Consider the following 113076-nt stretch of genomic DNA (forward strand, 5'->3'; position numbering starts at 1 on the left):
GCCATCGACCACATGCTGGAGCGGCTCGGCCGGCCGCCAGCTGGCGTGGAGCGGGTGCGTGACTGGGTCGGCAATGGTTCGCTGGCACTGGTGCGCCGCGCCCTGGCCGGGCAGCTCGAACACACGGCGGTCGACGATGAGCAAGCCACGCAGGCATTGACGCTGTTCATGGCCGCCTATGCCGATAACCATGCCCTGACCCGCGTCTACCCAGGCGTGCGCGAATGCCTGGAATGGCTCGCCGCCCGCGACATCGCCATGGCGGTCGTCACCAACAAGCCCGAACGCTTCATCACCCCGCTATTGGCGGAAAAGGGCCTGGACGGCTATTTCCGCTGGCGGGTCGGCGGCGACACCCTGCCCCGCTGCAAGCCCGCCCCGGATGGCCTGCTGCATGTGCTGCAGGCGGCAGCGGTGGAGCCCGCACAGGCGCTGTTCATCGGCGACTCCTGCAACGACGTGCGTGCCGCCAGCGCCGCCGGGGTACAGTGCGCGGCACTGAGCTACGGCTACAACCATGGCCGACCGATCGCCGAGGAAAACCCCGCGCTGCTGCTCGACGACCTGCGCGAGCTGGTTGCTTCCTCCCCGACGCTGCGCTAGTGTTGCCGCCAGATGTGCATCCCGCCGAAGAGATCAGATAGTGGTCGTCACCTGCAAGCAATGGATGAAAGTGATCAAGGCCCTGGCCCGCTGGCGTTGGCGCGCCTGACATTTTCCATTGGCCGGCACCCGCCGGCTGCCGCTTGCCGAACCCTGTCCGCACCACACCCTCCGACCACGAGGCTGATATGACCCGCGAAGAATTCCTGCGTCTGGCCACCGAAGGCTATAACCGCATTCCGTTGTCCGTCGAAACCCTCGCCGACTTCGACACCCCCCTGTCGATTTACCTGAAGCTGGCCGATGCGCCCAACAGCTACCTGCTCGAATCGGTGCAGGGCGGCGAGAAATGGGGCCGCTACTCGATCATCGGCCTGCCCTGCCGTACCGTGCTGCAGGTACACGACCAGCGCATCAGCGTCAGCGAGGACGGGCTGGAGAGCGAAAGCCTCAGTGCCGACGACCCGTTGGCCTTCGTCGAAGACTTCCTGCGGCGCTACCGGGTCGCACCGGTGCCCGGATTGCCACGCTTCAATGGCGGCCTGGTCGGCTATTTCGGCTATGACTGCGTGCGCTACGTCGAGAAACGCCTGGGCCAGTGCCCCAACCCCGACACCATCGGCACGCCGGACATCCTGCTGATGGTTTCCGACGCCGTGGTGGTCTTCGACAACCTGGCCGGCAAGCTGCACGCCATCGTTCTCGCCGACCCGGCGCAGGCCGACGCCTATGAGCGGGGCCAGGCCCGCCTGGCCGAGATCGTCGAGCAGTTGCGCCAGCCCATGGCGCCGCGCCCCGGCCTCGACTTCAGTGCGGTGAACGCGCCGGAACCGAGCTTCCGTTCCAGTTTCACCCGCGAGGACTACGAGCGCTCGGTCGACATCATCAAGGAATACATCCTCGCCGGCGACTGCATGCAGGTGGTGCCGTCGCAGCGTATGAGCATCGCCTTCGATGCGGCGCCGATCGACCTCTATCGTGCGCTGCGCTGCTTCAACCCGACGCCGTACATGTACTTCTTCAACTTCGGCGACTTCCATGTGGTCGGCAGTTCGCCCGAGGTGCTGGCACGGGTCGAGGATGGCCAGGTGACCGTGCGGCCGATCGCCGGTACCCGCCCGCGCGGCACCACCGAGGAGGCGGACCTGGCGCTGGAGCGGGATCTGCTGTCGGACGCCAAGGAGATCGCCGAACACCTGATGCTGATCGACCTCGGTCGCAACGACGTTGGCAGGGTCGCCGGCATCGGTTCGGTGGAGCTCACCGACAAGATGGTGATCGAGCGCTACTCCAACGTCATGCACATCGTCTCCAACGTCACCGGCCAGTTGCGCCCGGAGCTCTCGGCGCTGGACGCGCTACGCGCCATCCTGCCGGCCGGCACGTTGTCCGGGGCGCCGAAAATCCGCGCCATGGAAATCATCGACGAACTGGAACCGGTCAAACGCGGTGTCTACGGCGGCGCGGTCGGCTACCTGGGCTGGAGCGGCAACATGGACACCGCCATCGCCATCCGTACCGCGGTGATCAAGAACGGCGAGCTGCATGTGCAGGCCGGCGGCGGCATCGTCGCCGATTCGGTGCCGGCCCTGGAGTGGGAGGAAACCATCAACAAGCGCCGCGCCATGTTCCGCGCGGTGGCGTTGGCCACCCACAGCCACAAGACCCAAGCCTGAGGATTGCGCCATGCTGCTGATGCTGGATAACTACGACTCCTTCACCTACAACGTGGTGCAGTACCTGGGCGAGCTGGGCGCTGATGTGAACGTCGTGCGCAACGACGAAATGAGCGTGGCCGAGATCGAAGCCCTCGCCCCCGAGCGCATCGTCGTCTCGCCCGGCCCCTGTACCCCGAGCGAAGCGGGCATCTCGCTGGAGCTGATCCGCCACTTTTCCGGCAAACTGCCCATTCTCGGCGTCTGCCTGGGCCACCAGAGTATCGGCCAGGCCTTCGGCGGCGATGTCGTGCGGGCCCGCCAGGCCATGCATGGCAAGACCAGCCCGGTCTTCCACGAAGGCCAGGGCGTGTTCGCCGGCCTCAACAACCCCCTGTGCGTGACCCGCTACCACTCGCTGGTGGTCAAGCGCGAAACCCTCCCCGACTGCCTGGAAATCACCGCCTGGACGCAACACGATGATGGCGCCATCGACGAAATCATGGGGCTGCGGCACAAGACCCTGAATATCGAGGGCGTGCAGTTCCACCCAGAGTCGATTCTCTCCGAGCAGGGCCACGAGTTGTTCGCCAACTTCCTCAAGCAGACCGGAGGCGTACGCTGATGGATATCAAGCAGGCCCTGAACCGGGTGGCCAGCCAGCTCGACCTGAGCACCGAGGAAATGTCGCAGGTCATGCGCCAGATCATGACCGGCCAGTGTACCGACGCACAGATCGGCGCCTTCCTGATGGGCATGCGCATGAAAAGCGAGACCATCGACGAGATCGTCGGCGCCGCCCAGGTCATGCGCGAGCTGGCCGAGCCGGTGCGGCTGCCGACCGAACACCTGGTCGACACCTGCGGCACCGGTGGCGACGGCATGGGCATATTCAACGTATCGACCGCGGCCTCCTTCGTGGTCGCGGCGGCCGGAGGCAAGGTCGCCAAGCATGGCAACCGCGCCGTCTCCGGCAAGAGCGGCAGCGCCGACCTGCTGGAGGCGGCCGGGGTCTACCTCGAACTGACACCCGAGCAGATCGCCCGCAGCATCGACGCGGTGGGCGTGGGCTTCATGTTCGCCCCGGCCCACCACAATGCGGTCAAGTACGCGGCGGGGCCGCGCCGCGAACTCGGGCTGCGCACCCTGTTCAATATCCTCGGCCCCCTGGCCAACCCGGCGCGCGTGAAGCACCAGGTGCTCGGCGTATTCAGCCAGGCGCTATGCCGGCCGCTGGCGGTGGTCTCCGCCCGCCTCGGCAGCAGCCATGTGCTGGTGGTGCACGCCCAGGATGGCCTGGACGAGATCAGCCTGGCCGCCCCGACCCATATCGCCGAACTGCGCAATGGGGAAATCACCGAATACCGTATCCAGCCGGAGGATTTCGGCATCAGGAGCCAGAGCCTGATCGGCCTGGATGTCGAGGATGCCAGCGGCTCGCTGGCGCTGATCCGCGATGCGCTGGGGCGGCGCAAGACCGAGAACGGGCAGAAAGCCGCCGACATGATCATTCTCAATGCCGGCGCGGCCCTGTATGCCGCGGACATCGCCAGCAGCCTCGTGCAGGGTGTGGAAATGGCGCACGATGCCCTGCATACCGGGCTGGCGCGTGACAAGCTGGAAGAGCTGGTGTCCTTCACCACCATATTCAGGCAGGAGAACCCGTAATGAGCATACCTACCGTGCTGGAGAAGATCCTCGCCCGCAAGGCCGAGGAAGTGGCGGCCCGCCGTGCCCGGATCGGCCTCGCCGAACTGGAACGGCAGGCGGCTGTGGCCGACCCGGTACGCGGTTTCGCCGAGGCCTTGCGCGAACGGGTACAACGCAAGGAGGCGGCAGTCATTGCCGAGATCAAGAAGGCTTCTCCCAGCAAGGGCGTGCTGCGCGAGCATTTCGACCCGCAGCAGATCGCCATCGACTACGAGAATGGCGGCGCCGCCTGCCTGTCGGTGCTGACCGACGTGGATTTCTTCCAGGGCGCCGACCTCTACCTGCAACAGGCACGCGCCGCCTGCAAACTGCCGGTGATCCGCAAGGACTTCATGCTCGACCCCTACCAGGTGGTCGAGGCCCGCGCCCTGGGCGCCGACTGCGTCCTGCTGATCGTCGCGGCGCTGGAGGACGCACAGTTGGCCGAACTGGCCGATGTCGCCAAGAGCCAGGGGCTCGACGTACTGGTCGAAGTCCATGATGGCGAAGAACTGGAGCGGGCCCTGGCGCTAGAGACACCCTTGCTGGGTATCAACAACCGCAACCTGCACAACTTCGAAGTCAGCCTGGACACCACCCTGGAGCTGCTGCCGCGCATTCCCCGTGACCGCCTGGTGGTCACCGAGAGCGGCATTCTCAACCGTGCCGATGTCGAGCTGATGGAAATCAACGAAGTCTATGCCTTCCTGGTCGGCGAAGCCTTCATGCGCGCCAGCCAGCCGGGCCAGGAACTGCAACGCCTGTTCTTCCCGGAGCGGGCACGCCACAGGACCGGCACCAGCCAGAACGATCCCGACTGAACGCCACGCCCGCGGGGTTCAGCGGGTGCCTCAGCGGGTGCCGTACACCACCATCGTCTTGCCCCTCACCTGCACCAGCCCCTGGGTATCCAGGTTGCGCAGGACGCGCCCGACCATTTCCCGCGAACAACCGACGATCCGCCCGATCTCCTGGCGTGTGATCTTGATCTGCATACCATCGGGATGGGTCATGGCCTCCGGCTGCTTGCACAGCTCGACCAGGGTCCGCGCCACCCTGCCGGTGACATCGAGAAACGCCAGGTCGCCCACCTTGCGCGTGGTATTGCACAGGCGCTCGGCCATCTGGCTGCTCAGCGCATAGAAAATCCCCGGCTCCTGCTGGGCCAGCTCACGGAATTTCTCGTAGCCGATCTCGGCGATCTCGCAGTCGCTCCTGGCGCGCACCCAGGCGCTACGCTGGCGCAGCCCCTGGAACAGCCCCATTTCCCCGAAGAAATCCCCCCGGTTCAGATAGTCGATGATGATCTCCCGGCCATCGTCGCCCTCGATCAGGATCGTCACCGAGCCCTGGATGATGAAAAATAGCGTCTCACTGCGTTCCCCGGCATGGATGATCGGGTTCTTCGCGCCATAGCTGCGCCTGCGGCAATGCGCTATCAGTTGGTCGGTATGGTTTTTCGCGTGGCCGAAGGTGATCGCTTCCATGCTGCAGACTCCCGCTGATATGGCCGCTGCCGGCCCTCGATTACTTCTGACGCCAGGACCGCCCGCCAAGACCACAAGGGGACAACGGCTGACGGAACCGGCCAGGTATCGATTAGGACGATTGCATATGCAGCCACTTTAGAACCTCGTGGGAGCAGGCTTGCTCGCGAAGCTACCGTGGCCAGCACCATGCGCGGCCAAGACCGCTCCAACCTTTGCCAGAGCCCGTCTTGTCGATCCCCGGCAGCCACGCTCGTCGCTTCGAAGCCGCAAGCGGCATGCTAGACTGGCGCGTCTTTCCCGGAGTGTGAATATGAAGGCACGAATTCAGTGGGCTGGCGAAGCCATGTTCCTCGGCGAGTCCGGTAGCGGCCATGTGGTGGTGATGGATGGCCCGCCCGACCACGGCGGGCGCAACCTGGGCGTACGCCCCATGGAAATGCTGTTGCTCGGCCTGGGCGGCTGCAGCAGTTTCGACGTGGTGAGCATCCTCAGGAAATCCCGCCAGCGCGTCGAAAGCTGCGAGGCCTTCCTCGAGGCCGAGCGCGCCGATGAAGACCCCAAGGTCTTCACCAGAATCCATCTGCGCTTCGTCGTCAAGGGCCATGGCCTCAAGGAAGCCCAGGTCAAGCGCGCGGTGGAACTGTCGGCCGAGAAATACTGCTCGGCCTCGATCATGCTCTCCCGCGCAGGCGTCGAGATCAGTCATGGCTACGAGATCGTCGAGCTGGACTGAAGAATCGCCAATGCCCGTACCCGGGGCCCATCCGGCCTTCGCTTGACCCGCGTCAGCCAAAAGCCTCACCCATGATCTACAGTGACTGGAGTTCTCCGGCATCGCTGCCCCCGGCACGGCAGCGATGCCACCACCCGTCCCAGATTCAAGGAGAGTGCTCATGGCCATGATGAAAGCCGCTGTCTTCGTCGAACCCGGTCGTATCGAACTGCAGGACAAGCGCATCCCGGACATCGGACCGAATGACGCGCTGGTGCGTATCACCACCACCACCATCTGCGGCACCGACGTACACATACTCAAGGGGGAATACCCGGTCGCCACCGGCCTGACCATCGGTCACGAGCCGGTCGGCATCATCGAAAAACTCGGCAGCAACGTACAGGGCTACCAGGAAGGCCAGCGCGTCATCGCTGGCGCCATCTGCCCCAGCTTCACCTCCTACGCCTGCCAGGACGGCGTTTCATCCCAGGACGGCGGTTGCAGTTGCCACGGCTACAAGCCCATGGGTGGCTGGCGCCTCGGCAACACCATCGACGGGACCCAGGCCGAATACGTGCTGGTGCCCGATGCCCAGGCCAACCTGGCGCCAGTGCCTGACGGCCTGAGCGACGAGCAGGTGCTGATGTGCCCGGATATCATGTCCACCGGTTTCGTCGGTGCGGAAGCGGCCAATATCAGGATCGGCGACATCGTCGTCATCTTCGCCCAGGGGCCCATCGGCCTGTGCGCCACCGCGGGTGCCAAGCTGCGCGGCGCCAGCACCATCATCGCGGTGGACGGCGTCGACTCGCGCCTGGAGATCGCCCGCAACCTGGGCGCCGATGTCACCCTGAACTTCAGGAACGTCGACGTGGTGGATGAAATCCTCAAGCTCACCGGCGGGCGCGGCGTGGATGTCGCCATCGAGGCCCTGGGCCTGCAATCCACCTTCGAGAGCGCCCTGCGGGTACTCAAGCCGGGCGGCACCCTGTCCAGCCTGGGCGTCTACTCCAGCGACCTGGTGCTGCCACTGGGCGCCATCCATGCCGGCCTGGGCGACAACAAGATCATCACCTCGCTGTGCCCGGGCGGCAAGGAGCGCATGCGCCGCCTGCTCAATATCGTCGCCTCCGGGCGGATCGACCTGGCGCCGCTGGTCACCCATGAGTACAAGCTGGACAACATCGTCGATGCCTACGACCTGTTCGCCAACCAACGCGACGGGGTGCTGAAGGTAGCGATCAAGCCCTGAGGGCTTGAGGCTTGAGGCTTGAGGCTTGAGGCTTGAGGCTTGAGGCTTGAGGCTTGAGGCTTGAGGCTTGAGGCTTGAGGCTTGAGGCTTGAGGCTTGAGGCTTGAGGCTTGAGGCTTGAGGCTTGACAGTGTGCGCGCCAGCGCCAAAACCCTGTCAAGCGCTTTCGTCCAGCCTCCAGCGCTCTTACCGGCTCTTCCCTTACTCCCCTTCGCGATCGCGATAGCCCAGCAGGTAGAGGATGCCATCCAGCCCGAGGGTGGAGATGGCCTGCTTGGCCGATTGCTTGACCAGCGGCTTGGCGCGGAAGGCCACTCCCAGGCCGGCCAGCCCCAGCATCGGCAGGTCGTTGGCGCCATCGCCGACGGCGATGGTCTGCTCCAGCCGCAAGCCTTCGCGCTCGGCCAGTTCGCGCAGCAGGTCGGCCTTGCGCTGGGCATCGACGATCGGCTCGATGGCCACGCCAGTGACCTTGCCGTCGACGATTTCCAGTTCGTTGGCGAACACATAGTCGATGCCCAGCTTCGCCTGCAACTGCCGGGCGAAATAGCTGAAGCCGCCGGAGAGAATGGCCGTCTTGTAGCCCAGCCGCTTGAGTTCGGCGAACAGCACCTCGGCGCCCTCGGTCAGCCGCAGGCCCGCGGCGACCTCCTGCAGGGCGCTCTCCGGCAGTCCCTCGAGCAGCGCCAGACGCTCCTTGAAACTGGCGCGGAAATCCAGCTCGCCACGCATGGCGCGCTCGGTGATCGCCACCACCTGCCCGCCCACGCCAGCGGCCTTGGCCAGCTCGTCGATGACTTCCGCCTCGATCAGCGTGGAATCCATGTCGAACACCGCCAGCCGCCGGTTGCGGCGGAACACCGAGTCGCGCTGGAAGGCGATATCGACGTTCAGTTCCTGCGCCACACTGAGGAACTCGGCACGCAGCGCCGCGGTATCGCCGGGCTCGCCACGCACGGAAAACTCGATACAGCCCTTGCCGTGCTCTTCCGGCACATCCAGCGGCATGCGCCCGGACAGGCGGTCGATATGGTCGATATTCAAGGCGTACTTGGCGGTGATGGAACTGACCCGCTGCAACTGCTCGGCGGTCACCTTGCGTGTCAGCAGGGTGACGATATGGCGCGGCTTGCCCTGCCCGGCCACCCACTGCTGGTAGTCCTGTTCGTCGACCGGCGTGAAACGCACCTGCTGGTCATGCTTGTAGGCCATGAACAGCACATCCTTGAGCACCGATGAGGCCCGTTCGTTGTCCGGGATTTCCACCAGAATGCCGAACGACAGCGTGTCATGGATCACCGCCTGGCCGATGTCGAGGATATTCACGCCCCCCTGGGCAAGCACCCCGGTGATGGCCGCGGTCAGGCCGGGGCGGTCTTCCCCGGTGATATTGATCAGGACGATTTCGCGCAAGGCACGGCTCCCATGGCGGATTGAGCGGGGCATTCTACATCATGGCGGCCACGTGGGAGTTGCATGCGACGGGGCCATTGCACATGATCCGCCACCGTCAGAGCGGCAACTCACGCGCGGCGCGAAGGTCGAACTCCCGACCGGCAGTCACAAGGAACGCATCATGGGCCAATGGCTCGACACCCTGACCTCCTGGCTCTCGAGCCACCCCGAGTGGCTCGGCCTGGCATTGCTGCTGGCCGCCTGTATCGAATGCCTGGCCATCGTCGGCCTGCTGGTACCCGGCACTTTCCTGCTGTTCACCATCGCCATGCTTGCCGGCAGCGGCGCCCTGACGCTCGGCCAGACCCTGCTGCTCGGCTATCTCGGCGGCCTGCTGGGCGACCTGCTGTCCTATGCGCTGGGCCGGCGTTACCACCGGAGCATCCGCCGCCTGCCCGGCCTGCGCAACCACCCGCAATGGTTGCTGCGTGCCGAGCACTATTTCGCCAACTACGGCGTGGCCAGCCTGCTGGTCGGGCGCTTCATCGGGCCTCTGCGCCCGATGCTGCCGATGACCGCGGGCATGCTGGACATGCCGTTCGCACGCTTCCTGCTGGTCAGTCTGGCGAGCGCGGCCGGCTGGTCGATCACCTACCTGGTGCCCGGCTGGAGCACCGGCGCGGCGCTGCGCCTGCCGCTGCCCGAGGGCTTCTGGGCGGATGCGGGGGTGATCGCGCTGATCCTGCTACTGACGATCGGCGGCATCGTCCACGGCAGCCTGCGCCAGATGCGCTGGGCCAGCGCGCTATCGTCGCTGCTGGTGGCCCTGGCGCTGGGCAGCCTGTTCATCGGCTGGCCGCACCTGCAGGCCTTCGACCAGGGCCTGCTGGCGGTGATCCAGGACGAGCGCAGCCCAGCCCTCGACCGGGTCATGATGGTCATCACGCGCTTCGGAGATTTCCACGCGCAATTGCTGGCGGCCACCCTGCTCTGCCTGCTGCTGCTGGCCCTGCGCCAGTGGCGAGCACTGCTGTTCGCCAGCGCGACGCTGGTGGGCGCAGCGCTGGGCAACGAAACCCTCAAGAATCTGTTTGCCCGCAGCCGTCCGGAGGTCCTGCTCGAACAGCTTCCCACCTATAGCTTCCCCAGCGGCCATAGCTCGGCCGCTTTCGCTTTCTGCCTGGTACTGGGCGTACTGGCCGGCCGCGGCCAACCGCCGAGGATGCGCCTGGCCTGGCTGCTGCTGGCCGGCCTGCCGGCCGCGGCCATCGCCGGGTCGCGGGTCTATCTCGGCGTGCACTGGCCGACCGACGTGATCGCCGGCGCATTGCTGGCCGGCAGCGCCTGTACGCTCAGCCTGCTACTGGTGCAGTGGCGCGCACCGCTGCAACCGCTGTCCGCCCGCACCTGGCGCATCATCCTGCCCGCCAGCCTGCTGCTGCTCTGCGCCTACACGGCCTGGAACAGCTCCGGCAACCAGCAGTTGTATCGCTATGAAGTGATCGAGGAGCAAGCGGAAGCTTGAAGCCCAGCATCCAGCGCGAAACCGGATACCGTCACAAGAATCACTCGCCATGGCGATTCAGCTTCCAGCCTATGTCTTCCCGCCTCCAACTGCCCCAGTCAGAGCACCGCCAGGGCGGCGGCGTAGTCCGGCTCGTTGGCGATCTCGGCGACCAGTTCGCTGTGCAGCACCTTGTCCTGCTCATCCAGCACCACCACGGCGCGCGCCGCCAGGCCCGCCAGCGGGCCGGTGGATATGGCCACCCCGTAATCCTCGAGGAACGCGGCGCTACGCAGGGTCGACAGGCTGATCACATTCTCCAGCCCCTCCGCCCCACAAAAGCGGGCCTGGGCGAACGGCAGGTCGGCGGAGATGCACAGCACCAAGGTATTGCTCAAACGGCTGGCTTCGCTGTTGAACTTGCGTACGGAAGTGGCGCAGGTCGGGGTATCGACACTGGGGAAGATATTCAGCACCTTGCGCTTGCCCGCCAGGCTGGCCAGGGTGACATCGCTCAGATCGCCGCCCACCAGGCTGAATGCCGGGGCCTGCTGGCCGACCTGCGGCAGATGGCCATCGACCTGAACCGGGTTGCCCTTGAGAGTGACTCGCGTCATGGAGGATTTCCTTTATCTGAGTGAACGGAGGATGCGACCGGGCAGCGAAGCAAAGCCCGATTGCGGCACTCAGGCTACCCGATCCACCAGGAAGATACAGTCGCTCGTCGACGCCCCATGATAGCGGCGCAGATTCAGCGTTCGAGCCAGACCAGGCTGGCGAAGCGCCCCGTACTCGAGTGGCGCCGGTAGGAATAGAAACGCGGATCGCTGTAGGTGCAGAAGCCGCCACCGCTCACCGCCAGTACGCCACAGGCAGCCAGGCGTATGCGCGCCAGCCGGTAGAGGTCGGCCATATGGCGGCCGGCATTGAGGCTCGGGCTGAAAGCATCGCTGGCCTGGGCATGCTGGCTGACGAAGGCATCGCGCACTTCCTCGCCCACCTCGAACGCCGCAGGCCCGATCGCCGGCCCAAGCCAGGCCAGCAGTTGCCCCGGATCGCAGGCCATGGCAGCCACCGTCGCCTCCAGCACGCCAGCCGCCAACCCGCGCCAACCGGCATGGGCCGAGGCCACCCGGCTACCGGCACGGTCGCAGAACAGCACCGGCAGGCAGTCGGCCGTCAGCACCACGCTCGCCACGCCCGGTTCGGCGCTCCAACTGGCATCCGCCTCGGCCACCTGCCCGGGGCTCGCCTCGACCACCCGTGTCGAATGCACCTGGGACAACCAGGCCGGGCGGCAACCCAGTGCCTGCGCCAGGTAACGGCGGTTCCAGGCAACCGCGGCGGCCTCGTCGCCGACATGCTCCCCCAGGTTGAAAGCGTCGAAAGGCGCGGCGCTGACGCCGCCCTCCCGCGTGGTGACGCAGGCCCGCACGCCCACTGGAGCGGGCCAGTCCGGCGCGATCCAGGCGGCACTCATCCGACGAAGGCCCCGCGGTCCTGCTGCAGCAACGTCAGCAACCAGACGAAATCGTCCGGCAAGGGTGATTCCCACTTCATGCGCTGCCCTGTGACCGGGTGCTCCAGCTCCAGGAAGCGCGCATGCAGGGCCTGGCGTGGGAAATCGCGCAACGACTGCACCAGCGTCGGATTGGCCGCCGGCGGGATACGGAAACGCCCGCTGTACAGCGGGTCGCCCACCAGCGGATAGCCCAGGTGCGCCATGTGCACGCGGATCTGGTGGGTACGCCCGGTCTCCAGCTTGACTCGTACATGGGTATGCGAGCGCATGCGCTCCAGCACCCGGTAATGCGAGATGGCCGGCTTGCCGCCTTCCACCACGGCCATGCGCTGGCGCTGCTGGCCATGCCGGCCGATAGGCGCATCGATGGTGCCGCCGGTGATGATCACGCCAATCACGATCGCCTCGTAGATGCGGCTGACCGTGCGCTTCTGCAACTGTTCCACCAGCCGGGTCTGCGCCTCCAGCGTCTTCGCCACCACCATCAGGCCGGTGGTGTCCTTGTCCAGCCGGTGGACGATACCGGCCCGCGGCACGTTGATCAGGCCGGGCACATGATGCAGAAGGGCATTGAGCAGGGTGCCATCGGCATGCCCGGCGGCCGGATGCACCACCAGCCCGGCGGGCTTGTCCAGCACCAGGATATGCTCGTCCTCGAAGACGATATTCAGCGGAATGTCCTGGGGCTGCCACTCGCCCTGGGCTTCCTGCTCGGCGGACAGCTCCAGCCGCGAACCGGCATGCACGGTATCGCGTGGGCGCAGCGCCCGGCCATCGACGGTCAACTGCCCGTCCTTGATCCAGGTCGCCAACCGTGAACGGGAGTGTTCGGGAAACAACCGGGCCGCCACCTGGTCGAGCCGCTGCCCGCCCAATTCGAAGGGAACTTCGGCGCTGAGTTGAATGGGCTGGGAGTGGGTAGTCGACATAATGCTCAGTGGGCGCTTGCGGAAAATGGAAGGGGATGACACGGCGGCGGCGCTCCATCATGAAGCGGCGCCATTCGCCATGCGGGAAGCACCTGGCTCAGCCTTTGGTTTCGGAGCCGGGCTTGTGTTTAAATACGTCGTCTTTGCCCCGGACACGGGGCGCCCATCATATCAGGACGGCTCCGCGCGAGACAGCCAGCCGTCACAGGGACGCAAGCCGCCATGCAAGTGAAACACCTGCTGCTGATCGCCATCCTGGGCCTTACCGCCGCCTGCTCATCCAAAGAAACCGTCAACGAGAACCTGGGCGAGACGGAACTCTACCAGCAGGCGCAGCAAGACCTGGACAATAAGAGCTACACCAGCGCCATCACCAAGCTCAAGGCGCTCGAGTCACGCTACCCCTTCGGTCGTTTCGCCGAGCAGGCGCAACTGGAACTGATCTACGCCTATTACCGCAACGCCGAGCCGGAAGCCGCGCGCTCCTCGGCCGAGCGCTTCATCCGCCTGCATCCGCAGCACCCCAACGTCGACTACGCCTACTACCTCAAGGGCCTGGCCTCCTTCGACCAGGACCGTGGCCTGCTGGCGCGCTTCCTGCCGCTGGACATGACCAAGCGCGATCCAGGCGCTGCGCGCGATTCCTTCAACGAATTCGCCCAGCTCACCAACCGCTATCCCAATAGCCGTTACGCGCCGGATGCCAAGGCACGCATGATCTACCTGCGCAACCTGCTGGCCGCCAACGAAGTCCACGTCGCCCATTACTACCTCAAGCGCGAGGCCTATGTCGCCGCTGCCAACCGTGGCCGCTACGTGGTCGAGAACTTCCAGCAGACCCCCGCCGTGGGCGATGGCCTGGCGATCATGACCGAGTCCTACCAGCGCCTCGGCCTGACCGACCTGGCCGACACCAGCCTGCGGACCCTCAAGCTGAATTACCCCGACCACCCGAGCCTGGTCGATGGCGAATTCGTTCCACGCGAGAAAGAAAGCGACACCCGCTCCTGGCTGTCGAAAGCCACCCTGGGCCTGATCGAAAGCGAAGTGCCGCCGCCGGACACCACCCAGGCCAGCCGCGACGTCATCCGCCAGTACCAGAATGCCGAACAGGACCTGCCCGCGGAAATCCGCCCGACCCTGCGGGACCTCGAGCAGGGAGGCAGCAAGCGCTCCTGGTGGAGCTATCTGACCTTCGGCCTGTTCGACTGACGGCCGCCCATCATGCTGCTTCGTCTGCTGCTCTGGGTCGCACTGATCGGCGCCATCATCTGGCTATGGCGCCGCGCCACTCGCAAACCCAAGCTGCGCCCCGAGCAACCGACGGCACAGCCCATGGTGCGCTGCGCCACCTGCGGCGTGCATGTCCCGCAGGACCAGGCGCTGCAGTCGGAGCGGCAGTGGTACTGCAGCAAGGCGCATTTGCCGCGTAATGGGCAACCCCGCGATCAATCGTGATACGACGACCAGTCGCCGGCCGCCAGACGATACAGGCAATGCTGGCGTAAATCGCTGTGCTCGGGGATATCAGGATGCTCGAAGGTACCGCACTCGCGCATGCCCAGGCGTTCCATGACTGCACGGGAACGCCGGTTGCCAACCGTGGTGAAGGCCAGGACTTCCGGCAAATGCAGCACCTGAAAGCCGACACGCAGAACGGTTGAAGCCGCTTCCGTGGCCAACCCCTTGCCCCAATGCTGGAATGCGAGACGCCATGCGATCTCCACACAGGGAGAAAATGGAAGCCTCGCCGAGGGTGTATGCAAACCGACGAATCCAACGAACTCCCGCGAAGCCCTGGTCTCCACTGCCCACACCCCCCAGCCGCGCTCTGCCATCAGTGACTGGCAACGGTCGGCCATGGCATCACTCTCGGCTTGCGTCAGGGTAGCGGGAAAGAACGCCATCACTCTCGGGTCCGCATTGAGCGCGGCAAAGGGTTCACGATCGGCAGGCAGCCACTGGCGCAACCGGAGGCGTTCGGTCTCGAACTCGATCGGATCAACCATTCACTCTGGCCCCGCCAGTCATGATGGCTGGATTGAAGCGCGGGAAGAGCCGAGGCGCATATGCAGCAACGGATAAGGCTTGCCCTGGCCATCCAGCGGCGACCTTGCGAACACCTCGAAACCCATATGCCGATAAAAGCCCAATGCCAGGTCGTTCTGCTCGTTGACATCGACCAGGCGTACGGCCAGTACAGATACCGCGTGATCGAGCAATGCCTTACCTACGCCCTTGCCCCGGGCCTCGGGGGCGATGAACAGCATTTCCAGCTTTTCACCTGAAACACCCGTGAAGCCAAGGATTTCAGCGTTATCGCCGACGAATACCATCACATTCACCGCGGGCAGCCAGTCCTCGAGAATCCGTGGCCGAAGCTCGCACAGGTCATCCTCCAACAGAAAATCATGGGTCGCCCTGACCGATGCCTCCCAGATATCCGTGATAACTGCAAACTCCAAGGCAAGTGCGGTGCGGATCGTCATGCGAAACCTCGTCTCAATCTTTAATTGCAGAATGCCGTACAATGGCGATAGTTTGCATACTCTGCCACGCCACTATCGGCAATGAACTCGCTATATGCCTAATATACAAAATAAAACATATCCACCCAAAAAGGTGCTGCCTCCACAAAACAACATCAGAGGCATGGTCGTCGCTCTCGCGAGCTTAGGGTACATGGACCCTGTCAGCAACTGCGGAACCCTGAATACGTCTATATAGCTGAGTTGACCCAGTACCGAAGAAATCGATGCCAGGATCAGCAGTGGAATCGCGAATAAAAGAGGCCAGGCAGGACCTTTCTTGTCAAATAGATTACTAGACAGGCCAATCCCTAGAGTCACGAGAGTGATAGATAATACGGACAAGTGTTTGAAAAAGTCCGCCATAAGCCGGTAGTGTTCAGAAAGGTTTTTCTTGATTTTCATTGAGCTACTGGTTCTCCCGCACCATATAAAGTTGCCGAAGCGTCCTTCTCGACTGCGATGCTAGGCATCGCGCTCACTTGAAGCCCTACGAAAGCGGACCAGGCGAATAATAGAAGTACGGCAGGCCAGAAAGAAGTCTTGAGTATGGGCGCCAATACCCAAGACTGACAATATCATCGCGCATATCTGACACCTGCCCTGCGACTGTTATAGCGACGACCACAAATAATGAGAGCGTCCAGACTGGAGACCGTAGTCGCTCGATTCCCTATTCAACCTGCCATGAACAACTCTGATAAGCACACGGCGGACCTATCGAGAGTCGGCCTGTATAGTTCAGGCCCCCTTTCGTTGTAACGCATCCGTTGTAAAGCACCGCAAAACCTTATCCAGAGGTTTCTCGGTAACCGGTCCCGACAGAGCCATGCCCCTGGTTTACAATCGCCCTCCCGATTTCCATGGCAGCACACCCCATGTGGTCATTTCGTGCCTGGCGGCGCCAGCGTCTGCTCAAGCGTTACCCTATCGCCCCTGAACTCTGGGCCCAGGTGCTCGACAGCCTGCCGCTGCTGGATGGCCTGGAGCCGCAGGCACTGCAGTTACTGCAGGAGCGCGCGGTGCTCTTCCTGCATGCCAAGCGCCTGACGCCATTGCCCGGCGTGACCCTGGAACCCTTCGACCGCCTGCGCCTGGCGGCCATGGCCGAGTTGCCGCTACTGGCGTTGTCGGAGAAGCTGGAGTGGTACCAGGGCTTCCATGAAGTGCTGATCTACCCGGAAGACTTCCTCAGCCCGCAGAAATACCGCGACCCGAGTGGCGTCGAGCATGAATGGGACGCCGAGCACAGCGGCGAGGCCTGGCTGCAAGGGCCGGTGATACTGGCCTGGCCAGGAGTCCACGAGAGTGGCGGCTGGGAAGGCTACAACCTGGTGATACACGAACTGGCACACAAGCTGGACATGCTTAACGGCGATGCCAACGGCCTGCCGCCGCTGCATGGGGACATGCGTATCGAGGAATGGGCGCGCGTCATGCAGGCCGCCTATGACGCGCTGAACGCCACACTGGACCGCAACCCCCATGCCCACACGCCGATCGACCCTTACGCGGCGGAAAACCCGGCCGAGTTCTTCGCCGTCACCAGCGAATATTTCTTCAGCGCTCCCGACCTGCTGGAACAGGCGCTGCCCGAGGTCTATGGCCAACTCCGCAGCTTCTATCGGCAGGACCCGCTGGCACGCCTGCGCTGCCTGCGCCAGCGTCATCCGGAGTATGCCGATGGCCCTGGCCCGGCAACCGGTTAAAAACCAGAGCGCCCGTTTCGTCTACCTTTCGCCTGCTTCGCAGCCGCTCCGGCGCTTGCTCCATCATGGAAAAAGCGCTGGATTGCACCTATAATCGCGCCCGACTTCTCGCCCCCGGCCCCATCGCCGAACACGGAGCAACCCCATGAGCTACAGCAAGATCCCGGCCGGCAAAGACCTGCCAAACGACATCTACGTCGCCATCGAAATCCCGGCCAACCACGCGCCGATCAAATACGAGATCGATCACGACACCGACTCGCTGTTCGTCGATCGCTTCATGGCCACCCCGATGTTCTACCCGGCCAACTACGGCTTCATCCCCCACACCCTGGCCGACGATGGCGACCCGCTCGACGTGCTGGTGGTCACCCCCTACCCGGTCGCCCCCGGTTCGGTCATACGCGCCCGCCCGGTCGGCATCCTGCACATGACCGACGAAGCCGGCGGCGATGCCAAGCTGGTCGCCGTACCGCATGACAAGCTGACCACTATCTACAAGGACGTACAGGAATACACCGACCTGCCGCCGCTGCTGATCGAACAGATCAAGCACTTCTTCGAGAACTACAAGGACCTCGAAAAAGGCAAGTGGGTCAAGGTCGAGGGCTGGGGCGGCGCCAACGAGGCGCGCACGGCCATCACCAAGGCCGTGGCGGCCTACCAGAAGTAAGCCTCTACCGCGGAACGAGAGCCGGCTACCAGCCGGCTTTTTCATTTCCCATCGGGTAGGAGGCGGGGTCGCCCATCCCATCATCTCGCGATACCGGTAGCACATGGCAGGCCAAACAGATCTCCCTGGGTAATTCGCGCGACCTTCCTGCTTATGCCTGTCGGATTTACGTCGCAGCGTTCCGTGCAAGTATTGGGCTTTGCCAATCATGGCTACCTTACCCCGCTACGCCGCCTCTATCCGCTTCCTGTTCGTCAGGCCAGCATTTTGCCTTCGGCTTCCTTCAGACTCGCAGTCACCCACGACACCCTTGCCGTCCAGCTAACACTTCCCCTTGCCGGGTGTGTAGAGGACTTTCACCTTCAAGTCACCAACGAGGCCACCACAGCCAAGCTGGTTGCGCTCACGCGCAACGCGCCATGCCTGGCGCACAACGAAAAAGGCCGCTGCAAGCAGCGGCCTTTTCACGGAGGAGCGGCTCAGACGAGCTTTTCCAGCTCCGGTACTGCTTCGAACAGGTCGGCGACCAGGCCGTAGTCGGCCACCTGGAAGATCGGCGCATCCTCGTCCTTGTTGATCGCGACGATCACCTTGGAGTCCTTCATGCCCGCCAGGTGCTGGATGGCACCGGAAATGCCCACGGCGATATACAGTTGCGGCGCGACGATCTTGCCAGTCTGGCCGACCTGCATGTCGTTCGGCACGAAGCCGGCATCGACGGCGGCGCGGGAAGCGCCGACAGCGGCGCCCAGCTTGTCGGCCAGGGCGTACAGGTGCTTGAAGTTGTCGCCGTTCTGCAGGCCACGACCACCGGAAATGACGATCTTGGCCGCGGTCAGTTCGGGACGGTCGGAAGTCGCCAGTTCCTCGCCGACGAACGCCGACTTGCCGGCATCGCCGGTGCCACTCACAGGCTCGATGGCAGCCGAACCGCCCTCGGCGGCGACCGCGTCGAAGCCGGTGGCACGCACGGTGATCACCTTGACCGGAGCGCTGGACTGCACGGTGGCGATGGCGTTGCCTGCGTAGATCGGGCGCTTGAAGGTATCGGCAGCGACCACTTCGACGATCTCGGAGATCTGCTCCACATCCAGCAGCGCGGCGACGCGCGGCAGGTAGTTCTTGCCATTGGTGGTGGCCGGCGCCAGCACATGGCTGTAGCCCTTGGCCAGCCCGACGATCAGCGGCGCGACGTTTTCCGGCAGCAGGTTGGCATAGGCCGCATCATCGGCGACCAGCACCTTGCCCACACCCGCGACCTTGGCGGCGGCTTCGGCAACGGGGGCGACGCCCTGGCCGGCGACCAGCACGACGATCTCGCCGCCGATCTTCTGCGCGGCGGCAACGGTGTTCAGGGTGGCACCGGCCAATGCGCCGTTGCTGTGCTCAGCGATTACCAGGATTGCCATCTCAGATCACCTTCGCTTCGTTCTTCAGTTTCTCGACCAGTTCGGCAACCGAACCCACTTTGATACCGGCGCTGCGCGCGGCCGGCGCCTCGACCCTGACGGTCTTCAGCGTGGAAGCCAGGCTGACGCCCAGGGCGTCCGGGGTAACGGTCTCCAGCGGCTTCTTCTTGGCCTTCATGATGTTCGGCAGGGAAGCGTAGCGCGGCTCGTTCAAACGCAGGTCGGTGGTCACCACGGCCGGCAGGGCCAGGGAGACAGTCTGCAGGCCGCCGTCGATCTCGCGGGTGACGCTCAGCTTGTCGCCAGCCACTTCCACCTTGGAGGCGAAGGTGCCCTGGGCATAGCCGGTCAGCGCCGCCAGCATCTGGCCGGTCTGGTTGTTGTCGCTGTCGATGGATTGCTTGCCGAGGATCACCAGTTGCGGTTGCTCCTTGTCCACCACGGCCTTGAGCAGCTTGGCCACGGCCAGGGAGTTCAGCTCTTCGCCGCTCTCGACCAGCAGCGCACGATCCGCACCCAGCGCCAGGGCGGTACGCAGTTGCTCCTGCGCCGCGGCAGGGCCAATGGTGACGACGACGATCTCGCTCGCCACGCCTTTCTCTTTCAGGCGCACGGCCTCTTCGACGGCGATCTCGCAGAAGGGGTTCATCGACATCTTGACGTTGGCCAGGTCGACGCCGGAGTTGTCCGCCTTGACGCGAACCTTGACGTTGTAATCGACCACTCGTTTGACAGCTACAAGAATCTTCATGGATTCCTCGTTACTCTCCGGTGAATAGAATTCCGCCAAGGTGAGCCGAGAACGACTCGGCGCCGGAAACCGAAGGTTCCGTGGCAGGCGGTTGAAATACTCATGAGGCCATATCTGGTCGAAAGTGCTGCGAAATTCTCACCTACCGCTGGTAAATGCCGTCATTCCAGTACTTTCGCCCTGCCCTGGGCCATCCATCACTTTATTTCAACGGCATGCCAACCCGTCTGGCGAATGCAAACTGCCCGTATCTTGACTGCTGGTAATAAGCGGGTCAACAACGCAAATGCCTCGCTATAACCCTCAGAAGCCCGATAGTAGCAGGCTTTGTAAAAATTCAAACAAACGTTTGTATTGGACCCGATCGGGCGTACATATATAATGCGCGCCTCGACCCGCCAAGGACCGGTCCAGGTCGCCGACATCTACCTAGAAAACAAACGAGCCCTGATCAGGAGATAGCCCCATGGAACGCGAATACATGGAATTCGACGTCGTCATCGTCGGCGCCGGGCCGGCAGGCCTATCCGCCGCCTGCCGCCTCAAACAGGTCGCCGCCGAAGCGGGCCGGGAAGTCAGTGTCTGCGTCGTGGAAAAAGGCTCCGAGGTCGGCGCTCACATCCTCTCCGGGGCGGTATTCGAACCGCGTGCGCTGAACGAACTCTTCCCCGACTGGAAAGAGCTCGGCGCCCCGCTGAACACCCCGGTGAAACGCGATGATATCTATCTGCTGAGCAACGCGGAAAAAGCCATCAAGGTACCCAACGTCTTCGTGCCCAAGCCGATGCACAACGAAGGCAACTACATCATTTCCCTGGGCAACCTGTGCCGCTGGCTGGCCCAGCAGGCGGAAAACCTCGGCGTGGAAATCTACCCCGGCTTCGCCGCCCAGGAAGCGCTGATCGACGACGACGGCGTCGTACGCGGCATCGTCACCGGCGACCTGGGTGTCGATCGCGAAGGCAATCCCAAGGAAGGCATCTATACACCCGGCATGGAGCTGCGGGCCAAATACACCCTGTTCGCCGAAGGCTGCCGTGGCCATATCGGCAAGCAACTGATCAAACGCTTCCAGCTCAACGCCAATGCCGATCCGCAGCACTACGGCATCGGTATCAAGGAACTCTGGGAAATCGACCCGGCCAAGCACGAACAGGGGCTGGTCATCCACACCTCCGGCTGGCCGCTGGACAAGGACAACCCGGGCGGTTCCTTCCTCTATCACCTGGAGAACAACCAGGTGGTGGTCGGCCTGATCGTCGACCTGGCCTACAGCAACCCCCACCTCTCGCCCTTCGATGAATTCCAGCGCTACAAGCACCATCCGGTGGTCGCCCAGTACCTGGAGGGCGGCAAGCGCATCGCCTATGGTGCGCGCGCCCTGAGCAAGGGCGGCTTCAACTCGCTGCCGAAGATGGTCTTCCCCGGAGGCGCGCTGATCGGTTGCGACCTCGGCACCCTCAACGGCGCCAAGATCAAGGGCAGCCATACCGCCATGAAGTCCGGCATGCTCGCCGCCGAGGCCATCGTCCAGGCCCTTGGCGCGGAACGCGAGAACGACGAGCTGGAGAATTACGTCGAGGGCTTCAAGGCCAGTTGGCTGAACGAGGAGCTGTACCAGAGCCGCAACTTCGGCCCCGCCATGCACAAGTTCGGCCCGCTGTTCGGCCCCGCCTTCAGCTTCATCGAGCACAACCTGCTCGCTGGCAAGCTACCGTTCACCCTGCGCGATACGCGCCAGGATTATGCCTGCCTGCTAAAAGCGGCGGACGCCAGGAAGATCGACTACCCGAAACCGGACGGCAAACTCAGCTTCGACAAGCTCAGCTCGGTATTCCTCTCCAATACCAACCATGAAGAGGACCAGCCGATCCACCTCAAGCTGGCCGACCCGAACATCCCGATCGACAGCAACCTGCCGCTCTACGACGAGCCGGCCCAGCGCTATTGCCCGGCGGGGGTCTACGAAGTGGTCGACAATGACGACGGCGGCAAGCGCTTCCAGATCAACGCGCAGAACTGCGTGCACTGCAAGACCTGCGACATCAAGGACCCGGCGCAGAACATCACCTGGGTCGCCCCGGAAGGCACCGGCGGGCCGAACTACCCCAATATGTAATGGACAAACGAAGGCTCCCACTGGGAGCCTTCTTCATTTACAACCCCAACGAAGGCCGCCGACCATGAGTGACTCCAGACAGCGCTTCACCGACCGGGTACAGGACTATGTCAGGTTCCGTCCGAGCTACCCGGCCAGCCTGGTCGACTTTCTGCACGCGCATGGCGTGGAGCCGGCCGCCAAGATCGTCGACATCGGCGCCGGCACCGGTATCGCCAGCAAGCTGTTGCTGGATGCCAGGCATCCGCTGACCGCCGTCGAACCCAACGATGCCATGCGGGCCGCCGCGCAAGCCTGGCTGGGCGAATACCCGGGCTATACCAGCGTCACCGGCAGCGCCGAACACAGCGGCCTGCCGGACGCCTGCGCCGACCTCATCATCGCCGCCCAGGCCTTCCACTGGTTCGATCCGGACGGTTGCCGTCGGGAGTTCAAGCGCCTGCTGCGCCCGGACGGCCAGGTGGCGTTGTTCTGGAACAGCCGCCGTCTGCGCGGCAGCGCCTTCCTCGAAGGCTATGAAGACCTGCTGCGCCAGCACGGCACCGACTACACCGATGTGGCCGAGCGCTACCCCGATGCAGAGCAGGTCGCCGACTGGTTCCAGGGCGGACTGCAGACACAGACCTGCATCGACAATAGCCAGCGGCTGGATTACCAAAGCCTCAAGGGACGTCTGCTGTCCTCCTCCTACGCCCCAAAGCCGGATCACCCCGGCTATCCCGCCATGCTGGCGGCATTGGAAAGACTGTTCGACGAAACGCAACGGGACGGCCATATCGATTTCGACTACGACACCGAAGTCTATCTGGGCCGCCTGCCGTAACCGGGAGGATGGCGCGAAGCTGCCGACCTGTCGCCAGGAGCAAGCTTGTGGTGAGCAGGAGCGCCATGCTCTAATCGCGAAAAATTATCACTTCCACGCCAACCACATGTCCCCTCCCCGCCAGCAGCACCTCCACATCGAGCGTCTCTACCGCGAACAGCACCCCTCGCTGGTACGCTGGTTCCAGCGCCGCCTGGGCAGCCCCCAACAGGCGGCGGACCTGAGTCAGGACGCCTTCCTGCGGCTGTTGGAAAAGACCGACTTCGCCAACCACCCGACGCCCCTGTCATTCCTGAGGCTGGTGGCACGCGGACTACTGATCGATTTCTACCGACGCTCTGCGCTTGAACGCAGTTACCTGCACTACCTGGCCCAGCAACCACAGGACCTGCAGCCCGATCCCCAACAGCGGGTCGCCGACCTGCAACAGCTCCGCTTGATCGACAGCCAACTGGACGGGCTGCCCACCCGGGTCAAGCGCGCCTTCCTGCTGCACCGCCTGGCGGGCATGAGCCAGGCCAGGATCGCCGAGGAGCTTGGCCTCTCGCCGGCACGTATCCAGCAGTACCTGGCCAAGGCTACCCTGCACTGCTACAGGCTGCGCTTCGACGTTGAAAATGACTGAAATGCCGTTACCGGAAGAAATCGTCAAGGCTGCCATCGACTGGCAACTGAAACTGGATGCCCAGGGGCGGACGGACAGCCCTGAGCTGCGCCACTGGCTCGCCAGCGACCCGCGCCACCGCCAGGCCTGGCAACGGCTCGGCAGCCTTGGGCAGGACTTCTCGCGCCTGCCCGACGGGCAGCGCAAGGTGCTGCTGGACAGCCACGCGCCTTCGCCACGCCTGCGCCCCCATGGGCTGGCCGGGATTGCCCTGGCCATCACCTGCGGGCTGTTGCTCATGCACCGCCAACAGCCACTGCCCAGCCTGCTGGCCGACTACGCCAGCGGCACGGGGCAGGTGCGCGAAATCAGGCTGGAGGACGACAGCCGCGTGCTGCTCGGCCCGCGCAGTTGGATCGATATCGACTTCAACGACGGACAGCGCCTGGTCCTGCTGCGCCAGGGCCAGGTTTTCATCGAAACCGCCAAGGATGCCCGCCCCTTCGTGGTTCGCAGCGTCGATGGCAGCATGCGGGCGCTGGGCACCGTCTTCACGGTGCAGCGCGATGCACAAGGCAGCCATCTGGCGGTCAGCCAGTCGGCCGTTGCCGCCCAGGGGCGCCCCTCGGGCACGGAGGTCATCGTACGCGCCGGCGAAAGCATTGCCCTGCGCGATGGCGAACTCGGCCCTGTGCGGCCTGGCGCCAAGGGCGCCGACGCCTGGACACGCGGCATGCTACAAGCGGACGACCAACCCCTTGAGGACGTGCTGAGGGCGCTTGCCCACTACCGTCGCGCGCCCCTGAGCCTCGACCCGGCACTGGCCGGCCTGCGCGTCAGCGGCAGCTTCTCCCTGCACGACACGGACCGCACCCTGGAAGCGCTGGCCAGCGCCCTGCCAATCCGGGTCATCAGCTATGGAGGACTCTGGACACGGGTCGTCCCCAGCGCCGAACACTGACCCGGCGACGGCCAGGCACCAATGCGGCGCCGAATAAAAATACTCATCTCCCCCTATGGGTTCTCCCACTTCGTTCGGTACTTGAAGGGCCAACACCGAACAGGAACCCCTTCAATGCCTATCCCCATGAACCTGCGCCCCCTGGCGCTGAGCGTCGCCCTGGTGCTCACCGGCCTGCCCGCCGTGGCCGCGACGCAAACCTACGACATGCCCTCCGCGCCTCTCGGCCAGACACTGGCACAGATCGCCAGCAACGCCGGCCTGATCCTGGTCGTCAGCCCCGGCCTGGTGGCCAATATCCGCTCCAGCCCGGTACAGGGCGACCTCAGCCCCGAGCAGGCCCTGCGCCAGGCCATCGGCGATCATCCGATCCAATTGCAGAAGAATGCGAATGGCAGCTATGTCGCGCTTGCCAAGGGCGAAGACTCGGCACTGAACCTCGCCACCATCGATATATCGGGCAGCGACCTCCAGGGCCGGCTGATGACCGAAGGCAGCGGCTCCTACAGCACAGGCGCCGTTTCCGCCGGCGGTAAGGCGCCGCAAGCCCTGCGCGACATCCCCCAGTCGATTTCCGTGCTGACACGGCAGAACATCGAAGACCAGGGGATCACCAACATGGAGCAGGCACTGGACAAACTGACCGGTATCACAGTGGTTGGCGGCAACAGCGTCGATACCAAGTTCTACTCCCGAGGGTTCGAGGTCACCAGTGTGCAAACGGACGGGAGCGCCCCCGGCATCCGCCAGCAGAACTACCAGTCGCTGCCGGATATGGCGATCTACGATCATGTGGAAGTCCTGCGCGGCTCCGACGGTCTGTTCAGCGGCACAGGCGAACCCGGCGGCACCCTGAATCTGGTGCGCAAGAAGCCACTTTCGTACAACCAGATCAAGACAGCGACCTCGGTTGGAAGCTGGGACAACTATCGCCAGGAAGTCGACGTTACCGGCCCACTGGCCTTCGACGGGCGCCTGCGCGTCCGTGGCGTATTCGCCACGGAAGACCGCGATTACTTCTACGATACGACTAATAGCAGGAAGGAAACCTACTATGGGGTCCTTGAGGCCGACCTCACTCCCGACACACTGCTAACCCTGAGCGGCAGCCACCAGTGGCGCAAGATAAAGGGTTACTGGGACAGCGGCCTGCCACGCTACGACACCGGGGAAGACATCGGTCTATCGCGCGATACCTCGCTGGCGGCCGACTGGTCCACTGCCAACTACGCAACCGACGAAATCTTCGTAAAGCTTGAGCACACTTTCAACGAAAACTGGAAAGTCAACGGCAGCTACACCCGCTACAGCCAGGACATCACCCATAACATCGGGCAGGCAACCGGCACCATCGACAGCACCACGGGCCAAGGCTCGCTGTTCTCCCGCTGGGGCCGTGACTACTCCATCGATCAAGACCTTTACGACGCCAACATTTCGGGCCACTTGCAGGCGTTCGGCCTCGAGCACGAGGTTCTGTTCGGCATTGACCACCAGGAGACCCGGCGAGGCTTCGAATCGTATCGCCTGGGCATGGCCAACATTGCGGTCGACCCGCGCCAGAACGACATTGACGACCAGCCAATGGGCGCCATGCCAGGCATTTACATTACCTTCCCAGCGTGGAACCAGCGCAAGAGCGGCGCCTACGCGACACTACGCGCGCAACTGGCCGAACCACTCAAGCTGATCGTCGGCGCTCGCTACTCCGACTACAACGACAACATCTTTAGCGTGCTTCCAGCCTACAACCTGGATTACCCCACGGGTGGAAAAGACAGTGGCGTCATCACACCGTTCGGCGGCCTGGTCTACACCGTTAACGATCAGTGGTCGGTCTATACCAGTTACAGCCAGATCTACACCCCACAGACCACCTATCTGAACAGCGGTCATCAATCACTCAAGCCAATGACCGGCGATACCTACGAACTCGGCAGCAAAGCCGAGCTGTTCAACAAGAAGGCCAACCTTTCACTCGCGGTGTACTACACCAAGCGCGAAAATGAGGCCATGCAGCTTTATTCGGAAACTGTAGCCAATACCGCCAACCCATGCTGCTATGAAGCGGCTGGCAAGATCGTCAGCAAAGGCATTGATGTCGAGATCACCGGCGAGCTTCTGCCAGACTGGCAGATCGGTGCCGGCTATACCTTCAACATCAACGAGCAGGTCAAGACCAGTACTGCCTCGAACCGTGGCAAGCCGCTCAGTACGCAGACGCCCAAGCATCTGCTCAAAGTGTTCACCAGCTATCGCCTCCCTGGCGGCCTTGACCACTGGAAAGTCGGGCTGGGCGCCAATATCCAGAGTCGTAACTATGTGAGCGGAACTTCATCGGTCAAGGATACTTTTGGTAATACGATCGACACTAGCGTTCCGTACAACTACGAACAACCGGGCTACGCCGTCTGGAATGCTCTGCTGGACTACAGGATCGATAACCACTGGAGCACGTCGCTCAACGTCAACAATATATTCGACAAAAAGTACTACCGGACCGTAGGCAGCAACAGCATCGACAACTGGTATGGCGATCCGCGCAATTTCACACTGACGCTGCGCGGCACCTTCTGAACACCGGAAGCCGTTGCCCTCACTACCAGAGCCTCTCGCATCTTTTCCACAAAGGTGCGAGGACCGCACCGGCTTATCCCCGCCCTGGCGTTCGGCCCAGCGGGGCACTTGCGATCGAGTATTCCCCATGGAGCACGATCGCAAGCGCGCCAGTATCCCGGCCCGCCAGCCCATGGCCAACCACGAAGAGAAATACATCCATACATTTTTTTATCCCGGAGGGTGCGGGTTTTCCGCATCTCATCCGTCTTTACCTATAGAGATCGGCAAATTCGCGCCGGCCCCGTTAAAGAAGACGTTTGGCCTGCCACGGCACAGGCCCTGTCTGGCCAGAGGGATCGCAATGATTTTTCAGAACACCCCCAACCACGCCCTGCGGCAACTCCTCAACGAGGCAGGCTTGAAAGTCAGCCTGCCTCGCCTGAAAGTACTGGCATTGTTCAGGGACCATGCCCTGGCGTCCGACGGCCTGTCCTGCAAGGAGCTGCACAGCCTGCTGGTGGAGACGGGCACGCCCGTTTCGTTGCTCTGCGTCCGCCAGATGCTGCCGCGCCTGTGCAACAGCAACCTGCTGACTTGCGACAACGACAAGACCTATCGGCTGAATAGCGAGGTACTGGCCGAGGTGGCCGATCAGCCGCAACCGGAACGAAGGCTGGTCGCCAACGCCTGAACAGCCTGGCAGGCCTCAGAACCTGTTCACGATCTCGCGAGCTAGAGCCGCACTGGAAGTGCGTTAGCCGCAAGCGGCTTGCCGAGCCTGTTCTAACGCAGCATGGCCGACGCACAGCAGATCGTGAACAGGTTCTCAGGCTCGACAGATGGGAAAGAACACCCCCGCGCTCCAGACGCCCAGCCAGGGCACCTCATCCACCTCATGGGCCACGGCCAGTTCCGCCAACTGGTAGAAGACACTCCGCAGGATCAGGGCCTCCAGATTCGCCCGGACATGCACATAGGGCGACGGCTCGCCGCTGAGCGGATCACTGTCGAAACGCAAGGGATGCTCATGGCCGGCCTGCACCTGGTCACCGACCTGGGTCACGAAGCTCAGTACCTGCTGCTCCCCGGTACCGCTGACCGCCAGGCCGATCGCGACGAACGGCGCGTCATCGACCTGGATACCGACCTTCTCCACCGGCGTCACCAGGAAATAGTCGTCGCCGTCACGCCGGATGATGCTGGAGAACAACCTGACCATGGCCTCGCGGCCAATGGGCGTGCCCATGTAGTACCAGGTTCCATCGCGGGCGATACGCATATCGATATCGCCACAGAAGGCGGGATTCCATAGATGCACAGGCGCAGACCCCTTTCGTGCGCCAGCGGGAATCTGCCCCAGCAGCGTGTCGGCCTTGCCCGAATCCCCCATGCCGATCCCTCTCGTCACCAGCGTCGCAACAGGCCCTAGCGCCCAACGCCCAGCAAGCGCCTGGCGTAATCCTTGAAAGGTGGCCCCAACAGCTCCTGTGGCTTGGTGTCGTAGGAGGTCAGCAGCCCGCTGCGCGTACGGATATGGGCGGTATCGACCATATAGTGGGTATTGGTTTCCAGCAGCATCAACTGGATATTGCCCGTATCGAAACCGAAGCGTGAGGCATCGCGCTGGTCATCCCACTCTTCCCAGGTGCCGATACGGTCATCGGCCACGGCGAAGCGGGTATACAGCAGATAATGCGCACCGAAGGAGCGGGCCTCCGCCATCGCCTCTTCCAGCCCGAGCGGGGCCGCGGCGCGGCGCAGCCTGGGGAAATACTCGACGAAACCGTTGAAGGCCTGCTCGGCCAGCAGATTCGGCCGGGGCTGGGTATTGCCCACCGGGTTGAAATGCCCCTGGGCGATATAGATGAAGGAATCGGGCTGCAAGCGCCAGGGGCTGGCACGGCGAATATCGCTGTGATCGAGAATACCGGCATCACGCAGATGCTCACGACTGCCCTCGGCCATGTCGCTGACTTTCATGCAGCCGCCCAGCACCATGAGCAGCAGTGATGCAATGAGGATTCGCATACGGGGAACTCCCACAGATGAAGCAGCGGCAAGCGGCAAGCTGCAAGCCAGGAGCGAGCATAATAGCCTCAACTTGCCGTTTGAAGCTTGAGCTACGTAGCCTAGTCGCGCTTGCGCTTGTTACCCATGCGCACACCGATATCCATCAGGAACTGGAAGAAACCGTCCTGATCCTCCAGCACATTGCTCCAGAACGGCGAGTGATACAACGCCACGGCGCCATGCACCAGCGCCCAGGCCGCGCAGTAATGGAAATACGGCGGCACGTCTTCCAGCTTGCCAGCGGCGATACGTTCCTTGATCAGTTGCGTCAGGTGTTCGAAGTTGGAGGCACGGATACGATGCAGTTCCTCGACCATTTCCGGCACCTGGTTGCTCTTGACCACTTTTTCTTCCAGACGGTCGAACAGGCGGTAACGCTGGGGGTCGCGCATGCGGAATTCGAAATAGGCGCGTGACAGGGCTTCCTTGTCATGCTCCAGCTCGGGCGAATGCAGCAACTGGTTGAGATCGCGCTCATAGTCGAGCATCAGCCGCAGGTAGATCTCGGCCTTGGACTTGAAATGCTTGTAGATGGTGCCCTTGCCAATGCCAACGGTGTCGGCGATGGTTTCCACCGTCACCCGGTCTTCACCCTCGTCGAGAAAGAGCTGCAGTGCCGTATCGAGGATTTCCTGTTCGCGCCGTCGAAACTCACGGACCTTTCGAGGTTCATTCTGCATAGGGAAGAAACTGCGGCTTCTGCATCAGGGCTGATTATTATGCCTATCCATTGGAAAAATGCACGGGACACGGAGCAATGAACGAGCACTTCCCACAACCTGACGGGCTGCGCTACCTGAACCATGCAGCCGTCGCCCCCTGGCCACAATGCGCCGCCCGGGCAGTCAGTGCCTTCGCCGCGGAAAACGCACGGCTCGGCGCGCGCGACTATCCGCAGTGGCTGCGCACCGAACAGCGCCTGCGCGAGCGCCTCGCCCGCCTGCTCAACGCCCCCGGCACGGCCGATATCGCGCTGGTCAAGAACACCTCCGAGGCGCTGTCCTTTGTCGCCTTCGGGCTGGACTGGAGGGCCGGCGACCAGATCATCATCAGCGACGAGGAATTCCCTTCCAACCGTGTCGTATGGGAAGCCTTGCGCCCACGAGGAGTGGAAGTCGTCCAGGTCAGCCTGAAAGGCCCGTCCCCCGAAGCCGACCTGCTCGCCGCCTGCGGCCCACGCACGCGGCTGATGGCCATCAGCGCGGTGCAATACGCCAGCGGCCTGCGCCTCGACCTGCAACGCCTGGGCGAAGGGTGCGAGCAACTGGGCGTGCTGCTGTGCATCGACGCCATCCAGCAACTGGGGGCGCTGCCGTTCGATGTGCGGCAGAACCGCTGCGCCTTCGCCATGGCTGACGGCCACAAATGGATGCTCGGGCCGGAGGGGCTGGGCGTGTTCTACTGTCGCAGCGACCTGCGCGAACGCCTCGAGCTGCACGAATACGGCTGGCATATGCTGGAAAACGCCGGCGACTACGATCGCCAGGAGTGGAAGCCCGCGCGCACGGCCAGGCGTTTCGAATGTGGCAGCCCCAATATGCTCGGCGCCGTGGCACTGGAAGCCAGCCTTTCACTGCTGGAAGAGGTGTCCATTGCCCAGGTGGGAAAATCCATCGCGCAACGCATCGAACACCTGCGGCGGGAACTCGGAAACATCGCCGGACTGCAGCTTCTCAGCCCCTCGGAGCCCGCCCGTCGCTCCGGCATTCTCACCTTCCGCCTGGACGGCTGGGACAATGGCGAACTCTTCGAACGGCTGAAGGCCGAGCAGGTCGTTTGCGCCCAGCGCGGCGGCGGCATCCGCTTTTCTCCGCACTTCTACACCCCGGAAGAAGTGATCGAGGACAGCATCACCATCGTCCGGAAGTTGGCGTCCGGGCGCTGACACATCCGGACGCCAACAGAAAAGACCCGCAGGGCAGCCACCCGGGAGGGCGGGTTGCAAAACACCGGGAAGCGACAATACTTGCAGCTACCGGCCTGTCATTTCCCCCGACTGCCAGGCTGGCTGGGCGCACGGGGAACGTGCGTCCATTCCTGATGGTCTTTGACCCGGCCTCCCGTCCGGGTTCTTTTTATCCGTCGGCAGTCGCAGAGGCCTGGCGCAAGCGATAGCAGAGCCAGATGAAGCCAACCCAGAACGGCAAGGCGAACACCGACAGGCGGATACCGGGAATCAGTGCCATGGTGCCCAGCAGGAAGACCACGAATGCCAGGCACAGGTAATTGCCGAAGGGGAACCAGAAGGCCTTGAAGCCGGGTTCCACACCTTGCGCCCGCATGCTCTTGCGAAACCTCAGGTGGGCCAGGCTGATCATCGTCCAGTTGATCACCAACGCCGCCACCGCCAGCGTCATCAACAACTCCAGCGCACCCTGCGGGAACAGGAAATTGACCAGCACGCAGATCAGCGTCATGGCCGCCGAAACCGCGATACCCAGCACAGGCACGCCGCGCTGGTTGAGCTTCATCAATGCACGCGGCGCATCTCCTTGCGCGGCCAGCCCGTAGAGCATGCGGCTGTTGCAATAGACACCGCTGTTGTAGACCGACAGCGCGGCAGTCAGCACCACGAAGTTGAGGATATGCGCCGCCGTGTCGCTGCCGATCAGCGCGAACACCTGCACGAAGGGGCTACCGCTGTAGGGGTCGCCGGCCGAACCGAGGATTTCCAGCAGGCGATCCCAGGGGTAGAGCGCCAGCAGCAGGCCAAGGGCGCCGATATAGAAGATCAGGATGCGATAGACCACCTGATTGACCGCCTTGGGAATCACCTGGCGCGGATTGCTCGCCTCGGCGGCAGTGATACCGACCAACTCCAGCCCACCGAAGGAGAACATGATGATCGCCAGCACCATCACCAGGCCGCTGACGCCGTTGGGGAAGAATCCTCCATGCTGCCAGAGGTTGGCGACACTGGCCTGCTCGCCGCCCCTGCCGCTGAACAGCAGGTAGCTACCCAGCAGGATCATGCCAACGATGGCCGCCACCTTGACGATGGCGAACCAGAACTCCGTCTCGCCGAAAACCCGCACATTGTTCAGATTGATCAGGTTGACCGCGCCGAAGAACAGCATGGCCGTCGCCCAGGTCGGCACCTCGGGCCACCAGTACTGCACATACTTGCCGACCGCGGTCAGTTCCGCCATGCCGACCAGCACATACAGCGCCCAGTAGTTCCAGCCCGCCAGGAAACCCGCATAAGGCCCCCAGTATTTATGCGCGAAATGGCTGAAGGAACCGGCCACCGGCTCCTCGACGATCATCTCGCCCAACTGGCGCATGATCAGGAAGGCGATGAAACCGCCGATCGCGTAGCCGAGGATCATCGACGGGCCGGCGGACTTGAGCACCCCGGCCGAGCCGAGGAACAACCCCGTACCGATGGCACCGCCCAGGGCGATCAATTGGATATGACGGTTCTGCAGGCCGCGCTTGAGCGCCCCAGTGTGCAAAGAGTCCGATTGCATCGGGTTACGCCTTGTCGGATTCAGGAAAGGACCGGCCTTGCGGTGCGGTCGTCAGACGGCCACACGAGCCAGGGGAAACAACCGACGGAAGTTCACTCCGGTCTGCTCGACCAGCCGCTCGTAGCTCTCCCCGCGCAACATGGCGAGAAAAGTCGCGACCTCATGCACATATTGCGGCAGGTTCGGCTTGCCCCGGTGCGGCATGGGTGCCAGGTAGGGCGAGTCGGTTTCCACCAGCAGGCGGTCCGCCGGCACCTGGCGGGCCACATCGCGCAGCGCGTCGGCATTGCGGAAGGTGACGATGCCCGAGAGGGAAATATAGTAGCCGAGGTCCAGCGCCGCCCTGGCCATCTCCCAGTCCTCGGTGAAACAGTGCAACACGCCGGCCTGCGGCAGATCGGCTTCGCGCAACAGGGCCAGGGTATCGGCCCGCGCCGCCCGCGTATGCACGATCACCGGCTTGCCGGTGATACGTGCAGCCTCCAGGTGCAGGCGGAAAGAGCCCCGCTGCTGCTCGGCGGCTTCCGGCTGGTAGTGGTAGTCCAGCCCGGTCTCGCCGATGGCCACCACATGCGGGTGTTCGAGTTCGTGCAGCAGCCAGTCCAGGCCCGGCCCGCCATCGGCCTCGAGATCGAGCGGATGGATACCGACCGAGCAGTCCACATCGGCATAGCGCTCGCTCAGCGCCTTGACCGAGGCAGCGTTCTCGGCACTGACGCCTATACAGAGGAAATGCCCGACACCACAGCGCCTGGCCGAATCCAGTGCTGCATCCAGCGAGCCATCGAAAACACTCAGGTCAAGCCGATCGAGATGGCAGTGGGAATCTATCAACATGCGCGTCAGTAACCGAAAACATCAGGGAGCGGGATTGTAGCAAGCCTCAGGCCGTAATCAGTGTGCAAAGCGCATCCAAAACCCCGTCAAGTTCTTCAATGGCTCCCGGCCATTTTTCTTGCAGCTTGAAACTTGCAGCTTGCCTATGCCTTGCCGCCCAGCCCCGCCCACTGCACCAGCAGTGCCTCGAGCAACAACACGCGATTCAGGTTGGCCTTGCCGAGAACCTTCTGCCGGTGCGCCAGCAGCCAGTCCTGCAGGGACAGGAGCTGGGAAGGGGTCGATTTCCTGGCCAGGTACTGCAGCACCTTGTGCATGTCCGCCGCGCCCAGATCGACCTCCTCCCCCGCCATCTGGCACCGCAGGATGATATGCGCCCAGTCGCAGAACCAGTCGAACAGCAACAGCAGCGGCACGCCATTCCAGCCTTCGGCCAACTGGCTGGGGGAACTCTGCTGCTTGTGCAGCTTCTTGATGCCTTCCACCACCTGCTCGCGCATCGCCAGCACACCCTGCTCATGCAGCTTGAGCGCGGACAGCGGCGAACCGGCGGACAGCGCCAGCGACTCCTCGCGCTCGCCTGCCGCCATCTCTGGCAATTGCCCTGCCAGCCACTCCAGGCTTTGCGCACGCGTCGGCAGCGGGCAGGCCTGCTGCTGGCAACGGCTCTTGATGGTTGGCAACAGCCGGCTGGGCTGATGGCTGACCAGCAGCAGCACAGTCTCGCCCGAGGGCTCCTCGAGGCTCTTCAACAACGCATTGGCGGCATTCAGGTTCATCGCCTCGGCCGGCTCCAGCAGCACCACCTTGCGCCCGCCGAGCTGGGCGGTCTGAGTCACGAAGCCGACCAGTTCACGAACCTGATCGACACGGATGGCCTTGTCCACTTCTTCCGGTTCGAGGATGAAATGATCCGGATGGGTCCGCGCCGCCAGCAACTGGCAGGCCTTGCACTGGCCACAGGCCCCTGTGGCCGTCGGCCGCTGGCAGAGCAGCAGCGCCATCAGGCGCTCGGCCAGTTGTCGCTTGCCGATCCCCGCCGGCCCATGCAGGAGATAGGCATGGGCGTGCTGCCGGCGGCTGGCGAGTTGCTGCCAGAGTGCCTGTTGCCAAGGTAGCGCATCAGCCATGATGGCGTTCCAGCAGTTCCGGCAGCAAAGCGTCCAACGCCCGCTGCACCTGTTCCAGCGACTGGCCGGCATCGACCACCCGATAACGCTGCGGCGTCTCGGCCGCGCGTCGCAGGTAGGCCGCCCGCACGGCCCCGAAGAACGCACTGCCTTCCTGCTCGAAACGATCCAGCCGGCCACGGGCCGCCGCGCGCTTCAGGCCGACCTCGATCGGCAGGTCGAACACCAGGGTCAGGTCGGGGCGTACATCACCCTGTACGAAGGACTCCAGTTGCGCGATGCGCTCGAACGGCAGTCCGCGCCCGCCACCCTGGTAGGCATAGGTGGCATCGGTGAAACGATCGCAGAGCACCACGCAACCGCGCGCCAGCGCCGGCAGGATCACCGTCGCCAGGTGCTGGGCGCGGGCGGCGAACACCAGCAGCAGTTCGGTATCGCTGGCCATCGCCTCGTCGGAAGGCGTCAGCAGCAGTTCGCGGATACGTTCGGCCAGCGGCGTACCGCCCGGCTCACGGGTCATCAACACCTCGCAGCCGGCCTCGCGCAGGCGCGCCGCCAGGTACTCGCGATTGGTACTCTTGCCCGCGCCTTCCGGGCCTTCCAGGGTAACGAACAGTCCGGCCATCAGGGCTTCTCCGGAGCGGCGGCGGGTGCCGGGCTGGAACGGTAGTCCGCACGCCGTTTCAATTGATATTCACGCACCGCACGGTTGTGCTCGGCAAGCGTCTCGCTGAACACATGGCTGCCATCGCCTCGCGCGACGAAATACAGGCTCTTGCCATCGGCCGGGTGCAGCGCGGCATGGATCGCCTCGCGTCCGACCATGGCGATCGGCGTTGGCGGCAGGCCGGCCCGGGTGTAGGTGTTATAGGGTGTCGGCCGGCGCAGGTCGGCCCGGGTGATACGCCCCTGGTAGGCTTCGCCCATGCCATAGATCACTGTCGGATCGGTCTGCAGCAGCATCCCCAGGCGTATGCGACGCACGAAGACCCCGGCGATCTCGCCGCGCTCATGGGGTACGCCGGTTTCCTTTTCGATGATCGAGGCCATGATCAGCGCGTCATAGGGTTCGTCGTAAGGCAAGCCTTCGGCGCGCTGCCGCCACTCCTCGTCCAGTACCCGCTCCAGCCGCTCGGCGGCTTTTTCCAGCAACTCCAGGTCGCTGAAACCACGGGTGTAGCGGTAGGTGTCCGGAAAGAAACGCCCCTCGGGGTGCAGGCCGGCGCGCTCGAGCCGCTCCATCACCTCGCTATCGGACAGTCCCGCCAGGGTCTGCTCCAACTTGGGCTGTGCTTCCAGCGCAGTGCGCAACTGGCGGAAATTCCAGCCCTCGACCAGGGTCAGGCTGTATTGCACCACCTCGCCACGCTGCCAGAGGCCGAGCATGTCCCGCACGCGCATGCCCGGCAGCAAGCGGTATTCGCCACTGTGCAGTGCCTGAGCCGGCGGATTGAGGCGCCAGTAGACCCTGAGCCAGAAGGCATCGCGCAACAGGCCTTCGGACTCCAGGCGCAGGAAAATACGGTTCGGCGTATCGCCCGGTCGCACATCGAGCAATTGCTCGGCCTCCAGGCTCAGCGGTTGTTCGAGCGCCTGGGTTTGCTTCCAGGCAACGAACAGCGCGCCAGTACCGGCGAACGCCAGGCAGAGCGACAACAGCAGAAAGAGTCTACGAATCACGAATTACCCGGATGCTCGAACAGAAGAGCCTGGAGTTTACGGGTGACGCCGCCAACCGGCCAGATGCGCTGGCGCAATCGACGTACCGGCCAGATGCCATACAGGCTGTTGCACAGGAAGATTTCTTCGGCCCGCTGCAGCTCTTCGACGGAGATATCCCGCTGCTCGACCAGCATGCCGGCGGCGGCGGCACGCTCGATGATTTCCGCGCGCATCACCCCGGCAACGCCACAGCGCTGCAGCGACGGTGTCAGCAGGCGCCCATCGAGCACCAGGAACAGGTTGCTGAACACCCCTTCGATGACTCGCCCCGAGGTGTCGCACATCAAGCCCTCGGCAAAGGCGGCATCCTGCCATTCGCCACGCGCAAGCACCTGCTCCAGCCGGTTCAGGTGCTTGAGCCCCGCCAGCAGGGGCTGCTCGGCCAGGCGGGTGCGGCAGGGAAACAGCTCGACACCCGCTTCGCCATGGACGGCGGGATAGGCGGGCAAAGGCGCCGACTGCAGGATGCGCCGCGCAATGCTGGGAGTGGGTGGCGCATAGCCGCGCAGGCCATCGCCACGGGTGACGATCAATTTAGCCACGCCGCGCTCGAATTGCGCGCAATAGGCCAGCACTTCGCTACGCAGCAGCGCATCATCCAGGGGAATCCGCAGACGCCCGCAACCGTCCCGCAGGCGTGCCATATGCCGCTCGAACAGGCAGGGCCTGCCCCGTTCGACGCGCATCGTCTCGAACAGCCCATCGCCGTAGGCCAGTGCCCGGTCGCTGATGGCCAACCGCTCATCGGGCTGGCCATCGACCCAGCTCACGATCACTCGGCGAACCGGCGGAACACCAGCGAACCGTTGGTCCCGCCAAAGCCGAAGGAGTTGGACAGTGCCACTTCGATCGGACGCGGCTTGGCCTGGTGCGGCACGAAGTCGAGATCACAGCCCTCGTCCGGTTCCTCCAGGTTGATGGTCGGCGGCGCCACCTGGTCACGAATCGCCAGGATACTGAAGATCGCCTCGACCGCTCCGGCGGCCCCCAACAGGTGACCGACCATGGACTTGGTGGAACTGACCGACAGCGCATAGGCATGTTCGCCGAACACACTGCGAATGGCCGCAGCCTCGGCCTTGTCCCCGGCTGGCGTGGACGTGCCATGGGCGTTGATATAGTCCACCAGCGCCGGGTCGAGGCGGGCGTCCTGCAATGCATTGCGGATACAGCGCGCGGCACCGGCGCCATCCTCGGGCGGCGAAGTCATGTGGTAGGCGTCGGCACTCATGCCGAAACCGATCAGTTCGGCATGAATGGTGGCGCCACGCGCCTTGGCATGTTCCAGCTCTTCCAGTACCAGCGCACCTGCGCCATCGGACAGCACGAAGCCATCGCGGCCCTTGTCCCACGGACGGCTGGCGGCCGCAGGGTCGTCATTGCGGGTCGACAGTGCCCGCGCCGCGGAAAAACCACCGATGCCCAGGCCACTGGCGGCCATTTCGGCACCGCCGGCGACCATCACGTCCGCCTCGCCATAGGCGATATTGCGCGCGGCCATGCCGATGCAGTGCGTACCTGTGGTACAGGCCGTGGAAATAGCGTAGTTCGGCCCCTGCAGTCCCAGGTGGATCGACAGGAAACCGGAAACCATGTTGATGATCGAACCCGGCACGAAGAATGGCGAGATGCGCCTGGGCCCCTGTTCGAACAGGGTCTTGCTGCTGCTTTCGATATTGGTCAGGCCACCGATGCCCGAGCCCATCACGACACCGATGCGCTCGCGGTTGGCATCGGTTATTTCCAGCCCGGAATCACGCACCGCCTGGAAACTGGCAGCCAGTCCGTACTGGATGAAAAGATCGAGTTTGCGCGCTTCCTTGGCCGGCAGGTACTGCTCGACCTCGAAGCCTTTGATCGCTCCGCCGAAACGGGTCGGGTATGCCGAAAGATCCATGTGGTCGAGCGGGGCGATACCGCTGCGGCCGGCCAGAATGCCCTGCCAACTGCTCGGCACATCGTTACCCAGTGGCGATAACATGCCCATCCCGGTGACCACGACGCGTCTACGCGACACAGCTTTCTCCTTACATCGTGAACCCGCACGGTACTGAAATCGGCGGTAGGAACGTCATGACCCTGGCACTACAAGGGCCACGTTGCATCAAAGATAAAGCCGCACTACCCAGCTAGAGGCAGTGCGGCTTTACTGGTCCGAAGCTGGATTACAACTTACTGCGCGTGCGCGTTGATGTAATCGATGGCTTCCTGAACGGTGGTGATCTTCTCGGCTTGCTCGTCCGGGATTTCGGTCTCGAATTCCTCTTCCAGAGCCATCACCAGCTCAACGGTGTCAAGAGAGTCGGCACCCAGGTCTTCGACGAAGGAAGCGCTGTTGGTAACTTCGTCTTCTTTGACGCCAAGTTGCTCGGCAACGATTTTCTTGACGCGTTCTTCGATGGTGCTCATACCTTGTTTTAACTCCTATGGAAAAATCCGGGCAGCTGGTCTGCGCGGTAGTGTATAGAAAGCGTTTTCCGCATTTCAAGCCGAAAGGGGCTTGATATGCGCCCGCCTCCAACCTTCTACCTATAAGCCAGCCACCGCTTATAACTGTTTAACAGTCACGATCCTGCGTCGATCGTCTCACCCACTCACATATACATGCCGCCATTCACCGGGACAGTGGCCCCGGTGACATAGGAGGCGGCATCGGATGCGAGAAATGAGACGACCTTGGCAATTTCTTCGGCCTGCCCGAGGCGTCCCAGCGGGATCTGCCCCAGCAGAGCGTCACGCTGAGCTTCGGGAAGCTCGCGCGTCATATCCGTATCGATGAATCCCGGCGCCACGGCGTTGACCGTGATGGCGCGCGAACCCACTTCACGCGCCAGGGCACGACTGAAACCTTCCAGCCCGGCCTTGGCTGCCGCGTAGTTTACCTGCCCGACGTTGCCCATGGCACCAACCACGGAGCCGATACTGATGATTCGCCCCCAGCGTGCCTTGGTCATGCCGCGCAGCACGGACTTGGTCAGACGATACAGGCTGTTGAGGTTGGTATCGATGACATCGTTCCATTCATCGTCCTTCATGCGCAGCATCAGGTTGTCACGGGTGATGCCGGCATTGTTGACGAGGATGGCGATCTGTCCGAAGCGCTGCTGGATCTGCTCCTGGACGGCATTGACCGATTCGTCGCTGCAGACATCCAGCACCAGCCCGGTGCCTTCGATACCGTTGCTCTTGAGTGTCTCACCAATGCGCTCGGCACCGGCGGCCGAAGTAGCGGTACCGATGACGGTGGCGCCCTGCCGGCCCAGCTCGAGTGCGATGGCCTGGCCGATACCACGGCTGGCGCCGGTGACCAGAGCGACTTTGCCTTGCAGACTCATAGGGTTCTCCTCAGTAAAACCAGCGCAATTAAACCAGCGCACCACGGGTGGCGGCGAAAGCTTCCGGGGTATCCAGATTGTAGGTGTCGACGCCCTTGACGCAACGCTTGTTCAGCCCGGACAACACCTTGCCCGGCCCGCACTCGACCAGCGCCGTGACGCCACGCGCCTGCAACTCGAGCATCGACTCGACCCAGCGTACCGGGCTGTAGAGCTGCGCCAGCAAGTCGCGCTTGAGCGTATCCAGCTCCTCGACCACCACGGCACTGACGTTCTGCACCAGCGCGATCTGCGGTACCTGCCAGTCGATATCGGCGACGGCGACGGCGAAGCGCTCGGCGGCCGGGCGCATCAGTTCGCAATGGGAGGGGACGCTGACCGGCAGCGCCATGGCGCGCTTGGCGCCACGCGCCTTGCAGGCCTCGATGGCCCGCTCGACCGCTGCCGCCGCGCCGGCGATCACCACCTGCCCCGGCGCATTGAAATTCACCGCACTGACCACTTCGCCGCGTGCCGCTTCGTCGCAGGCGGCCAGCACATCGGCATCTTCCAACCCGAGGATGGCGGCCATGCCACCCTGGCCGGCGGGAACCGCCTGCTGCATCAGTTGCCCGCGCAGCTCGACCAGCTTCACCGCATCGGCCAGCGTCAGGCTACCGGCCGCGACCAGCGCCGAGTACTCGCCCAGGCTATGTCCGGCGACGAAAGCCGGGCGCGCACCACCCTCGGCCAGCCACAGGCGCCACAATGCCAGGGAAGCCGTGAGAATAGCCGGCTGCGTACGGTCGGTACGGTTGAGTTCTTCGGCCGGCCCATCCTGAGTCAGCGCCCAGAGATCGTAGCCCAGAGCGGCGGAAGCCTCGGCGAAGGTATCTTTCACCACACTCTGCTGGGCACCCAGATCGGCCAGCATGCCGAGGGACTGCGAGCCCTGCCCGGGGAAGACGAAAGCGAGTGATGCGGACATTGAAAGGTTCTCTTTATGGCTCTGTTCGTGGTTCTGTTGGTATTTGCATGCACGCCCAATCGGGCATCGCGAATATTCGATTGGATGGCCGGCGCCCCTATGCGGTCACATCCGGAGGCTGGCGCCCGGTCACCAGCAACTGCTCCAGGCGGTCGTGCAGGCGCTGCGGCAGGTTCTGCTCGACATCCCTCGCCGCGCGCAGAATAGCAGCCTTGAACCCTTCATGGCCGGCCGAGCCATGGCTCTTCACGACGATGCCCTGCAGCCCGAGAAAACTGGCGCCATTGTACTGTGCAGGCGCCAGGTCACCCTTGAGACGCCGCAACAGAGGCATGGCCAGCAACCCGAGGAAACGTGTGAAGTGGGAACGCCGGAACATCGCCTCGGCGCGCGCCGCGACCATCTCCACCAGGCCCTCGCTGGACTTGAGCAGGATATTGCCGACGAAACCGTCGCATACCGCGACATCCGCCTCGCCACGGAACAAGCCGTCGCCTTCGATAAAGCCCTGGTAGTGGATATCCACCGCCTGTTCGAGCAACAGCGCCGCCTGCTTGACCTGCTGGTTGCCCTTGATCGGCTCGGTACCCACATTCAGCAGTGCGACTCTGGGCCGCACGATACCCAGGGTCTGCGCCGCGACCGAGCCCATCACCGCGAACTGGTAGAGATGCTCGGCAGCGCAATCGACGTTGGCGCCAAGATCCAGCAGCAGGCATGGGTCGCCACGGGTCGGGATGGCCGTCACCATGGCGGGTCGGTCCACGCCGGGCAGGGTCTTGAGGATATGCCGCGACAACGCCATCAGCGCCCCGGTATTGCCGGCACTGACACAAGCATGCGCCTCTCCGTCGCGCACCCGCTCGAGCGCCAGGCGCATGGACGAACGCGGCTTGCCGCGCAGCGCCTGGGTGGGCCGTTCGTCCATGGCGACGACTTCCTCGGCATCGACGATCGACAGGCGCGCGTGATCGACGCGGCCATAGCGTGCCACGAGGTCTTCAAGCAGGGAACGTTGGCCAACCAGGGCCAGGCACAGCGAAGGGGATTCAGCCAGGCAATCGAGACTGGCCGGAACAATGCAACGGGGACCGAAGTCCCCGCCCATTGCGTCGATCGCGATAATCGGAGCGGACAAGATTACTCGTCAGCGCCCTTGTCGATCACTTTGCGACCACGGTAGAAACCGTCCGGGGAAACGTGGTGGCGCAGGTGAACTTCGCCAGTGCTCTTTTCCACGGACAGGGCGTTCGCATCCAGGGCATCATGCGAACGACGCATGTCACGGGCGGAACGGGATTTTTTGTTCTGCTGAACAGCCATCGGGATCAACTCCTAAACGTTTGGGTCACGCTTTAACTGCGCCAGTACGCTGAACGGGTTGGACCGCGTTACCTCGTCCTCACTCGGCCCGGGCCCGTCAGGCCCAACCGGCGGCTGGCAAATTTCAGGGTCATGGAGTGGAACAATCGGCAGAGCGAGCAACAGCTCGTCCTCGGCCAGCGCCAGCAGATCCAGAGGATCTTCTCCCAGTTCCAGCACGTCGTAGCTCTTGGGCAAATGCTCGGTGCTCTTCCCTTCGCCAACGACTGCGTATTCGCATTCGCTGTGGACGGGCAAGGCAACCTGCTCAAGGCAGCGCTGGCAGATCATCCTGACCTCGACCTCGAGCCGACTGTGGATAACCACGGTATTCTGCTCGTCACGCCCAAAGGTGAATCGGGCATGCACCACACCCTGATCCTCTTCGAGAGGCTCAGTCAGTCGGGCGAATCCGGACAGGGGCATTTCACCCTCAAGGGTGATGGCCCGGTCTGCCAGCTTGCGCGGATCGACGTGCGGGGGTATTGGTCCTTTAAACATAAGCGCGGCATTCTAGGGATGCGCTCCCGGCCTGTCAAAGGAATTCCGGCAGCTCAAGCTTCAAGCTTCAAGCTTCAAGCTTCAAGAAAAAGCATGGCCAGACAGAGCGCCGGGGGAAACCTCGGCTTTGCTTGCAGCTAATAGAGCATCCCTATCGAAACAATGAAAACGCGAAATTTCCTTATATTCCACCAGGGCTCTAGCCTTTACCTCAAATGAGAAACGACTCCATTCGAGGTGCGCCATGCTCAAGACACTGACATTCACCATCATGCACTTCTGCATCGCCTTCGGCGTGGCTTATACGCTCACCGGCAGCATCGCGGTCAGCGGCCTGGTGGCAGCGGTCGAACCACTGTGCAACTCGGTGGGCTTCTACTTTCACGAGAAGGTATGGCAGCGCTTCGAGAAAAGCCGCGAATCAGCCCGTGAACGCCCCACACATGCCTGGCTGCATCACCACGCCTGAGACGAGGCAGGCCCGCTCGCGCAAAGCGCTTGCTACCCACCTCGATAAAAGCGCTGGCGGCTGGAGCGGCGGACGAAAAACACTGGCCATCCGCCGTTTCTCGTCCAGCCTTCAGCTTTCCAGCGATCTTTTCGGCCCCCGTCGCACATAGCACACCGTGCATACCGGCTACACTACGCCGCCACGCGACAGGAACCCCGCCATGCGCAGCATTCTATTAGCTTCCAGCTCCCCCTACCGCCACGCGCTGCTACAACGACTTCGCCTGCCTTTCGCAAGCGCCTCACCCGATATAGATGAAAGCCCCCTGCCGGGGGAGAACGCCCGCGACCTCGTCATGCGCCTCGCCGGCGAGAAGGCCCGGGCGCTTGCCAAGCGTTACCCCGACCACCTGATCATAGGTTCGGACCAAGTCGCGCTACTCGGCGAACAGGTACTGGGCAAGCCGCATGACTTCGAGCGCGCCCGGGAGCAACTCCGGGCCGCCAGCGCCAGCAGCGTCAGCTTCCTGACCGGGCTGGCCCTGCTCGACAGCGCCAGCGGCAGGCTGCAAGTGGACTGCATCCCCTTCACCGTGCACTTCCGCGAGCTGGACGATGCACTCATCGAGCGTTACCTGCGGGCCGAACGACCTTATGACTGCGCCGGCAGCTTCAAGTCCGAAGGACTGGGGATCGTCCTGTTGCGCAAGACCGAAGGCGAAGACGCCACCAGCCTGGTCGGCCTGCCGCTGATCAGGCTGGTGGATATGCTGTTGCAGGAAGCCGTCCAGCTACCCCGAATATCAACGTAACTGCGGCCCCGGCAATCCCGCCCAGATGGACAGGCGTTCGGCGATGCTCGCACCCAGGCGTTTGGTGAAGCGATCGAAAGGCGTTTCCTTGACGGTGAAATCGACCAGGTTCTCCTCACCGACGATCTCGCGCGCCACATAGGAGGTACTGCCAAGACCGTCGATCAAGCCCAGCTCCAGCGCCTGCTCACCCGACCAGACCAGGCCGGAAAACAGCTCGGGATGCGCCTCGACCTGCAGGCGCTCGCCACGCCCGGCCTTGACGCTATCGATGAACTGGCGATGAGTGGTCGACAGCACCCCCTGCCAGAATTCGGTTTCATCCGCCTTCTGTGGCTGGAAGGGATCGAGGAAGGCCTTGTGCTCACCGGAGGTATAGACGCGCCGCTCGACCCCGAGCGTCTTCATCGCCTCGACGAAACCGAAGGAGGCCGCCGTCACGCCGATGGAACCCACCAGGCTGGATTTGTCGGCATAGATCTCGTCAGCGGCACTGGCTATATAGTAGGCGCCGGATGCCCCGAGGTCGGTGATGACCGCATACAGTTTCGTCTGCGGGTACTTGGCACGTAGCCGGAGAATCTCGTCATACACATAGCCAGACTGCACCGGGCTGCCACCCGGACTGTTGATGCGCAGCAGCACCGCCCGGCTCGCCCCGTCCGCGAAGGCCGCACGCAAGGCACCGACCAGATTGTCGGCGCTGGCGGATTCCTCGTCGGCGATCATGCCACGCACATTGATCACCGCCGTATGACCGGTGGCGTCCGACTTGCTCGAACCGATCGGCAGGGACGGGGAAAAGATCAGCAACGCGATGAACAGGTAGCCGAACGTCAGCAACTTGAAAAAGATTCCCCAGCGGCGAGCCCGCCGTTGCTCCTGCACGCTGGCCAGCAGGGTCTTTTCCAGCAGCTTCCAGCTCTTTTGCTCCTGCCCGGCGCCATCGCCCAGCACCTTCGATTCAGAAGGTTCTTTCCACTCATCCGACACGTTCGTTCATCCCGTTCAAAGCCTTCGTTTGCAGCCATTCACCGAGCTGCGAGAAATGTTCGATGGCCAGCTTCGGCCTGTGCTGGCGCAGGATATCCAGCGGCTGGGCGCCATAGCCGACGGCCACCGCATCCACGCCGGCGTTTTGCGCCATCTGCAGATCGAAGACCGAATCCCCGACCATCAATGCCTGTGAAGGATGACAGTCGCAGATCGAAAGAATTTCATGAACCATGAGAGGGTCGGGCTTGCTCGCGGTTTCATCGGCAGCCCGGGTGACATCGAAGAAATCCTGCCAGCCCTGCCCCTCCAGCACCCGATCGAGGCCAAGGCGCCGCTTGCCGGTGGCGACCGCCAACCGATAGCCGTGCTCGCGGAAGGCCAGCAGCGACTCGCGCACACCGTCATACAGTGCGGAAGGCTGCTCTTCCAGGGCCAGGTAGTGCTGGCTGTAGCCCTTGCGGAAATGTTCGATGCGCAGCTCATCCCGCACGTGCGGGTAGAGCACGGTGATCGCCCGGGACAGCGACAGGCCGATGATGCCGCGTATCGCCGCGTCATCCAGCTCGGGCAGATCGCAGCCCGCGGCGGCCACTTTCACCGACTCGACGATACGGCCGATGGAGTTGGCCAGGGTGCCGTCCCAGTCGAAGATCAACAGTTGGTAGTCACTCACCCAGCTTCTCCAGAGTGTTCGCCCATTGCTCGTCCACCGGCGCCTCGAGCAGCAGTTCCCCACCATCGGGCAGCGGCACTTTCAGGGCATAGGCATGCAGGAACAGGCGCTTGCCGCCCAGTTCACGAATCTCGCGCGTGAACTCCTCGTCGCCGTACTTGCTGTCACCGGCGATCGCATGCCCGGCATGCCGGGCATGCACACGGATCTGATGGGTGCGCCCGGTCACCGGGCGCGCCTCGACCAGGGTGGCGAAATCGCCGAAGCGGCGCAGCACACGGAACAGCGTCAGGGCGTCCTTGCCCTGCTCATCCACCTCGACCATGCGTTCGCCCGAGCGCAAGGTGTTCTTCTGCAGGGGCGCATTGACCTGTTTGCGCGCGCTCTCCCAACGGCCACGCACCAGCGCCATATAGCGCTTGTCGACCCCGTCGCCGCGCAAGGCCTCGTGCAGGTGGCGCAGCATGCTGCGCTTCTTCGCCACCATCAGCAGCCCCGATGTATCGCGATCCAGCCGATGCACCAGCTCCAGCTCGCGCGCATCCGGACGCAACTGCCGCAGCGCCTCGATGACGCCGAAACTCAGCCCACTGCCACCGTGCACGGCGATGCCCGCCGGCTTGTTCAGCACGATCAGGCCCTTGTCCTCATGCACAATGGCGGCCTCCAGGCGCTCCAGCAAGGCCTGGGCCACCGGCACCGGCTCGTCCGGCGCGCTCAGGCGCAACGGCGGCACACGTATCAGATCACCGGCCTGCAGCTTGTATTCGGGCTTGATACGGCCCTTGTTCACGCGCACCTCGCCCTTGCGCAGGATGCGATAGATCAGCGTCTTGGGAGCCCCCTTGAGCTGGGTGCGCAGGAAATTGTCGATTCGTTGGCCGGCGAACTCCGGCGCCACTTCGAGCATTTGCACGCCTGAAGTCGGAGGGGTGGTAGTGGTCATTGCGGAATGGTATGGCCTGCAAGCTGCAAGCTGCAAGCTGCAAGCTGCAAGCTGCAAGCTGCAAGCTGCAAGCTGCAAGCTGCAGTCAGTGTGGGAAGCGGGGCCACAACCCTGTCAAGCTCCTCTTGCCGCTTGTAGCTTGCCGCCTTCCCCTGGATTTGAAGCCCCGCCACATTGCTGTTATAGTCGCGGCGCCGCCAAAAGCGGCCAGGTCCGTGGATGCAAGCGAACAAGCCATCCCTTACCCGGTAAACAGTTCGAGGACGTGAGGCCGTCCAAGGGTGCTTTCCTCAAGTAGCGGCAAAGCCCCGAACAAGCCTTGAAGACATGATGCGCGCCCCCGCTTCGGGGAGTCGCGATAATCGAAACCCGCTGCGGATTCTGCGCGCGGCAGCCGATTTTCAATGTATTGCGTGTTGGGTGGAGATGCACAGCCGTCGGTTTGCGTAGCAAAGGCTTTCATAGACGCTTAGATTCCGTCCGCTACCGTCTGGCTGATTCCTCCTCCCTGACCTATAGCCGCGACCCTTGTCGAAGGGCTGTGGCAGGAGACGTCGTCGCGACGCAGGCCCTGCTGGCCTTACATCGCTGGACACTGGAGTGCCTTACAACCATTCCTGACGCGCCTGACACCGACTGCGAAAGTCGTGTTTGCCGAACGCCGTTTCCGTTGGCAACGGAAACCGACGGTATTACATGAAAAGAATGCTCATCAACGCGACTCAACCCGAAGAGTTGCGTGTCGCACTGGTCGATGGCCAGCGCCTGTTCGACCTGGACATCGAGTCCGGGGCGCGGGAACAGAAGAAAGCCAATATCTACAAGGGCAAGATCACCCGCGTAGAGCCCAGCCTGGAAGCCGCCTTCGTCGACTTCGGCGCCGAGCGCCACGGCTTTCTCCCGCTCAAGGAAATCTCCCGCGAGTACTTCAAGAAGGCCCCCGAGGGCCGCATCAACATCAAGGATGTCCTGAGCGAAGGCCAGGAAGTCATCGTCCAGGTGGAAAAGGAAGAGCGCGGCAACAAGGGCGCCGCCCTGACCACCTTCATCAGCCTCGCCGGCCGCTACCTGGTGCTGATGCCCAACAACCCCCGCGCCGGCGGCATTTCCCGCCGCATCGAGGGCGAGGAGCGCAATGAGCTGCGCGAGGCGCTGAACGGCCTCAACGTCCCCGCCGACATGGGCCTGATCGTGCGTACCGCCGGCCTAGGCCGCTCCAGCGAAGAAATGCAGTGGGACCTCGACTACCTGCTGCAACTGTGGAGCGCGGTCAAGGAGGCCTCTCTCGACCGTGCGGCGCCGTTCCTGATCTACCAGGAATCCAACGTCATCATCCGCGCCATCCGCGACTACCTGCGCCAGGACATCGGCGAGGTGCTGATCGACAGCATCGACGCGCAGAACGAAGCACTGTCCTTCATCCAGCAGGTGATGCCGCAGTACGCCAGCAAGATCAAGCTGTACGAAGACAGCGTACCGCTGTTCAACCGCTTCCAGATCGAAAGCCAGATCGAAACCGCCTTCCAGCGTGAAGTGAAACTGCCTTCCGGCGGTTCCATCGTCATCGACCCGACCGAGGCGCTGGTTTCCATCGACATCAACTCGGCGCGCGCCACCAAGGGCGGCGACATCGAGGAAACCGCGCTGCAGACCAACCTGGAAGCGGCCGAGGAAATCGCCCGCCAACTGCGTCTGCGCGATATCGGCGGGCTGATCGTCATCGACTTCATCGACATGACCCCGGCGAAGAACCAGCGTGCCGTGGAAGAGAAAGTCCGCGAAGCACTGGAAGCCGACCGCGCGCGCATCCAGGTCGGGCGCATCTCGCGCTTCGGCCTGCTGGAAATGTCGCGCCAGCGCCTGCGCCCGTCGCTCGGCGAAACCAGCGGCATCGTCTGCCCGCGTTGCAACGGCCAGGGCATCATCCGCGACGTGGAATCGCTGTCGCTGGCGATCCTGCGCCTGATCGAGGAAGAAGCACTGAAGGACCGCACCGCCGAAGTACGCGCCCGCGTGCCCTTCCAGGTCGCGGCCTTCCTGCTCAACGAGAAGCGCAACTCGATCACCAAGATCGAACTGCGCACCCGTGCGCGCATCTTCATCCTGCCGGACGATCACCTGGAAACCCCGCATTTCGAAGTGCAGCGTCTGCGCGATGACAGCCCCGAGCTGACCGTTGCCCAGGCCAGCTATGAAATGAGCCACAGCGAGGTGGACGAAACCCAGCCGGTCAGCGCCACCCGCACCCTGGTCCGCCAGGAAGCCGCCGTGAAGACCGCGCCGCAACGCAGCGCCCCGGTTCCCGCAGCGAGCGCACCGTCCGCACCGACACCCACCGCCGCCGTACAGAGCAACGAGCCGAGCCTGTTCAAGGGGCTGGTGAAGTCCCTGGTGGGCCTGTTCGCCGGCAAGCCGGAAGAAGCGCCGGTCGAGCAGCAGAAACCTGCCAGCCAGCGCACCCAGCGCAATGACGAGCGTCGCAGCGGGCGCCAGCAGAACCGCCGCCGCGACAACGGCCGCAACGAAGAACGCAAACCGCGCGAAGAGCGTCAGGAACGCCAGGAGCGCCCTGCCCGCGAGGAGCGCCAGCCGCGTCCGCCGCGTGAAGAACGCAAGCCTCGCGAGCCGCAACAGCAGCAGGAAAGCCCCGCCAGCGAAGCACCGGCCCGCCGCGAACGCGCGCCCCGTGAAGAACGTCAGCCACGTGAAGAGCGCAAACGCGAGTTGCGCGCACCACTGGACGAAAACAACGAAAACCAGGCTGTGACCGAGGAAAGCGTAGAGCGCAAGCCACGCCAACCTCGCGAGGAGCGCAAACCACGAGCCGAGCAACAGGCCCCGGTTGCCAGCACTGAAGAAGAAATCGAGGATGGCAACGAACAGGAGAGCCAGGACAACGGCGAGAATGGCGAGAATGGCGAACGTCCACGCCGCCGCTCCCGTGGTCAGCGCCGCCGCAGCAACCGTCGCGAGCGCCAGCGTGATGCCAACGGCAATGAAGTGGCCGACGAAGACGCCGACGACAACAGTTCGCCAGTGAATGCCGGTGACCTGGCCGTTGCCGCCAGTGCCGCCGCGATCATTGCCAACGGCACTGCAACGAGCGAAGCCAGCGAGCAGCCGCCAGCCAGCGAGCCCGTGCCGGTAGCAACACTAGCGACGGAAGAAGCCAGCGCCGTGCCGGTCGTTGCCGACGAGGATCTCTCCGGCCAGGAAGTTGCCGAAGCCGAGCAGCCGCAGCCGCAGCCGCAGCCAACTGTCGAGCCTGTCGAGCCTGTCGAGCCTGTCGAGCCTGTCGAGCAGGAGCCGACCACGGTCGTCGAACCTGTTCAAGAGGCAGCACCGGCAGCCGCGCCCGAGGAACCCAAAGCAGAAGTGCCACAAGCGCAAACCGAGGTTGAGGCCGAGCCAGTAGAAGCAACAGTGGAAGAGAAAGCGGAAACCCAGCCGGCTACCGAGCAACAGCCTGTGGCAACAGAGAGCGCACCTGCTCCAGTAGCCAGCGCCAGCGGTCGTGCACCCAACGATCCACGTGAAGTCCGCCGCCGCCAGCGTGAAGAGGCCGAACGCCTCAAGGCCGCCGCAGCCGCACAGGCAGCAGCGCCAGCCGCAAGCGAAGCAAGCGAAGCAAGCGAAGCAAGCGAAGCAAGCGAAGCAAGCGAAGCAAGCGAAGCAAGCGAACAGCAGGCTATGGCGCCCGAGCAGGGGATACAAGAAGAGATAGCGCGGGATGAAGCAGTCGTTCCAGACGCTCCCGCCGAAGAGCAACAGAGCACGGACAAGCCACAAGCCTGATCCCCTCTGAGCAACGAAAACGCCCGATGCAGCAACCACTGCATCGGGCGTTTTTCATTGCCTCCCCGTAGAAGCGGCTTTGTTGTAGCGGCGACATCACATTTCACTGCAACTGGATTGGCAATCCAGTCTGCGATTGGCCGTACACCGCTGCCGGTATTATGTTGTCCGTATTATCGCGACCCCGGCCCGGCCCGCTACGAAACACGCATGAACCCGTCGCGCATATGAATAAGGGGGCGCTCTTCGTCGGCGCCCCTGCCGACGAAGGTTTCGTAGCGGGGTTGGCCGGGCGCGCGGCAAATACCGAGGCGACCATGGGAAAAGCCGTCGGCGCGCTACTTGAATCATTCGCAGGGCTGGCTCTTTTCCACAGGCACTACCGCTAGTGGCTGTGCGGATGCCTGGTGGCGGGGCGGGGCCTTCGCCGCCAGGGGATGGCGGCGAAGAGCTACAGGGATGTATTCACGCGAGCCCCATCCCGCCACCAGGCATTCGCACAGGGACGGCGAGCCAAAGATCGCACTGTACGATCCTGAAACCAGACACATTACCGCCAATCCGCCCGAAACGAGACCGCGCTGCGGAGAAGACGCAGAGGAGGCTCCCACGGAAATCGGGCGAACTCAAACAGGTCGTCTTATTGGCTTGAGGCTATCAGAGAATATTCGGCTCCATCTCCAGCGCCACGCCAAAACGCTGCGCGATGTCCTGCTGGATGCGCCGTGCCAGGTCGATCACCTGTTCACCGGTCGCCTGCCCATGGTTGACCAGCACCAGCGCCTGCAAATGATGCACACCGACATCACCATCCCGGTAGCCCTTCCAGCCGGCCTGCTCGATCAGCCAGCCAGCGGCCAGTTTCACCTGCCCATCCGCCTGCGGATAAGCGACCAGTGAAGGGTATGCGGCACGCAGCCGATCAGCGACGGAGGCACTGACCAACGGATTCTTGAAGAAGCTCCCGGCATTACCGAGCACTTTCGGGTCCGGCAGTTTCTCGGCACGGATGGCACAGACCACGCGGCTGACATCTGCCGCCGTCGGTCGCTCGATACCCAGCGCCGCCAGGCGCTGGCGGATCGGCCCGTAGTCCAGGCACAGCGGGCCATGCCGGCGCAGGGCGAAGCGTACCCGCAGGATCAGGAAACGCCCGACCTGGCGCTTGAACAGGCTGTCACGGTAGGCGAAGGCGCAGTCGGCGCGACTGAAGATACGCAGTTCGCCAGTCTGCCGGTCGAGGGCGGTCAGTTCGTGCAGGACATCCTTCACTTCCACACCATAGGCGCCGACATTCTGGATCGGCGCGGCACCCACCGTGCCCGGGATCAGGCTGAGGTTCTCCAGCCCGGAGAAGCCGGCCGCCAGGCAGTGGCGCACAAAAGGGTGCCAGGGCTCGCCCGCCTCGGCTTCGACCAGGGCCTGCTCGCCATCATCGGCCAGCACCCGCACGCCCCTGCTGCACATACGCAGCACCAGGGCCTGCTGGTCGCGGGTCAGCACGATATTGCTGCCGCCGCCCAGTACCTGTAGCGGTACGCCAAGGCGTCCGGCCTCCAGCAGGGCCTGCAGGACCTCGGCGTCATCATGGGCCTCGGCATACCAGCGGGCCTCGGCCCGCACGCCGAAGGTATTGCAAGCCGCCAGGCTGTATCGTTCATGCACTACCAGGCTCACAGGCGCCCCCGGATATCCGCCAGCAGGGCATCGCTGGCCTGCTCCAGCAGGTCGAGCACCTGCTCGAAACCCTGCTCGCCGCCGTAATAGGGGTCGGGCACCTCATCGAGCGCCAGGCCATAGCGCCGCAGCAGTAGATCAAGCTCGGCACCGCCACTGGCGGGCCGCAGGCGCTGCAGATCGGCGAGGTTCTGTGTATCCATCGCCAGGATCAGCTCGAAGCGCTGGAAGTCCTCGGACTCGACCTGCCGTGCCTGCAGGCCGGAAAGCTCGTAGCCGCGCGCACGCGCCGCGCGGCAGGTGCGCTCGTCGGGGGCCTTGCCGATATGCCAGGCCGCCGTGCCCGCCGAGTCGATTTGCAACTGCCGGGCCAGTCCGGCCTGCTCGGCCTTGTGGCGGAAAACCCCTTCGGCGGTGGGAGAACGGCAGATATTGCCGAGGCAGACGAACAGAATACGCATCACGCCCCCAGCAAACGCCGGACCCGCTCCAGGTCGTCCTCAGTGTCCACACCGGCTGGCGGCGCCTCGACGGCATCGGCCACATGAATGCGCCGGCCATGCCAGAGCGCCCGCAACTGTTCCAGCCGCTCGGTGTTTTCCAGCCAGCACGGCCCCCAGGCGACGAAGTCGGCAAGAAAACCGGCACGGTAGGCATAGATGCCGATATGCCGGCGGTAAGGCACGCCTTGCGGCAGACGGTCAGGCTCGCCCGCCGCAAAGGCGTCCCGCGCCCAGGGCAATGGCGCGCGGCTGAACGTCAGCGCCAGACCGTCGATATCGCTGAGCACCTTGACCACATTCGGATTGAACAGGGCGGCGATACCCTCCAGCGGCTCGGCCAGGGTGGCGATGGCCGCCTCGGGATGCGCCGCCAGGTTGCCCGCCACCTGGTCGATCACGGCGGGCGGGATCAGCGGCTCGTCGCCCTGGACATTGACCACGATTTCGTCCGCCCCCAGTCCCAGGCGCTCGGCCACTTCGGCCAGGCGATCGGTGCCCGAGTCATGTTCGGCGCTGGTCATCAGCACTTCGGCGCCGAATGCCTTGCAAGCCTGGAAAATCCGCGCATCGTCGGTGGCCACCACCACTCGCCGGGCCGCACCGCGGCGCGCCTGTTCCCAGACATGCTGGATCATCGGTTTGCCGGCGATATCCTGCAGCGGCTTGCCCGGCAGGCGGGTCGAGGCATGTCGAGCCGGGATCACCACGGTATAGGCGAGGCTCATTTCTGCAGGCGCTCCTCGGCGCTCAGGGTACGCGCCTCGCCTTCGAGCATCACCGGGATGCCATCGCGAATCGGAAAGGCCAGGCCGGCGCCCTTGCTGATCAGTTCGGTCTTGTCGGCGCTCAGTTTAAGCGGCCCCTTGGTGATCGGGCAGGCAAGGATATCAAGCAGTTTCGTGTCCATTGGAACGTCCTTTGGGATCGGTGCGCCCATTGCACAGGCGCGACAATTGGTCATCGAACCAGGCGACGAAGGCTGCCGAAGGGCACGCCTGCACGCGCAGAAAGGTCCAGCCGAGGGGCGCGAACGCCTGGCATTTGACCGCGTCTTTCTCGGTCATCACCAGCGGCAACTCCGGGCTGAAGCTCAGTTGCTCCGGTGTGTAGCTGGCATGATCGGCGAAGGGGTGGGCAATCGGTCGCCAGTCTAGCCTTTCCAGCGTGGCGAAGAAACGCTGCGGATTGCCGATGCCGGCCACCGCATGCAGGCGCTGGCCGGGCGGAAAATGGGCAAGCGGCAGGACGCGCCCGCTGGCCAGTTCGACCAGGTCGCTGGGCCGTAACTCCAGCTCGTAGCCTTCGCCCCCCGCCGGGATGCCACCATTGAACAGCACCGCATCCACCTCCAGCAGGCGTTCGCGCGGCTCCCTGAGCGGCCCCGCCGGCAGGCAGCGGCCGTTGCCCAGGCCGCGCACGGCATCGATCAGCACCAGTTCCAGATCACGCGCCAGCCGATAATGCTGCAGACCATCGTCGCAAAGGATCAGGTCCACAGGTTCGGCTGCCAGCAGGGCGCGGATCGCCCGCCCGCGGTCGGGGTCGATATACAGCGGCACGCCGCAACGGTTGGCGATCAGTAGTGGCTCGTCGCCGCATTGCCGGGCCGGCTGGCCGGCCTCTACCCGCCAGGGCAGCGCTGGCGGATGGGCGCCATAGCCACGGCTGACGACACCGACGCGCAGGCCCCGCCGTCGGCAATGCTCGATCAGCCAGAGGATCATTGGTGTCTTGCCGGTGCCGCCGACAGTGATATTGCCGACCACGATCACCGGCACCGGAGCCCGGTAGATATCGCCCTCGCCCGCCAGGAAGCGCGACCGCCGGCGACCGCTGATGCGGCGGTACAGGCACTCCAGCGGTCGCAACAGGCCGAGGGCCGGATGCCCGGCGTACCAGGCACGGACCAGCCGATCGCTCAGCGACATGCAGGCCTCACGGCGAATGCGCTTCCACGGTGGTGATGCGCAGATGGGCGAAGCCCAGCTTGCCAGCCGCATCCATGGCGGTGATCACCGCCTGGTGGGTGGCCTGGGCATCGGCGCTGATCACCAGCGGTAGGCCGTTGTCGCCTTGCGATTCTTTCTGAAGGGCCGTCATCAGCCCATCGAGGTTCTGTTCGAGCAATACGTTGCCATTGAGCGAGTAGCGCCCCTCGGCATCGACCAGTATCTCCAGCCGTTTCTGCTCGTTCGCCTCGACCCGCTCGCCGGTCATCGCTTCGGGCAGGTCGACGGCCAGTTGGGTCTCACGGGTAAAGCTGGTGGACACCACGAAGAACAGCAGCAGGATGAATACCACGTCGATCAGCGAAGCCAGGTTGATCTCGACGTTCTCCCGCGCCCTGCGCTTGAATTTCACGCTCGGCGCCCCCGCCTGCGTGGCGCCTCGACCGCCAGGTCGACATTGCGGTCGCCCTGCACCACCTCGACCAGCTTGATCGCCTCCTGCTCCATGCCGACCACCAGTTCATCGACGCGGCGCGTCAGGAAGCGGTGGAAGAACAGTGCCGGAATCGCCACCATCAGCCCGGAGGCGGTGGTGATCAAGGCCTTGGCGATACCACCGGCGAGCAGTGCCGGATTGGCCGAGCTGTTGCCCATGAAGGCGCCGAAGATATCGATCATCGCCAGCACCGTCCCCAGCAGCCCCAGCAGCGGCGTGATGCCGGCGATGGTACCCAGCGCGTTGAGGTAGCGCTCCAGCTCATGCACCACCCTGCTGGCCGCTTCCTCGATGCTTTCCTTCATGATGTCGCGGCCACGCTTGGAGTTGGCCAGGCCGGCCGCGAGAATCTCCCCCAGAGGCGAGTCGGCGCGCAACTCCCGGAGTTTTTCATTGCTCAGTTGCCGCTCCTGGATCCACTTCCAGACCTGCCCGAGCAGGTTCGGTGGCGTCACGCGACTCACTCGCAAGGTCCACAGGCGCTCGATGATGATGCCGAGCGCAGCGATCGAACACAGGATGATCGGCAGCATCACCCAGCCACCCGCTTTAACCAGTTCCCACACGAGCCAATCCCCACGATAGAAAGTGCGTCACTCTAGGGGGTGTTGCCGCTGTGGTGCAAGCAGCCTCGCCATCTGAGCCAGGACGATCGCGCTATGCACGGCAAAGCGCCGAAAAAACGCTGGAAGGCTCGAGGCTGGACGAAAGAGCGTGGCAACCGGTGTTTTTCGTTCAGCTTTCCAGCGCTTTTATCGAAGCCCCTTTCCGGTGAATGACGGTATAGCGCGATCGCCCTGCCTGCAATGTAAGCCCCGTCAGCGCCAGAAACGCCGCTGCGAACGTGCGACCCAGGCTGGCTCGAAGCGCCCCAGGCGAATGCGCACGGCCCCCTGTTCGGCACTGTCATGCACATGCGCCCCGACCTGCCGGACCCTGGCCAGCACCGACGGGTGCGGATGGCCGAAGGCATTGTGGAGGCCGCGGGAAACCAGTACCGCCGAAGGCGAGGTGGTTGCCAGCAAGGCCATGCTGGAGGAACTGCGGCTACCATGGTGGGGCAGCAGCAGCCAGTCCAGGGGGCCCGCCATCGACGATGCCAGCCAGGCCCGCTCGGTGGCGCTGTCGATATCGCCGGTCAGCAGGATACGTTCGCCAGCGGCTTCCACCAGCAGCACGCAGGAGGCCTGGTTACCGCTGCTTGCCCGTTCCCACTGCCAGAGGCTGAAATCGACACCGTCCCAACGCCAGCGCCGCCCGCTCTCGCAGGCGCCGGCCCGCAGCGCCGCAGCCATGCGCCGCGGCTCCCCGGCAATCACCTCGGCGACCGGCATCGAGCGGGCGATGGCAGCGGCACCACCGGCATGGTCATTGTCTGCGTGGCTCAACAGCAGGGTATCCAGTCGACGGACGCCCAACCGACGCAGGGACGGAAACACCACCCGCTCGCCCAGGTCGAAGTCAGCGTGCCTGGCGCCCGCATCGTAGAGCAAGGCGTGCTGGCGGGTACGCACCAGCACCGCCAGGCCCTGGCCGACATCGAACATCCAGATTTCCGCCTGCGCCGCTTCCGGCGGCTCCGGGCCGGCGAAGAACAGCGGGAGCAGCAAGGGTATGCCCAGGATACGCCCCGGCACACCATTCGGCAGCACCGGCAGCAGGCAGCCCAGGGCTACGCAGCAAAGCGCCCAGAAACTCAGTGCGGGGGCGAGCCAGGCATCCTGCCAACTCGCCAGAAAGGCCAGCACCTCCATCAGCAGGGCCAGCGCCCAGCCGGCGAGCCACAGCATGGCCTCGCCGAGCCAGGGCAACGCCAGCAGCAGGCTGCCCAGCAATGCCAGCGGCACCACCAGCCCCACCCAGGGCACTGCCAGCATATTCGCCAGCGGCCCGCTGAAACTGATCGGCAGGCCCAGCGCCAGCGACATCGGCAACAACCCGAGCGCCATGATCCATTGCGCTCGCCAGAGCACCTGCCACCAACGCCAGCGCCCTGCCCGCCCGGCGAACGCCAGCACCAGCAGCGCCACCGAGGCGAAGGACAACCAGAACCCCGCCTGCAGGCTGGCCAGCGGCTCGACCAGCAGCACCAGCAGCATGGCCAGAGCCAGTGGCAGCCAGACGCCCAGGTGGCGGAAAGCGAGCCGCCAGAGCAACACCGCGGCGACCATCGCACAGGCTCGCCGTACCGGCACCTCGAAACCGGCGAGCCAGCCATAACCAAGCGCCCCCGCCAGCGCCAGGGCGCAGGCGCCATGCCACCAGGGCCAACGCCCCGGCCACAGGCCCCAGCGCGCCAACAGGGCGACCGAGGCGTACAGCCAGCCGGCCAGCAGGCTCACATGCTGGCCGGAAATCACCATCAGGTGCACCGTGCCGGTGTCCTGCAGCACTCGCCAGTCCGCCATGCTCAGGCCGGAGCCATCGCCCACCACCAGTGCCGCCAGGGCGCCGGCACGCCCGGCGGCGTCCACCTGCAATAGCCGGGTCCGCAAACGGTCGCGAAACCCCACAACGCTCGGCGGTTCATCCAGCAGCCTGCCAGCCTTGATGGTGCCAGTGGCGCCGATACGCCGCGCCAGCAGCCAGGCTTGGTAATCGAACGACTGCGGATTGACCATGCCATGCGGCCGCTTCAGCCGTGCCGCCAGGCGCCAGCGCTCGCCGGCCCGCACGCCAGGGCCGCCATACCAGGCCAGCCGTAAACGCCCCGGCAGGCCCGTATGCCGCGACTGCACGTCCTCGAGAATAAAGCGCACCACGCCCTGCTGATGCTCGGGCAGGCCAACCACCCGGCCCTCGAGCCAGAAGGTGCGGCCATCGCGCTCTTCCGACAGGCGGTCATCCAGCGCCCATTGGGCACTGCTACAGGCCCAGCACAGCCCCAGGGCATACAGCCCCAGAGGCCGCGACAGGCGCGAACACAAGGCACCCAGGGCAAGCAGCCCTAACCCAGCCAGCAGCCATGGCCCCGGTAGCGCAGGAAGAAAACGCAATGTCAGCAGCCCGGCCAGCAGCGCCATGATCCCTGTGCGCATCGCTCATGTCCCGCATCCGTGGTGGCCACTGAAGCTATCAGGAGTGCCGATGGCGATCCGTGAAGTGCTTCACGGTTTCGGGAGTTGCTCGCTACGCCTGAGTGTCAGCGCCTTATTATCTTCGCCACAGTGCGTTCGCGAAGCCGTGGTGGAGCACAGGGCAAGCGCATGAACACCCACCGCTCCCGTGCAGCAATATGCCCTGCTTCAGGGAGCGAAACAGTGCGACTGGATTGGTAATCGCGTGTTTGGCTACAGGCTGTGTATAGCGTGCCCCATGGCTTACCGTATCTGTGCGAATGCCCAATATCCATGCGCATGGACCGGGATTTCATTCGATCGCCCTGCACTTGGTCCAAGCTCCGGTACCGGCTCGGACACTCCTACCTTATACTTCCGTCAGGAATGCATATACGAGAGTCAGGAACGAACCTCATGCGCCCCGTCTTACACACTGCCCCGGAAAAGGCAGCCTTCGTTCTGCCGGTGAAAGGCGAGACCAGTACACTGGCTGGCTGGGTCGAGGCAGTGGAAGCCGACCCGGTGGCCCGAGCGATCATCGAGTCGAAACCCTTCCAGCGCCTCAGGTCCATCTCGTTCCTGGGCGCACTGGACCATGTCGCGACCACCGCCAGCCTGAAAAAAGCGCCGAGAACCCGCGCCAATCACTCCCTGCATGTGGCGGCCCTGGCCGCTTTCGTCGCCCATCGGCGTGGCTACGACGACGACCTGGCGCGCCATCTGCGGACAGCCGGCCTGCTGCATGACATCGGCCACCCGCCACTGTCGCACAGTGTCGAACCCTACCTGCAGAAGCGCTTCGGTTACGGTCATCACGAAATGGGCGAGATGCTGATCGCGGGGCAACGGCCCATCGCCATTGGGCTGCAGAAGACCCTGGCCAAAACGTTGGACATCACCTTCGTGACAGACCTGATAGCCGGTCGGGTCGGCGCGAGCGAAGGCGGCGATCTGTTCAGCAGCCCCATCAATATCGACACTATCGAGGGCATCATCCGCAGCTACCGCTACTTGCGCGATACGCCTACGGCGCTCAACCCACTGCAGGTGGCGGAAGCCTCGCTCGTGGATCGCAGCGAGTCGCGCTTCAAGGTGCTGGACCGTTTCTGGGAGCTGAAAGATTTCATCTACAACAGGCTTATCACCCAGGACATCGGACTGATCGCCGACCAGTACAGCCAGCTCTACTTTGCCGAGGGTAGCCAGCCATTGGGCGAAGACGAACTGTTCGACACGGAAGCACAATGGCAGCGCAGACACCCTCAGCTCTTCAGCGACCTGATAAGCATCAATAGCGTCCGCGACACGCCCGCGGCGCTGGAAAGCGCCACACTCCAGTACAGTGTTCGCCGTTACGAAATAGTGGCGGGAAGCCTGGATGTGCAGCGCTATCGCTGTACGAAAGAGCCCACGCAAAGGACGCTTGCCGCCACCAGGCATGGCGCAAGCCAGGAAAATGTCCAGTTAGGCCTCGACTTCAAGGTGCAATGGAACTGACAGCATGAGCATGAATACGGACGTTCACACCAATATCGACAAGGCCGCTGCCTTTACTGCCACTAAATTGGAAACGCTGAGGAACGAGATATCAACGCTTCTTTCGGCTAGCCCATTTAACGAGGCCATGACCATCATTACCACAGGCTCCTACGGCCGAGCCGAAGCTACGGAAGAATCGGACTTGGACTGGTTCATCATCTTCGACCGGGATCAGCCGGTGGAAGTCATCAGTGATGAAATCCAGGGCATCAATGAAGTGATCACCCGGCACATCGACAAGGTCACGGGCGATACCGGGACCTTCGGCAAGGATGCCATCGTACGTTTCAGTGAAATGCAGAACAACATCGGCGGGAACGATGACAGCAATGAGTCCCTGACCCGACGACTGCTGTTCCTGCTGGAAGGCACCTGGCTGTACGGAGAGGAGCGTTTTGCGGACTACCGGCGGCAACTGCTGGAAAAATACATCAAGCCCGATGCCCCGGGAGAACAGATGCCGCGCTTCCTGCTCAACGACATCATCCGCTACTACCGAACCATTGCCACGGATTTCGAGTTCAAGACATCCGAGCGCAAGAAGCCCTGGGGGCTCAGGAATATCAAGCTGCGCTTTTCCAGAAAGCTCATCTACTTCAGTGGAATCATCGTTGCTGCCGAGCTGAAGGAACTGGGCTGGCAGCAAAAAATAGAAAAAGGACTCGCACTGTTCGAACAGTTTCCACTGGAGAGAATCCGCGCCTTGGGGGCAGACCTGGCGGCGACCCCCGTGATACTCGCTACTTATGAATCCTTCATGGCCCGCCTGGCCCAGCCGGAAGTACGGCAGGCCCTGGAAGGAGTAGTCAAGGAGCAGCGCCTGGAGAACCCGGAGTACAAGGAACTCAGGAAAACCAGCCATGAATTCTCGAAGGCACTGCACAAGTGGCTGAAGGAAAAGTACGGCGAAGAACACCCGATCCACCACGCCCTGGTGTTCTGATGGCGCTGTACTTTCTGCGCCACGCCCAGACCCCGGGCAACGCCACGAATGTCTGGGTTGGCCGCAACGATCAGCCACTCAGTGAAAAAGGCCGGATGAAACTGGAGCAGAAAGCCCTGGAGCTGTCCGCCATTGACTTTGCCCTTGTGCTTACCAGCCCACTGCAAAGAGCCCATGCGACCGCAAAAGCTATTGCCCTGGCGCAGCGCGGCAAGGTCGATATAGTCGTTCGCCACGGCCTGCAGGAAAGAGACTTTGGCTGCCTCGAAGGACAGCCCAAGAGTCACGAGAACCGCTTGCGCCTGCAACTGGAGGAGACGGTCGAGCCGATCGAAAGCCTGCGCAAACGCATCGAAGCCGTAGTGGTCGAGGCAGAGTCATTGCCAGGAAATATCCTGCTGGTATCCCACTCGGCGGTTTACAACTGCATTGTGCGAACGATGGGCTACCGAGCGATACCGGCCAGGGATGCACTTGAAAACCTTGACTGGTGCGAACTGCGCCGCAGCCGTGGCGAGCAGGCACGGAGGCGCCAGCTACGCTGAACGGAACTGCGCGTCACTCGTAGCGCAATGCTTCCGCCGGCTGGGTCTGGGCCGCGCGCCAGGCCGGGTAGAGGGTCGCCAGGAAACTCAGCAGCATGGCCGCCAGGGTCACCAGCAGCACGTCCGCCCATTGCAGTTCGGAAGGCAGGGTGCTGATGTAGTAGGCATCCGAGGAAAACACCTGGCGCCCGGAAACAGCCTCCAGCCAGCCGACCAGCGCGCTGACGTTGAGCGCCCCGAGCACGCCCAGCAGGGTGCCGATCAGGGTGCCGGTGCAACCGATGATGCTGCCCTGCACCATGAAGATCGCCATGATCTGCCGGGGCGTCGCGCCCAGGGTGCGCAAGATGGCGATATCACCACGTTTGTCAGCCACCACCATGATCAGCGTAGCAATGATGTTGAAGGCCGCCACCGCCACGATCAGCAGCAACAGCAGGCCGATCATGGTCTTCTCCATCTTCATCGCGCTGAACAGGCTGCCCTGGGTCAGCGACCAGTCCTCGGCGCGATAGCCTTCGCCAGCGTCCGCGGAAAGTTGCTCGGCCAGTTGCCGGGCGACCTGGGGCGCGCGGTAGAGATCGGCCAGGCGCAGACGCACGGCCTGCACCTGCTCGGGCTGCCAACGCAGGATCTGCGCCGCATCCGCACGATGAATGAAAGCCAGGCTGCCGTCGATCTCGGCACCGACACGGAACACGCCCACGACATTCAACCGCTGCATACGCGGCGTCACACCACCGGCCGTGGCGCTGGCCTCGGGTACGATCAGCGTCAGCTTGTCACCCAGCGAAAGGCCGAAGCGACGGGCGCTCATGGCGCCGATGATCACGCCATATTCACCGGCCCGCAGGTCCTGCAGCCGCCCGCCGACCAGCTTGTCGCCCAGGCTGGAAACGGCCGCCTGGGCGTCCGGCTCGATACCGTCGATCTGGATCGGCTGCATGCTGCCCTTGAACGACAGCATGCCTTCGAGCTGGGTGATCGGCGCCGCGCCCAGCACTTCCGGGCTGCCTTCGACCCTGGCGGCCAGCGCCCGCCAGTCGTCCAGCGGGCCGTCGCCGAGCAGCATGGCATGGGGGATCATGCCGAGGATGCGCGAGCTCATCTCGCGCTGGAAACCGTTCATCACCGACAGCACCATGATCATCGCCAGCACGCCCAGCGCCAGGCCGATCATCGAAGTCAGGGAGATGAACGAGATGAAATGGTTGCGGCGCTTGGCCCGCGTATAGCGGCCGCCGATGAACAGGCTCAGGGGGCGGAACATCAGGCCACCACCAGGCGACCGCCTTCCAGGCGTAGCGTCATGTCCATCTGCGCGGCTAGTTGCGGGTCATGGGTCACCACCAGGAACGCCGTGCGCACCGAGTTGCTCAGTTCCAGCATCAGCTCCTGGATACCCTGGGCGGTGTGCTGGTCGAGGTTGCCGGTCGGCTCGTCGAGCAACACCAGTGCCGGGCTGTTGGCCAGCGCACGGGCGATCGCCACCCGCTGGCGCTCGCCGCCGGATAGCTCAGAAGGCTTGTGTTCGAGGCGATGGCCGAGGCCGACCCGGGTCAGCAACTCGCTGGCCTTGCGCTGCGCCTCGGCGATCGGCGTGGTGCCGATCAGCAACGGCATGCAGACGTTCTCCAGCGCGGTGAACTCGGCCAACAGGTGGTGGAACTGGTAGACGAAGCCCAGCGCCCGGTTACGCAGCAGGCCGCGCGCCTTCTCGTTGAGCGCCGACAGCTCCTCGCCGGCCAGCCAGACGCTGCCCTCGCTGGGCGTATCCAGCCCGCCCAGCAGGTTGAGCAGCGTGCTCTTGCCCGAGCCGGAACTGCCGACGATAGCCACGCGCTGGCCCGGATACAGTTCCAGGTTCAGCCCGCTGAGCACCGCCACCGACTCCGGCCCCTGCTCGTAACACTTGCCCAGGTTGCGACAGCTCAGTACGGCGTCGCCCGTTCCCCGCTCGTTCATAACCGGCTCACTCATAGCGCAAGGCCTCCGCCGGCTGGGTGCGCGCGGCGCGCCAGGCCGGGTACAGGGTGGCGAGGAAGCTCAGCACGAGCGCCGCGACACACACCTGGAACACGTCCGCGAACATCAGTTGCGAAGGCAGGTAATCGATGAAATAGACATCGGCATTGAGAAACTTGTGCCCCAGCAGGCGCTCCAGCAGCGCCACTCCGGCGCTCACGTTGAGCGCCGCCAGTATCCCCAGCACGGCGCCAATCAGCGTGCCGACCACACCGACGATGACACCCTGCACCATGAAGATGCCCATGATCTGCCGGGGCGTGGCGCCGAGGGTGCGCAGGATGGCGATGTCACCGCGCTTGTCGGTCACCACCATGACCAGGGTGGAGATGATGTTGAAGGCCGCCACCGCCACGATCAGCAGCAACAGCAGGCCGATCATCGCCTTCTCCATGCGGATCGCCTGGTAGAGGTTACCGTGGGAGCGCGTCCAGTCCCGCGAGTAGAATTCGCCGTCCAGCGCACCCGCCAGCTCCCAGGCGATCTTCGGCGCCTGGAACAGGTCGTCGAAGCGCAGCCGCAGCCCCTGCACCTGCTCCGGCTTCCAGCGCTGCAGGCGCGCCAGGTCGGCATGGTTGGCCAGCGCCACGTAGCCGTCGATCTCGCCGGCACCGACATGGAAAATGCCGACCACGGTGAAGCGCTTCATGCGCGGGAACATGCCCGCCGGCGTCACCGTGACTTCCGGTGCGACGAAGGTGATCCGGTCGCCGACCCCGACCCCCAGGCGCTGCGCCGCCTTGTCGCCGATGACGATACCGAACGCACCGGCTTCGAGCCGCTCCAGCGAGCCTTCGCGGAAGAAGCGGTCGATGATCGAGACCTGGTGCTCGGCCACCGGGTCGATGGCGTTGATCAGGATCTTGCTGACCTTGCCCTGGTGCGTCAGCAAGCCCTGCGCCTGGATGAAAGGCGCCACCGCCAGCACTTGCGGATGCTCGCGCAGGCGCTCGGCGAGGGCCTGCCAGTCGTCGATCGGCTGGGCGCTCTCGATGGTCGCGTGGGGCACCATGCCAAGCACGCGGGTACGCATTTCATGGTCGAAGCCATTCATCACCGACAGCACCAGGATCATCACCAGAACGCCCAGCGCCAGGCCGATCATCGAGGTGAAGGAAATGAAGGAGACGAAGCGACTACGACGCCTGGCGCGGGTGTAGCGTGCGCCGATGAAGACAGACAGCGGTCTGAACATAAGCCGGAGGATTCGCTGGCAGGAATGGGAACGGGGTCAGCCTGGTATACACTTGGACGACTACCCCAACATGGGTCTTGGCCATGTCATCACAAGACATCGAAGAACGCCGCGAATACTACCGCATCGAAGACCGGATCGCACTGCAAATCCTGCCGCGGGAACATCAGGAAACAAGCGCGGAAGACCGCGAACCCGCGCTGTTCGAACTGTTCGGCGAGCTGCACCGCCTGGACTTCGAAGCGCAATTGCTGCTGCGCCAGATCGCCGAAAACGACCGCACCCTGGCCAATTACCTGAAAGTACAGAACAAGCGCATCGAACTGCTGGGCCAGGCCATCGCCAGCAACCTGCTGGAAGCCATCGGCCCGGCCCGGACCGTCATGCTGTCGGAGGCCGGAATCGACTTCCAGCACGACCAGCCGTTGGCCGAAGGCGAATCAATCACCCTCAAGCTGGTGCTGATGCCCCTGGCCCTGGGCCTGCGCCTGCCGGCACGGGTGCTGCGCTGCAGCCACAACGCGACGGGCTATGCCATAGCCGCGGCGTTCGAATCCCTGAGCGATGCCCAGCGCCAGTTCCTGGCACGTCATATCCTGCAGAAACAGGCGCTGGAGCGGCGCCTGGCCAAGGAGCGGCAGGAACAACGGCAAGAAGAACCGCAACAGGCGGACAGTCACTGACCCACCACCCTCTGCAGGAGCCTTATCGTGACCCTGATCTACGGCCATCGCGGCGCCAGGGGCGAAGCCCCGGAAAACACCCTGGCCAGTTTCCAGCAATGCCTGGAACATGGCGTACAGCGCTGTGAACTCGACCTGCACCTGTCCCGCGATGGCGAGTTGATGGTGATCCACGATCCATCGCTCAAGCGCACCACCGGGCGCCGCGGCAAGGTCGTGGAACACGATGCCGCGGACCTGGCCGGCTACGATGCGCGCCACGGCGGCCCCGGCTGGAAGCAACCCTGCCCGATACCGAGGCTGGTCGAACTGTTCGAGAAATGCCCGTTCGAGCACTGGCAACTCGAGGTCAAGAGCGCTTCGCGCACCCGTGCCGCGCGCACCGTGCTGGCGATCCAGGCCCTGGCCCGGGAGCATGGCCTGCTGGAGCGCATCACCGTGACCTCGAGTTCGCGGGAAGTGCTGCGCGCCCTGCTGCGGCTGGCACCGGAAATCCCCAGGGGCCTGGTGGCCGAATACGGTTGGCTCGACCCGCTGAAAGTCGCCCGCCAGTACGACTGCTCGCTGCTGGCATTGAAATGGACGCTGTGCACGCCGGAGCGCGTGGCCAAGGCGCGCCAGCAGGGGCTGCATGTCTCGATCTGGACGGTCAACGACCCGGCCCTGATGAAGCGCCTGGCCAGCCTCGGGGTCGACAGCATCATCACCGACTTCCCGGGCCTGGCGCTGGCGACCTTGGGGGAAAGCCAGGGCTGAGCTGCAAGCTGCAAGCTGCAAGCTGCAAGCTGCAAGCTGCAAGCTGCAAGCTGCAAGCTGCAAGCTGCAAGCTGCAAGCTGCAAGCTGCAAGCTGCAAGCTGCAAGCTGCAAGCGTAATCAGTGTGAAAGGCGACCGGAAAACCCTGTCAAGCCCTTTATGGCTTGCCATCCATGGCAGCCACCCTGCGTGCCGTCGCGGCGCGACGTTAAAAATGGCTCCCGGCCATTTTTTCTTGCCGCTTGGCTAAAAACTCTCCCGGTTAGGCCATTGCCAGTTGGCGAGGCCGGCTCCGACCGGTTCCGGCCACCGGTCGGAGCCGCTCAAAAAAGCCGGTTGAGCCCATCGAACGCCGCCACCCGGTAGGCCTCGGCCATGGTCGGGTAGTTGAAGGTGTTGTTGATGAAGTACTTGATGGTGTTGGCCTCGCCCGGCTGGTTCATGATCGCCTGGCCGATATGCACGATTTCCGAGGCCTGGTAGCCGAAGCAGTGCACGCCCAGCACTTCCAGGGTTTCCCGGTGGAAGAGGATCTTCAGCATGCCGGTCTTCTCATGGGCGATCTGCGCCCGCGCCATGCCCTTGAAGAACGCCTTGCCCACTTCGTAGGGGATCTTCGCCTGGGTCAGCTCACGTTCGTTCTTGCCGATCGAGCTGATCTCGGGAATGGTGTAGATACCGGTCGGCACATCATCGACGAAGCGCCAACTGTCGTTCTCGACGATGCTGCCCGAGGCCGAGCGGCCCTGGTCATAGGCGGCGCTGGCCAGGCTCGGCCAGCCGATCACATCGCCGGCGGCATAGATGTTCGGCACCTCGGTGCGATAGTACTGGTCGACCTGGATCTGCCCACGGCTGTTGGCCTTCAGGCCGACATTCTGCAGGGCCAGGCGATCGGTATTGCCAGTGCGGCCATTGCACCACAGCAAAGCATCCGCCTTGATCTTCTTGCCGGACTTCAGGTGCAGGATCACACCATGGTCCAGCCCCTCGATGCGCTCGTACTCTTCATTGTGGCGAATCAGCACGTTGTTGCTGCGCAGGTGGTAACTCAGCGCATCGGAGATTTCATCGTCGAGGAAGCTGAGCAACTGGTCGCGGTTGTCGATCAGGTCGACCAGCACCCCCAGGCCGCTGAAGATCGAAGCGTACTCGCAGCCGATGACCCCGGCGCCGTAGATGATCAGCCGGCGCGGCGTATGGCTGAGGTTGAGGATGGTGTCGCTGTCGTATACGCGCGGATGGCTGAAGTCGATATCGACCGGGCGATAGGGGCGCGACCCGGTGGCGATGATGATGTGGTTGGCCACCAGTTTTTCCACCACACCGTTCAGGCAGACCACGTCGACACTGTGCTCGTCGGCGAAACTGGCGGTGCCGAAGTAGGTGTCGATACGGTTGCGCGCATAGTAGCTGGTGCGCGAAGTGACCTGCTTGCTGATCACCTTCTCGGCGCTTTTCAGCACATCGGGAAAGGAGAACCAGCGCGGTTCGCCGATCTGGCGGAACAGCGGGTTGGTGTTGTACTGCATGATCTGTCGTACGGAGTGGCGCAGGGCCTTGGAGGGGATGGTGCCCAGGTGCGTGCTGTTGCCGCCGACCAGCGGGCGGTTGTCCACCACCGCGACCTTGCGGCCCGCCTTGACCGCGTTCATCGCGGCGCCTTCACCGGCCGGACCGCTTCCCAATACCACCACGTCGTAGTTGTAGACAGCCATGTATCCCCCTGGAAAACGCGACGGCCCCTGCCGCCACGGTCGAACCTTGCGAAAATCGTCAATACCCGCGCCAACCCTGGTGTCCCGGCAACGATCAAATGCCTTGTGCCTTGCCCGCGAAACGCTTGCGGACGGCCAAGGCCGCGCCTACGGATGTACAGCGCGGAAGACTAACAACCATAACCAGCCAATCGTTACTACAACACTCACTGCTTTCGTACAGGCTCAGCGGTCCGTCGCATCATAAGCCAGATCGCTGCGCCGGTCGCTGCCAGCGGCATTGGCTTCTTCGCATTTTTCGCGATTGCCGCCGCAGATCGAGCACTCCTTCTCGATGCCCAGGTTGGCGATGCCACCACAGGAACCGGCAATCGGTTTGCGTCCCATGATCACGCCGATCGCCATGCCGGACATCACGATCAGCATCAGCAGAAATACCAGTAGCCAGGTCATTGTCCTATCTCCTTGCCGAACAGCCGGTCGAAGGCCTCGGTGCTTTGAGTGGTGAAGCCATCCTGCTCGCGGGTGACGAACAGGGCGGCGATCTCATGCTGGCTGGCGAAATCGAAACCACGCTGCGGCCCCAGCACCATCAGTACGGTAGACAATCCATCGGCCTGCAAGGTCGATGGCGACAATACCGTCACCGAGGCCAGGGCATGCTCGATGGGCCGTCCGCTACGCGGGTCCAGGGTATGCGAATAGCGCTTGCCGTCCTGCTCGAAATAATTGCGGTAATCGCCCGAGGTGGACACCCCGTAGCCATCGAGTTCGACGATACGCTGGGCCACCTGCTCGCCTTCGCGTGGCGCCTCGATGGCGACCCGCCAGGGCGAACCGTCCGGCTTGCGCCCGGCCGCCTTGAGTTCACCGGTGATTTCCACCAGGTAGCTGTGCACGCCCAGCTTCTGCAGGCCCTCGATGACCAGGTCGACCGCGAGGCCGGCGGCGATACTGTTGAAGTCCACCTCGACCGCGGCATCCTTGCACAGTTGCTCACCTTCGATACGCAGGTAGCGATGGCCGACTCGCTGGCGAACCTCGTCGATCCTCGCCTGGTCCGGCACCTGGGCAGGCTGCCCCTTGGGGCCGAAGCCCCAGAGATCGAGCAGCGGCTCGACGGTCAGGTCCAGCGCGCCGTCGCTGCCCCGCGACAGTTGCTCGCCGGTGGCGACCAGATGCAGGACATCCGCCGGCATCGCCTGGCAACTGCCGGCCGGCAGGGCATTGAAGCGGGAAATATCGGAGTCGCTGCGGTAGGTCGAGAGTTCCTGGTCGAAGCGCGTCAGTAGCGCCTCGGTCTCGCGTTGCAATTGCTCTTTCGGCGCAACCGCGGCGCTGTGCACGTACTTCACCGTGTAGGTGCTGCCCATGGTCGGGCCGCTGAAGCTTTCCAGTCGCTCCTGCTGCTGGCAACCGGCCAGGGCTGCCAGCAGCAGGGGGAAAACGGAACGGGCGATGCGGTTGCCCACACTAGCCGCCGAAGTCGTCGAGCAGGATATTCTCCGGCTCCACGCCCAGCTCGAGCAGCATCTTGATCACCGCGGCGTTCATCATCGGCGGACCGCACATGTAGAACTCGCAATCCTCCGGCGCCGGATGGTCCTTGAGGTAGTTCTCGTACAGCACGTTGTGGATGAAGCCGGTGTAGCCGGTCCAGTTGTCTTCCGGCTGCGGGTCGGACAGCGCCAGGTGCCAGCGGAAGTTCTCGTTCTCCGCCTGCAACCGATCGTACTCGTCGACGTAGAAGGCTTCGCGCATGGAGCGCGCACCGTACCAGAAGCTCATCTTGCGCTTGGACTTCAGGCGCTTGAGCTGGTCGAAGATATGCGAGCGCATCGGCGCCATGCCGGCGCCGCCGCCGATGAAGACCATCTCGGCATCGGTGTCCTTGGCGAAGAATTCGCCGAACGGGCCGTAGACGGTGACCTTGTCCCCCGGCTTGCGGCTGAACACCCAGGAGGACATCTTGCCCGGCGGGATGTCATCGCGGCCCGGTGGCGGCGAGGCGACACGGATATTGAACTTGACCAAGCCGCGCTCTTCCGGGTAGTTGGCCATGGAATAGGCGCGGATGGTGGTCTCGTCCACCTTGGACACATAACGCCACAGGTCGAACTTGTCCCAGTCGCCACGAAATTCCGGCTGGATGTCGAAATCCTTGTAGTGCACGGTATGCGGCGGGCACTCCAGTTGCACATAGCCACCGGCGCGGAAATCGACGTTCTCGCCCTCGGGCAGTTTCAGCGTCAGTTCCTTGATGAAGGTGGCGACGTTGGGGTTGGACTGCACGGTGCATTCCCACTTCTTCACGCCGAAGACTTCTTCCGGCACCTTGATCTTCAGGTCCTGCTTGACCGGGGTCTGGCAGGACAGGCGCCAGCCCTCTTTCGCCTCGCGGCGATTGAAGTGCGAGGACTCGGTGGCCAGCATTTCGCCACCACCGCTTTCCACGATGCACTTGCACTGCGCGCAGGTGCCGCCGCCGCCACAGGCAGAGGACAGGAAGATGTCGTGGTTGGCCAGGGTCTGCAGCAGCTTGCCGCCGGCCGGCACGGTGATCGAATGCTCGCCATTGATCTCGATGGTGACATTGCCGCTACTGACCAGCCTGGCGCGTGCCATGAGGATGATGGCCACCAGCACCAGCACGATGCCGGTGAACATGCTGATGGCGACGATGAATTCCGTATTCAACATGCGTTTCTCCTTACAACTGCACGCCAGAGAACGACATGAAGCCCAGCGACATCAGGCCGACGGTGATGAAGGTGATACCCAGCCCCCGCAGGCCGGCCGGAACGTCGCTGTACTTGAGCTTTTCCCGGATAGCCGCCAGCAGCACGATGGCCAGCGCCCAGGAAATGCCCGAGCCGAGGCCGTAGACCACGCTCTCGGTGAAGTTGTAGTCGCGCTCGACCATGAACAGCGTGCCGCCGAAGATCGCGCAGTGCACGGTGATCAGCGGCAGGAAGATGCCCAGGGCGTGGTGCAGCGCCGGCACGTACTTGTCCATGAGCATTTCCATGATCTGCACCACGGCGGCGATCAGGCCGATGTAGCAGATCAGGCCGAGGAAGCTCAGGTCGATCTCGGGCAGGCCGGCCCAGGCCAGCGCACCGTCCTTGAGCATGTAGGTGTAGAGCAGGTTGTTCAGCGGCACGGTGATGACCTGCACCACCACCACGGTGATGCCGAGCATCAGCGCGGTTTCCACCTTCTTGGAGATCGCCAGGAAGGTACACATGCCGAGGAAGAACGCCAGCGCCATGTTCTCGACGAACACCGCCCGGACGAACAGGCTGATGTAATGCTCCATCAGTAGGCCTCCTTGCTGGAAACCTGTGGCGCCATCTTGTACTCGGCCTTCTCCACCTGGCCTTTCTTCCAGCTACGCAGGCCCCAGATGAACAGGCCGATCAGGAAGAACGCCGAAGGTGGCAGCAGCAGCAGACCGTTGGGCATATACCAGCCACCCTCCTTGAGCAGCGGCAGTATCTCGAAGCCGAGCAGCTTGCCGGAGCCGAGCAGTTCGCGCACCACGCCCAGGGCGATCAGCATCGCGCTGTAGCCCAGGCCGTTGCCCAGGCCGTCGAAGAACGACAGCACCGGTGGGTTCTGCATGGCGAACGCCTCGGCGCGGCCCATGACGATGCAGTTGGTGATGATCAGGCCGACGAACACCGACAGTTGCTTGCTCACATCGAAGGCATAGGCCTTGAGGAACTGGTCGATGACGATCACCAGCGAGGCGATGATCACCACCTGGGCGATCATGCGGATCGAACTGGGGATCTGCGAACGGATCATCGAGATGAAGAAGCTGGAAAACGCCGTCGTCAACGTCAGGCCGATGGACATGACGATGGCGGTGTTCAGGCTGGAAGTGACGGCCAGCGCCGAACAGATACCGAGAATCTGCAATCCGATGGGGTTGTTGTTGAAGATCGGATTGAACAGAACCTCCTTGATGGTCGGGTGTGCCATGTTCAAGCCTCCCCAGCGCGAAGATTGGTGATGAATGGGCCGAAACCGTTCTCGCCCAGCCAGAATTCCAGCAGGTGTGTGACGCCGTTGCTGGTCAGGGTCGCGCCGGCCAGCGCATCGACCTGGTGAATGGCATCCGGGCTCTGCGGGTTGACGCCGCCCTTGACCACACGCACGGCCACCTGCTGCTGCTCGTCGAAGACCTTCTTGCCCGGCCACTGGGCTACCCAGCGCGGGTTATCGACTTCGCCGCCCATGCCGGGGGTCTCGCCATGCTGGTAGAAGCCGAAACCGGTGACGGTATTGAGGTCGCCCTTGAGCGCCATGAAACCGTACATGGTCGACCACAGTCCATAGCCGCGCACCGGCAGGATCAGTGTATCGAGTTGCCCTTCGCGCTCGATCAGGTAGACCGTGGAATAGTGCTCGCGGCGGTTGATCGAGGCGATGTCCTGGGCATCCGGCAGGGCGCTGGAAAGACGGCTGTCCTTGGCCGCGGCCAGTGGGTCGAAGGTTTCCGGGTCCTGTTCGTCGCTGAACTGGCCGGTGCGCAGGTCGACCACCCTGGCGACGATGCGCTTATCGTACAGGGCGCGGATCTCGTCGCCGGACATGCCCGGCTGGCTGAGGCCGGCAATCGCGAGGATGCTGCGCTGCTTGTCCAGTAGCCGGTTGGCCTGCTGGATCGGTTTCAGCGCCACGGCGGCACCGGCCACCAGCACCGAGCAGACCAGGCAGATCAGCAGCGCCACGACCAGCGTGCGCGTGGTGGTTTCCTTGTGATTAGACATTGCGCGCCAGCCTCCGCTTGATGTTGGCCTGAACGACGAAATGGTCGATCAGCGGTGCACACAGGTTGGCGAAGAGGATGGCCAGCATCATGCCTTCAGGGAAGGCCGGGTTGACCACGCGAATCAGCACCACCATCACACCGATGAGGATGCCGAACACCCATTTGCCGGTATTGGTCATGGACGCCGACACCGGGTCGGTGGCCATGAAGATCATGCCGAAGGCGAAACCACCGACGACCAGGTGCCAGTACCAGGGCATGGCGAACAGCGGGTTGCTGTCGGAACCGATCAGGTTGAACAGGCTGCTCAGGGCGACCATGCCGATCATCACGCCGGCGACGATGCGCCAGGAGGCGATCTTGGTCAGCAACAGCACCGCGCCGCCGAGCAGGATCGCCAGGGTTCCGGTTTCGCCGATGGAGCCAGGCATCAGGCCGATGAACGCGTCCGTCCAGCTCAGGCCGCCTTGCAGCAACCCATCGATACCCGATGAGTGGGCAACGCTCAGCGCCGTGGCGCCGGCGAAGCCGTCCACAGCGGTCCACACCGCATCACCGGAAATCTGCGCCGGATAGGCGAAGAACAGGAAGGCACGGCCGGTCAGCGCCGGGTTGAGGAAGTTCTTGCCGGTACCGCCGAACACTTCCTTGCCCAGCACCACGCCGAAGGTGATGCCCAGCGCCACCTGCCACAGCGGGATGCTCGGCGGCAGGATCAGCGCGAACAGTACCGAAGTGACGAAGAAGCCTTCATTGATCTCATGCCGGCGGATCGAAGCGAACAGCACTTCCCAGAAGCCACCGACGATGAAGGTCACCGCGTAGATCGGCAGGAACCAGGAGGCGCCCTGGACGAAGTTGTCCCACAGGCTGTTGGGGTCGAAGCCCGCCAGCGAACCGATCAGCGCGAAGCGCCAGCCCTCCTGCAGCGACAGCAGCTCGGGGTTCTGCGCGAACACCAGGTTGGCCTGGTAGCCGGTGTTCCACATGCCGAAGAACATCGCCGGGAAGGTGCACAGCCAGACGGTGATCATCATGCGTTTGAGATCGATACCGTCGCGTACGTGCGCGGTGGTCCTGGTCACGCTGCCCGGGCGATAGAGGAACGTATCCAGCGCCTCGTAGAGGGCGTAGAACTTCTCGTACTTGCCACCCTTGTCGAAGTGGTGCTCGATCCTGTCGAGGAATGCGCGAATACCCATGGATCAGCCCTCCTTCTCGATGCGGGTCAGGTTGTCCCGGAGGATGGGGCCGTATTCGTACTTGCCGGCGCATACATAGCTGCACAAAGCCAGGTCTTCCTCGTCCAGTTCCAGGCAGCCCAGGCCCTGGGCGGTTTCGGTGTCGCCGACGATCAACGAGCGCAGCAACTGGGTCGGCAGGATGTCCAGCGGCATCACCTCTTCGTAGTTGCCGACCGGCACCATGGCGCGCGGGCTGCCATTGGTGGAGGTGGAGAAGGCGAACAGTTTGCGCCCCAGCAGTTTGGACAGATAGATATTGAGCACCGAGTGCTTCTCGACCCCTGGCCGCAGGTAATGCAGCAACTCGCGCTCCTTGCCTTCGCGCAGGCAGGACACCTGCACGTGGTAGCGCCCGAGGAAGGCGAAGGCGCCATGGGCGGTACGCCCCCCCAGCACGGAGCCGGAAATCACCCGGTTGCTGCCGGACTGCAACTCACTGGCCGTCAGTTCGTCGAGATTGGCGCCCAGGCGCGAGCGCAGCAGGCGCGGCTTCTCCACCACCGGGCCACCCAGCGCCAGCACGCGCTCGACCGACAGGCGGCCCGTGGTGAACAGCAGGCCGATGGCGATCACGTCCTGGTAACCGATGCTCCAGACGCTCTTGCCGGCGCTGACCGGATCGAGGAAGTGGATATGGGTGCCCGCCAGGCCAGCCGGATGCGGGCCGGAGAAAGTCTCGGTCTGCACGCGTGGCAAACCCTCGCCGGGCAGTGCGTCGCCCGTGCCACGGCAGAGGAATACCCGCGCCAGGTTGCCGAGCACCTTCAGGCCGGCTTCGAAGGCTTGCGGCTGCTCGGCGATTACCACGCGCGGGTCGGCAGCCAGCGGATGGGTATCCATGGCGGTGACGAAAATGGAAGCGGGCAGCGCGTCGGCAGCCGCTACCTTGCTGAAGGGCCGTGTACGCAGCGCCGTCCACAGGCCGGACTGCTGCAGGTTTTCGCGCACCGCGGCGACATCCAGGCTATCGAGCTGATCGGACGCATAGTGGGCGAAGGTCAGCTCTTCATCACCATCGAGGTCGATGACCACCGACTGCAGTACGCGCTTCTCGCCACGGTGGATGGCGCTGACGATCCCGGCGCCCGGTGCCGTGAAGTGAATGCCCTCCATCTTCTTGTCGGAGAACAGCACCTGGCCGAGCTTGACCCTGTCGCCCACCTGGACGCTCATGGTCGGCTTCATGCCGGGATAGTCGAAACCTATGACAGCGACGCTGCGTACTGGCCTCCCTGGCTCGATACGTTGCACCGGCGCCCCTGCGATGGGCAGATCAAGCCCACGTCTCAAATTAATCATCGGTCGCCTAACTACTTAATTTAGAAAGTTTTTTGAGTTCGGCAGGCCGGCACAGAAACCGCTTGGCGGTTTGTGCCCATACATACATGTGCGACTTATTGACGCGAACCCAGATTAAAATCCGCACGATTATAGAGGCCGCCTACCTTGGCTGACCACCCAAGTCTTTTCGATTTATGTCTCGAACCCCCTCGTCCGCTCCGGCTAGCCCATTGATTAGGCAGGAAAATCACAGCCAGGGGCAGCAGTGGAGCGTATGGGGGCAATCCGGGCGAACGCCGGCCCCTGAAAGGCGCGGCGGGAGCCGAGGCTCCCGCCGCGTATTCAACGAAGGGGGATCAACGCGGGAAAGCCGGAGGGTTGACACCTGCCATGTCTTCCATGACGCGAACCACCTGGCAGCTATAGCCGAATTCGTTGTCGTACCAGACGTACAGCACGACCCGGTTGTCACTGCAGATGGTGGCTTCGGCATCGACCACGCCGGCATGCCGGGAGCCCACGAAATCCGTTGAAACAACTTCCTGCGAATTGACGAAGTCGATCTGCTTGTGCAGCTCGGAGTGCATGGCCACCTGGCGCAGGTACTCGTTGACCTCCTCGCGGCTGGTGGCCTTCTCCAGGTTCAGGTTGAGGATGGCCATGGACACGTTCGGCGTCGGCACGCGGATGGCGTTGCCGGTCAGCTTGCCCTTGAGCACCGGCAGCGCCTTGGCGGCGGCGGTGGCCGCACCGGTCTCGGTGATGACCATGTTCAACGCGGCACTGCGACCACGACGGCTGCCCTTGTGGAAGTTGTCGATCAGGTTCTGGTCGTTGGTGTAGGAGTGCACGGTCTCGACGTGACCGTTGACGATGCCGTACTGGTCATTGATCGCCTTGAGCACCGGCACGATGGCATTGGTCGTACAGGACGCGGCGGAGATGATCTTGTCATCGGCGCTGATGTCCTGGTGGTTGATGCCGTGCACGATGTTCTTCAGCTCACCCTTGCCCGGCGCGGTCAGTACCACGCGGGACACGCCCGGGCACTTGAGGTGCTGGCCCAGGCCTTCGGCATCGCGCCACTTGCCGGTGTTGTCCACCAGCAGGGCGTTGTCGATACCGTACTGGGTGTAATCCACCGAGGCGGGGTCGTTGGAGTAGATCACCTGGATCAGGCTGCCGTTGGCAGTGATGGTGTTGCTTTCCTCATCGACGACGATGGTGCCGTCGAACGGACCGTGCACAGAGTCGCGGCGCAGCAGGCTGGCACGCTTGGCCAGGTCGTTGTCGGCCCCTTTGCGCACGACGATCGCACGCAGGCGCAGGCCGTCGCCACCGCCGGTCTTGGCGATCAGGATACGCGCCAGCAGGCGGCCAATGCGGCCGAAGCCGTAGAGCACGACATCGGTGCCCTTGCGGGCGCCGGAGACATTGCGCTTGTCGGTGATATCGGCCAGTTCGTCACGCACGAACTGCTCGAGGCTGCGCCCCCCAGCCTGCTCCTTGAACTTGCCGACCAGCTTGCCCAGGTCGATGGAGGCCGCGCCCAGGTTCAGCTCGCTCATGGTCTTGAGCGTCTGGTAGGTTTCGTGGACCGACAGTTCGGCCTCGTCGGTCTGGCGGTGGCGGGCGAACCGGTGCGCCTTGAGGATGGCGATCACCGAACGGTTGATAAGGCCACGACCGTAGATGGAAGTCACCACATTGTTGTTGCGATACAGCTGGCCGATCAGCGGAATCATCGCTTCGGCAAGGGCTTCTCGATCAATCCATTCACCAAGACACTGGTCGGGCTTCTGAGTCACGGGCTGTTCCTTCCAACATGTAGGGGCTTAGAAAAGGGGCTACATTATGCCGGTGCGCCCCGGCCCCGGCAATCCACGTCATTGCCATACTCGGGCTCTCGGCCCATGCACGGTCGAGAGCCGGAAAGAGCGCCGGAAGGCTGGACGAACGAGCGTGGCCGCCGGTGTTTTCGTCCAGCACCCCAACCTCCAGCGCCGTTACCGAAGCACCTTGCGCTGGGTCACGACATAGCCCGACATCCCGGCCGCCACTGGCCGGCCAAGAGCAGCCACGCCGGCATGCATCACGGGAACAGGCCCGAGGTGCGTGAGCACCTGCGGGCCCTGGGGTCATGGAGGGAACTTCAGGAGGTTTTCTCGTCGTTACCGGAGTCTTCACGCTCCACCACGGCGGTCAGCGCCTCGATCACCTCGCAGGCGACCGCACGCTTCTGCAACGGCAGACCGAGAAAGGCATCGATGACGTCCTTCTCCTGAAGGTACAAGTCGTCGTCCGAGACGACGGGGGGATCGATTATCTGTTTGATGGTCTTGTCTCCCATTCAGCACAAGCCCTGTGGCCCACGGCAGGGCCAGTGGCGGGCCTGATGTTCATCGGAAGCCTGCACATGCCCTGCTTGCCATCCACCCACAGCAATCCGGCTGACTGTAAGCGGTGGCGACATGACGCGCGCAGGCGGCGCGCTCTTGCATGACATCCACGAATCGCATGCCCATCCATATTAACCGCTAATTCATAAATTTATGTAATATCCGATTAATTAAAATTCACTATCCAAGCAAACAAGACCGGAACCCCACCGAGCAAGGAGGCCCCATGCACAGGGAACAGGAGCACAGGAATCGCAGCCGCGCACTGGACTGGCAGACCATGGAAGCGCTGGACAAGCTGATCGCGCAGGTACGCAGCCCCCAGGCACGCCAGCGCCTCGAGAAACAGAAAGCTCGTATACAGGCTCGACTGAAAGAGTTCTGAGAACCCGTTCACACTTCAGCGAATCAGGTCATGCCTGATTCGGGGCAGAGCGATCGCGTTATCCAGCGGCAGGACCTCTCGATAGCAGCACTGGCGGCTGGAGACGGACGAAAGGCGCGCCCCCGCCCTTGCGTTCATCCTCCGGCTTTCCAGTGTTCCAGCCACCCCCTGGCCGCGCGTAGCGCGAGCGCTCCGCCGCACATGCGACCGGATCGGGCTCCAGCCAACCCATTGCCGCTTTACGCTGCCGGGATCCAGCCGCTACCATCCACACCCCACGCATGCGTCAGGACGCCGTGATGAATCGAGTGTTGTATCCGGGGACTTTCGATCCCATGACCCTGGGCCACGGTGATCTGGTCGAGCGCGCCGCGCGCCTGTTCGATGAAGTGGTGATCGCCGTCGCGGCCAACCCGAGGAAAAACCCGCTGTTCTCCCTGGAGAAACGCGTCGAGCTGGCGCAGGCGGTCACGCAGCACATACCCAATGTCAGGGTGGTGGGCTTCTCGACGCTGCTGGCGCATTTCGTCAAGGAGCAACAGGCCAACTGCTTCCTGCGCGGACTGCGGGCGGTATCCGACTTCGAGTACGAATTCCAGTTGGCCAACATGAACCGCCAGTTGGCGCCGGACGTGGAAAGCCTGTTTCTGACGCCTTCGGAAAAATATTCGTTCATCTCCTCGACGCTGGTACGGGAAATCGCCGCGCTGGGCGGGGATATTTCCAACTTCGTCCACCCGGCAGTGGCCGAAGCGCTGAACGAGCGCTTCCAGCAGAAGGGTTGACGGCGCCGCCATGCCCCGCCCGGCATGGCATCCATGGGCACATTCCGGCACAATTCGTCCTGCCCGACCAATGACCGAAACACGACGCCCTGGCCGCCACGGTTCGCCGGGGCTTCGTCACTGCCGCGAGCGGCCAGGACGAAGCCTCTACCGTTCAAGGCCACGGCTGGAGCGACCCATGTCCCTGATCATCACCGACGACTGCATCAATTGCGATGTCTGCGAGCCGGAGTGCCCGAACAACGCGATTTCCCAGGGCGAGGAAATCTATGTCATCGACCCGAACCTCTGCACCGAGTGCGTCGGCCATTACGATGAGCCCCAATGCCAGCAGGTCTGCCCTGTCGACTGCATTCCGCTCGACGCGAACAACGTCGAGAGCAAGGATCAGTTGATGCAGAAATACCGGAAGATCACAGGGAAGTAGCTGGAGGCTGGAGGCTGGAGGCTGGAGGCTGGACGGACAGTCTGCGCATCAGCGCCAATACCCGCTCAAGCGCTTCCTGCTTTTTTCGTCCAGCCTCCAGCGCTCTTATCGGCTCTTCCGCTCTTCCTTGCAGCTTCTGGCTTCCAGCAGCTTTCCGACTCTCCCTCCTACACCTGCACGATCACCGGCCCATCGTCATCCCCGCCGATCTGGCGCAACTGCCGGGTCAGCTCATGCCCCTCGCCCAGCATCAACGCATTGCGCAGGCTCTGGATGATGCGGCTGGCATAACCCAGGTCGTTCATCAGCGAACTGGTCTGCAGGCCGTCCAGATCGCCCGTCCGCACGGCGTCGAACAGGCGCTTGCGGAAGGCCGCGTCGAAACTGGCGGCATGCTCGTCCAGCCATTGCAGGCGATCGCGCCAGAGCTCGTCGGGCAGGTCGGAATGGTTCAGGCTGCGAATCTCGCGCAACGCCTCCAGCAGGTGACGCCGCAGCTCCACATAGGCCACGCGAATCGGCGACTCTTCGTTACGCAGGTGCTGGCCCAGGTTTTTCTGCAGATGCTTGGCATCCTTGACCGCATCCACCAGTTGCAGGGCCGCCACCTGGCAGCGCATCCAGAAATCCTGGTGCTCTTCGTCCAGCGGCACATCCAGCCGGCCCATGAACGTCAGCAGGTCGCCATAGACACCCTTGATATGACGCTGGTAGAGGCGCTCGGCATCCAGTGACTGCGGGTCAGGGGGCGCCTTCATCAGCGCGGAATCGGGCTTGCCCCGCTGGAACAGTTGCTCGACAGGCAGGAAGATCGCGTGGCAGATCACCTCCACGCTCAACCGCTCCAGATGCTGCAACTCCTGCGCCACCGCGCTGGCGGCGGCATCGGCGGAATCCAGCGCGCGCTCGTTGAGATAGCGTGCGCGGGTACGCGGCTCCCGGTCATCGTCATGATCCAGCTCGGTGATCAGCACCACCGGCTCCTGGCGATCGGGCAACAGGCGTTCCAGCAGGCGCACCAGTTGCGGCTGCCAGGGCCAGAACAGCAGCACCCCGATGCCGTTGAACAGGGTATGGAACAGCGCCAACTGGATCAGTGCATTGCCGCCCAGCCCGAACGGCTCGACCAGCCAGGTCACCAGCCAGGCCAGCGGCGACAGCAGCAGCATGGCCAGCAGCGCGGTCAGCACGTTGAACAGCACATGCGCCAGGGCCAGTCGCTGACCGCTGCGATTACCGCCCAGGGAGCCGACGAAGGCGGTGGTGACGCTGCTGCCGACGTTGGAGCCGATGGCGATCGCCAGGCTCTGCCACAGCTCGACCTGCCCACCGGCCAGGGCCGCCAGGGTCAGCATCAGTGCGGCATGGCTCGATTGCAGCACCACGGTGATCAGCAAGCCGGCGGTGAAGAACAGCAACTGCCCGTAGAGCCCTTCCACGTGCCGGCCACTCATGTCCAGGCCATCGCCGAAACTGGAAAATCCTTCCTTGATCTGGTCGATACCCAGGAAGATGAAGGCAATACCCAGCACGATGCGCCCTGCCGCCTTCCCTTTCGGCCCAGTGAAGCTGGCCAGCACCCCGAACACCAGCAGCGGCAGCGCCAACGGGCTCAGGCTCAGGTTCTGCCCGGCCAGGGCCAGCAGCCAGATGCCGCTGGTGGCGCCAAGGTTGGCACCGAACAGAATGGCCACGCCACCGGCGAGCTGGATCAGCCCGGTACTGATGAACGCGATGGTCAACAACGATACCAGGGTGCTCGACTGCAGCAGCATGGTGCCACCGATACCGAACAGCAGCCCCTTGAAGGGTGTAGAGGTGCTGCGCGCGAGAATCTGCTCGAGCTTGCCGCCCGCCAGGTCACGCAGGCCCTCCTCCAGGCATTGCATGCCGAACAGGAACAACGCCAGGCCCGCACAGAGCTGCAACCAGCCGGGGCTGGACCAGAATGACCAGGACAGCAGGGAAATGCCCAGCAGCGGCAGGAAAATTTTCAGGTATTTGTTATTCAAGGCGAAAGCTTCATCGAATTGCAAAGAACGAAGCCTACGCTACTCGGTTGCCCGCAGGAAGATGGCCAATAGCCATTCACAGGGTGATCGCGCCACGCGCTGGAGCCACCGGAAAGAACACGGGAAAGCGGGAGATCGAATGGCAACGCACGGCAATCCGTGCTCTCCGTCCAGCCATCCAGCCTCCAGAGCCGTTACCGGGCGGGCCGCTTCAATCCGGAATAACAGCGCCCTGCAGCCAGTTGCGATAGAGCGCGGCGATCAGGTCGGTCTGCGTCAGCATACCCACCAGGCGCCCCTCTGCATCGGTCACGGGCAGGCAGTGCAGGCCGTCATCGCAGAGCATGGAAACCAGTTCGACCATATGGGTGTCCTCGCGCGCCGCGATGGCCGGCGTGGTCATTACCGAACGCAGCTTGGTGCCACGCAAGTAACGTAGCTGGCCGAAGCTCAGGCGCCCCTGCCGAGGCTGGAAGTGCTTGAGCAGATCGACCAGGGTGACAATCCCCAGCAGCCTGCCGCTGCCCTCCTCGACCACCGGCATGGCCCGCAAGCGATGCTCCTTGAGTTGACGCCAGGCCTGCTCGATAAAGGTGTCGGGCGTGCCGTGCAGCACATCCCGCGACATGATCTCGGCGGCCAGCACCTCGCCCATGCTGCGCCGCAACGCATGCTTCTCGGTCTGCCGGATCAACCGGGCCAGGTCCTCCCGCGTGACATCGACATGACTGCCGAACTCGTCGAGGGCACGTTCGATATCATCCTGGCTGGGGCTGTTGCGCTCGGCCGGCGACGGATCGGCGGTCTGGTGGGGATGCTTGCGCCCGGGCCAGGCACGCGGGTAGGTGTGCCCGGTCAGGTTGTTGTAGAGCAGCGCGAGCGCGATCAACAGCAACGAGTTGAACATCACCGTATAGGTCAGCTCGAAACCGACCTGCTGGGCCTGGGCGCTGCTGATGCTGGCGACCAGCACCAGGGCACCGCCCGGGGGATGCAGGCAGCGCAGCCAGAACTGCCCCAGCAGCGTCAGGGCGATCGCCAGCACCGCCGCCAGCACCGGAGCCAAGCCACTGTGCCCCAGCGCTTCGCCGACCAGGGTGGCCAGCACACTGCCGGCCAGTACCGACCAGGGCTGGGAAAAGGTACTGGACGGCGCGCAGAACAGCACCACCGCCGAAGCTCCCGCCGGCGCGATGACCAGCAGCGCCACCGGCATGCCGAACAGCCAACTGCCCAGCGACAGCACCAGCGCGACACCGAGGGAGGCACCGCAGAGGGCCCGCAGCCATTCGCGCGGGTGTGCCGCCTGCACATCGGGGAAGAATGATCTGAACCAGTCGAGCAGAGCTGTCGGCATGAAGGGTCCTTTCCGGGATATCCGTATAGGCGCCCGGATACGACAAAACGTCGCATGGGGCACAGCCCGCGCATTGTCGACAAGGAGAAAAAACAACTCAAATAAATACTTTTTGCCGTTCAGTGCAATTTATTTGATGGAAACGATCAGGGAGAGGATTGCCGTGCGCCTTCATCACAGGGCAGTTCGCGGACAGGCCTGTTCCCATCAAAAATTGCCCCTTTGCTTTAAAAAACTTTCAGGGCGCGGGTCGTTCGGGGCGGGGCAGTGCGAGCGGATTGACAATAATGTGCCTGGTTCCAGGATCGTGCAGCGTGATCTCGGGCTCATCGCCCTTGTGCGAATGCCTGCTGGCGGAACGGACCACCCCATAACGGTATTCGACCGTGGCTAGCCCGGATGCCCGTCCACCCGGGCCCGGCACAGCATAGGCGCATAGCGCCAGACGAAGATCGCGAAGGCCAGCGCCCACAGCAGCGCCGCCAGCCACAGGCTGCCATGGGGCCAGAAGCCATAGAGGAACACCCGCACCAGCGCCCCGAGGTTGAGCAGGGCAAACCCCCATGCCATCCCAGCCGGCAACGCCAGGGGCCTGCCGGTATGGCCGAGGCTGACCCGCGCGATCATCGCCAGGATCAGTCCGGCCATCGCCCCCACTGTCAGCGCATGCAGCGCCAGGCTGGCGTTGTGCAGCACGCCGAAATGCCAGAACGCCATACCCAGGCAGGCCAGTGCCAGCCAGGCCAGCCAGGCCAGCGCCAGGTGCAGCGACCAGAGCAACGGCACACGCCACAGCCCCCGGGCATACCAGCGCCACAGACGTACGGCATGCCCAAGAGCGATACCCAGGAACAGGATGCCCAGCGGCGGGGATAGCGTCACGGCGACTCCGAGCCCATGCAGCAGTGCCACCAGCACAGTGGCGGCCAGCAGCCCCAGGTCCAGCCAGGCCCAGGGCCGGACTGCCTCGGCACGCCCCAGCCCACGCTGGGTGAAGAAAGGAATCACACGCCCGCCGATCATCCCCATCAGCGCCGCCACCAGCCAGATACCGGCCAACGCCGCCTGGCGTTGCATACCCTCATCGAACCGCGCCAGGCCATACAGGCTCAGGGCATCGGCCCCGGCCAACAGGCCCAGCACGACCACGACCGGGTAGTTGCGCTTCTGCCGTACCGCCCACAGCAGGCGCGCCAGCGCCCCCGCCAGCGGCAGCGGGAAGGCCATTTCCAGGGGCGCCAGCAATACCGCCGGCAACCCCAGCAGCCAGCCCAGCCGCGCAGCCAGCCACAACGCCGCCAGCAGCATCAGGCTTCGCCCCGACAGGCTGGGCCGCCCGGTCCAGGCCTGCACCGCGGTCAGCAGGAAGCCGGCGACGATGGCCATGACGAAGCCGAACAGCATTTCATGGCGATGCCAGGCCAGCCAGCCGCCCGCCGGCTGCCAGCCCGGCCAGATGCCCGTCCAGGCGATTACCCACAAGGGAATCGCCAGCAGCGCATAGAGACTGCCGGCCAGGAAGAAAGGTCGAAACGCCAGACGCCAGATCGGCGCGATGGCCAGCGCCTTGCGCCGGTCGATGACTTGCATTGCAACCTCCGGAAAACAACCTCGTCATGCCTGCCGTTCTACAGCAACGGCAGACGGACACACTCGACCGGAAGGCTCCCCGGAAACCTGCCCGCGCACGAAGAACATCGCCCTGGCCAGCAACCACGCCGAGCAGTACCAAAGCTGGAAGCGCCATCAGCGTGAATGCCAGGACCAAAACCCTGCCAGGGCGTTTCTGCTCTTTCTTCCAGCTTCAGGCTTACAGCAGCTTCATACGACCTTGAGCCGCAGCTCCTTGGGCATGGAGAAAGTGACGTTCTCCGGGCGACCGTCCAGTTCGTCGGCTTCGCACGCGCCCCACTCGCGCAGCCGCTCGATCACCCCACGCACCAGCACCTCGGGCGCCGAGGCGCCGGCGGTGATGCCGATCCGCTGGATATTCTCGAACCACTCGCGGCGCAGGTCCTCGGCGCCGTCGATCAGATAGGCGGGCGTCGCCATGCGTTCGGCCAGTTCCCGCAGGCGGTTGGAATTGGAACTGTTGGGACTGCCGACGACCAGTACCACGTCGCACTCGCCGGCCAGTTGCTTGACCGCGTCCTGGCGGTTCTGCGTGGCATAGCAGATATCGTCCTTGCGCGGCCCGCCGATATTCGGGAAACGCTGGCGCAAGGCGTCGATGACACGGCTGGTGTCATCCATGGACAGCGTGGTCTGGGTGACGAACGCCAGGGCATCGGGATTGCGCACCTGCAGGCTGGCAACATCCGCCTCGTCCTCGACCAGGTAGATGGAGCCGCCATTGCGAACATCGTACTGGCCCATGGTGCCTTCCACCTCGGGGTGCCCATGGTGGCCGATAAGGATGCACTCGCGGCCCTCGCGGCTGTACTTGGTGACCTCAAGGTGCACCTTGGTGACCAGTGGGCAGGTCGCATCGAACACCTTCAGGCCGCGCCGGTCGGCTTCCTGGCGCACCGCCTGGGAAACGCCGTGTGCGCTGAAGATGACGATGAAGTTATCCGGCACCTGGTCCAGCTCCTCGACGAAGATGGCGCCGCGCGCGCGCAGGTCCTCCACCACGAACTTGTTGTGCACCACCTCGTGGCGCACATAGATCGGTGGCCCGAACACTTCCAGGGCACGATTGACGATCTCGATGGCGCGATCGACGCCGGCACAGAAACCGCGAGGGTTGGCGAGTTTGATTTGCATGGCGGGTATCTGCACGCGGTAAGGACGGAAAAGAGTGTAACGCAGAGCGAGGCCAACGCATGTAGATACCGTCTTGGCCCTCACCGAGCAAGTGCCAATTCGGGGTTAAAGGGCACACCGGATTTCAGCACGCCATAAACGATGCACAGGAGCTTGCGCATCGCCGCGCAGATGATCTGTTTACCGGTCTTACCTCGTTCGCGTAAGCGCTGTGCCAAAGCGTTGACCGCAGGATTGTAAGTGATGGCGACGAGGGCCGGCATATAAAGCCCTGCCCGTAAACGCGCTGAGCCTACCCGTGAGATGCGCACATGCCCCTTGTACTTGCCCGAGTCCTGTAACCTCGGGTTCAAGCCTGCAAAGGCGGTAATGGCGCCCGCATCCTTGAACTGCACCGGATCGCCCAGCTCCGCCATGAGCAGGGCCGCCGTCAGCTCTCCGATCCCATCGATACCTTCCAGCAGATCACGTCTGTTGCGCAGGTCTGGGTCGTTGTCGATATGGTTCCGGATGGCCCTCAGGGTCTCTTTGATCTGTTCGTCCACACGCTCGATCACCAGGCGGATGGACTCCTGTACGCTGTCATCGGCCACCTCCAGGCGATTGCTCTCCATTTGCTTGATCTCCTTGAGGTCTTGCAGACGCCTGACCAGCGCCCGCAGGCGACGGATCGCTTGAGGCTCAGGCTGCCAAAGACGCAGCTCATCCACATGACGCAGGCCGTAGAGGGCAATCAGCTTGGCATCGACCTGGTCTGTCTTCACCCGCTGCAGTTGGCTGCGGGCGTAGTAGGCGATCTGTGCGGGATTCATCACGCAGACCCGGTAGCCGCCCAGGCTATACAGGTACTCGGCCAGTGCCTCGTGATAGGTGCCGGTTGCCTCCATCACAACCCAGGCATCAGGAGCGGCGTGCTTGCTCAGCCACTCTTGCAAGAGTTCGAAACCGGCACTGCCGTTGGGCAGCTTGGCCTTGGTGCGAAACTTACCGTTGGCTTGCACGGTAGCAATGTCGAAACTGTGTTTGGCAATGTCGATGCCTACGATGCTGGACATAAAAACTCCTCGCTCAATCCACGATGATCGTCACTGCGCCCGGCCCTGCCTTGTGAATGCGAGTTCTCACAGCATGTGGACTCTAGATACCGTTCGAGCTTTTCGAGCGAGTGCGGAAGGCGGGAGTGCTATCTACGATGCAGGCTCGAAGCCTAAGGGTGCGCACGTCTTCCCAGTCCTTCCCCCGATGATCAGTCGGGGACTATTGCCCATTGACAGGGCTGAAGTCGAGATACAAGGGTGCGCCGCGCGCACCTGAGCAATCCGGGGCACCCTACGGCAGGCCGGGAAAATATTTTACGGGTCCGTTCACGTCACTCGTCCTCCCTCGCGCAAACGATAATAGATTGCGTTCAATCGGGAGGGACATGATGCTTCACACCACTTTTCCACAGCGTCCGCCAGTCGCCGCACTGCGGCGTACCGCGTTGCTGCTCGGCCTGCTGCCGGCCCTGGCCATGGCCGAGCCGGTGGCCTTCGATATTCCCGCGCAGCCACTGGGGGCCGCGCTCAATCAACTGGCCGAGCAGAGCGGTTTGCAGGTGATCTATAACGGCGAGCTGGTGCAGGGGCTGAGCAGCCCGGCTGTCAGCGGTAGCCAGGAGCCGGAGGCGGCCTTGCAGCGGTTGTTGCAGGCGAGCGGACTGGTCTGGCGGTCGGCGGGAGCGGGGAGTGTGGTGCTGGAAAGAGCGCCGGAGAACAGCGGGCCTCTGGAGGTTGGCGCTACGGCCATCACCGGTACGGGTGTGGCACGGGGCACTATCACTTCCGAGGGGACGGGCTCTTATGCGGCCAAAGGCGCCAGCATCCTCAAGGGCGCACATGCGTTGAAGGAAATTCCGCAGTCGGTCACGGTGATGACCCGCAAGATGCTCGATGACCAGCAACTCAACACCATCGAACAGGTGATGGAGAAGACGCCGGGCATCACCGTCTACGATTCGCCGATGGGCGGCAAGTATTTCTACTCCCGTGGCTTTCTCATGAGCGGCCAGTACCAGTACGACGGTGTGCCACTGGATATCGGCAGCAGCTACGTGCAGGCTGACAGCTTCAACAGCGACATGGCCATCTATGACCGCGTGGAAGTGCTGCGCGGTGCGGCAGGCATGATGAAAGGCGCCGGTGGCACCGCCGGCGGCGTCAACTTCGTGCGCAAGCGCGGCCAGGACACGGTCCGCAGCCAACTGTCGCTGTCGGCAGGTAGCTGGGACAACTACCGCGGCCAGCTCGATAGCGGCGGCCCGCTGAACGACGCCGGTACCCTCCGTGGCCGTGCGGTGGTCACCCAGCAGACCCGCCACTATTTCTATGACGTGGCCAGCCGCAAGGACCAGATCTACTACGGCGCGCTGGACTTCGACCTCAGCCCGGACACCACACTCGGCCTGGGTATCGCCTACGAGGATGTCGACGCCACGCCTTGCTGGGGCGGCCTGCCGCGCTACGCCGATGGTTCCGACCTGCACCTCAAGCGCTCCACCTGCCTGAACACCGCGTGGAACCACCAGCGCAGTAAACGCGCCACTTACTTCACCGACCTGGAACATCGGTTCAACGACGGCTGGTCGCTCAAGGCCGCGGGCGTCTACTCGCGCAACACCCAGGACATGGAGTACGCCTTCCCGAGCGGTGCGGTTCCGGTCGGCGCCAGCGCATCCAGCACCCTGATGCTCGGCAGCATCTATGACTACGACCAGGTCGACTACGGCTTCGATACCTACGTGGATGGCAGATTCGACGCGTTCGGCCAGCGGCATGAGCTGACGATCGGCGCCAACGCCAGTCGTTCGCACAAGGATGATTTCTACGCCGTGGTCGTTCTGCCACAACGCCAGAACGTGCTGGATCCGAACCACCATATCCCGCAACCGGACGAAAGCTACTACCTGGCCAATGCCTCCCGTGGCGGCCCGGTGGACATGCGCATCGAGCAATACGGCGTTTACTCCACCGCTCGCCTGAAACTGGCCGAGCCACTGACCCTGGTGCTGGGCAGCCGGGTGAGCTGGTACAAGTCCGACACCGATTCGGTGAATTACTTCCTCGGTGAAGGCACGCCGGTCAGCACCCAGTCCAGCGAAAACGGGCAAGTCACGCCGTTCGCCGGCCTGCTGTTCGATCTCGACGACAACCTGACCGCCTACGCCAGCTACACCGGTATCTTTACCCCGCAAGGCGCGTACAAAACCATCGACGGCAGCACGCTCAAGCCATTGATCGGGCAAAGCTACGAGTTGGGGATCAAGGGTGAGTGGTTCGACGGGCGCCTGAACAGCGCCTTCAACCTGTTCCGCACCATCCAGAAGGACGCGGCCCAGGACGACCCGCGCTGCGCAGACGGTTCCTGCTCGCTCAACTCCGGCAAGGTTCGCGCTCAAGGTTTCGAGGCAGAAATCAGCGGTGAAGTGATCGAGCGCCTGCAATTGCTCGCCGGCTATACCTACAGCCAGACCAAAGTGCTGGAAGACACCGACGCGACCCAGGACGGCGCGGTCTACAACTCCTACGTACCGCGCCACCTGCTGCGCGTCTGGGCCGACTACCGCCTGAGCGGTCCGCTGGATCGCGTCACCATCGGTGCCGGCGTCAATGCCCAGAGCAGCAACTACCGCACCTCACCATTGAGCGGCGATAACATCAACGGCGCCGGTTATGCCGTCTGGAGCGGCCGTATCGGCTACCAGATCGACGATACCTGGTCGGTCGCGCTCAACGGCAATAACGTGTTCGACAAGCGCTACTACGCCACCATCGGTACCGAAGGTTTCGGTAACTTCTATGGTGAACCGCGCAACTTCGTGATGTCGGTCAAAGCCGACTTCTGATTGCCCCGCCCAAACGCCCGGCATTGCGGGTAATGCCGTCCATATGAGCATTTGAGCTGCGCCCTGGGCTTCCTCGAAAATCCGATGCCAACTCCTGGTATCGGGTTTTACATGTCGATTCGGCAACAGTCGCTCGACCCCGCTGAGCCATCAGCTCCTCCGGCCCGAGCCCTTTCACTCAGCATGCAGGATGGGCCGAACCGCCAGTTGATACCCATCGTCTTGCGCAACGATGGGTATCGCTTCGCTCGACCCATCCTACGTCGAGGGCAGTGTGTCGATAGTTGCTGTTTCTAGCCGCACTTGCTGTCGCCGCAGTTCAGGCAGGTCAGGCAACCATCCAGTTGTACCAGCGCCGTGGTATTGCACTTGCCGCACAACGCCGCGCCAGGGGGGTAGCCGGTGTCCTGGCTGGCGCTGTCCGCCTTCAGTTCGGCTTTCTTCTGTTCGATGAACGCTTTCTGGTGTTCGTCCAGGCGCTCGGGGTCGATCAGGCCGATCTTGCGCAGGTGGGTCTCGATCACGTCGCCGATCTCGGCTACCAGCGAGGGCATGAACTTGCCGCCTTTCTTGAAATAGCCGCCCTTGGGATCGAACACCGCCTTGAGTTCCTCGGCGAGGAAGGTGCAGTCGCCGCCCTTGCGGAATACCGCCGAGGCGATACGGGTGAGGGCGACGATCCACTGGAAGTGGTCCATGTTCTTCGAGTTGATGAATATCTCGAACGGATGGCGCTGTTCGTGCTCGGTGCCCTGGTTGAGCACGATGTCGTTGATGGTGACGTACAGCGCATGCTCGGACAGCGGCGTCTTGATCTTGTAGGTCGAGCCTTCCAGCGCTTCCGGGCGCAGGACCTTCTCGTGCATCAGCTCGAGTTCAGGTTCTGGCGTGCTGGTGGCGACCTCGGCCTGCTCCGGCTTGACCACTTCGTAGCCGACGATCTTGCTGTCGATGCGGATTTTCTTGTTGCTCATCGGCGCTTCCTCAGAATTTTCCGTAATAGCCTTCTTTGAGGGCATCGAACAGGTTGGCGGCGCTGTGGATCTCGCCGTCGTATTCGATTTCCTGGTTGCCCCTGGCTTCCACGACGCTGCCGTCGGCCAGGGCGAAGCGGTAGGTCGTGGCGGCCAGGTCGGCCTCCTTGACCAGTACGCCCTGGAAGGCCTCGGGGTTGAAGCGGAAGGTGGTACAGCCCTTCAGGCCCTGCTGGTGAGCGTAGACGTAGATGTCCTTGAACGACTCGTAGGGGTAGTCGCTGGGCACGTTGGCGGTCTTGGAGATGGAGCTGTCGATCCACTTCTGCGCCGCCGCCTGGATGTCGACGTGCTGTTTCGGCGAGATGTCGTCGGCGGTGATGAAGTAGTCCGGCAGGCCATTGCCGGGCGCGGCCTCGGGGTCGATGAAGTGCCGGTAGGCGAGCAGCTCGGAGGAGTAGACGTCGACCTTTTCCTTGGATTTCTTGCCTTCGCGGATGACGTTGCGGAAGTAGTGGTGGGCGAAGCTCGGCTCGATGCCGTTGCTGGTGTTGTTGGCCAGCGACAGGGAGATGGTACCGGTGGGGGCGATGGAACTGTGGTGGCTGAAGCGGCTACCCGTCTCGGCCAGTTGCTCGATCAGTTGCGGCGCGACCTCGGCGATGCGCTGCATATAGCGCGAATACCTGGCCCAGAGCACGCGGCCCTTGACCGTGTCACCGGGCTTGATGCCATCCACGGCCATTTCCGGGCGCTTGGCGAGCATCTCGGCGGTGACGACGAAGTCTTCGTCCATCAGCGGCGCGGCGCCTTTTTCCCGCGCCAGTTCCAGGCCGGCTTCCCAGCCGACCACGGCCATCTGCTTGGCGACTTCCTCGGTGAAGAGCAGCGACTGCGGGTCGCCGTATTGCATCCTGAGCATGGTCAGGGTCGAGCCCAGGCCGAGGAAACCCATGCCGTGGCGGCGCTTGCGCAGGATTTCGTGGCGCTGCTGCTCCAGTGGCAGGCCGTTGATCTCCACCACGTTGTCCAGCATGCGGGTGAAGATGCGCACCACCTCCTTGTATTCCTCCCAGTCGAAGCGCGCGCGGTCGGTGAAGGGATCGCGCACGAACTGGGTCAGGTTGACCGAGCCGAGCAGGCAGGCGCCATAGGGCGGCAGCGGTTGCTCACCGCAGGGATTGGTGGCGCGGATGTCCTCGCAGAACCAGTTGTTGTTCATCTCGTTGACGCGGTCGATGAGGATGAAGCCCGGCTCGGCGAAGTCGTAGGTGGAGCTCATGATCATGTCCCACAGCCGCTGCGCCTTGATCACCTTGTACACGCGGCAGGCGGTCAGGCCCTGGTCGTTGCTGATATAGGGGCCTTTCTGCGGCCAGTCGCGCCAGATCACCTGGCTGGCGTCGGTGGTGTCGATGCCGTCTTCGTCGACTTCCTTCTGGCTCAGCGGGAAGGCCAGCGGCCAGTCGGCGTTGGCCTGCACGGCGGCCATGAATTCGTCGGTGATCAGCAGGCTCAGGTTGAACTGGCGCAGGCGGCCGTCTTCGCGCTTGGCGCGGATGAAGTCGGCGACATCCGGGTGGCCGACGTCGAAGGTGGCCATCTGCGCCCCGCGGCGACCGCCGGCGGAGGACACGGTGAAGCACATCTTGTCGTAGATATCCATGAACGACAGCGGCCCCGAGGTGTACGAACCGGCACCGGAGACATAGGCACCGCGCGGGCGCAGGGTGGAGAACTCGTAGCCGATGCCGCAGCCGGCCTTGAGCGTCAGGCCGGCCTCGTGGACTTTCTCGAGGATATCGTCCATGGAGTCGGCGATGATGCCGGAGACGGTACAGTTGATGGTGCTGGTGGCGGGCTTGTGTTCCTGGGCGCCGGCGTTGGAGGTGATGCGACCGGCGGGAATGGCGCCCCGGCGTAGCGCCCAGAGGAATTTCTCGCCCCAGTGCTGACGCTGTTCAGGCGTCTGTTCCACCTCGGCCAGGGCCCTGGCGACGCGCTGGAAGCTGTCGTCGATGGTCTGGTCGATGAGCCGGCCGTCCTTGGCCTTGAGGCGGTACTTCTTGTCCCAGATGTCCATCGACGCATCCTGGATCGGGATATCGGCGACGGCCTTGCTGATGGATCGTACCTTCGCTGCGTGAGTCATTGCAGAGAGCCTCCTGGTTCAAGGGCGGGAGTATTTATTGCGCGAAAAAGTAGGCGGATCGTGCCGCTATTCGTTGTTTTGCACAAGATGTTGTATTGGATGCTGGATGGTAGCCCATATGTAGGGCTTATCCAAGATGATAGTGGTTCTTGTCCGTGGCGATCGCACGCGGTACCAACGCCTTCGATAGAAGCGCTGGAGGCTGGACGAGGAACCGTTCGTTTTCCAGCCGAAACCAGGGCGTCTACGTCGAGCTGTCCAGCCGCCAGCGCTGTCGTCGGCTCTTTGAGCGCACCGCGCGATCAGTCTTCGGACAGCCTGGGTTTCTGCTTGAGGACCTTGGCCAGGATGATCTTCGGGCCGCGCATTTTCTTGATGACGATATGCAGGCCGGCGACTTCCAGCACTTCGTTCTTCTCCGGCACGCGCTTGAGGCTCTCGTAGACCAGGCCGCCGAGGGTGTCGGCTTCGATATGGTCGAGGTCGACGTGGAGGATGCGCTCCAGCTTGAACAACGGGGTGTCGCCGCGCACCAGCAGTTTGCCCGGCTGGTAGGCGAGGATGCTGTGGTCGGTCTTGTGGTGTTCGTCCTGGATATCGCCCACCAGCACTTCCAGCACGTCTTCCATGGTGAGGAAGCCGACCACCTTGTGATCGCCTTCCTCGACCAGCACGAAGTGCGCGCCGCCCTGGCGGAACTGCTCCAGCAACTCGTTCAGCGGCATGCTGCGCGACACTCGCTCCAGCGGGCGCAGCAGGTCGCCGAGGACGAAATCCTCGGCCAGCGAACCATCCTCGGCCAGCGCCAGCAGCAGGTCCTTGATATGCAGCAGGCCGATGTATTCGCTCTGCTGCTGATCGTAGACCGGATAGCGGCTGTACTTGTGGCGGCGGATGGTCGCGAGGATGTCGGCCAGGGAGGAGTCACTGTCGATCTGCAACAGGTCTTCGCGGGAGTTGGCCCAGTCGGCGACTTCCAGTTCGCTCATCTCCACCGCCGAGGCCAGCACCTGGATGTCCTGGTTGCCCGGGTCCAGCGTACGGTTCGAATGCAGGATCAGCTTGAGTTCGTCGCGGCTGTAGTGGTTTTCGCTGTGGCTGCCCGGCTCGCCCTGGCCGGCGATGCGCAGGATGGCGTTGGCGCTGGCGTTGAGCAGGGAGATGGCCGGGTACATCAGCCAGTAGAACAGGTACAGCGGTACGGCGGTCCACAGCGACAGCAACTCGGGCTTGCGGATCGCCCAGGATTTGGGCGCCAGTTCGCCGACCACGATATGCAGGTAGGAAATGATGAAGAACGCGGTGAAGAAGGCGAAGGCGTGTATCAGCGCCTGGGACTCGATGCCGAGCATCGCCATCAGTGGTTCCAGCAGGTGGGCGAAGGCCGGCTCGCCGACCCAGCCCAGGCCCAGCGAGGCGAGGGTGATGCCGAGCTGGCAGGCCGACAGGTAGGCGTCCAGTTGATTGTGCACGGTGCGCAGGATATGCCCGCGCCAGCCATGTTCGGCGGCGATGGCCTCCACCTTGGTGGAGCGCAGCTTGACCATGGCGAACTCGGCGGCGACGAAGAAGCCGTTGAGCAGGACCAGGAACAGGGCGAAGAGAATCAGGCCGATATCGGCGAAATAGGAAGGTGAAACGCTACTAGAGGAAGGGTCCATGGGGGTACGGGGTAAACCAATGAAGGCGACAGAATGGGGGGGATGTCGGGATATTTCAAGTTCGCAGCAGGGGGCGGGGCGATCGCGCTATGCATTCGATGGAGCCGAAAACAGCGCTGGAAGGCTGGAGGCTGGACGAAAAGCACCTGCGTTTCACTCTTTTCGCCCAGCCTCCAGCCCCCAGCCTCCAGCCCTTACCACCTGCGCCGCCTGGAAATGGCAGGTGAAGGCGCTGCCTTTGCCGGGCACGCTGTCGATATCCAGGCGTCCCATATGACGCAACAGTACATGCTTGACGATGGCCAGGCCCAGGCCGGTGCCGCCGGTGGTGCTGGCGCGGCTGGAGTCGACCCGGTAGAAGCGTTCGGTCAGGCGCGGCAGGTGGCGGCGGTCGATGCCGATCCCTGAATCCTGTACGCAGAGAAAGGCGCCCTGTTCGTTGCCCCACCAGCGGATCTGGATATCGCCGCCCTCGGGGGTGTACTTCACCGCGTTGAACACCAGGTTGGAGAAGGCGCTGCGCAGTTCGCTCTCGCTGCCGCGCAACTGGATGTGGCTGTCGGCCTCCAGGCTGATGCGGTGCTGTTTTTCCGCCGAGAGGGCCAGGGCATCGCTTTTGATCGACTTGAGCAATTGGTCGACGGCCACCGGGTTGTTGGCCGAGGGATGGCTGGTGGTTTCCAGCTTGGCCAGTAGCAGCAGGTCGCTGATCAGGTGCTGCATGCGCCCGGCCTGCTGGTCCATCTGTTGCAAGGCGCGCTGCCAGATGCCCGGCTGCTCGCCGCTGTTCTCCAGCAGGGTTTCCAGGTAGCCGGTGATCACGGTCAGCGGTGTGCGCAGCTCATGGGAGAGGTTGGCGACGAAATCCTTGCGCATCTGCTCCAGGTGGTGCAGCCGGGTGATATCGCGCACCAGGAACATGTGTTCGCTGTTGCCGTGGCGGGTGATATTGACCTGCAGGTAGATACGGTCATTGACCGGGGAGACGATTTCCAGCGGTTCGTCGTACAGGCCACGCTCGAAGTACTCCTTGAAGGCCGGGTGGCGTACCACGTTGGTGATCGGATGGCCGGTGTCCTGCTGGTGCTTGAGGCCGAGAAAGTCGCTGGCGGCGATATTCCACCACTCCAGGTTGCCATGGCTGTCGAGCATGATCACCCCGTCCTTGAGGGCGGCGGTGGAGCTTTGCACGCGGTCGATGATCGCCTGCAACTGGTTGCGTTGGCGCAGTTCGCGGCGCTGCAACTGATAGAGGTTGTCGAAGACTTCGGCCCAGATGCCGTGGCTGGCCGGTGGCGGGGCGTCGGGGTTCTGCTGCAGCCAGGCCAGCAGGCGCAGCAACTGGCGCAGGGTCCAGCTCAGGTAGAGCACGAGGCCCAGCACCAGCGACCAGGCCAGGTGGCCGGAAACCAGCCCGAGCAGCAGGCAGCCGAGCAGGATCAGCAGTAGCCGGCGTACCAGGGCACCGCGCCAGTCTTGGTTCACTCTCCAGGCTCCTTGGATTCAGCTCTTGACCGAGAAACGATAGCCTGTACCACGAACCGTCTGCACCAGATTCTCGTAGCTTTCGCCGAGAGCCTTGCGCAGCCGCCGGATATGCACGTCCACGGTGCGTTCCTCGACATAGACGTTGCCGCCCCAGACCTGGTCGAGCAACTGGCCACGGGTGTAGGCACGCTCCTGGTGGGTCATGAAGAATTGCAGCAGGCGGTATTCGGTCGGCCCCATTTCGGCCGGCTTGCCGTCGATGGTGACGCGGTGGCTGACCGGGTCGAGCAGCAGGCCGCCGATCTCGATCGGCGTTTCGCTGTCGTTCGGGGCGGCCCGGCGCAGCACGGCCTTGAGGCGTGCCACCAGTTCACGGGGCGAGAAGGGCTTGGTGATGTAGTCGTCGGCGCCGACTTCCAGGCCCTGGATCTTGTTGTCTTCTTCGTCCTTGGCGGTGAGCATGATGATCGGCGTATCGGCGGTCATCTCGTCACGCTTCAGGCGGCGTGCCAGCTCGATGCCCGAGGTGCCGGGCAGCATCCAGTCGAGCAGGATCAGGTCGGGCCGGCGGTCGACGATCAGGGCATGCGCCTGCTGGCTGTTGTCCGCTTCCAGGCATTCGTAGCCGGCCATTTCCAGGGCCACGACGATCATCTCGCGTATCGGCGTTTCGTCATCGACGATGAGGATGCTCTTGCCGTTCATGGTCCGTTCTCTGTCGTTGCTGTCGCTCGGCATTAGATAACGGAATTATTGCAGCCATGTGACATTCAGACGGATGTGCGCAGGCCGTAGTCGAGCAGCGTCCCGATCAGGATCGCCAGCCCGGCCCAGTGATTGTGCAGGAAAGCCTTGAAGCATTGCAGCGGTTCGCGCCGGCGAGTGCTGTGGAACTCCCAGGCGAAGCACAGCGCGGCCACGCCGAGGCCGAGCCAGAACCACGGCCCCAGGCCGAAACGCACGCTGGCCAGCGCCAGGCACAACAGTGTCATGCCCTGCAGGCTGGCGATGATGATGCGGTCGGCGTCGCCGAACAGGATGGCGGTGGATTTCAGGCCGATCTTCAGGTCGTCCTCGCGGTCGGCCATGGCGTAGTAGGAGTCGTAGGCTACGGTCCACAGCACGTTGGCCAGGTACAGCAGCCAGGCGGCGGCGGGCAGGCTGCCGGTCTCGGCGGTGAAGGCCATGAGGATGCCCCAGGAGTAGGCGGCGCCCAGCACCACCTGCGGGTAGTAGGTATAGCGCTTCATGAAGGGGTAGAGCGCCGCCACCGCCAGGGCGCCGAAGGACAGCCAGATGGTTGCGGCATTGGTCAGCAGCACCAGCAGGAAGCTCAGGCCGACCAGGACCGCGAAGAGTACCCAGGCCTCGCGTACGCGCACCTTGCCGCTGGCCAGTGGCCTGGCCCTGGTGCGCTCGACATGGCCGTCGAAATTGCGGTCGGCGAAATCGTTGATCACGCAGCCGGCCGAGCGCATCAGGATCACGCCGAGGCTGAATATCAGCACATGCCCGACGGACGGCGTGCCGTCGCCGGCGATCCACAGGGCCATCAGCGTCGGCCACATCAGCAGGAAGATACCGATGGGCTTGTCCAGCCGTACCAGTTGGATGAAGTCCCAGGCGCGCGGATGCAGGCGGTTGCTCGATTGCAGGAGTTTCAGGTACATGCCGACGGTCTCCGGATGCTCAGGCGTTCACGCTGGCATCGCGCCAGAGTTCGGGAAGGAATATCTCTGCGACCAGCACGCCCAGTTCTCCACGGCGAAAGCAGGAGCGGCGAGCCCAGAGGCCTTCCTGGCGAACCTGCGCGGGCAGCCAGGCGGCGGGGTAGTGGCAGGTTTCCAGTTCGCCCCGGGCGAAGGCGTGGTCGCTGAACAGCAGTTCGCCGAGGGAGCGGCTGCCCAGGTGCTCGAGGTCCATGCCCGAGTTTTCCAGCGCGCTGCGCAAGGCCACGCTGCGGGCGAAGATCCAGGGGCGGCGATGGCCGCGCAGATAGACCTCGCGGACCCAGCCGACACTGCCTGGGGTGCCGCCGAGGGCGCTGCATTCGTCGTGGCGCAGCGTCTGCCAGCCTTCGGCCAGTGGTTGCACGTCGAAGTGACCAGCGCTCTGGGCGGTCAGGCGGCGCGTCAGCGAGCCTTGGTCGAATAGCCAGTCATGCAGGTCGGAGGCGAACGGTCGGGGCAGTTGCGTGGCGCTGAGCCAGTCGGGGATATCGGACACGGGCATCATCGGGTATGGCAGGAACACGGGCACGAGTCTAGCACGGGCGCGCGCCGCGGCAGGATGTGCTTGCCCGCAGCGCCAGGGCGATCGCATGAGGTCCCGGACCATGGTCGTGGAAGCCGGCTGATCATGCGCCGCCTCGTTGCGAGCGGATTGGCAATCAAGTGTGTCTGGCTTCAGGATCGTACAGCGCGATCTTTGGCTCGCCGTATCTGTGCGAATGCCTGGTGCGGGGCGGGGCACGCGTGAATACATCCCTGTAGCTCTTCGCCGCCACCCCTGGCGGCGAAGGCCCCGCCCCGCCACCAGGCATCCGCACAGCCATCTTCAGCGGCGCTTGTGGGAAAGCGCCGGCGAAACCTAAAGCCCTACGGATGATTCGGTACTGCGCCGGCAGCTCTTTCCATAAGTCTCCACGGTCTTCATCGCGAGCCCAGCCAGCCCTGCTACGAAACCTTCGTCGGTAGGGAGACCGGCAAAGAACGCCCCCTTAATCATATGGGCGACGGCTTCATGCGTGTTTAGTAGCAGGGCTGGCCGGGCCGCGACAACACGGACAACAGAACATCGCCAGCGGTGTACGGCCAATCGCAGACTTGATTGCCAATCCGGCCGCACTGCCCCTCCACATGAAGCAGGGCATGGGCCTGCCCGGGAGCGGAGGTGAGCGTTCATACGATTACCTCGCCCGCACCGATACCTCGCACGGCGTCTTGCGATGGTGCAGGGGATGCCCGCGCGGATCGCTGCCGTCCGGCGCTAGCCCCTGTAAGCAAAGGGGGCGGGGCAACCTGGCGCGACCTTTGCTTTGTTCGGCAGCGTGGGGATGAGTCGCGTCTTTCGTGCTGACGCAGCGCTCGATACACAGGAGTTTCACCAAGGCGAACTAGGGTTCCGGTCCACATGCCGCGTGGATGACTGGTCCGAGAGTTTTCCGGCTTCATGGAGGGGGTCACACGGCGGGATAAAAGCCCGGGAGACGCGAAGTCATCCCGGGTTTTATTTTTCCGTAGGAGCACCGCCATGATGTCCAGAGCCTTATTGCGCAAGACCCTGCTGTGCCTCGGTCTCGGGGTTTCCACCAGCCTGTCGCCGCTCGCTTCGCATGCCGTGGAAAAGATCAGGCTGGCCAGCACCATCTGGGCCGGCTACGGCCCGCTGTACGTCGCCGACAAGCTCGACCTGTACAAGGAGCACGGGCTGAAGGTCGAGTTGCAGTTCTTCAGTGACCCCGGCCTGGTCGTCCCCGCGCTGGCCAGCAAGGCGGTGGATGGCGCGACCCTGACCTACGATCAGGTGATCGGCGCGGTGGCCAAGGGCCACAAGCACAAGGTGGTGATGCCCATCGACTACTCCAACGGTGGTGATGCCGTGGTCGCGCAGAAGGGCATCGCCAGCATCCGCGAACTGGCGGGCAAGAAGGTCGGCTATGCCCCGCTGTCGCCGCCGGAGTTCCTCCTCAGCTATGCACTGAAAAGCAATGGCATGAGCGAGAAGGATATCCAGGCCATCAACATCAACCCCGATGCGGTGCCTGGCGCCATGGCTTCGGGCAGCCTGGCCGCGGGGGTGACCTGGGAGCCGAATGTTTCCCGGGTCGTGGCCATGGGCGGTGGCGAGCGCTATCACGTGCTCTATTCGTCCAAGGACGCGCCGGGGCTGATCACCGATGTGCTGGTGTTCGACGAAGCGCTGGTCGCCAAGCGTGGCAAGGCCATCGAGGCGCTGATCAAGGGTTACCTGGCCGGCCTGGAATATATGCACACGCATCCCGAACAGTCGGCGGCCATCGTCGCCGAGGTGCTGGGCGTTTCCGCGCAGGAAGCCACGGAGCAGATGCAGGGCGTCTACAACATGCCGCTGGCGGAAATGGGGCTCAACTTCGAGGAAAGCGACGCCACCACCTCCTTCTACGGCAGCGGCAGGGTGATCGCCGAGCTGATGCTCGAAAGCGGGCAGATACCGGCATTACCGGATATCGGCAGCACCTTCGACTCGCGCTTTATCGACGCATTGACCCAATAAGCCGCGCTGGAGGACTGTCATGGCCCTGTTCCGATACCCCGATGGCAAGCTGCCCAATACCCTGGCGATGAGCTATGCCGTCATCACCTATGGCGGCGGGCTGGCACTGTTGCTGTCGCCCTACCTGGCACTGAACCTGCTGGGCACGCTGTTGCTGGCCCACGGCATGATCATCGCCGCTTTCCTGATCCATGAGTTCGCCCATGGCACGATCTTCGCCAGCGCCAAGGCCAACGAGTGGGTCGGCGAGTTCTTCGGCTGGATGACCGGGTCCTGCTACCAGGACTTCCAGACCATGCGTAAGAAACACATGCGCCATCATGTGGACAATGCCGATGTCATCAGCTTCGATCCCCGGCGTTTCCTGCTGCGGCGCCCGCGCTGGGTACAGAAGCTGGTGCTGGCGCTGGAGTGGGCGCACATCCCGGCGGTGGACCTGATGATCCACTACATGGTCATGCTGATGCCGTTCTTCAGCGACGAGCCCAGCCATCGCGCCCGGCGCGGCAAGGTACTGAAGATATTCGTCGTGCGCAGCGCGTTGTTCGCCCTGCTCGGCTGGCTTTCGCCGCTGGCGCTGGGGCTCTACGCCCTGGCCTGGATGCTGATGGTCTGCGTGCTGCGCCTGGCCGACATGCACCAGCACACCTACGAGCCGATCGAGCAACTGACCGATGGCAAGCTGGAACTGCCGCACAAGGGCGACCGCGACTACGAGCAGGGCAACACGTTCAGCAACCTGATCTCCACACGCTGGCCGGCCCTCAACCTGCTGCTGCTCAATTTCAGCTACCACAATGCCCATCACGACAAGCCGGTGGCGCCCTGGTACCGCCTGCCGGCCCTGCATGGGCAACTGTTCGGCGCGGATTACCGGCAGGTCATCCCGATGCGCGAGCTGATCGGCAACTACCACCGTTATCGCCTGCACCGCGTGTTCAGCGAAGACTACGGTGCCCCGCAGGAGGGAGCGCAACGTACGGCGCAGTTCTATGGCGCGGTCGGTCTTTCCTTCCTGGCGGTGTTGTGAGGTTAGAGACATGAACACTGGCTCTCATTCCCAGCCCGTTCCCGAGCGCTACCGAGGCGTCTGGCAACGCACGCTGCTGCGTACTTCCGATGGTCGGGAAGACCGCGAGACACCGGTGTTCTGGTTGCAGACCGAGGTGCTGCATGGCGATCTGCGGATTCCCCAGCCGCCCTCGCGGGACTGGCGCTCGCGTTGCGAGATCGTTGCCTTTGCCGGCATTACCCGGGTCGCGGGCGAGCGCTGCCAGTGGCACCGGCTGCTGGACTACCAGCCCCCTGGCGCGGCGGATATCGGCCATATGCATTTCGTCGGCAGCGATGAAGTGCATGAAACGGCCCTGGACGGCAGTTACCTGGAAATCTGGCGGCGCCTGCCGGATTCGCGGCAGGGCCAGCAGGCGCTATGGCTGAGCGCGGGGGCGCGGCAGGCCTGCCTGTTGCGGGCCGGCGACTGGTTCCTGTTCGCGGCGGACCGGTGCGCCGCGCTGGCGGGTAGCCGCCCCTTGAGCATGCGACTGGAAAGCCTGGACGAGGCCGGTCGCGAGACGCTGCTGGGCTGCGAGTTTTCCCTTGGCCGTATCCGGGGCGCCGGCCAGCCCTGGGAGATCATCCATTCCAGCCTGCCAGGCCGCAGCGGCCGGGCATTGCTGGTGTCTGGCGAAAGCGACCTGTCGGCTATCGGCGAGCACCTGCTGGCCGGGCTCGGGGCACTGCCCCCGCAAAGCGGCTGGCGCCTCGCGCCATTGCCGCGACTGGCTGAGGAGGACTGACCATGAATGCCATCGTTTCCCAGGTCGCCGAGGTTCCAGCGACCGCAGCGCCGCAGCGCAACCGTTGGTGGCGTATCCGCGGCGAACTGTCCGCGCGCCAGGTGGGCTGGCTGGCGGTCTGCGGCCTGAGCGTCCCGCTGCTGTTGTGGTGGCTGTGCACCAGCGTGCTGGGGCTGGCCGATCCGCTGTTCATGCCGACGCCCGAAGATGTGCTGCGGCGTATCGGACACTGGGCGCTGGAAGGCTCGCTGCTGGCGGATGCCGCCATCAGCATCTACCGGGTCATGGCCGGCTTCGGCCTGGCGGCGCTGTTCGCCTTGCCCCTGGGGCTCTACCTGGGCACCTACAAGCCGGTGCAGGCGCTGCTGGAGCCGTTGCTGGACTTCATCCGCTATATGCCGGCGGTGGCCTTCATCCCGCTGATCATGCTCTGGGTCGGTATCGACGAGGGCTCCAAGGTGCTGATCATCTTCATCGGCACCTTCTTCCAGATGACGCTGATGGTGGCCGAGGACGTGCGCCGGGTGCCGATGGCGCAGATCGAGGCGGCCCAGACCATGGGCGCCAGCCGCGGGGAAATCGTCCAGTTGGTGATCTGGCGTTCGGCCGGTCCGGCACTGTGGGACACCCTGCGCATCACCTGCGGCTGGGCCTGGACCTACCTGGTGGTGGCCGAACTGGTGGCCGCCAGCTCCGGCCTGGGCTACGCCATCCTGCGCGCCCAGCGCTACATGCAGATCGACACGATCTTCGCCGGCATCCTGCTGATCGGCCTGATCGGCTTGCTGACCGACCAGTTGTTCCGCTGGGTCGGACGCCGCGCCTTCCACTGGCAGAAGAGGTGAATCATGGCCGCACCCATCAGTATCCGAAGCCTGGGCAAGTCGTTCCATGGCCGTGGGCAGAGCATCGAGGCATTGCGCGGTATCGACCTGGAAATCGCCGATAACGAATTCATCACCTTCGTCGGTGCTTCCGGCTGCGGCAAGTCCACCCTGTTGCGCATCATCGCCGGCCTGGAGAGCCACAGCAGCGGCCAACTGCAACTCGACGGGCAACCGATCGAGGGGCCGGGGCGCGAGCGGGCCATGGTGTTCCAGCACTACAGCCTCTACCCCTGGCTGACCGTGATGCAGAACATCAAGTTCTCGCGGCGGCTCAAGGTGGTCGCCGACACCGTGCGCCACGATGGCGACATCGAGACGGCGGACGGCAGGGCCTGCGCGCTGCTCGCCCTGATGGGCCTGGAGCCCTTTGCCGATGCCTATCCCAGCCAGCTTTCCGGTGGCATGCAGCAGCGCGTGGCGATCGCCCGGGCGCTGATGGGCAAGCCGGACATCCTGTTGATGGACGAGCCGTTCGGCGCCCTGGACGCACAGACCCGCGAGGTCATGCACGACCTGATCCGCCATGTCCACCGGCTGGAGAAGAGCACCATCGTTTTCGTCACCCACGATGTGGAGGAGGCCATCTACCTCGGCACGCGCGTCGTGCTGATGGCCCCGCGCCCGGGGCGTATCGACAGCCAGTACCCGGTGCCGCTGCCCGCCGAGCGGCACCAGGATATGAAGCTTTCCCCGGAATTCCTGGCGCTCAAGCGCGACATCCTCGCACGCATCCGGGAAACCTCGGGCATGCGCTCGGAGCTGGAGATGCTCGAGAAGCTCTCCGCCGGTATGCGGGAATGAGCGGGGCGCCCGATTCAAGAAGAATGTCAGGCCGGTGCTCCAGGCCGGCAGAGGTGCAATGATGAGCAAGTGGCAATGTATCGTGTGTGGCTTCATCTATGACGAGGCGCTCGGCCTGCCGGACGAGGGCATCGCTCCGGGCACGCGCTGGGAGGATGTGCCGCCGGACTGGCTGTGCCCCGATTGCGGGGTCGGCAAGGACGACTTCGAAATGATCCGGCTGGATTGAGCGGGTGCCCGATGAATGAACCTCTGGTAATTGTCGGCACCGGTCTGGCCGGCTATACCCTGGCGCGTGAATTCCGCAAGCTGGACGAAACGACGCCGCTGATCCTGATCAGCGCCGACGATGGCGAGTTCTATTCCAAGCCGGTGCTCTCCACGGGCTTCGGCAAGGGCAAGGATGCCGATGCCCTGGTCACTGCCAGCGCGGAGCGGATGGCCGGGCAGTTGGGCGCGCAGGTGCTGGTCCGCCGCGAGGTCACGCGCCTGGAACCGCAGGCCAGGCGTATCTGGCTCGGTGACCAGGCGCTGGATTACCGCGATCTGGTCCTGGCCCTGGGCGCACAGCCGCTGGCTGCACCGGTCGGCGGCGAGGCCGGGGACGCGATTTTCGCGGTGAACGACCTGGACGATTATCGCCGTTTGCAACAGGCCATCCGTGGGCCTTCGCGCATCCTGATCATGGGTGCGGGGCTGATCGGTTGCGAGTTCGCCAACGACCTGGCCTCGGCCGGGCACCGGGTCGAGGTGGTATCGCCTTCGCGCCATCTCATGCCGGGCCTGCTGCCGGAGGAAGTGGCGGGTGCCGTGCAGGGGGCGCTGGAAGATCTTGGGGTGCGCTTCCACTTCGGCGCCGTGCTGGAATACCTGCAACGCCAGGGGGATGGGTTGCAGGCACGCCTGTCCGATGGCCGCAGCCTGGCCTGCGACCTGGTGCTCAGCGCGGTGGGGCTGCGCCCGCGTACCGGGCTGGCCCAGGCCGCGAGGCTGGCGGTGGCCAGGGGCATCGTGGTGGACCGCTGGCTGCGTGCCTCGCAGCCGAACATCCATGCGCTGGGCGACTGTGCCGAGGTGGATGGGCACAGTCTGCTCTATGTGATGCCGCTGATGAGCGCGGCGCGCGCGCTGGCGCGGACCCTGGCCGGAGAGCCGACCGCCGTGAGCTATGGCGTCATGCCGGTCACGGTGAAAACGCCCGCCTGTTCCCTGATTGTCGCGCCGCCCGCCAGTGGTGCGGCGGGGCAGTGGCAGGTGGAAGGAAGCGGTACCGATAGGCGGGCGCTCTATCTCGATGGTGAAGGGCGCCTGCTCGGCTACGCGCTGGCCGGCCAGGCCACGCAGGAGCGGCAGGCGCTGAGCCGGCAATTGCCGCCGCTCATGGCGGATTGAGCGGGTTTATATTCGACCATGGCATCAGGGTCTGGCGCGACCGTCTGCGGCGTGCCATCCTCAGGATGTCCAGGGTGGTCAACGCCCGCCGTGGCGCCTTCAATGCCGCTGTTCGCCAGCGGTAGACACAACAACAAGAATGTCTCAGAGGCTATACATCCATGCGTAAACCGGAACTCGCGGCGCTTATCGCCGAAAAGATCGATTTGAACAGGGATCAGGCCAACCGCGTCCTGAACTCCATCCTCGATGAAATTACCCAGGCCTTGGGCCGCAAGGACAGCGTGACCCTGGTGGGGTTCGGTACCTTTGTGCCGCGCCACCGGGGCGCGCGCACCGGCAAGAATCCCCAGACGGGTGAGCCGGTGACCATCAGGGCGAGCAATACGGTGGCTTTCAAGCCCGGCAAGCTGTTCAAGGATGCGCTAGGCTGAAGCGTCGCGCCCGGGGCGGCATGCCCCGGGCCACTACATAGCGAGGGCTCGCATGAAATTCCGTTTTCTTCTGTGGATACTGGGTCGCCTGCTGGCCAGGGCGAGCCGGAACAACCCCGAACTGCAACAGGAACTGGCCGGCAAGGACCTGAGCTTCGAGCTGTACACCCTCGACGGCAAGGTGGCCCGCCATTTCATCGTCAAGGACCAGCGCATCGGCAGCCATGCCGGCAAGGCTGCCGATCCCGCGTTTTCCCTTGGCTTCCGCGATGCATCCTACGGTTTCGCCACCCTGCAGGCGAAGAACAAGCAACAGGCGTTCATGCAGGGTATCCAGGACCAGCACATCAAGGTCAATGGCAACCCGGCGCTGGTGCTGTGGTTCCAGGGCCTGACGCGTTACCTGAAAAAACGCTGAAACCGGACGCGAGGTCCGGTTCCGAGGCTGCCTCCTTCGTGCTCATGCACCCTGTGTCGGTGCCAGGATCAATAGCAGCGCCTGGGCGTGCTCGGCGGCATCGCGGCCAAGGCTGGTCAGGTAGCCACCATCGGCTTGGGTCGTCAGGCCCTTCTCGTATAGCCGTTGCGCGGCATCGATCAGGTGGGGCGATGCATCCTTGTGGATTTTCAGGCCCTCCTGGGCGCTGTCCAGGTTGAACAGGCCGAGGATTTCCAGTTCGGCGGTTCTTTCGGGTGTGTAGGTCATGTTCTCTCCTTTCCTTCTTCGTTTTGTTGTTGGAACCATGCTGCTCAATATGTCGGGCGGTTTGCGGGCAAGAGCGGTCGGGGCTTGAAACCCTTGCAGGGCGCGCCGTTTCTTCAAGTATCGCGTGGTTCGGGCAGGTCCGGCAGGTTACGCAGCAGTTTCTCGTAGCGGGCTCCGTCGAAAGGGCGTTTTTCTTCGAGCATCTGGCTGATTTCGTCAGCCAGTACCAGTGCCATCAGGTGCAGGCTTTCCTCGCGTTCGTAGCCCACCAGGGTGAGTTTGTTGAGCACTGCCCGCACGGCGGGTGGCTGGTCAGCCTCCAACTGGTTTTCGAGGGCCTCGACCAGAGTGGCCTGGGCGAACTGTTCATCGTCGTCGTGCGTGTTCATCAGGGGTTCCGTGCGGTTCGTTGGCGGGAGTCTGGCACAGATGGCCAGGGCTGGGCAGTCACTCGCTTCTAGCAGCCTGTCGGACTTTCAGGCAGTTTGAGTAATAATCGCAGCGCTTCGATATAGCGGTATCCCGCATGAGCCGCTTCCGCCCTGTTGATCGCAAGACCCCTTACCTGTTTCCACCGTCGGTGGAAGAGTGGTTGCCGGAAGATCACCTGGCGCGCTTCATCGTCGAAGTGATCGACGGGCTGGATCTGAGCCGGCTCCAGAAGGCTTATGCTGGCCGCGGCGGTGCGGCCTACCATCCAGGGCTACTGCTGTCGCTGCTGGTCTATGGCTATGCCACGGGCGTCTTCTCCAGCCGCAAGATCGAGCGGGACACCTACGATTCGGTGGCTTTTCGTTTCATTGCTGCGAACGATCATCCCGATCACGACACCCTGGCGACCTTGCGCCGCCGCTTCCTGGACGAACTGGCCGGTATTTTCGTCCAGGTGCTGGAAATGGCTCAGGAAATGAAGCTCCTGAAGCTGGGCACTGTCAGTCTGGACGGCACCAAGATTCACGCCAATGCCTCGCGCCATAGCGCCTTGTCTCATGGACATATCGAGAAGAACGAAGCCCATCTGAAAGCCCAGGTGCAAGAGCTGCTTGCCCTGGCCGAACAGGCGGATCAGTCGAACGTACCGGCTGGGGTCAGTCTGCCGGAAGAGATCAAGCGCCGAGAGCAAAGGCTCAAGGCAATGGAAGCGGCCAAGGCGAATATCGAAGCGCGGGCGAAAAGGCGAATATCGAGCCCCTGATCGCCGTGACGAGAGAGGCCCGACAAGGTGATTGGAGAGAGCGATTCACAGAGCCCGAAGCGATCGCTGAAGACGCTACACCGGTGGAGCGAATGAAGCATCGGCTGAAAACGAAAGTGGGTCGAGCGTCTTATGCGTTGCGCAAACAGACGGTGGAACCGGTGTTCGGGATCATCAAGTCGGTGCTGGGCTTTCGGCAGTTCTCGCTGCGCGGTCTGGAATCGGTCACAAGGGAATGGCAACTGGTTTGCCTGGCATGGAATCTGAGGAGAATCGCCTCATTACGCCTTGGCGCGTGAGCAAAGCAGCGTGCGGACCATGGGCGGGCAATGACGGGCCCCATCGCCCAGATGTTGAAGAGTGAGCCTGCCTGCGCTGCCCCATGTCGTGGCGTGAAAAACGCCACCCTTTGCCATGATTAGGCCGCAGGCGACTTCAAGTCCGACAGGCTGCTAGGATACAAGGAGTCTCACCCGACGCTGACGGATATCTTCCATGCTGAAGCTCCACGGTTTTGCCCTGAGCAACTACTACAACATGGTCAAGCTGGCGCTGCTGGAGAAGGCCCTGCCGTTCGAGGAAGTCAATGTGCTGACGGCTCCTCCAGCCGGATTCAAGGCCATCAGCCCGCGCCGGAAGGTGCCGATATTGGAAACGGAGCAGGGTTTTCTCACGGAAACCTCGGCGATCCTCGAATACCTGGAGGACAGCCAGGGCGGCCCGCCGCTCTTGCCGGACAATGCGTTCGAACGTGCGCAAGTGCGCTCCCTGGCGCGCACCATCGAGCTTTACCTGGAACTGCCGGCCCGCAGTTGTTACCCGGAGGTGTTCTTCGGCGGCCAGGTCGAGGGTGCCGTCAAGGCGGTCGCGCGCAACGAGTTGCAGAGCGGTATCTCGGCGCTCAGGCGCCAGGCCCGTTTCGCTCCTTTCGTGGCGGGCGAGCATTTCACCCTGGCGGATATCTACCTGCTGTACAGCCTGCCGCTGGCGGCCCATGTGGCGGATAAGCTGTTCGCTCTGGACCTGTTGCAGGACCTGCCCGAAGCGCGGGCGTTGTTGCAGCGCCTTGGCGAGAACCCCAATGTGCGGCGTATTGCCGCCGAGCGCGAAGCCTCGCGGGAAGCCACGGTGGCACTGATGAAAGCGAAGCTGGCTGCGCGCTGAGCACCCAGGATCGGCGCTGCTATCTCCAATGGGCGCCTCCCCCGCGTTTTCGCCGCGCAAGCAGATGTGCGACTGGATTGGCAATCAAGTCTGTGATTGCCGTGCACCGCTGGTGGAGTCCTGGTGGCCATGGTACCGCGAACCCGAGGCGATCATGGAAAGAGCCCGCAGTGCTGTGCCACCCTAATTCGTAAGGCTTCCGGTTTCACAGGCTGTTTCCTTCAGGCGCCGCCGATGGTGGCTGTGCGGATGCCAGGTGGCGGGGCGGGGCCTTCGCCGCCAGGGATGGCGGCGAAGAGCTACAGGGATGTATTCACGCGTGCCCCGTCCCGCCACCTGGCATCCGCACAGGGGCGATGAGCCCGAGATCACGCTACGACCCCATAGCCAGACACACTATTGCCAATCCAGTCGCACTATCCCGCCCCCTGAAGCAGGACAAATGCCTGCCCGGGAGAGGAGATGAAGGCCATTCCTGAAGGATGCCGCTTAGCTTCGGGCGAGGCGTTGCAGCGCTTCGCCGGTCAGGCGATAGCCTACCCATTCGTCTTGCGGCCGGGCGCCGAGGGACTGGTAGAAGTCGATGGCCGGCTGGTTCCAGTCCAGTACCGACCACTCGAAACGGCCACAGCCCTCGCTCACCGCCAGGCGCGACAGGTATTGCAGGGTGGCCTTGCCCGCACCGGCGCCGCGTGATTCCGGCGAGATATAGAGGTCTTCCAGGTACAACCCCTTGCAGCCGAGCCAGGTCGAGTAGTTGTAGAAATACACCGCATAACCGATCGGCTGGCCGTCGTGTTCGACGATCAGGGCGCTGGCCGGGCCATCCGCGGCGAACAGCGTGGCCTGCAGGCCGGCCACGTCGGTCTTCACTTCATGCTCGGCCTTTTCATAGATCGCCAGGTCGGTGATGAAGCGCAGGATCAATGGCGCATCGGCGGAGGTGGCGGGGCGGATCGAGATGGACATTGCGGCTCCTTGTGGGTTGGACGGCCTATTCTTGCCTATCCGCTGGGACGGTAGGCAAGAAATCCAGTGGCCATGGCTGGAGCGATGTGGAAACGGCCTCCAGCAATTTCTTGAAACGCAAAGATGCCCGGTTCGGTTTTGCTCGTATTACCGAACCGGTAACGTGGGGAACGGTCATTCCGTCATATCCCCCTGCCGAAGGAGCTCGCTCATGTTCACACGTCGAAGCTTTCTTGCCGCCAGTGCGACCGCTGCCGCGCTGTATTCCATGCCTGGTGCCTTTGCCCAGAGCCGTTCATCCACGACAGCCCTGCTGAGTCGGGCCATTCCCTCCAGTGGGGAGCGATTGCCGGTGATCGGTGCCGGTACTTCCGGCAGCTTCGAGGTGTCGGTCGGCTCGGCGCAGTACGAGCAGCTCAAGCAGGTGCTGAAGATATTTTTCGACAGTGGCGCACGGGTCTTCGATACCGCGCCCAACTATGGCCCGGCGGACGATGTGCTGGGACGCTTGCTGGAAGAGGGCGGCTGGCGCGACAGCACCTTCCTGGCCACCAAGATCGCCGCCGACAGCCGGGCCGACGCCGAGGCGCAATGGGCCGAGTCGCTGCGCCGGCTGCGCACCGACAAGGTCGAGCTGCTGCAGGTGCACAACCTGCGCGACTGGCAGCACCAGTTGCCCTATGCCCGCGAGTTGCAGCAACAGGGCAAGACCCGCTACGTCGGTGTCACCCACTATATCGACAGCGGCCTGCCGGAGCTGGAGCGGATACTGCGCAGCGAAAAGCTCGACTTCATCCAGATCCACTATTCGGTGAATTCCCCGGCGGCGGCCCGCACCGTCCTGCCGCTGGCCCAGGACAAGGGCGTCGCGGTGCTGATCAACCGCGCCTTCGACGACGGACGGCTGTTCGCCAGGGTCAAGGACCAGCCATTGCCGGCCTGGGCGCAGGAGGCCGGTATCGGCAGTTGGGCGCAGTTGTTCCTCAAGTTCGCCATCAGCCATCCTGCCGTTACCAGCGTGATCCCGGCCACCGGACGCCCGGACCGGCAACTCGACCAGCTCGAAGCCGGGCGTGGTGAATTGCTGACCTCGCAGCAACAGGAGGCGCTGATCCGCCAATTCTCCTGAGGGGCGCAGATGAACGGCCTCTCGTCGCGGCTGGCCCGCGAGTTCGTCATGGCGCACCGCCCCAGCTCGGTGATCCAGCGCGCGGCGAGTGTCGAGGAGGTGGCAACATGGTCGTCTATGTCTGTTCGAAACAGGCTTCGGCGATGTCCGGCAGCGGTGCTGCGGGTCGATGGCGGGGTAATCGGCGATATCGTCTGGCGGTCCGGCCGCGATTGGCGGCCGGGCCTGTTCAACGGCATGGCAGTTGGCGCTTCTCGTCTGCGGTCGCGCCAGGGGCCGGCGAGGCTTCGACGGGCCCCAGCCATTTCAGGACATTGTCGGGGCTCAGGGGGCGGGAGAACAGGTAGCCCTGGAGTACCGGGAGCGGTACTGGCCGAGCAGGGTGCGTTGCTCCTGGGTCTCGATACCTTCGGCGACCACCGTCATGCCCAGGTTGTGACCGAGCCCGACCATGGCCACGATCAGCGATTGCAGGCGGCTTTCCTCTACGCAGCGCTCGACGAAGCTGCGATCGATCTTGATCTCTGTCACGGGCAGGTTGGCGAGGCGGGACAGGCTGGAGAAGCCGGTGCCGAAGTCGTCGACCGACAGCCCGCATCCCAGTGCACGAATGCGCTGTACGACTTCCAGCATTTCCGTTGTCAGCGTCATGCTGGTGCTTTCGGTGATCTCGATGGTCAGCCGGTGCCCGGGCAGGGCGAACTCATCCAGCCGGGCGGCGATGTAGCCGGGCAGGTCGCGGTTCTGGAAGTTGATCGGCGACAGGTTGACCGAAACCCTCGGCAGCGCTGCGCCGGCCTCGCGCCATTGCGCCATCTGCCGGCAGGCTTCGCGCAGGCTCCACTGGCCGATGGCTTCGGTCTGGCCGGTTTCCTCGGCCACGGTGATGAAGCTCGACGGCGGCACGTCGCCGAGTTCGTCGTCCTGCCAGCGCGCCAGGGCTTCCAGGCCATGCCGCGCACCGCTGGCGGCGGAAATTCCGGCGCTGGCGCTGGCCGACTCCTCGGCGCTGCCGCGCCCGCGGACGACGCTGCGGTTGATTTCCTCGGCCACCGTCGGCTGTTGTTCGGCGGCGTTGGCGATCAGTTTGCTCATCTGCCGGATGTCGGTAACCTGCCGGGTGATGGCCGCCCGCTCGGTTTCCACCGTCGCGGCGATGAACGTACAGGCTGTCTGCTGGCTGATTCTCACGGTGCGTGGCAAGGGTTACCTGCTGGCGGCCGAGGTGACCTCTGGCCGACGCGGAGTCACGGCCTCTTAAGATGCAGGCTTTTCCACATCTCCGTTCCGAAGTGTTTTCGTAGCCTGGGTTGAGCGCAGCGATACCCAGGGCATGTACTCGATGGGGATCGCTGCGCTCGAGCCATCGACCGAAAAGCGCTGGAGGCTTGGCTGGATTCTCTCGGCACCTGACGATATGCGTAGCGCATCCTCGATGGCTTGAAGCTTGAAGCTGCCCCTACGCCCAGCCGAATACGGCACAACTATTGCGATAGCTGGCCTCGGCCAGTTCCTCGGGTGCGATGCCCTTGATCGCCGCCAGCATCCTGCAGATTTCCGGTAGGTTCTCGGGGCTGTTGCGCTGTCCGGCGTGGCCGGCTGGCGGCATGTCCGGGGCATCGGTTTCCAGCACCATGGCCTCCAGCGGCAACTGCCTCAGCACCCGCCGCATGCGCTGTGCCTGCGGCCAGGTGCCGGCGCCGCCGAGGCCCAGGCGAAAGCCCAGGCGCAGGTATTCGCGGGCTTCCTCCCAACTGCCGCTGAAGGCATGCACGATACCGCCGCGCGGCAGGCGCTGGCGCTTGAGCGTGGCGATCATCGCCGCGTGGGCGCGGCGCACATGCAGCAGCACCGGCAACTCGAACTCGACGGCCAGCCGCAACTGGGCATCCAGCAACTGCGCCTGCCGCTCGCGGTCCAGCCATTCCAGGTAGTGATCCAGGCCGATCTCGCCAATGGCACAGAGCTTGTCCTCGCCACGCAGGCGCTCCAGCCAGCCGTGCAGCCGTACCAGGTGCTCGGGCCGGTGCTCCGCCAGGTAGACCGGGTGCATGCCCAGCGCGGCATGCACCTGTGGTTGTTCGCAGGCCAGCCGCCATACGCGCTGCCAGTTCGACTCCCGTACCCCGAGCACCACCAGCCGTTCGACGCCCAACGCGGCGCAGCGCTGGAGCACCTGCTCGCGATCCGGGTCGAAATCTTCGAAGTCGAGGTGGGTATGGGTGTCTATCAGGCGCACTGGCGAATCCGTGAGCTGGGACCGGACGGCTGTTGCTTGCAGCTTGCAGCTTGCAGCCTGTAGCTGCAATAGCCCGTGGATTACCGTACCCTGCGACGAGCGACTGGTCAGAAAGGAATTGCGAACTGCCGATGAAAACGCCGAAACGTCTGGAGCCTCTGATCGAGGACGGTCTGATCGATGAAGTGCTGCGCCCGCTGATGAGCGGCAAGGAAGCAGCGGTATATGTGGTCAGGTGTGGCGATGAGCTGCGTTGCGCCAAGGTCTACAAGGAGGCCAATAAACGTAGTTTCCGCCAGGCGGTGAAGTACCAGGAGGGGCGCAAGGTCCGTAACAGCCGCGATGCGCGGGCCATGCTCAAGGGTTCCAGGCATGGCCGCAAGGAACAGGAGGACTCCTGGCAGAACGCCGAGGTGGCGGCGCTGTTCCGCCTGGCGGATGCCGGTGTGCGCGTGCCCAAGCCCTACGACTTTCTCGATGGCGTGCTGCTGATGGAGATGATCGCCGGCGAGGATGGCGATGCGGCGCCGCGCCTCAACGATGTCGACCTGCACCCCGATGATGCGCGGGAATTCCATGCCTTCATGATCGGCGAGATCGTCAAGATGCTCTGTGCCGGCCTGGTGCATGGCGACCTGTCCGAGTTCAATGTGTTGCTCGACCCCGATGGCCCGGTGATCATCGACCTGCCACAGGCCGTGGATGCCGCCGGTAACAATCACGCCTTCGAAATGCTCGAGCGGGATGTCGGCAATATGTCCGCCTACTTCGGTCAGTTCGCCCCCGAGCTGAACTACACCCGCTTCGCCAAGGAAATGTGGGCACTCTACGAGGAAGGCAAACTCACGCCGCAGAGCCAACTGACCGGCGAGTTCGCCGAGGCCGAGGAAAAGGCCGATCTGGACGCCGTGATGCGCGAGATCAAGGCCACCCTGGCCGAGCAGGCACGCCGGGAAGCCGCACGCAAGGACGATGGCGACGAAGGAGAAGTGACACCGCCCTGGATGCAGTGACGACGCCGGCCTGGATCAATGCGCGGAAGCGTTCTTATCCAGGAGCGGCCACAGGCGGCAGGCCATGCGTTTCAACGTCTTGGGATAAAGGTGCAGGCTCCTTCATTACTCATGCTGTCGACGCAAGTGTTCGCCCAAATCCTGAGCGGATTCGTAGGATGGGTATCGCTACGCTCAACCCAGGCTACGAGAAAGCGTCGGGACTGAGACGTTGAAAGACAGGCTTCTTATTGGAAGTTGCGATAGTAATATTTATCGTTCAATCATGTATGCCATGAAACTTCGAGAACGGTTGTCGCTTGCGTATCGGTAGTATTATCTGCGGTAATGAAACTCTATTTTAGAATGGCTTGCATCAACTGCGTTAATTGCCGGTTTTATTGCCGTAAAGTTGATTAATACTTGACTTGCAAGTTGTCCAAGTGGATGCTTGGCGCCATTCAATTAGGGCGCCACTG

Annotated in this window: 110 protein-coding genes, 2 pseudogenes and 1 riboswitch (1 of these 113 only partly in view); of the genes and pseudogenes, 45 read left to right on the plus strand and 67 right to left on the minus strand. The window is 63.6% G+C overall.

Translation table 11 applies throughout. From position 1 onward, the window contains the following. The 5 genes from DNJ95_RS04065 to trpC form a co-directional block, all read left to right on the plus strand. A protein-coding gene (locus DNJ95_RS04065; protein WP_131183444.1) for a phosphoglycolate phosphatase crosses the window boundary here: on the plus strand, positions 1-603 show its 3' portion. Its footprint begins 99 nt before the window's first position; only the last 603 of its 702 coding nucleotides appear in the window; its start codon lies beyond the left edge, outside the window; it ends in the stop codon at positions 601-603. 188 nt (positions 604-791) lie between these two features. Beyond that, the gene (gene trpE / locus DNJ95_RS04070) at positions 792-2279 is read left to right on the plus strand and encodes an anthranilate synthase component I (RefSeq protein ID WP_131183445.1); all 1488 of its coding nucleotides are present in this window, start codon (positions 792-794) and stop codon (positions 2277-2279) included. A gap of 10 nt (positions 2280-2289) precedes the next feature. Next, the gene (locus tag DNJ95_RS04075) at positions 2290-2883 is read left to right on the plus strand and encodes an aminodeoxychorismate/anthranilate synthase component II (RefSeq protein ID WP_131183446.1); all 594 of its coding nucleotides are present in this window, start codon (positions 2290-2292) and stop codon (positions 2881-2883) included. Next, positions 2883-3926, plus strand: a complete 1044-nt coding sequence (gene trpD, locus DNJ95_RS04080) for an anthranilate phosphoribosyltransferase (protein ID WP_131183447.1) — start codon at positions 2883-2885, stop codon at positions 3924-3926. Before DNJ95_RS04075 ends, trpD begins: the two co-directional genes overlap by 1 nt. Next, entirely contained in the window at positions 3926-4768 is an 843-nt protein-coding gene (trpC, locus tag DNJ95_RS04085; protein WP_131183448.1) for an indole-3-glycerol phosphate synthase TrpC, read from the plus strand. Before trpD ends, trpC begins: the two co-directional genes overlap by 1 nt. Before the next feature lie 30 nt (positions 4769-4798). Here the strand turns inward: trpC and crp are convergent, their stop codons facing one another. Next, positions 4799-5434, minus strand: a complete 636-nt coding sequence (gene crp, locus DNJ95_RS04090; RefSeq protein WP_131183449.1) for a cAMP-activated global transcriptional regulator CRP — start codon at positions 5432-5434, stop codon at positions 4799-4801. A 313-nt stretch (positions 5435-5747) separates the two neighbouring features. Between crp and DNJ95_RS04095 the strand changes: the two genes are divergently transcribed. Together DNJ95_RS04095 and DNJ95_RS04100 are read left to right on the plus strand one after the other, a co-directional pair. Continuing rightward, the gene (locus tag DNJ95_RS04095) at positions 5748-6170 is read left to right on the plus strand and encodes an OsmC family protein (protein WP_131183450.1); all 423 of its coding nucleotides are present in this window, start codon (positions 5748-5750) and stop codon (positions 6168-6170) included. A 160-nt stretch (positions 6171-6330) separates the two neighbouring features. Beyond that, positions 6331-7404 (plus strand): NAD(P)-dependent alcohol dehydrogenase, encoded by a 1074-nt coding sequence (locus tag DNJ95_RS04100; protein WP_131183451.1) that lies wholly within the window; start codon positions 6331-6333, stop codon positions 7402-7404. A 200-nt stretch (positions 7405-7604) separates the two neighbouring features. Here DNJ95_RS04100 and serB read toward each other — a convergent pair whose 3' ends face one another. Next, on the minus strand, positions 7605-8816 hold the full coding sequence (gene serB, locus DNJ95_RS04105; RefSeq protein WP_131183452.1) for a phosphoserine phosphatase SerB: 1212 nt from the start codon (positions 8814-8816) through the stop codon (positions 7605-7607). Positions 8817-8979: 163 nt separating this feature from the next. Between serB and DNJ95_RS04110 the strand changes: the two genes are divergently transcribed. Beyond that, complete coding sequence (locus tag DNJ95_RS04110; protein ID WP_131183453.1) at positions 8980-10323, plus strand: bifunctional DedA family/phosphatase PAP2 family protein; 1344 nt, start codon at positions 8980-8982, stop codon at positions 10321-10323. Between the two features lie 98 nt (positions 10324-10421). Here DNJ95_RS04110 and tpx read toward each other — a convergent pair whose 3' ends face one another. The 3 genes from tpx to rluD all read right to left on the minus strand — a co-directional run bounded on the left by tpx (position 10422) and on the right by rluD (position 12753). Then, positions 10422-10919 carry a thiol peroxidase gene (gene tpx / locus DNJ95_RS04115; RefSeq protein WP_131183454.1) on the minus strand — a complete coding sequence of 166 codons (498 nt, stop codon included), beginning with the start codon at positions 10917-10919 and terminating at the stop codon, positions 10422-10424. Positions 10920-11053: 134 nt separating this feature from the next. Then, a complete protein-coding gene (gene pgeF, locus DNJ95_RS04120) occupies positions 11054-11782 on the minus strand; it encodes a peptidoglycan editing factor PgeF (RefSeq protein ID WP_131183455.1) in 729 nt (242 codons plus the stop codon). Next, positions 11779-12753, minus strand: a complete 975-nt coding sequence (gene rluD / locus DNJ95_RS04125; RefSeq protein ID WP_131183456.1) for a 23S rRNA pseudouridine(1911/1915/1917) synthase RluD — start codon at positions 12751-12753, stop codon at positions 11779-11781. The genes pgeF and rluD overlap by 4 nt, the downstream gene beginning before the upstream one ends. Before the next feature lie 222 nt (positions 12754-12975). Between rluD and DNJ95_RS04130 the strand changes: the two genes are divergently transcribed. Both DNJ95_RS04130 and DNJ95_RS04135 read left to right on the plus strand, forming a co-directional pair. After that, entirely contained in the window at positions 12976-13965 is a 990-nt protein-coding gene (locus DNJ95_RS04130) for an outer membrane protein assembly factor BamD (RefSeq protein ID WP_131183457.1), read from the plus strand. Between the two features lie 12 nt (positions 13966-13977). Next, positions 13978-14211, plus strand: coding sequence for a PP0621 family protein (locus DNJ95_RS04135; protein ID WP_420824383.1), 234 nt, complete (start codon positions 13978-13980; stop codon positions 14209-14211). Here DNJ95_RS04135 and DNJ95_RS04140 read toward each other — a convergent pair. Next, positions 14202-14762 carry a GNAT family N-acetyltransferase gene (locus DNJ95_RS04140; RefSeq protein WP_131183459.1) on the minus strand — a complete coding sequence of 187 codons (561 nt, stop codon included), beginning with the start codon at positions 14760-14762 and terminating at the stop codon, positions 14202-14204. The genes DNJ95_RS04135 and DNJ95_RS04140 overlap by 10 nt on opposite strands. Positions 14763-14780: 18 nt before the next feature. After that, positions 14781-15242: an acetyltransferase gene (locus tag DNJ95_RS04145; RefSeq protein WP_131183460.1), complete on the minus strand. Its 462-nt coding sequence runs from the start codon at positions 15240-15242 to the stop codon at positions 14781-14783. 917 nt (positions 15243-16159) lie between these two features. Here DNJ95_RS04145 and DNJ95_RS04150 point away from each other — a divergent pair. Continuing rightward, entirely contained in the window at positions 16160-16990 is an 831-nt protein-coding gene (locus DNJ95_RS04150; protein ID WP_131183461.1) for a M90 family metallopeptidase, read from the plus strand. A gap of 145 nt (positions 16991-17135) precedes the next feature. Further along, complete coding sequence (gene ppa / locus DNJ95_RS04155) at positions 17136-17663, plus strand: inorganic diphosphatase (RefSeq protein ID WP_131183462.1); 528 nt, start codon at positions 17136-17138, stop codon at positions 17661-17663. A 479-nt stretch (positions 17664-18142) separates the two neighbouring features. On the opposite strand, the gene DNJ95_RS04160 is transcribed toward ppa, so the two are convergent. Both DNJ95_RS04160 and DNJ95_RS04165 read right to left on the minus strand, forming a co-directional pair. Beyond that, on the minus strand, positions 18143-19072 hold the full coding sequence (locus tag DNJ95_RS04160) for an electron transfer flavoprotein subunit alpha/FixB family protein (protein WP_131183463.1): 930 nt from the start codon (positions 19070-19072) through the stop codon (positions 18143-18145). A gap of 1 nt (position 19073) precedes the next feature. Beyond that, positions 19074-19823 (minus strand): electron transfer flavoprotein subunit beta/FixA family protein, encoded by a 750-nt coding sequence (locus DNJ95_RS04165; protein WP_131183464.1) that lies wholly within the window; start codon positions 19821-19823, stop codon positions 19074-19076. 466 nt (positions 19824-20289) lie between these two features. On the opposite strand from DNJ95_RS04165, the gene DNJ95_RS04170 reads away from it, so the two are divergent. The 6 genes from DNJ95_RS04170 (at position 20290) to DNJ95_RS04195 (ending at position 27580) form a co-directional block, all read left to right on the plus strand. Continuing rightward, positions 20290-21942 (plus strand): electron transfer flavoprotein-ubiquinone oxidoreductase, encoded by a 1653-nt coding sequence (locus tag DNJ95_RS04170; protein WP_131183465.1) that lies wholly within the window; start codon positions 20290-20292, stop codon positions 21940-21942. Between the two features lie 64 nt (positions 21943-22006). After that, positions 22007-22765 (plus strand): class I SAM-dependent methyltransferase, encoded by a 759-nt coding sequence (locus DNJ95_RS04175; protein WP_131183466.1) that lies wholly within the window; start codon positions 22007-22009, stop codon positions 22763-22765. 106 nt (positions 22766-22871) lie between these two features. Then, positions 22872-23390 (plus strand): sigma-70 family RNA polymerase sigma factor, encoded by a 519-nt coding sequence (locus tag DNJ95_RS04180; protein WP_131183467.1) that lies wholly within the window; start codon positions 22872-22874, stop codon positions 23388-23390. Continuing rightward, positions 23383-24330, plus strand: a complete 948-nt coding sequence (locus DNJ95_RS04185) for a FecR domain-containing protein (protein ID WP_131183468.1) — start codon at positions 23383-23385, stop codon at positions 24328-24330. Before DNJ95_RS04180 ends, DNJ95_RS04185 begins: the two co-directional genes overlap by 8 nt. 114 nt (positions 24331-24444) lie before the next feature. Further along, on the plus strand, positions 24445-26907 hold the full coding sequence (locus tag DNJ95_RS04190; protein ID WP_165491584.1) for a TonB-dependent siderophore receptor: 2463 nt from the start codon (positions 24445-24447) through the stop codon (positions 26905-26907). Positions 26908-27250: 343 nt separating this feature from the next. Beyond that, complete coding sequence (locus DNJ95_RS04195) at positions 27251-27580, plus strand: transcriptional repressor (RefSeq protein ID WP_131183470.1); 330 nt, start codon at positions 27251-27253, stop codon at positions 27578-27580. A gap of 135 nt (positions 27581-27715) precedes the next feature. On the opposite strand, the gene DNJ95_RS04200 is transcribed toward DNJ95_RS04195, so the two are convergent. The 3 genes from DNJ95_RS04200 to DNJ95_RS04210 all read right to left on the minus strand — a co-directional run bounded on the left by DNJ95_RS04200 (position 27716) and on the right by DNJ95_RS04210 (position 29639). Continuing rightward, positions 27716-28279 carry a DUF1285 domain-containing protein gene (locus DNJ95_RS04200; RefSeq protein ID WP_131183547.1) on the minus strand — a complete coding sequence of 188 codons (564 nt, stop codon included), beginning with the start codon at positions 28277-28279 and terminating at the stop codon, positions 27716-27718. A 35-nt stretch (positions 28280-28314) separates the two neighbouring features. After that, positions 28315-28917 (minus strand): DUF4823 domain-containing protein, encoded by a 603-nt coding sequence (locus DNJ95_RS04205; protein ID WP_131183471.1) that lies wholly within the window; start codon positions 28915-28917, stop codon positions 28315-28317. Positions 28918-29018: 101 nt separating this feature from the next. After that, positions 29019-29639: a TetR/AcrR family transcriptional regulator gene (locus DNJ95_RS04210; protein ID WP_131183472.1), complete on the minus strand. Its 621-nt coding sequence runs from the start codon at positions 29637-29639 to the stop codon at positions 29019-29021. 77 nt (positions 29640-29716) lie between these two features. On the opposite strand from DNJ95_RS04210, the gene DNJ95_RS04215 reads away from it, so the two are divergent. Beyond that, positions 29717-30844 carry an aminotransferase class V-fold PLP-dependent enzyme gene (locus DNJ95_RS04215; RefSeq protein ID WP_131183473.1) on the plus strand — a complete coding sequence of 376 codons (1128 nt, stop codon included), beginning with the start codon at positions 29717-29719 and terminating at the stop codon, positions 30842-30844. 190 nt (positions 30845-31034) lie between these two features. Here the strand turns inward: DNJ95_RS04215 and DNJ95_RS04220 are convergent, their stop codons facing one another. From DNJ95_RS04220 to DNJ95_RS04280, 13 genes are all read right to left on the minus strand, one after another. After that, on the minus strand, positions 31035-32429 hold the full coding sequence (locus DNJ95_RS04220; RefSeq protein WP_131183474.1) for an amino acid permease: 1395 nt from the start codon (positions 32427-32429) through the stop codon (positions 31035-31037). 51 nt (positions 32430-32480) lie between these two features. Further along, a complete protein-coding gene (locus DNJ95_RS04225; protein WP_131183475.1) occupies positions 32481-33266 on the minus strand; it encodes a TatD family hydrolase in 786 nt (261 codons plus the stop codon). A 143-nt stretch (positions 33267-33409) separates the two neighbouring features. Beyond that, entirely contained in the window at positions 33410-34396 is a 987-nt protein-coding gene (locus DNJ95_RS04230) for a DNA polymerase III subunit delta' (RefSeq protein ID WP_131183476.1), read from the minus strand. Beyond that, positions 34389-35021: a dTMP kinase gene (gene tmk / locus DNJ95_RS04235; protein WP_131183477.1), complete on the minus strand. Its 633-nt coding sequence runs from the start codon at positions 35019-35021 to the stop codon at positions 34389-34391. Before tmk ends, DNJ95_RS04230 begins: the two co-directional genes overlap by 8 nt. Next, a complete protein-coding gene (gene mltG / locus DNJ95_RS04240) occupies positions 35021-36058 on the minus strand; it encodes an endolytic transglycosylase MltG (RefSeq protein WP_242671914.1) in 1038 nt (345 codons plus the stop codon). The genes tmk and mltG overlap by 1 nt, the downstream gene beginning before the upstream one ends. 14 nt (positions 36059-36072) lie before the next feature. Further along, positions 36073-36891, minus strand: coding sequence for an aminodeoxychorismate lyase (pabC, locus tag DNJ95_RS04245; RefSeq protein WP_131183548.1), 819 nt, complete (start codon positions 36889-36891; stop codon positions 36073-36075). Beyond that, positions 36891-38135, minus strand: a complete 1245-nt coding sequence (gene fabF, locus DNJ95_RS04250; protein ID WP_131183479.1) for a beta-ketoacyl-ACP synthase II — start codon at positions 38133-38135, stop codon at positions 36891-36893. The genes pabC and fabF overlap by 1 nt, the downstream gene beginning before the upstream one ends. A gap of 155 nt (positions 38136-38290) precedes the next feature. Then, entirely contained in the window at positions 38291-38527 is a 237-nt protein-coding gene (acpP, locus tag DNJ95_RS04255) for an acyl carrier protein (protein WP_016493661.1), read from the minus strand. Positions 38528-38712: 185 nt separating this feature from the next. Next, positions 38713-39453 (minus strand): 3-oxoacyl-ACP reductase FabG, encoded by a 741-nt coding sequence (fabG, locus tag DNJ95_RS04260; protein WP_131183480.1) that lies wholly within the window; start codon positions 39451-39453, stop codon positions 38713-38715. Positions 39454-39481: 28 nt separating this feature from the next. Then, a complete protein-coding gene (fabD, locus tag DNJ95_RS04265; protein ID WP_131183481.1) occupies positions 39482-40420 on the minus strand; it encodes an ACP S-malonyltransferase in 939 nt (312 codons plus the stop codon). Between the two features lie 97 nt (positions 40421-40517). After that, positions 40518-41558, minus strand: coding sequence for a phosphate acyltransferase PlsX (plsX, locus tag DNJ95_RS04270; protein ID WP_131183482.1), 1041 nt, complete (start codon positions 41556-41558; stop codon positions 40518-40520). A gap of 2 nt (positions 41559-41560) precedes the next feature. Continuing rightward, entirely contained in the window at positions 41561-41743 is a 183-nt protein-coding gene (gene rpmF, locus DNJ95_RS04275; RefSeq protein WP_131183483.1) for a 50S ribosomal protein L32, read from the minus strand. 12 nt (positions 41744-41755) lie between these two features. Further along, a complete protein-coding gene (locus DNJ95_RS04280) occupies positions 41756-42283 on the minus strand; it encodes a YceD family protein (RefSeq protein ID WP_131183484.1) in 528 nt (175 codons plus the stop codon). A gap of 244 nt (positions 42284-42527) precedes the next feature. On the opposite strand from DNJ95_RS04280, the gene DNJ95_RS04285 reads away from it, so the two are divergent. Beyond that, positions 42528-42752, plus strand: a complete 225-nt coding sequence (locus DNJ95_RS04285; protein ID WP_131183485.1) for a DUF2061 domain-containing protein — start codon at positions 42528-42530, stop codon at positions 42750-42752. 202 nt (positions 42753-42954) lie between these two features. Beyond that, positions 42955-43545: a Maf family protein gene (locus tag DNJ95_RS04290; protein WP_131183486.1), complete on the plus strand. Its 591-nt coding sequence runs from the start codon at positions 42955-42957 to the stop codon at positions 43543-43545. On the opposite strand, the gene DNJ95_RS04295 is transcribed toward DNJ95_RS04290, so the two are convergent. From DNJ95_RS04295 to rluC, 3 genes are read right to left on the minus strand one after another with little or no spacing between them, the layout of a single operon-like run. Then, positions 43537-44538: a S49 family peptidase gene (locus DNJ95_RS04295; RefSeq protein WP_131183487.1), complete on the minus strand. Its 1002-nt coding sequence runs from the start codon at positions 44536-44538 to the stop codon at positions 43537-43539. The two genes, DNJ95_RS04290 and DNJ95_RS04295, sit on opposite strands and share 9 nt — an antisense overlap. After that, positions 44528-45214: an HAD-IA family hydrolase gene (locus tag DNJ95_RS04300; RefSeq protein ID WP_131183488.1), complete on the minus strand. Its 687-nt coding sequence runs from the start codon at positions 45212-45214 to the stop codon at positions 44528-44530. Before DNJ95_RS04300 ends, DNJ95_RS04295 begins: the two co-directional genes overlap by 11 nt. Next, positions 45207-46160 carry a 23S rRNA pseudouridine(955/2504/2580) synthase RluC gene (gene rluC / locus DNJ95_RS04305; protein ID WP_131183489.1) on the minus strand — a complete coding sequence of 318 codons (954 nt, stop codon included), beginning with the start codon at positions 46158-46160 and terminating at the stop codon, positions 45207-45209. The genes DNJ95_RS04300 and rluC overlap by 8 nt, the downstream gene beginning before the upstream one ends. 696 nt (positions 46161-46856) lie before the next feature. Here rluC and rne point away from each other — a divergent pair. After that, positions 46857-49955 carry a ribonuclease E gene (rne, locus tag DNJ95_RS04310; RefSeq protein WP_207388743.1) on the plus strand — a complete coding sequence of 1033 codons (3099 nt, stop codon included), beginning with the start codon at positions 46857-46859 and terminating at the stop codon, positions 49953-49955. Between the two features lie 657 nt (positions 49956-50612). Here the strand turns inward: rne and murB are convergent. The 8 genes from murB to DNJ95_RS04350 all read right to left on the minus strand — a co-directional run bounded on the left by murB (position 50613) and on the right by DNJ95_RS04350 (position 57618). After that, complete coding sequence (gene murB / locus DNJ95_RS04315) at positions 50613-51632, minus strand: UDP-N-acetylmuramate dehydrogenase (RefSeq protein WP_131183490.1); 1020 nt, start codon at positions 51630-51632, stop codon at positions 50613-50615. Continuing rightward, positions 51629-52093: a low molecular weight protein-tyrosine-phosphatase gene (locus DNJ95_RS04320; protein WP_131183491.1), complete on the minus strand. Its 465-nt coding sequence runs from the start codon at positions 52091-52093 to the stop codon at positions 51629-51631. Before DNJ95_RS04320 ends, murB begins: the two co-directional genes overlap by 4 nt. Next, positions 52093-52860 carry a 3-deoxy-manno-octulosonate cytidylyltransferase gene (gene kdsB / locus DNJ95_RS04325; RefSeq protein ID WP_131183492.1) on the minus strand — a complete coding sequence of 256 codons (768 nt, stop codon included), beginning with the start codon at positions 52858-52860 and terminating at the stop codon, positions 52093-52095. Before kdsB ends, DNJ95_RS04320 begins: the two co-directional genes overlap by 1 nt. Then, entirely contained in the window at positions 52857-53042 is a 186-nt protein-coding gene (locus DNJ95_RS04330) for a Trm112 family protein (protein WP_131183493.1), read from the minus strand. Before DNJ95_RS04330 ends, kdsB begins: the two co-directional genes overlap by 4 nt. Continuing rightward, entirely contained in the window at positions 53023-54063 is a 1041-nt protein-coding gene (gene lpxK, locus DNJ95_RS04335; RefSeq protein ID WP_131183494.1) for a tetraacyldisaccharide 4'-kinase, read from the minus strand. The genes DNJ95_RS04330 and lpxK overlap by 20 nt, the downstream gene beginning before the upstream one ends. A gap of 7 nt (positions 54064-54070) precedes the next feature. Beyond that, positions 54071-54496, minus strand: coding sequence for an ExbD/TolR family protein (locus DNJ95_RS04340; RefSeq protein WP_131183495.1), 426 nt, complete (start codon positions 54494-54496; stop codon positions 54071-54073). Next, on the minus strand, positions 54493-55146 hold the full coding sequence (locus DNJ95_RS04345; protein ID WP_131183496.1) for a MotA/TolQ/ExbB proton channel family protein: 654 nt from the start codon (positions 55144-55146) through the stop codon (positions 54493-54495). The genes DNJ95_RS04340 and DNJ95_RS04345 overlap by 4 nt, the downstream gene beginning before the upstream one ends. 252 nt (positions 55147-55398) lie before the next feature. Next, on the minus strand, positions 55399-57618 hold the full coding sequence (locus DNJ95_RS04350; RefSeq protein WP_181953372.1) for a DNA internalization-related competence protein ComEC/Rec2: 2220 nt from the start codon (positions 57616-57618) through the stop codon (positions 55399-55401). A gap of 435 nt (positions 57619-58053) precedes the next feature. Here DNJ95_RS04350 and DNJ95_RS04355 point away from each other — a divergent pair, with 435 nt between their 5' ends. The 3 genes from DNJ95_RS04355 to DNJ95_RS04365 are packed head-to-tail and all read left to right on the plus strand — an operon-like array spanning position 58054 to position 60666. Then, positions 58054-59136 (plus strand): HD domain-containing protein, encoded by a 1083-nt coding sequence (locus tag DNJ95_RS04355; protein WP_165491583.1) that lies wholly within the window; start codon positions 58054-58056, stop codon positions 59134-59136. A gap of 4 nt (positions 59137-59140) precedes the next feature. Further along, entirely contained in the window at positions 59141-60121 is a 981-nt protein-coding gene (locus DNJ95_RS04360; protein WP_131183498.1) for a nucleotidyltransferase domain-containing protein, read from the plus strand. Next, a complete protein-coding gene (locus DNJ95_RS04365) occupies positions 60121-60666 on the plus strand; it encodes a histidine phosphatase family protein (RefSeq protein ID WP_131183499.1) in 546 nt (181 codons plus the stop codon). Before DNJ95_RS04360 ends, DNJ95_RS04365 begins: the two co-directional genes overlap by 1 nt. A gap of 13 nt (positions 60667-60679) precedes the next feature. Here DNJ95_RS04365 and DNJ95_RS04370 read toward each other — a convergent pair whose 3' ends face one another. The 3 genes from DNJ95_RS04370 to DNJ95_RS04380 are packed head-to-tail and all read right to left on the minus strand — an operon-like array spanning position 60680 to position 63886. Continuing rightward, a complete protein-coding gene (locus tag DNJ95_RS04370; protein ID WP_131183500.1) occupies positions 60680-61936 on the minus strand; it encodes a lipoprotein-releasing ABC transporter permease subunit in 1257 nt (418 codons plus the stop codon). Then, positions 61936-62631: a lipoprotein-releasing ABC transporter ATP-binding protein LolD gene (lolD, locus tag DNJ95_RS04375; RefSeq protein WP_131183551.1), complete on the minus strand. Its 696-nt coding sequence runs from the start codon at positions 62629-62631 to the stop codon at positions 61936-61938. The genes DNJ95_RS04370 and lolD overlap by 1 nt, the downstream gene beginning before the upstream one ends. Positions 62632-62638: 7 nt before the next feature. Continuing rightward, the gene (locus DNJ95_RS04380) at positions 62639-63886 is read right to left on the minus strand and encodes a lipoprotein-releasing ABC transporter permease subunit (protein ID WP_131183501.1); all 1248 of its coding nucleotides are present in this window, start codon (positions 63884-63886) and stop codon (positions 62639-62641) included. A gap of 83 nt (positions 63887-63969) precedes the next feature. Here DNJ95_RS04380 and DNJ95_RS04385 point away from each other — a divergent pair, with 83 nt between their 5' ends. Both DNJ95_RS04385 and DNJ95_RS04390 read left to right on the plus strand, forming a co-directional pair. Continuing rightward, positions 63970-64569 carry a PilZ domain-containing protein gene (locus tag DNJ95_RS04385; protein WP_131183502.1) on the plus strand — a complete coding sequence of 200 codons (600 nt, stop codon included), beginning with the start codon at positions 63970-63972 and terminating at the stop codon, positions 64567-64569. Between the two features lie 27 nt (positions 64570-64596). Further along, positions 64597-65325, plus strand: a complete 729-nt coding sequence (locus tag DNJ95_RS04390) for a glycerophosphodiester phosphodiesterase (RefSeq protein ID WP_131183503.1) — start codon at positions 64597-64599, stop codon at positions 65323-65325. Between the two features lie 322 nt (positions 65326-65647). On the opposite strand, the gene sthA is transcribed toward DNJ95_RS04390, so the two are convergent. From sthA to DNJ95_RS04445, 11 genes are all read right to left on the minus strand, one after another. Continuing rightward, positions 65648-67042 (minus strand): Si-specific NAD(P)(+) transhydrogenase, encoded by a 1395-nt coding sequence (gene sthA, locus DNJ95_RS04395; protein ID WP_131183504.1) that lies wholly within the window; start codon positions 67040-67042, stop codon positions 65648-65650. A gap of 225 nt (positions 67043-67267) precedes the next feature. After that, positions 67268-67495, minus strand: a complete 228-nt coding sequence (gene nqrM, locus DNJ95_RS04400; RefSeq protein ID WP_131183505.1) for a (Na+)-NQR maturation NqrM — start codon at positions 67493-67495, stop codon at positions 67268-67270. Beyond that, positions 67492-68514, minus strand: coding sequence for an FAD:protein FMN transferase (locus tag DNJ95_RS04405; RefSeq protein WP_420824382.1), 1023 nt, complete (start codon positions 68512-68514; stop codon positions 67492-67494). The genes nqrM and DNJ95_RS04405 overlap by 4 nt, the downstream gene beginning before the upstream one ends. A gap of 1 nt (position 68515) precedes the next feature. After that, complete coding sequence (gene nqrF / locus DNJ95_RS04410) at positions 68516-69742, minus strand: NADH:ubiquinone reductase (Na(+)-transporting) subunit F (protein WP_181953373.1); 1227 nt, start codon at positions 69740-69742, stop codon at positions 68516-68518. A 10-nt stretch (positions 69743-69752) separates the two neighbouring features. Then, positions 69753-70361, minus strand: a complete 609-nt coding sequence (nqrE, locus tag DNJ95_RS04415) for an NADH:ubiquinone reductase (Na(+)-transporting) subunit E (RefSeq protein ID WP_131183506.1) — start codon at positions 70359-70361, stop codon at positions 69753-69755. After that, on the minus strand, positions 70361-71035 hold the full coding sequence (locus tag DNJ95_RS04420) for an NADH:ubiquinone reductase (Na(+)-transporting) subunit D (RefSeq protein ID WP_181953374.1): 675 nt from the start codon (positions 71033-71035) through the stop codon (positions 70361-70363). Before DNJ95_RS04420 ends, nqrE begins: the two co-directional genes overlap by 1 nt. After that, the gene (locus DNJ95_RS04425) at positions 71032-71820 is read right to left on the minus strand and encodes a Na(+)-translocating NADH-quinone reductase subunit C (protein ID WP_131183508.1); all 789 of its coding nucleotides are present in this window, start codon (positions 71818-71820) and stop codon (positions 71032-71034) included. Before DNJ95_RS04425 ends, DNJ95_RS04420 begins: the two co-directional genes overlap by 4 nt. Next, positions 71813-73024 (minus strand): NADH:ubiquinone reductase (Na(+)-transporting) subunit B, encoded by a 1212-nt coding sequence (locus tag DNJ95_RS04430; RefSeq protein WP_131183509.1) that lies wholly within the window; start codon positions 73022-73024, stop codon positions 71813-71815. The genes DNJ95_RS04425 and DNJ95_RS04430 overlap by 8 nt, the downstream gene beginning before the upstream one ends. A gap of 3 nt (positions 73025-73027) precedes the next feature. Next, positions 73028-74365 carry a Na(+)-translocating NADH-quinone reductase subunit A gene (locus DNJ95_RS04435; RefSeq protein WP_131183510.1) on the minus strand — a complete coding sequence of 446 codons (1338 nt, stop codon included), beginning with the start codon at positions 74363-74365 and terminating at the stop codon, positions 73028-73030. Between the two features lie 338 nt (positions 74366-74703). After that, positions 74704-76155: a glyceraldehyde-3-phosphate dehydrogenase gene (locus DNJ95_RS04440; protein ID WP_131183511.1), complete on the minus strand. Its 1452-nt coding sequence runs from the start codon at positions 76153-76155 to the stop codon at positions 74704-74706. 344 nt (positions 76156-76499) lie between these two features. Next, on the minus strand, positions 76500-76697 hold the full coding sequence (locus DNJ95_RS04445; protein ID WP_131183512.1) for a hypothetical protein: 198 nt from the start codon (positions 76695-76697) through the stop codon (positions 76500-76502). A gap of 275 nt (positions 76698-76972) precedes the next feature. Between DNJ95_RS04445 and DNJ95_RS19165 the strand changes: the two genes are divergently transcribed. The 3 genes from DNJ95_RS19165 to DNJ95_RS04455 all read left to right on the plus strand — a co-directional run bounded on the left by DNJ95_RS19165 (position 76973) and on the right by DNJ95_RS04455 (position 78343). Further along, positions 76973-77131 (plus strand): hypothetical protein, encoded by a 159-nt coding sequence (locus DNJ95_RS19165; RefSeq protein WP_165491582.1) that lies wholly within the window; start codon positions 76973-76975, stop codon positions 77129-77131. A gap of 299 nt (positions 77132-77430) precedes the next feature. Beyond that, positions 77431-77916: a pantetheine-phosphate adenylyltransferase gene (gene coaD / locus DNJ95_RS04450; protein ID WP_131183513.1), complete on the plus strand. Its 486-nt coding sequence runs from the start codon at positions 77431-77433 to the stop codon at positions 77914-77916. A gap of 178 nt (positions 77917-78094) precedes the next feature. Further along, positions 78095-78343 carry a YfhL family 4Fe-4S dicluster ferredoxin gene (locus DNJ95_RS04455; RefSeq protein WP_131183514.1) on the plus strand — a complete coding sequence of 83 codons (249 nt, stop codon included), beginning with the start codon at positions 78095-78097 and terminating at the stop codon, positions 78341-78343. A gap of 167 nt (positions 78344-78510) precedes the next feature. Here the strand turns inward: DNJ95_RS04455 and DNJ95_RS04460 are convergent, their stop codons facing one another. The 5 genes from DNJ95_RS04460 to DNJ95_RS04480 form a co-directional block, all read right to left on the minus strand. Beyond that, positions 78511-80355 carry a Na/Pi cotransporter family protein gene (locus DNJ95_RS04460; RefSeq protein ID WP_131183515.1) on the minus strand — a complete coding sequence of 615 codons (1845 nt, stop codon included), beginning with the start codon at positions 80353-80355 and terminating at the stop codon, positions 78511-78513. A gap of 211 nt (positions 80356-80566) precedes the next feature. Further along, positions 80567-81712 carry an HPP family protein gene (locus DNJ95_RS04465; protein ID WP_131183516.1) on the minus strand — a complete coding sequence of 382 codons (1146 nt, stop codon included), beginning with the start codon at positions 81710-81712 and terminating at the stop codon, positions 80567-80569. A 390-nt stretch (positions 81713-82102) separates the two neighbouring features. Beyond that, positions 82103-83302, minus strand: coding sequence for an NnrS family protein (locus DNJ95_RS04470; protein WP_131183517.1), 1200 nt, complete (start codon positions 83300-83302; stop codon positions 82103-82105). Between the two features lie 231 nt (positions 83303-83533). After that, on the minus strand, positions 83534-84478 hold the full coding sequence (ispH, locus tag DNJ95_RS04475; RefSeq protein ID WP_131183518.1) for a 4-hydroxy-3-methylbut-2-enyl diphosphate reductase: 945 nt from the start codon (positions 84476-84478) through the stop codon (positions 83534-83536). Positions 84479-84558: 80 nt separating this feature from the next. Continuing rightward, positions 84559-85533: an IS110 family RNA-guided transposase gene (locus DNJ95_RS04480; RefSeq protein WP_131183519.1), complete on the minus strand. Its 975-nt coding sequence runs from the start codon at positions 85531-85533 to the stop codon at positions 84559-84561. Between the two features lie 458 nt (positions 85534-85991). On the opposite strand from DNJ95_RS04480, the gene DNJ95_RS04485 reads away from it, so the two are divergent. Continuing rightward, the gene (locus tag DNJ95_RS04485) at positions 85992-88361 is read left to right on the plus strand and encodes a TonB-dependent siderophore receptor (protein ID WP_242671945.1); all 2370 of its coding nucleotides are present in this window, start codon (positions 85992-85994) and stop codon (positions 88359-88361) included. Between the two features lie 293 nt (positions 88362-88654). Here DNJ95_RS04485 and DNJ95_RS04490 read toward each other — a convergent pair whose 3' ends face one another. The 7 genes from DNJ95_RS04490 to DNJ95_RS04520 all read right to left on the minus strand — a co-directional run bounded on the left by DNJ95_RS04490 (position 88655) and on the right by DNJ95_RS04520 (position 96868). After that, positions 88655-89335 carry a TSCPD domain-containing protein gene (locus DNJ95_RS04490; RefSeq protein WP_131183521.1) on the minus strand — a complete coding sequence of 227 codons (681 nt, stop codon included), beginning with the start codon at positions 89333-89335 and terminating at the stop codon, positions 88655-88657. 10 nt (positions 89336-89345) lie between these two features. Continuing rightward, complete coding sequence (locus DNJ95_RS04495; protein WP_131183522.1) at positions 89346-91487, minus strand: adenosylcobalamin-dependent ribonucleoside-diphosphate reductase; 2142 nt, start codon at positions 91485-91487, stop codon at positions 89346-89348. Positions 91488-91789: 302 nt separating this feature from the next. Continuing rightward, positions 91790-93148 (minus strand): hemolysin family protein, encoded by a 1359-nt coding sequence (locus DNJ95_RS04500; protein WP_131183523.1) that lies wholly within the window; start codon positions 93146-93148, stop codon positions 91790-91792. 153 nt (positions 93149-93301) lie between these two features. After that, on the minus strand, positions 93302-94633 hold the full coding sequence (phoR, locus tag DNJ95_RS04505; protein WP_131183524.1) for a phosphate regulon sensor histidine kinase PhoR: 1332 nt from the start codon (positions 94631-94633) through the stop codon (positions 93302-93304). An 18-nt stretch (positions 94634-94651) separates the two neighbouring features. Then, positions 94652-95341, minus strand: a complete 690-nt coding sequence (phoB, locus tag DNJ95_RS04510) for a phosphate regulon transcriptional regulator PhoB (RefSeq protein ID WP_131183525.1) — start codon at positions 95339-95341, stop codon at positions 94652-94654. Between the two features lie 65 nt (positions 95342-95406). Continuing rightward, positions 95407-96306: a 4-hydroxybenzoate octaprenyltransferase gene (gene ubiA, locus DNJ95_RS04515; protein WP_131183526.1), complete on the minus strand. Its 900-nt coding sequence runs from the start codon at positions 96304-96306 to the stop codon at positions 95407-95409. 19 nt (positions 96307-96325) lie between these two features. Beyond that, entirely contained in the window at positions 96326-96868 is a 543-nt protein-coding gene (locus tag DNJ95_RS04520; protein WP_242671944.1) for a chorismate lyase, read from the minus strand. An 872-nt stretch (positions 96869-97740) separates the two neighbouring features. Next, a riboswitch (guanidine-I (ykkC/yxkD leader) is annotated at positions 97741-97846 on the plus strand. A 42-nt stretch (positions 97847-97888) separates the two neighbouring features. Between DNJ95_RS04520 and DNJ95_RS04525 the strand changes: the two genes are divergently transcribed. The 9 genes from DNJ95_RS04525 (at position 97889) to DNJ95_RS04565 (ending at position 104621) form a co-directional block, all read left to right on the plus strand. Next, positions 97889-98890 carry an ABC transporter substrate-binding protein gene (locus DNJ95_RS04525; protein WP_131183527.1) on the plus strand — a complete coding sequence of 334 codons (1002 nt, stop codon included), beginning with the start codon at positions 97889-97891 and terminating at the stop codon, positions 98888-98890. A 19-nt stretch (positions 98891-98909) separates the two neighbouring features. Continuing rightward, positions 98910-99920 carry a fatty acid desaturase family protein gene (locus tag DNJ95_RS04530; protein ID WP_131183528.1) on the plus strand — a complete coding sequence of 337 codons (1011 nt, stop codon included), beginning with the start codon at positions 98910-98912 and terminating at the stop codon, positions 99918-99920. A gap of 10 nt (positions 99921-99930) precedes the next feature. After that, complete coding sequence (locus DNJ95_RS04535; protein WP_131183529.1) at positions 99931-100689, plus strand: hypothetical protein; 759 nt, start codon at positions 99931-99933, stop codon at positions 100687-100689. 2 nt (positions 100690-100691) lie between these two features. After that, complete coding sequence (locus DNJ95_RS04540) at positions 100692-101534, plus strand: ABC transporter permease (protein WP_131183530.1); 843 nt, start codon at positions 100692-100694, stop codon at positions 101532-101534. 3 nt (positions 101535-101537) lie between these two features. Beyond that, complete coding sequence (locus DNJ95_RS04545; protein ID WP_131183531.1) at positions 101538-102377, plus strand: ABC transporter ATP-binding protein; 840 nt, start codon at positions 101538-101540, stop codon at positions 102375-102377. A gap of 61 nt (positions 102378-102438) precedes the next feature. After that, positions 102439-102606, plus strand: coding sequence for a rubredoxin (locus tag DNJ95_RS04550; RefSeq protein WP_131183532.1), 168 nt, complete (start codon positions 102439-102441; stop codon positions 102604-102606). Between the two features lie 11 nt (positions 102607-102617). After that, on the plus strand, positions 102618-103769 hold the full coding sequence (locus DNJ95_RS04555) for an FAD-dependent oxidoreductase (RefSeq protein WP_131183533.1): 1152 nt from the start codon (positions 102618-102620) through the stop codon (positions 103767-103769). A gap of 161 nt (positions 103770-103930) precedes the next feature. After that, entirely contained in the window at positions 103931-104203 is a 273-nt protein-coding gene (locus tag DNJ95_RS04560) for an HU family DNA-binding protein (RefSeq protein WP_131183534.1), read from the plus strand. Positions 104204-104255: 52 nt separating this feature from the next. Beyond that, the gene (locus tag DNJ95_RS04565) at positions 104256-104621 is read left to right on the plus strand and encodes an SCP2 sterol-binding domain-containing protein (protein WP_131183535.1); all 366 of its coding nucleotides are present in this window, start codon (positions 104256-104258) and stop codon (positions 104619-104621) included. A gap of 42 nt (positions 104622-104663) precedes the next feature. On the opposite strand, the gene DNJ95_RS04570 is transcribed toward DNJ95_RS04565, so the two are convergent. Next, entirely contained in the window at positions 104664-104909 is a 246-nt protein-coding gene (locus DNJ95_RS04570) for a TIGR02647 family protein (protein ID WP_131183536.1), read from the minus strand. 113 nt (positions 104910-105022) lie between these two features. Further along, a complete protein-coding gene (locus DNJ95_RS04575; RefSeq protein ID WP_131183537.1) occupies positions 105023-105298 on the minus strand; it encodes a DUF1841 family protein in 276 nt (91 codons plus the stop codon). A 137-nt stretch (positions 105299-105435) separates the two neighbouring features. On the opposite strand from DNJ95_RS04575, the pseudogene DNJ95_RS04580 reads away from it, so the two are divergent. Together DNJ95_RS04580 and DNJ95_RS04585 are read left to right on the plus strand one after the other, a co-directional pair. Continuing rightward, positions 105436-106403, plus strand: a pseudogene (locus tag DNJ95_RS04580) (transposase). 196 nt (positions 106404-106599) lie between these two features. Beyond that, positions 106600-107268 (plus strand): glutathione S-transferase family protein, encoded by a 669-nt coding sequence (locus DNJ95_RS04585; protein ID WP_131183538.1) that lies wholly within the window; start codon positions 106600-106602, stop codon positions 107266-107268. Between the two features lie 489 nt (positions 107269-107757). Here DNJ95_RS04585 and DNJ95_RS04590 read toward each other — a convergent pair whose 3' ends face one another. Next, positions 107758-108237: a GNAT family N-acetyltransferase gene (locus DNJ95_RS04590; RefSeq protein WP_131183539.1), complete on the minus strand. Its 480-nt coding sequence runs from the start codon at positions 108235-108237 to the stop codon at positions 107758-107760. A gap of 211 nt (positions 108238-108448) precedes the next feature. Here DNJ95_RS04590 and DNJ95_RS04595 point away from each other — a divergent pair, with 211 nt between their 5' ends. Together DNJ95_RS04595 and DNJ95_RS19425 are read left to right on the plus strand one after the other, a co-directional pair. Further along, positions 108449-109366, plus strand: a complete 918-nt coding sequence (locus tag DNJ95_RS04595) for an aldo/keto reductase (protein WP_131183540.1) — start codon at positions 108449-108451, stop codon at positions 109364-109366. Positions 109367-109396: 30 nt separating this feature from the next. Continuing rightward, positions 109397-109561 (plus strand): annotated as a pseudogene (locus DNJ95_RS19425) (SDR family oxidoreductase); the annotation flags it as partial. A 129-nt stretch (positions 109562-109690) separates the two neighbouring features. On the opposite strand, the gene DNJ95_RS04605 reads toward DNJ95_RS19425, so the two are convergent. Then, complete coding sequence (locus DNJ95_RS04605) at positions 109691-110569, minus strand: EAL domain-containing protein (RefSeq protein ID WP_242671936.1); 879 nt, start codon at positions 110567-110569, stop codon at positions 109691-109693. Between the two features lie 256 nt (positions 110570-110825). Then, positions 110826-111605, minus strand: coding sequence for a TatD family hydrolase (locus DNJ95_RS04610; RefSeq protein WP_131183541.1), 780 nt, complete (start codon positions 111603-111605; stop codon positions 110826-110828). 131 nt (positions 111606-111736) lie between these two features. On the opposite strand from DNJ95_RS04610, the gene DNJ95_RS04615 reads away from it, so the two are divergent. Further along, positions 111737-112618: a PA4780 family RIO1-like protein kinase gene (locus tag DNJ95_RS04615; protein ID WP_131183542.1), complete on the plus strand. Its 882-nt coding sequence runs from the start codon at positions 111737-111739 to the stop codon at positions 112616-112618. The last annotated feature ends 458 nt before the right edge of the window (positions 112619-113076 follow it).

It is taken from the genome of Stutzerimonas kirkiae, from assembly GCF_004327335.1.
Taxonomy (GTDB): Bacteria; Pseudomonadota; Gammaproteobacteria; order Pseudomonadales; family Pseudomonadaceae; genus Stutzerimonas; species Stutzerimonas kirkiae.

Coding starts and splice junctions, on each gene's coding strand:
- DNJ95_RS04175 (WP_131183466.1), top strand. CDS start 22,007: ATGAGTGACTCCAGACAGCGCTTCACCGACCGGGTACAGGACTATGTC.
- DNJ95_RS04540 (WP_131183530.1), top strand. CDS start 100,692: ATGAATGCCATCGTTTCCCAGGTCGCCGAGGTTCCAGCGACCGCAGCG.
- DNJ95_RS04545 (WP_131183531.1), top strand. CDS start 101,538: ATGGCCGCACCCATCAGTATCCGAAGCCTGGGCAAGTCGTTCCATGGC.
- rluC (WP_131183489.1), bottom strand. CDS start 46,160: ATGACCACTACCACCCCTCCGACTTCAGGCGTGCAAATGCTCGAAGTG.
- DNJ95_RS04435 (WP_131183510.1), bottom strand. CDS start 74,365: ATGATTAATTTGAGACGTGGGCTTGATCTGCCCATCGCAGGGGCGCCG.
- DNJ95_RS04180 (WP_131183467.1), top strand. CDS start 22,872: ATGTCCCCTCCCCGCCAGCAGCACCTCCACATCGAGCGTCTCTACCGC.
- trpD (WP_131183447.1), top strand. CDS start 2,883: ATGGATATCAAGCAGGCCCTGAACCGGGTGGCCAGCCAGCTCGACCTG.
- DNJ95_RS04380 (WP_131183501.1), bottom strand. CDS start 63,886: ATGTTCAGACCGCTGTCTGTCTTCATCGGCGCACGCTACACCCGCGCC.
- coaD (WP_131183513.1), top strand. CDS start 77,431: ATGAATCGAGTGTTGTATCCGGGGACTTTCGATCCCATGACCCTGGGC.
- DNJ95_RS04365 (WP_131183499.1), top strand. CDS start 60,121: ATGGCGCTGTACTTTCTGCGCCACGCCCAGACCCCGGGCAACGCCACG.
- DNJ95_RS04615 (WP_131183542.1), top strand. CDS start 111,737: ATGAAAACGCCGAAACGTCTGGAGCCTCTGATCGAGGACGGTCTGATC.
- DNJ95_RS04425 (WP_131183508.1), bottom strand. CDS start 71,820: ATGTCTAATCACAAGGAAACCACCACGCGCACGCTGGTCGTGGCGCTG.
- DNJ95_RS04590 (WP_131183539.1), bottom strand. CDS start 108,237: ATGTCCATCTCGATCCGCCCCGCCACCTCCGCCGATGCGCCATTGATC.
- rne (WP_207388743.1), top strand. CDS start 46,857: ATGAAAAGAATGCTCATCAACGCGACTCAACCCGAAGAGTTGCGTGTC.
- ppa (WP_131183462.1), top strand. CDS start 17,136: ATGAGCTACAGCAAGATCCCGGCCGGCAAAGACCTGCCAAACGACATC.
- DNJ95_RS04490 (WP_131183521.1), bottom strand. CDS start 89,335: ATGAGCAACAAGAAAATCCGCATCGACAGCAAGATCGTCGGCTACGAA.
- DNJ95_RS04205 (WP_131183471.1), bottom strand. CDS start 28,917: ATGCGAATCCTCATTGCATCACTGCTGCTCATGGTGCTGGGCGGCTGC.
- DNJ95_RS04595 (WP_131183540.1), top strand. CDS start 108,449: ATGTTCACACGTCGAAGCTTTCTTGCCGCCAGTGCGACCGCTGCCGCG.
- DNJ95_RS04575 (WP_131183537.1), bottom strand. CDS start 105,298: ATGAACACGCACGACGACGATGAACAGTTCGCCCAGGCCACTCTGGTC.
- crp (WP_131183449.1), bottom strand. CDS start 5,434: ATGGAAGCGATCACCTTCGGCCACGCGAAAAACCATACCGACCAACTG.
- DNJ95_RS04225 (WP_131183475.1), bottom strand. CDS start 33,266: ATGTTGATAGATTCCCACTGCCATCTCGATCGGCTTGACCTGAGTGTT.
- phoB (WP_131183525.1), bottom strand. CDS start 95,341: ATGAACGGCAAGAGCATCCTCATCGTCGATGACGAAACGCCGATACGC.
- DNJ95_RS04385 (WP_131183502.1), top strand. CDS start 63,970: ATGTCATCACAAGACATCGAAGAACGCCGCGAATACTACCGCATCGAA.
- DNJ95_RS04445 (WP_131183512.1), bottom strand. CDS start 76,697: ATGGGAGACAAGACCATCAAACAGATAATCGATCCCCCCGTCGTCTCG.
- DNJ95_RS04145 (WP_131183460.1), bottom strand. CDS start 15,242: ATGACGATCCGCACCGCACTTGCCTTGGAGTTTGCAGTTATCACGGAT.
- DNJ95_RS04140 (WP_131183459.1), bottom strand. CDS start 14,762: ATGGTTGATCCGATCGAGTTCGAGACCGAACGCCTCCGGTTGCGCCAG.
- DNJ95_RS04230 (WP_131183476.1), bottom strand. CDS start 34,396: ATGGCTGATGCGCTACCTTGGCAACAGGCACTCTGGCAGCAACTCGCC.
- acpP (WP_016493661.1), bottom strand. CDS start 38,527: ATGAGCACCATCGAAGAACGCGTCAAGAAAATCGTTGCCGAGCAACTT.
- lpxK (WP_131183494.1), bottom strand. CDS start 54,063: ATGTCGCTGAGCGATCGGCTGGTCCGTGCCTGGTACGCCGGGCATCCG.
- DNJ95_RS19165 (WP_165491582.1), top strand. CDS start 76,973: ATGCACAGGGAACAGGAGCACAGGAATCGCAGCCGCGCACTGGACTGG.
- DNJ95_RS04500 (WP_131183523.1), bottom strand. CDS start 93,148: ATGGACCCTTCCTCTAGTAGCGTTTCACCTTCCTATTTCGCCGATATC.
- DNJ95_RS04165 (WP_131183464.1), bottom strand. CDS start 19,823: ATGAAGATTCTTGTAGCTGTCAAACGAGTGGTCGATTACAACGTCAAG.
- DNJ95_RS04570 (WP_131183536.1), bottom strand. CDS start 104,909: ATGACCTACACACCCGAAAGAACCGCCGAACTGGAAATCCTCGGCCTG.
- DNJ95_RS04100 (WP_131183451.1), top strand. CDS start 6,331: ATGGCCATGATGAAAGCCGCTGTCTTCGTCGAACCCGGTCGTATCGAA.
- nqrM (WP_131183505.1), bottom strand. CDS start 67,495: ATGACCTGGCTACTGGTATTTCTGCTGATGCTGATCGTGATGTCCGGC.
- DNJ95_RS04495 (WP_131183522.1), bottom strand. CDS start 91,487: ATGACTCACGCAGCGAAGGTACGATCCATCAGCAAGGCCGTCGCCGAT.
- DNJ95_RS04535 (WP_131183529.1), top strand. CDS start 99,931: ATGAACACTGGCTCTCATTCCCAGCCCGTTCCCGAGCGCTACCGAGGC.
- sthA (WP_131183504.1), bottom strand. CDS start 67,042: ATGGCTGTCTACAACTACGACGTGGTGGTATTGGGAAGCGGTCCGGCC.
- DNJ95_RS04530 (WP_131183528.1), top strand. CDS start 98,910: ATGGCCCTGTTCCGATACCCCGATGGCAAGCTGCCCAATACCCTGGCG.
- rluD (WP_131183456.1), bottom strand. CDS start 12,753: ATGTCGACTACCCACTCCCAGCCCATTCAACTCAGCGCCGAAGTTCCC.
- nqrF (WP_181953373.1), bottom strand. CDS start 69,742: ATGTTGAATACGGAATTCATCGTCGCCATCAGCATGTTCACCGGCATC.
- DNJ95_RS04130 (WP_131183457.1), top strand. CDS start 12,976: ATGCAAGTGAAACACCTGCTGCTGATCGCCATCCTGGGCCTTACCGCC.
- DNJ95_RS04585 (WP_131183538.1), top strand. CDS start 106,600: ATGCTGAAGCTCCACGGTTTTGCCCTGAGCAACTACTACAACATGGTC.
- rpmF (WP_131183483.1), bottom strand. CDS start 41,743: ATGGCTGTTCAGCAGAACAAAAAATCCCGTTCCGCCCGTGACATGCGT.
- DNJ95_RS04360 (WP_131183498.1), top strand. CDS start 59,141: ATGAGCATGAATACGGACGTTCACACCAATATCGACAAGGCCGCTGCC.
- DNJ95_RS04210 (WP_131183472.1), bottom strand. CDS start 29,639: ATGCAGAATGAACCTCGAAAGGTCCGTGAGTTTCGACGGCGCGAACAG.
- DNJ95_RS04170 (WP_131183465.1), top strand. CDS start 20,290: ATGGAACGCGAATACATGGAATTCGACGTCGTCATCGTCGGCGCCGGG.
- DNJ95_RS04220 (WP_131183474.1), bottom strand. CDS start 32,429: ATGCAATCGGACTCTTTGCACACTGGGGCGCTCAAGCGCGGCCTGCAG.
- DNJ95_RS04555 (WP_131183533.1), top strand. CDS start 102,618: ATGAATGAACCTCTGGTAATTGTCGGCACCGGTCTGGCCGGCTATACC.
- DNJ95_RS04190 (WP_165491584.1), top strand. CDS start 24,445: ATGCCTATCCCCATGAACCTGCGCCCCCTGGCGCTGAGCGTCGCCCTG.
- DNJ95_RS04280 (WP_131183484.1), bottom strand. CDS start 42,283: ATGTTTAAAGGACCAATACCCCCGCACGTCGATCCGCGCAAGCTGGCA.
- kdsB (WP_131183492.1), bottom strand. CDS start 52,860: ATGAGCCTCGCCTATACCGTGGTGATCCCGGCTCGACATGCCTCGACC.
- tpx (WP_131183454.1), bottom strand. CDS start 10,919: ATGACGCGAGTCACTCTCAAGGGCAACCCGGTTCAGGTCGATGGCCAT.
- DNJ95_RS04285 (WP_131183485.1), top strand. CDS start 42,528: ATGCTCAAGACACTGACATTCACCATCATGCACTTCTGCATCGCCTTC.
- DNJ95_RS04485 (WP_242671945.1), top strand. CDS start 85,992: ATGGCCGAGCCGGTGGCCTTCGATATTCCCGCGCAGCCACTGGGGGCC.
- DNJ95_RS04215 (WP_131183473.1), top strand. CDS start 29,717: ATGAACGAGCACTTCCCACAACCTGACGGGCTGCGCTACCTGAACCAT.
- DNJ95_RS04370 (WP_131183500.1), bottom strand. CDS start 61,936: ATGTTCCGCCCCCTGAGCCTGTTCATCGGCGGCCGCTATACGCGGGCC.
- DNJ95_RS04465 (WP_131183516.1), bottom strand. CDS start 81,712: ATGCCGACAGCTCTGCTCGACTGGTTCAGATCATTCTTCCCCGATGTG.
- DNJ95_RS04560 (WP_131183534.1), top strand. CDS start 103,931: ATGCGTAAACCGGAACTCGCGGCGCTTATCGCCGAAAAGATCGATTTG.
- DNJ95_RS04320 (WP_131183491.1), bottom strand. CDS start 52,093: ATGCGTATTCTGTTCGTCTGCCTCGGCAATATCTGCCGTTCTCCCACC.
- fabG (WP_131183480.1), bottom strand. CDS start 39,453: ATGAGTCTGCAAGGCAAAGTCGCTCTGGTCACCGGCGCCAGCCGTGGT.
- ubiA (WP_131183526.1), bottom strand. CDS start 96,306: ATGTACCTGAAACTCCTGCAATCGAGCAACCGCCTGCATCCGCGCGCC.
- DNJ95_RS04075 (WP_131183446.1), top strand. CDS start 2,290: ATGCTGCTGATGCTGGATAACTACGACTCCTTCACCTACAACGTGGTG.
- DNJ95_RS04330 (WP_131183493.1), bottom strand. CDS start 53,042: ATGGACACGAAACTGCTTGATATCCTTGCCTGCCCGATCACCAAGGGG.
- DNJ95_RS04095 (WP_131183450.1), top strand. CDS start 5,748: ATGAAGGCACGAATTCAGTGGGCTGGCGAAGCCATGTTCCTCGGCGAG.
- DNJ95_RS04470 (WP_131183517.1), bottom strand. CDS start 83,302: ATGCAAGTCATCGACCGGCGCAAGGCGCTGGCCATCGCGCCGATCTGG.
- DNJ95_RS04350 (WP_181953372.1), bottom strand. CDS start 57,618: ATGCGCACAGGGATCATGGCGCTGCTGGCCGGGCTGCTGACATTGCGT.
- pgeF (WP_131183455.1), bottom strand. CDS start 11,782: ATGAGTGCCGCCTGGATCGCGCCGGACTGGCCCGCTCCAGTGGGCGTG.
- fabD (WP_131183481.1), bottom strand. CDS start 40,420: ATGTCCGCATCACTCGCTTTCGTCTTCCCCGGGCAGGGCTCGCAGTCC.
- DNJ95_RS04480 (WP_131183519.1), bottom strand. CDS start 85,533: ATGTCCAGCATCGTAGGCATCGACATTGCCAAACACAGTTTCGACATT.
- DNJ95_RS04430 (WP_131183509.1), bottom strand. CDS start 73,024: ATGGGTATTCGCGCATTCCTCGACAGGATCGAGCACCACTTCGACAAG.
- DNJ95_RS04110 (WP_131183453.1), top strand. CDS start 8,980: ATGGGCCAATGGCTCGACACCCTGACCTCCTGGCTCTCGAGCCACCCC.
- DNJ95_RS04455 (WP_131183514.1), top strand. CDS start 78,095: ATGTCCCTGATCATCACCGACGACTGCATCAATTGCGATGTCTGCGAG.
- DNJ95_RS04290 (WP_131183486.1), top strand. CDS start 42,955: ATGCGCAGCATTCTATTAGCTTCCAGCTCCCCCTACCGCCACGCGCTG.
- lolD (WP_131183551.1), bottom strand. CDS start 62,631: ATGAACGAGCGGGGAACGGGCGACGCCGTACTGAGCTGTCGCAACCTG.
- nqrE (WP_131183506.1), bottom strand. CDS start 70,361: ATGGAGCATTACATCAGCCTGTTCGTCCGGGCGGTGTTCGTCGAGAAC.
- DNJ95_RS04550 (WP_131183532.1), top strand. CDS start 102,439: ATGAGCAAGTGGCAATGTATCGTGTGTGGCTTCATCTATGACGAGGCG.
- DNJ95_RS04565 (WP_131183535.1), top strand. CDS start 104,256: ATGAAATTCCGTTTTCTTCTGTGGATACTGGGTCGCCTGCTGGCCAGG.
- DNJ95_RS04200 (WP_131183547.1), bottom strand. CDS start 28,279: ATGGGGGATTCGGGCAAGGCCGACACGCTGCTGGGGCAGATTCCCGCT.
- tmk (WP_131183477.1), bottom strand. CDS start 35,021: ATGGCCGGACTGTTCGTTACCCTGGAAGGCCCGGAAGGCGCGGGCAAG.
- DNJ95_RS04355 (WP_165491583.1), top strand. CDS start 58,054: ATGCGCCCCGTCTTACACACTGCCCCGGAAAAGGCAGCCTTCGTTCTG.
- trpC (WP_131183448.1), top strand. CDS start 3,926: ATGAGCATACCTACCGTGCTGGAGAAGATCCTCGCCCGCAAGGCCGAG.
- DNJ95_RS04525 (WP_131183527.1), top strand. CDS start 97,889: ATGATGTCCAGAGCCTTATTGCGCAAGACCCTGCTGTGCCTCGGTCTC.
- DNJ95_RS04185 (WP_131183468.1), top strand. CDS start 23,383: ATGACTGAAATGCCGTTACCGGAAGAAATCGTCAAGGCTGCCATCGAC.
- DNJ95_RS04160 (WP_131183463.1), bottom strand. CDS start 19,072: ATGGCAATCCTGGTAATCGCTGAGCACAGCAACGGCGCATTGGCCGGT.
- ispH (WP_131183518.1), bottom strand. CDS start 84,478: ATGCAAATCAAACTCGCCAACCCTCGCGGTTTCTGTGCCGGCGTCGAT.
- DNJ95_RS04150 (WP_131183461.1), top strand. CDS start 16,160: ATGTGGTCATTTCGTGCCTGGCGGCGCCAGCGTCTGCTCAAGCGTTAC.
- trpE (WP_131183445.1), top strand. CDS start 792: ATGACCCGCGAAGAATTCCTGCGTCTGGCCACCGAAGGCTATAACCGC.
- DNJ95_RS04195 (WP_131183470.1), top strand. CDS start 27,251: ATGATTTTTCAGAACACCCCCAACCACGCCCTGCGGCAACTCCTCAAC.
- DNJ95_RS04135 (WP_420824383.1), top strand. CDS start 13,978: ATGCTGCTTCGTCTGCTGCTCTGGGTCGCACTGATCGGCGCCATCATC.
- DNJ95_RS04520 (WP_242671944.1), bottom strand. CDS start 96,868: ATGCCCGTGTCCGATATCCCCGACTGGCTCAGCGCCACGCAACTGCCC.